The sequence below is a fragment of the Pedobacter zeae genome, from assembly GCF_014196715.1.
Taxonomy (GTDB): Bacteria; Bacteroidota; Bacteroidia; order Sphingobacteriales; family Sphingobacteriaceae; genus Pedobacter; species Pedobacter zeae.
The window spans coordinates 1,138,615-1,253,957 of record NZ_JACIEF010000003.1; the positions used below are offsets into that span (position 1 = coordinate 1,138,615).

A 115,343-nucleotide genomic window follows, 5' to 3' on the forward strand; every position below is an offset into this window, starting at 1 on the left:
TCCGATGTGTTTAACTAAAAATAAAAACATTGAAAAATTTACTTTTTGCAGCGCTCGTTGCAATATTGCCCTACGTTGTATCAGCACAGATTTCTGTTACTGGGAAAGTTACGGACCAAAACCAGCAGCCTCTTCCGGGTGCTACGGTTAAATTAAGGAATCAAAAAACAGCGGTTGTGAGTGATGCCAGTGGAAATTACACCGTTACAAATCTTTCGGCCCGAAAATATACCATCGTTGTAAGTTATGTTGGCTATAAATCGACGGAAAAAACGATAGACCTTACACAGAGTGCAACTTTAGACTTCAGCCTGTTGCCCCAGAATTTCCTGGCTGATGAGGTTATTGTGCGTGCAACCCGTGCAACAGACAAATCGGCAACTACTTATAAGAATATCAGCAAGGAAGAAATCCAGCAGAATAATTTCGGCCAGGATCTGCCATTTATTTTACAGAACACACCAGGTGTGGTAGTTAATTCTGATGCCGGTGCCGGTGTGGGATATACCGGAATACGCATCCGTGGGAGCGATAACAGCCGGATTAACGTAACGGTTAACGGTATTCCGATCAATGACAGCGAAAGCCAGGGAACGTTTTATGTAAACATGCCCGATTTTGCTTCTTCTGTAGACAATGTACAGATCCAGCGGGGCGTAGGTACCTCAACTAATGGTGCAGGTGCATTTGGTGCAAGTTTGAATATCCAAACCACCGCCAGCGAAACTGAACCCTATGCCGAATTAAATAATACTTATGGCAGTTTCAATACCTGGAAAAACACCGTGAAAGTAGGAACAGGCCTGATCAACAACCGTTTCAGCTTTGATGGCCGTTTATCGAGAATCAGTTCAGATGGTTATGTAGACAGAGGATCTTCGTTGTTAAAATCGTATTTTCTATCAGGCGCCTACCATGGAGATAAAGATTTATTGCGCGTAAACGTGTTCTCCGGAAATGAGAAAACCTACCAGTCGTGGAATGGTATTCCTCAATCGCGCCTGGAAAATGATGTAGCCGGGATGAATGCCTATATCGAACGGAATGGCCTGAGCGCTGAAGATGCGGCTAACCTTTTAAATTCCGGCCGGAGGTACAATAGTTTCCTTTACAACAACCAAACGGATAATTATGTTCAGAACCACTATCAGCTAATTTATGCCCGACAGTTTTCTGATCAGTTTTCTTTTAATGGCGCGTTGCATTATACCAAAGGTGAAGGCTATTATGAAGAGTACAGGGTACAGGATAAACTGACAGCTTATGGCTTAAATCCCGTTGTTATTCCTGGTGGAAGCCCGGTTACCAAAACTGATTTAATCCGCCGCCGCTGGCTGGATAATGATTTTTACGGGCTTACCTATGCTTTTAATTATGCGCCTGAAAAGAAGTTAAACTTTACTTTGGGAGGTGCCTACAATGAATATAAAGGTGCGCACTTTGGGCAGGTAATCTGGGCGCAATATGCTTCAAATGGAAATATCGACAGGCATTACTATGATAACGACGGTTTTAAAACCGATTTTAATGTTTATGGCAAAGTAAATTATAGTCCTGTTGAAGATTTAAGTTTATTTGCCGATCTGCAGTACCGCCGCGTATATTATGATATAGCCGGAACAGAAAACAAGTTAAATACCTTGGCAATTAACCAAACCTTAAATTTCTTTAATCCTAAATTTGGTGCTACTTATTTTATCAACCCACAGAGCAATGTTTATGCTTCGTTCAGCGTAGCCAACAAGGAACCTAACCGCGATGATTATACCGATGCAGCAGCAGGTGCGACCCCTAAACCAGAAAGGTTGAACGATGTAGAGTTGGGTTACCGTTTTAAGAACGACCAATTTAATATAGGTGCCAATGCTTACGGCATGTTCTATAAAAATCAATTGGTGGTTACCGGCAAAATAAACGACGTGGGTGGGAATTTCCGTCAAAATGTAGACCGCAGTTACCGTTTAGGGATAGAGCTTGATGGTTCTTATACCCTTAGCAAACAGTTTATTGTAAATGCAAATGCTGCTGTAAGCCGTAACAAAATCAAAAACTTTACAGAATACTACGACGATTACGACAATGGAGGCCAGGTGGTGAACAATTATCAGCTTACTGATATCTCCTACTCACCACGCGCGGTACTTTTTGGCGAATTGGTTTACAAGCCTGTTAGTGGTTTTGCCATTGCTTTACAAAGCAAATACGTAAGCAAACAGTATTTAGATAATACCCAAAATAACGACCGCACCATTAATGGTTACTGGGTAAGCAATGCCCGTTTAGGCTACGATTTTAAATTTGCAGGGGTTAAAAACATCAACCTGGGCTTATTGGTTAATAATATCTTCGATAAGCGTTACGAAAACAATGGCTATACTTATGGCTACCAGTCAGGTGGTAGCAGAATTACCGAAAATTTCTTTTACCCACAGGCAGGAACCAACTTTTTACTAAGCCTGAACGTAAAGTTTTAAGTAAGCAGAAGACTGAAGCATAAAGTTTAAATCGTCATTGGGTACAAACGCTCAATGACGATTTTGTTTATATTGGGATCGTATAATCCTTAAAAAATATAAATCCTGAGTACAATCACCATGAAATACATCGAAAAGTTCCAGTACATTACCCACGATATCCCAAATTTAACCCACATTGAACAGGCCCAACTGGCCTGTGAAGCGGGGGCAAAATGGATTCAATACCGTTGTTTGAGCAAAAGTGATGAAGAACTCTTAAAGGATATTAAGGCAATAGCCGAAATCTGTGATGACTGGGGCACAACACTCATCGTTACTGATCATATTCATTTAAATGGGAAAGCCGATATTCAGGGTTTCCATATGGAAGATATGGATGCTGATTTTATTGCGCTGCGAAAACTGGTTGGCCATGACGTTACTCTCGGAGGATCTGCAAATACCGTAACAAATCTAATAAGGCTTGCCCGCGAAGGGGCTGATTATGCGGGGTATGGCCCGTTTGCAGAGACTGAAACCAAACCCAATAATCTACCCCTTGTAGGAGTTGAAACCTATTATAAAGCAGTACAGGAACTTAAAGCGGCAAATAGTCAGTTACGCATTTTGGCTGTAGGTGGCATTAAAATTTACGACGTGGAAACCTTAATGCAAACCGGTATTTATGGCATTGCCGTTTCAGGAGCGGTTAACTCAGCTGATGATTTTATTGAGGCTTATCAGAATTTTCACGATGCCGTAAAAAGTTAAATTATATCCAATAGCCTTTTAATCGGTAACACACTACTTGCATCTATTTATTATATTCGCAACATGTCATCACACCATATTGTAAAAGAAAAACAAGAACCGGCTTTATATATCGACGGGTTGGGTAATTTTAGCGAAGAGTTTTTGGGGCAGCTTTTAGAGTGGAGCCCAACGCTTTTGGTTAGTGGAGAGAATTACGATAAGATAATTTCGCTTGGATTGAAAGTAGATGTGCTGGTAAATGGAACCGATCAGGAAGTTCAGGAAGATACCAAAGTGATTCAGGGACCTGTTGATCCTTTCATGGTAGCGGTTAATTATCTGTATGAAGAGAAATACCCGGCGGTAAATGTAATTGCCAAAAAATTCGATCTGGAGAAATTTGCAGGATTTGAAGACAAAATTAACCTGGTGGTATTTACCGAAAGGGCAAAACATTATCCTATAAGATCAGGATTCTCGGTTTGGAAGCCTGCCGGAAGCGAATTTCTGATCCATGGTAACCGGTATATAGAAGTAACCAACCTGGCACAGAACGAAGATGAAATTTTTATCGTAGTTAAAGATGGCTTTGTAGAATTTACCTTTTCCGGACAACCAATTTTTATTAGTGAACCTATATGATTACCCTAAGAAAAGTAAAAGAACAAGATATCGAGATTATCAGGGATATTGCTGCGGCAACCTGGCCATCAACCTACCTCGATATTATAGGGCAGGCACAGATTGATTATATGTTGGATAAAATGTATAACAAGGGGGAATTGCTGAGTCAGTTGATGGATGGATATATTTACCTGATTGCAGAGGAAGGAGAAAGTCAACTCGGTTTTACAGGGTATTCTATTATCGACCACGAAGCACGCATTTACAAATTGCATAAATTATATGTGCTACCCTCAGCACAGGGAAAAGGTGTTGGGAAAATCTTAATTAACGAAGTTTTCAACAAAGTAAAAGATGCAGGGGCAAGCGCTTTGCAATTGAACGTAAACAAAGGGAATAAAGCCAAAGATTTTTACCTGAAAGGAGGTTTTACCATTAAAGAATCGGTAAAGCTTGATATAGGTGAGGGTTATTTTATGGATGATTATATCATGGAATATAAGTTTTAAATATTCTCAATTATCGTCATTTCGAGCGGAATGCAATCTAGTCGAAAACCACGGAGTGCTCAGCGAAGCTAAATCTATCTAAATAGATTTCTCCATTTCGCTGCGCTCCGGTCGAAAAGACGATCGATTTTTGGAATGATGAACATTACGTTAATTAACTTACTAATTCTTCATTCTTCCCTGTTCTGCTTCGGTACCTGTTGAGCGGCGACGGGCAGGTTTAATCTCATTTTTGCCGAAACGATAGGTAAAACTGATCCGGCCAATGCGTGTCTCGTTTTTTTGATGTACCGTATAGGTTAAACCCGGATAGGCACTTGATAAATTGTTTTCGGATATATTAAATACATCTGATAGGGCCAGTTTTAAACTTGCTTTTTTATTGAGCAGCGATTTGCTTAAACCTGCATCAACATAATAACGGGCTTTTAAACTTAAAGTACCGTAATCAAGCGGGGACTCGTAGCTGCCATTTATTTCTGCTGTAAAACCATCCATAATGGTGAAGGTTTGCTGAGATTTAAACTGGAACGACGTTTTTCCGGTGTTCAATGCCCTGCCTGCTAAATCAGGAGCCTCAAATTTCAGGTGAAAAACATTTAAATTATTATTGGTCTGCCACCATTTCGTAATCTGTACAGGCACATTCAAATTGGCATTATAGCTGATGTTTGTGGCAATATTGGCATTGGTTTGATATAATGATTGATTCGCAGCATCAGGCAAAATTACTTCAGCAATTACATCGTTAACCCTGCTATAGCCTATAGAGAGCATATATTTTTGCAATAGGGTGTAACTAAGCTCAAAATTGTGTGTATACTGTGGGTTTAAAAATGGATTCCCTTTACTATAGGTAAACTCGTCTAGGTAATAAATAAAGGGATTTAAAGCATCATAACTTGGCCGATCTATCCTTCTGCTGTAAGAAAAACCTAACTGGTTGTTTTTTGAAAGCGTTTGCTGAACAAAAAATGTTGGAAAGAAATCCCAGTAATTTCGTTCTACAACGTTGTTTTTGGTAATCAAATTTCCTTTCGAATTGGTTTGCTCAACCCTTAAGCCAATCTGTACGCTGGTATTTTTAAACTGTTTGTTTATATTGGTATAAGCAGCATTTACATTTTCATCGTATATAAATTGGTTGCTTCTTTTTACGTCATTTTGCCAGGCATTATTTACGAACTCTTCGGCCTGCAAATCGTTATCAGTTTTAACCCAACTACTTTTAACTCCCGCTTCGAGTTTAACCGTTTTATTGAGTGAAACATTATAATCTATTTTAAAAGCCTTAATGTCAATTATCGAAGGAGTGTTGTTGCGGGTATACCTGATTGGGCGGATCCTGTCTCCATTTTGAAACCGATAATCATTTTCATAATCGGAACCATCGTTTCCTTTGTATTTAGAATAATCTACATCTGCCGAGATTTCAGAACCCGCCGTATCCAGAATAGACTTATAATTTAAGTTATAAGAAACATTATTGTATTTGTTGGTCTGCAATGAGTTGGTTATCAGGCTTGAATCGACCTGGTTAAAAGAGGGACCGATTAAAGTATTGTTCGCATTAGTTTCATTTCCATGGTTAAAGTAGCCATTTACCAATACCCCTATCGTATTCTTTTTATCAATAAAGTAATCAATGCCTGCTTTGAAGTTGTTATTCTGCTGCTTTCTATGGCTGTTACCTACCTGCATAAAATAAGTATCGGGTGTTCCGTTCGATATGCGATCGATGGCAATGAGGTTATCGCGCTCATTTCTTCCATAATTATAATTGCCGAAAAGATTCAGTTTTTGTGTTCGATGGTTAAGGTTTAAACCGGCATTTCCCCTAAAGTTTTTGCCATAACCGGCAGTTCCGCTTAAACTGCCATTGGTTCCGCCGTTTTTATTTTTTTTCGTTTTGATATTGATAATACCCGAGTTGCCGGAGGCATCGTATTTTGAAGAGGGATTGGTAATCAGTTCAATGCTTTCTATTTCAGAGCTCTGCATGTTGCGTAGCAGGTTCGCTACATCAGCACTGCTCATATAAGTTTGTTTTCCATCCAATTGAATTAATACACCCTGTTTACCCATCATCGAAATCTTATCATTCTGATCTACCGTTACGCCTGGTGCTTTCTGTAAAACCTCGAGCGCGGTAGAACCTGTCATAATCGCACTGTTGGAAACATTCATCACAATCTTATCCATTTTCCTTTCGATTAATGGTTTGGTGACGGCAATATTTACTTCTTTTAGGTTTTGTGTATTGGCAATAAGCCGGGCCGTTCCGAAATCTGCTTTTTGATTATCTGCTGTTAGAACAATGGTTTTACTTTTAAGCGTTTGATAGCCCATGCTACTGGCTTTATAATAATAGCTTCCCTTCTCGCGGACATTAAAATTAAATGTTCCGCTTGGATCGGTAAAAGCCGTTTTAACCACACTCGAATCGGCCGCTTTAAAGAGCACCACGGTAACGTAATCTGCAGGTTTTTGGGCTTCGTCTAAAATTACTCCACTAATATTAGGTTTAGGGTTGGTTTGTGCAAAGCCCGCTGTAGCGGTAAAAATAAGTGCAAATAGTATGCTGTAAAATAGTTTCATTTTTAGGCTTTTATTCTTAAAAAAATGGGCAAAAAAATCTCTATACCGCAGGTGCCTGCGATGTCAATTTAATTGCTTGCTTATTTTAAAGTTTAGTCGGAAATGAAAGATCTCCGTTGCTTAGTTATAGATAAGACGACCGTTTTTTGAAAAGGTTACAGCGATTTTGAAAAAGTCCGAAGTTGGGAGTCTGAAGTATATAACGCGTAACCTTAACGTGGTTTTCCCAATAAACTAATGACCAATGTGCTATCAAAAAAAAGCCACAGATCAACAGGTTTACTCCTGCCTTTCCATGGCCTTTAATTCCTTGCGGGGATATTATTTCATCCCCAACACATCTACACCCTGTTCAAAAACAACATCAACAGGAATATTCTTTTTGGTTAACCGTTCTAGATCTGTCTGCAATTCCGGATGGATAATTGCTTTTTCTTTCTGCGCTTTTTCAACCGCGGCTTTATCACCATTACCTTGAAGGGTAAGAATAAACGCACTTAAATCGTTCATGGCAGTTGCAAATTTTTCGAAGTTTACTTTGTAAGTGCCCTTAGTTGTACGCTCAAAAGCACCTTTTTCCTGAAAATAATTAAAGCACTGCATGTTTGCTTTTCCGTGTGCTTCAGAAACGCCAAAGCGTACTGAACGTAAAATGCCGGCCATAAACGTGGTATAATAATCTCTTATATCGCCCTTTAACTCACCTTTTTTGAGTAAACCGGTTACCATGTACAAACCTAATATATCGGCCTTACCTTCTTCCAGCCAGCTGTATTGTTCTTTTAATGCAGCACGCACATAACCTTTACCGGTAATGGTCTTTTTAATTCCTAAACCATGGGCAACTTCGTGAAACATGACGTTTGCAAAAAAAGCATCAAACTTAATATACTGCTGCTGGTCGGCTTCAATTAATTCTTTTGATATCGGTACCAGGATCTTATCAAATTTGGCCTGCATTGCATTTTTCAGTTGCGAACGGCGTGTACCTTTTTCCTGTTGAATTTTTTCATCGTTCGGGAGATTAACAGCGATGGTTTTCGAACCCGCATTACAGTCTCCGGCGTAGTAAACCACATCATAAGCATTTAACTCAGAGTCGGTTCCGGGTGTTTCTGTTTTGTATTTTGCCGCCACAGGCAGGTTTTTCTGTAATTCAGGAAGCATTTTTACATACTTCGCCAAACGTTTGCTCCACTCCTTATCTTTGATTAAAACATAAGCTTCGTAACTGGTACGGGCATTAAAGAGTTTATCTTCGTAATTTTCAATCGGGCCGATAATGATATCTAAACCGTTGGTTTTCATGTCTAACCAGGCATAATCACTTGCGGTAAAATTATCGGTCACCAAAGCATCGGCCCTTAAGTTTAAATATTTCTTTAAACCGGCATCCTCAGCAATGAGCGCGGCCTGTTTTAACAATGAGCTTGCTTTTTGTAACTCTGAAGCAAATAATACATGATAAGGTACTGTTGATAATTTGCCAGTACTGTCTTTCTGAACAACAGAGTATGCGCCGAATTTATCGTTAAGGTCCGATTTTTCTATGGCTTCTTTTGTAATTCCGTAGGGATAAAAATATGACCCTTCCGGCTTGGTACCAACCCCTTCAACAAACGGTTTATCGTTATTTAACCTATCCCATGGACCATAGTTGATGTTGACAAATTCGCGCGTCTTTTCATCTTTAATAGTTGCCAGCAAACTATCTCTTTGCGGGTACGCTTGTTTCCAGTAAAGTTGATCCATAATTTCCGCTGCCTGAATTAACAAAGGCAAGATTTTACGGTCGTTAACACTTAACTGATTAATATTGGTGGTTAATTTTACCTTTTCGTAGATGGGCAAGCGTTGGGCAACATAATTGATAAGGCTGTCTTTTTGTACTGTAACAGTTTTTTCATCTTTAGATTTATTGTTATTGCCGGTACAAGACGGTAAGGTGCCAATTGAAATAGCTATTGCCGATAAAAACAGGGTTGATCTGTATAAATTCTTCATATTAAAGTATATCGCTGCTAAATTAGTAAAATTTGAAAGCTTTGTATAAAGTTTGATGCATTGGACGAAGTTTAACATAAGTTTGTACCTTCGAATAGCTAACCGTTCATGTTATGTTATTTTCCAGGTCATCAAAATCTTTATCTATCTCCGCTTTTGTTCTTGTGCTTATGTGCTCAGCCTGTGGAAGCAGCAAATATGCTGTAACAGAAAAAATCTATAAGGAAAAGGCAAAAGATTTTGCGAAAATCATAAACGCCGCGCCACCTGTTGGCCAACTTTACGATTCATTGGGTGCAGCAAACCAGGAATGGGTCGGTTCAGTAAATTTTGGGATCCGTAAACCCAATTTTGTGGTGATCCATCATACCGCACAGGATAGCTTGGCGCAAACGATCAAGACATTCTTCTCAACCAAGGCCGGTACCAGTGCACATTACGTCATCAGTCGCGATGGTAAGGTGGTACATATGGTAAACGATTACCTGCGTGCAAACCATGCCGGAATAAGTAAATGGGGTAAAGATACCGACCTTAATTCTTCGTCGATCGGTATTGAGCTGGATAATAATGGCTTAACAGACCCATGGCCAGATGCGCAGATTAATAGCCTGCTTAAACTTTTAGCTACCCTGAAAAAAACTTACAGCATTCCAACGGCTAATTTTATTGGTCATGCAGATATTGCGCCTAAACGTAAAAACGATCCAAAAAATTTCCCGTGGAAAAAACTGGCCGATAAAGGTTTTGGTTATTGGTATGATGATGTACTGAAAAATCCACCGGTAGATTTTAATACCGAAATGGCTTTAAGATATATTGGTTATGATACGAGCAACCTGCCTGCTGCAATTACTGCATTTAAAATTCATTTTATCCAGAGCGATATCACACCAACTTTAACACCTGTTGATATTTTAGTGTTGTATAATGTTTATACGAAGTATTAAGGGGTAGAGTGGAGCGTTTGGCGGTTAGCGGAAATTACCTGGAAAGCCGGAAGACCGGGCTCAGAAGTTTAGTTGCGGTTAATAATGGAAGATGTTGAATGGATAATGAAATTATTCCGCACCATACCCACTAATGACAAATGAACCCTTGAGCCAACAAAAAAAGCACAGACAAATCACCAATTAGTGTTCATCTGTGCCTATCTGTGGCCAAAATAGCTAAAGCTAGTTTGGTTTCTTAAACGTATCTTTTAAGGTAACTGTACGGTTAAATACCAGTTTGTCTGCCGTAGAATCTTTATCTAAACAGAAATACCCTTTACGGATAAACTGATAACGGCCATCTAAACCGGCATCTGCTAAAGCAGGCTCGATATAAGCATTAGGCAATACAATTAAACTCTCAGGGTTTAAATAATCTTTAAAATCACCTTCTTCTGCATCTGGCGTTTCTGAAGTAAACAAACGGTCGTACAGCCTGATTTCGGCAGTTTTAGCGTGTGGCGCACTTACCCAATGAATGGTTCCTTTAACGTTAATTCCACTGGTATCGCTTCCGCTTTTAGATTCAGGAATATAAGAACAACGGATTTCGGTAACGTTTCCGTTTTCATCTTTCACAAAATCTTCGCATTTTACAATGTAAGCAAATTTTAAGCGTACCATTGCTCCTGGTGCCAAACGGAACCATTTCTTTGCCGGTACTTCCATAAAATCTTCGCGTTCGATCCAAAGTTCTTTGCTAAAAGGAATTACACGTGTGCCTCCGCCATCTTCAGCTTCCGGATTGTTTTCGCCGATTAGATCTTCTTCCCCTTTTTCGTAATTGGTAATCACCAGCTTAATGGGATCTAAAACCGCCATGACACGGTTAGCCGTTTTATTGAGGTCTTCGCGGATACAGAATTCCAGCAAGCTCAGTTCTATTAAGTTTTCGCGCTTGGCAATACCGATGCGCTCACAAAACTCACGGATACTTTTTGGCGTAAACCCTCTTCTGCGAAGGCCCGAAATGGTAGGCATGCGCGGATCGTCCCAACCGCTTACCAGCTTTTCGTTAACCAGCTGCAGCAGCTTCCGCTTACTCATTACCGTACTGGTTAGGTTCAAACGCGCAAATTCGTATTGCTTTGAAGGGAAAATCTCCAGTTTTTCGATAAACCAATCGTACAGTTCGCGGTGCGAAACGTACTCCAGTGTACAGATGGAATGTGTGATGTTTTCGATACTGTCACTTTGGCCATGTGCAAAATCGTACATGGGATAAATGCACCATTTGTTACCTGTACGGTGATGTTCGGCATGTTTAATACGGTACATAATCGGGTCGCGCATTAACATGTTCGGACTGGCCATATCGATTTTTGCCCTCAAAATATAGGCGCCATCCGGAAATTCGCCATTTTTCATTTTCGTAAAAATAGCTAAGTTTTCTTCGATGCTCCGGTTGCGGTATGGACTGTCCTTTCCCGGTTCAGTCGGCGTACCTTTCAGCGCGGCAATTTCATCTGCAGAACTCTCATCAACATAAGCCAAACCTTTTTCGATCAGCTTAACTGCAAAACCATATAACTCATCAAAATAATCTGAAGCATATAATTCATTTTTCCAGTTAAAACCCAACCACCTGATATCCTCTTGCTGGCTGTTCACATATTCTGTTTTTTCAGTAACCGGATTGGTATCATCAAAACGCAGATTGGTATAGCCGCCGTATTTTTGTGTTAGTCCGAAATTTAAGCATATTGCTTTCGCATGGCCGATGTGTAAATAACCATTAGGTTCGGGCGGGAAACGCGTAACCAAAGTTTCATACTTGCCACTATTTAAGTCGTTCTCAACAATTTCTTCAATAAAGTTCAATGACTTCTCTTCACTCATAAAAACCTGTAAATTAGGAATGCAAATGTAAAAAGATTGAGCGGATTTATGCAATGATTATAGGTTTATTAGCCTATAGTTGATAGTTGATAGCCCAGAACTTCATTATAGTGCTATGAAAGAACAAATATGTTAGTATTATAGGCAAATTCGTCATCGAAACTCGCAACTATGAACAATGAGCCATCAACCCATTATGCTTTTTCCTATTTCTCAATTACCTAATAAAATCGATACATTTACATCAACTTAATATGAATGATGAGCAAAGTATTAAATCGGCCAATCCGCGTTTTAGTTGCTAAGGTTGGATTGGATGGTCACGACAGGGGGGCCAAAGTAATCGCAACTTCTTTACGCGATGCAGGAATGGAGGTCATTTATACCGGTCTGCGTCAAACACCGGAAATGGTGGTCAACACTGCACTACAGGAAGATGTTGATGCCATTGGGATTTCCATCTTATCAGGTGCGCATATGACTGTTTTTCCAAAGATTATACAATTTATGAAAGAAAAACAACTGGATGACGTTTTATTAACCGGTGGAGGCATTATCCCTGAGGCAGATCGATTGAAGCTTGCAGATATGGGTGTTGGAGAACTCTTTCCTCCCGGTACAACAATGGCAAGTATTGTAGAATATATTCAGAATTGGGTTTCAGAAAACAGAAATTTTTAAGCTATGGCATACCAGAATTTAATTTCAGAAATAAAAGAAAACATTTTATACATTACTATCAACCGTGAAAAGGCACTAAATGCTTTAAATAAAGATACTTTAACCGAACTGGCAGATGTAATTGCATTCGCAAACAAAACCGAACAGGTAAGAGGCGTTATTTTAACCGGTGCAGGCGAAAAGGCTTTTGTTGCAGGGGCCGACATTAAAGAGTTTTCTGGTTATAATGGCGAACAGGGAGAAGATTTGGCAAAACGTGGCCAGGATCTGGTTTTTAATGCCATTGAAAATTCTTCAAAGCCATTTATTGCAGCGATTAACGGCTTTGCTTTAGGTGGAGGACTGGAGTTGGCAATGGCCTGCCACATGCGCATTGCATCAGACAATGCCAAATTGGGTTTACCTGAAGTTACTTTAGGGTTAATTCCGGGTTATGGGGGTACCCAGCGCCTTACACAGTTGGTTGGAAAGGGAAAAGCAATAGAAATGATTACAACGGCAACTATGGTTACGGCCTCGGATGCGGAAAAAATAGGTCTTGTAAATGATGTTGTTCCACAAGCTGATCTGATTAGCAAAGCTGAAGAAATACTGAATGTAATTAAGCAACGCGCACCATTGGCCATTTCGGCTGCAATAAAATCGGTAATTGCCGCTGTAAATAATGGCGATGGCTACCTTACCGAAATAAAAGAATTTGGAAAATGCTTCGAAACTGCCGATTTTAAAGAAGGTGTTACCGCATTTGTTGAAAAGAGAAAAGCTAATTTCACCGGAAAGTAGTAAGTGTGTAGTATTAATTTGATGATTTAGGTCGTGAAATTATTGCAAAAGTTTTCCAAAACAATTTTTTTTGAGTAATTTGTGTGTTATTCATTAACTGGCCTTTAACGTAGACACGGTTACATATAGGCCTTTATAATAACGCTACTCATGAAAAAGAAGGTACTCATTGTTGACGATGAAATCAGCATCGGTTTATTGCTATCCAAATTTCTAACTAAAAATGGATTTGAAGTTTCTAATGTAACAACCGGCAGAGGTGTTCTGCAAATTCTTGAAAAAGAGAAGTTCGATTTGGTGTTATGCGATTATCGCTTGGATGATACTGATGGGAAAGAGATTTTAATCCACATTAAAGAAAACTATCCGGCCACTGGTGTAATCATTATTACAGGTTATTCGGATATTAAGCTTGCTGTAGAATTAATAAAACTGGGCGCTTTCGATTATATTGTGAAACCGCTTTACCCGGATGAAATTTTAAATACCATAACCAAAGCCCTTGAAGCACAGGAAGATTTAAAATCACCTCAAAATTTCGAACATGCAGGTGGTAACCCTATTTCCGATTTTCAGGAGTGTCCTGAATATATAAATGGCGAAAGCGATGCTTCGGTGCTTTTGCTGAAACAAATTCAGCTCATCGCGCCAACAGGGTATACGGTTATTTTAACAGGGAAAAGCGGAACGGGAAAAGAATGCGTGGCTAAAACCATTCACCTCAACAGTTCGCGAGGTAAAGAACCCTTCATTGCAATGGATTGTGGTTCTTTAACAAAAGATTTAGCGGCAAGTGAATTTTTTGGGCATGAGAAAGGGGCGTTTACCGGGGCTGCATTCACTAAAATTGGCCACTTTGAGCAGGCTAACGGGGGTACCTTATTTCTTGATGAGATCGGCAACCTCTCGTATGAGATTCAGGCAACTTTACTCAGAGCCGTACAGGAGCGGAAAATTAAACGGATTGGAAGTACAAAGGAGATCGATCTGGATGTGCGGCTTATTGTAGCTACAAATGAAAACTTAGTTGAAAGCATTAAGAAGGGGGCATTCAGGGAAGATTTGTATCATCGCTTTAATGAATTTGCTATCCACGTTCCATCATTGAAACACAGGGGCAATGATATCCTAATATTTGCCGAACACTTTTTAGCCACAGTAAACAAAGAATTAAATAAAGCGATTAAAGGCTTTTCTGATGAAGTAAAGGAATGTTTGTTGGCCTATCATTGGCCAGGTAATGTGCGCGAGTTGAAGAATGTGATCAGGCGCATCGCCTTATTAACTGATGGAGATTGGATAGAAACCCGTGTTTTACCTTTGGAACTTAGAATGACCGATGATACTAGGGCGCAGCAGGGAAAAAAGGTGCTTCTTTTTTCGCATGAATTAAATAATGTTAAATCACTTAATTTGCGAAATGCAGCCAAAGAAGCTGAATATACCACTATTCTGGAAGTGTTAAAGGCCGTTAATTTCAATAAAACCAAGGCAGCAAAAATTTTAAAGATCGATAGAAAAACGCTTTACAATAAAATCAAACTTATAGCGGTTGATAATGGGATATAAATTTTAAATCAAGCAAAACAAAATCAGCCATTTTAGCATTTAAAGAATACGCCTGTTTTCTAAAAATGTCAGTATTCTCCTATAAACAACGCAATAACATTAACCTGGTGATTATTATTGCACTTGGATTGTTAATTGTGTACTCCTTGCAAAGTATTTTTGGTGCCATTCTGAGTACCTTGGTCCTGTATACCATCATGAGGCCAGCTTATATTCATTTGGCTGAGAACAAGGGGTGGAATAAAAGATTAACGGCTATTTTTCTTATTGGCATTTCCGTGATATTGATTGTAATGCCTTTTTATGCGTTAAGCAGCATGGTGATCAGTAAAATTTCGGAACTGAAGAACAGCGAAGTATTCCTAAAAAACCTGCTGATTAAATTACAGCACCTTATTCCGGTTAAAATTAATCAGGATATTATTCAGGAAGGGTTAAATCGATTGGTGAATTGGGCTACCCAGCTTTTCCCATCGTTGATATCGAGTGCAGTAAATATTATATTAAGTTTGCTGGTGATGTACTTTTTACTCTACTTTATGTTAATAGAGCGAAAAAAATTCGAATTTTCATTGATTAAATATGCACCTTTCAGAGAACAGAATGCACTGCGCTTTGGTGATGAAATGCGGAATAATACCTATGCTAATGTTTTGGGCCAGGGCTTAATCTGTTTGGTACAGGGCTCATTGGTGAGTCTTTCATTTTATGTTCTGGGGTATAAAGACCCTATGTTCTGGGGGGTAATTACCGCGTTTATTTCCTTTGTACCCGTTTTAGGGCCTCCGGTTGTTTTTGTTCCGGCTGCAATTTTGCAGATTGCGAACGGAAATAATTTTGCCGGCTGGGCCATGCTTATTTTTGGTTTTGTGGTCATCATTAATATCGATAATGTGCTCAGGTTTATTATTGCAAAAAAAGTTGGCAATATTCATCCTATAATTACAGTAATTGGCGTAATTATTGGTATCCCCTTATTCGGAATATTGGGCCTTGTTTTTGGCCCGTTACTGTTATCTTATTTTATATTGCTTGTTAAGATTTACGAAACCAGTACACTGGCATCAGAAAGATTGGAAAGAATTAAAACAAATAACGAGCATACGGAGTTATAAATATAGCTTAACAATAAATAAAGTAATAGTTTTTATATTGTACTTAAATTGTTAAACCCTTAAAATACATTAATTATGAATGATAACTCAAAAGTTGTGGTGGCACTTTTAGCAGGATTAGCTGCCGGTGCAGCATTAGGAATTTTGTTCGCACCAGATAAAGGTGATGAAACCCGCGATAAATTAAGCCAGTCTCTAAAAGATCTGGGCGACTCTATCAAAGATAAAGCAGCTGATGAAATTAACCATCTTGCCAGCTTAAAGGATAAAGTGGTAAGCTCGATCAAAACAAAATTAAGAAGCGTAGAAGAAGAATACAGCGACGACGTAGAGCACGCTTAATCAATCATATTGCATAGCCGGGCTAATGCCCGGTTAACTATTCATCCAAATATGCAGGAAAATAAAGATAAAAGTATTGAAGATCTTGTAGACGATGCCAAAGGCTTTTTAGACGCCAGGGTAGAGTATACAAGGCTTTATATTGTAGAAAAAGCATCCAAAATTTTTGCCGATTTAGTAACCAGTACGGCATTTATAGTTTGTTTTATATTGGCCTTTTTATTTGGCTCGGTAACTTTGGCACTGTATGTATCTGATCTTTTAGGTAGCTATGCCGGAGGTTTTGGCTGCGTTTCCTTATTTTATATCCTATTGGCAATAATCGTTTATTTAACAAAGGACAAGTATATAGAAAAGGCTATTATTAATGTGGCCATTAGAAAATACTTTGATAAACTTGCAGATAAGGAGGAAGATGAGAAGCTATAAAAATATCCGGACACTGGAAGACCTGCAGGCTAAAAAGTTAGAACTTAAGGTTGAATATACCCTTAAGCAAAATATGCTTAAATCTGATACCAGTGCTTATTTTAAACAATTTACATTAGGTGCACTGATAAAAAAATATGCTACACCAAGTAACCTGTTTAAAGTCGACGAAAAATTAAATATCAGCGGAACAGCCATGTCATTGCTGTTGCCTACGTTTATGAATAAAACCATATTCAGAGGAGCTGGTTTTTTAACTAAAGCGGCTGTAGGATTGGTTTCAGGAAAAATCGGTAAATCGCTCGATGCCGAACACTTGTCGGCAATTTTTAACTCGGTTAAGAGCTGGTTCGGTAAAAAGAAAGAGAAAAAAGAAAAGAAATTTGTAGACTACGGTATTCCACCGGATAGCGAAACTTATTAGTTCAATGGTTCATTTGTCATTTGTTCATTAGTTGGCAAATTGTAGATATCCCTTCAATAAAAAAGCCTCAGAATTTAAAATGCTGAGGCTTTTTTATTGGTTTCGTTACCCTGAATTTATTTCAGGGTCTATATAGCAAGAAAAAATATGAAGGATTTGTTTGTTAACGCTGACCGATCAACTAATGGCCAATGACCAATAAACCTATAAATCCGTTTTAATTTTCAATTCTTTCAATTGTTTCTCATCAATGGTGCTCGGACTATCAATCATCACATCCCTGCCAGAGTTATTTTTAGGGAATGCGATTACATCTCGTATAGTATCCAAACCAGCAAAAATCGAAGTCAGGCGGTCGAAACCGAAAGCAATACCGCCATGCGGAGGTGCGCCAAACTCGAAAGCATCCATCAAAAAGCCAAATTGTTTTTGTGCCTCTTCTGCACTGAAGCCTAAATGTTTAAACATTAAAGCCTGCAGTTCACGGTCGTGTATACGGATAGATCCGCCACCAACTTCGGTTCCGTTAATCACTAAATCATAAGCATTGGCACGTACTTCGCCTGGTTTGCTGTCCAGTAAAGCAATATCTTCTGGTTTCGGAGAGGTAAATGGATGGTGCATTGCATGGTAGCGTCCAGTTTCCTCATCCCATTCTAAAAGTGGGAAATCCAATACCCAAAGGGCAGAAAATGTATTCTTATCACGTAAGCCCAAACGGTTACCCATTTCTAAACGCAATTCATTTAACTGTTTACGTACTTTATCGGTAGTGCCGGCCAAAATCAACAATAAATCGCCTTTTTCTGTCGCAAAAGCTTCACTCCATTGTTTCAGGTCTTCTTCGTTAAAGAATTTATCTACAGATGATTTAATGGTTCCATCATCGTTATGGCGGGCATAGATTAGACCTGTAGCACCAATCTGCGGACGTTTGATAAAATCGGTTAATTCATCCAGCTGTTTGCGGGTATAGCTTGCTGCGCCTTTTGCATTGATACCCACAACCAGTTCGGCGTTATCAAATACAGGGAAGCCTTTTCCTTTTACCAGGTTGTTAAGCTCAACAAACTGCATGGCGAAACGGGTATCAGGCTTATCCGAACCGTACAGGCGCATGGCATCTGCATATTGCATGCGCGGCACTTCTGGTAAGTCGTAATTGCGTACCTCTTTAAATAAAGTACGGATCAGTCCTTCAAAAGTGTTTAATATATCCTCCTGCTCAATGAACGACATTTCGCAATCGATCTGCGTAAACTCCGGCTGACGGTCGGCCCTTAAATCTTCATCCCTGAAACATTTTACAATCTGAAAATAACGGTCGAAGCCCGAAACCATCAATAATTGCTTGAAAGTTTGAGGTGACTGTGGCAGGGCATAAAACTCCCCCTCATTCATGCGGCTAGGGACCACAAAATCTCTTGCACCTTCTGGTGTTGATTTAATTAAAACAGGTGTTTCTACCTCAATAAAATCTAATGCATCTAAATAACGGCGAACCGATTGCGCCATTTTATGGCGTAAAACCAGGTTATTACGTACCGGGTTACGGCGTAAATCCAGGTAACGGTATTTCATGCGCAGCTCGTCGCCACCATCCGTTTCATCATCGATCATAAACGGAGGTAATTTTGCAGCATTTAAAATTTCTAAAGCAGAAACTTTAATCTCCACATCGCCGGTTGCCATTTTTGGATTTTTGTTGCTTCTCTCTACAACGGTACCAATCGCTTTAATTACGAACTCACGGCCTAATGTACGTGCAGTTTCGCAAAGTTCACGATTATCGTCCATGTTAAAAACCAACTGGGTAATACCATAACGATCGCGGATGTCGATAAAAGTCATACCGCCCAAATCTCTTGATTTTTGTACCCAACCACATAGCGTAACACTTTCGCCTAAGTTATTTAGGTTTAATGCACCACAAGTTACTGTTCTTAACATATGTATAATCTAAATTGAGCGGCAAAAATACCGATTTTGTTTTAAAGTTTAGGATAGAAGATTTTATGTTTTTTACTATTAAATTGAAACATCTACAATTGTGATTTCTTTTTGGGTAAAGAATCTACAACAGTGATCTTTTTGAAAAGCATAAATGAAAACAGTTTATTATCATTACTGGGAACACGATAAACACCTTTCGCTTTTAAAATATATGCAGAAATTGCAGCCATATCCCAGCCATCGACTATATCAGCAGACCATTCTGCATTATAGAGCCTAGTAAAGCCTCTTTTAATACCAAAAGATCTGACCGTTGCAATTTGTAGTTTTACACTTTCTTCGATAGAAGAATTGTCCCAAGCCCACAGCCATGTATTTGATGTTAATGAAACGGATCCAACTTCCTCATAGTCAATAATACCTTTTTGAACTCCCTTATCACTAAATATGAGTTTGCCGGTCGATTGGTCGTAATCCCATCTTTCATACTTTCCAATTTTATATTTTTCCTGGCAGTAGGCTTGCTGTTTTTTGAGGTATTCGCATGAAATTTTTGAAAGTTTTTCGAATGAAACTGTATCTAATAGATTGACTTTTTTTGAAATAGACCTGTTGTTACAACTTGCAAAAAACATGATAACTATTACAATATGAAAAACTAATTGTCTGGTCATGTAAACGAAGATTTAATATTTCTCTTCCAGTACAATTTCAAGGGCAATAACCTTCCATTCTCCTTTACTAATTTTCCAATGGTAGATTTCTTCAGTCTGTATGGTTTGTTTTTTAGTGAAAACAAGCAGCTTAGGCTTTAAAATAACCGATTTACGGGCTATTTTTTCGGTGAAAATACCACCCTCAACAGAGGACTTAATCCTATAATGGCTGGTTTGGATTTCTTTGATGCCGCTGAAATATTTTTTTAAATCGATGGTAAAATCACGCTTGTTTATGGTTGGTTTTTCAAAGGGGGTAAAACTCAGATCATTGCCAAACATAGCTGTATAAGCCGTCACATCTTTATTTTCTAAAGCCTGATTTGCTTTTTGGTGCAGCTCGTTTATTGCTGAAAGAATTAAATCGGTTTCCATGGCATGAAGTTAATGGTTTGTATCAGGGTTTTCAAATTAATGATGAGTTGTCAGCTGATTTTCCACAAAGGGCAAAAAAATCGGGACCATGAATTTGTCATTAATGATAAAATGTTTTTCGTTTTTTGGAAATGAAAGGGCAGCATTTCATAGACTCTGCAGCCCCGCCATTCGCTTTATCCCGATGAAAATCGGGATGTTTGCTGCTGTCGGGTTTACTAACAAAGGTCTGTTTTAATACCTTTTTGCATTGGCTGATGAAAGATTTGAGTTCCTTGCACTGGCCGGAGTTAAATAAACCTGATCGGACGGACGCCAATTTCCTTCAAATTGGCTGGAGGGAGAGCGGGACTGAAAATGCCAAAAGCAGAGAACCGTTCATTTCCTATTCCTATTAATAAATCAGCCTATTTTTTTTGGAAATGAAGGGGCTGCATTTCATAGGCTCTGCAGCCCCGCCATTCGCTTTATCCCGATGAAAATCGGGATGTTCGCTGCTGTCGGGTTTACTAACAAAGGTCTGTTTTAATACCTTTTTGCATTGGCTGATGAAAGATTTGAGTTCCTTGCACTGGCCGGAGTTAAATAAACCTGATCGGACGGACGCCAATTTCCTTCAAATTGGCTGGAGGGAGAGCAGGACTGAAAATGCCAAAAGCAGAGAACCGTTCATTTCCTATTCCTATCAATAACTCAGCCTATTTTTTTTGGAAATGAAAGGGCAGCATTTCATAGACTCTGCAGCCCCGCCATTCGCTTTATCCCGATGAAAATCGGGATGTTCGCTGCTGTCGGGTTTACTAACAAAGGTCTGTTTTAATACCTTTTTTGCATTGGTTGATGAAAGATTTGAGTTCCTTGCACTGGCTGGAGTTAAATAAACCTGATCGGACGGACGCCAATTTCCTTCAAATTGGCTGGAGGGAGAGCGGGACTGAAAATGCCAAAAGCAGAGAACCGTTCATTTCCTATTCCTATCAATAAATCAGCCTATTTTTTTTTGGAAATGAAGGGGCAGCATTTCATAGGTTCTTTAGTCCCGCCATCCGCTTTACTTCGTTTCACTACGTGTTCGCTGCTGTCAGGTTTATTAATCAGGGCCTGTTTCGATACCCCGCTTACATAGGCGGATGAAAGATTTGGGTTCCTTGCACTTTCTTGCAGAATGAAGAGATTGTTTTATGCTTCGTTCTGTGTGTGAAAAAGCTATACTTCATCCTGATCTTAATATGAGGTTAACATATTTTTAATTTTTTTTCTACCTTGATGCAACGTTTTAAAATCCCTTATGTCTTATAATCAGAATATTCGAAATTTTGGAAGCCGTATACATCGATAAAAACCTGGAACTAGTAAAAAAATGCATGCAGGGCAGCCGCGCAGCACAGTTTGAATTATACAAGCTATATGCAAAGGCTATGTATAATGTGGCCCTGCGTATTTTAAATTACGAGGAAGAGGCGGAAGATGTTTTACAGGAGGCATTTTTAGATGCTTTTACCAGGATTGTTGATTTCAGGCAGGAAACTACCTTCGGGCTTTGGCTGAAGCAGATCGTGATCAACAAATCCATCAATTACCTGCGTAAGCGGAAGATGGAATTTGTAAGTACTGACGAAATATCGGAAGTGCCGGATGAAGATAGCTTTGATGATAGTGAGGTGCGGTTGCAGGCCGAAGAAATAAGACAGGCCATTACCCAATTGCCAGATGGTTACCGGGTAGTGCTGAGTTTATACCTTTTAGAAGGGTATGACCATGAAGAGATTGCACACATTTTAAAAATAAGTGAAAATACCAGCCGTACACAGTACATGAGGGCTAAAAAGAAGTTAAAAAGCATTTTAGAACAGAAAGGGATGAGAGATGAATAATAGATTAGAAACCTTTGTAAAGGATAACCGTAAAGCTTTCGATATCATGGAGCCACCGGCAGGACTTTGGGCAAAGATTGAACAGGAATTAGATGCAAAAAAGAAAAAAAAGCCTGTAAAGCTCTATTTATGGATGAGTGCTGCTGCAGCCATCGTAGTGGTTTTCGGTTTAGCCTGGCTGTACGCCGGAAGATCACAAAACAAAGATTTAGAGATCGCCGATGTTAGTGCTTCTTATGCAAAAAAAGAAGTCCACTTTGCGGGATTAATCACTGAAAAAAGAGACAGTCTGGCCATTTTTGCTTCGGCAAATCCGGAGCTTTACAAAAAGTTTACAGCTGACCTGAAAAAGCTCGATGAAGACTACGAAAGGTTAAAGGCAGAACTGCCAACCTCGCCCGATCAAACTTTTGTGGTTAAGGCGATGGTAAAAAACCGCGAAATACAATTGCAATTATTAAAACAACAATTATTGATTATTAACCAGGTTGACGATTATAAAAAAGTTAACCAGATTTAAATCAGGAGAAATTAACGCGGCTAAAGGCTTTCCTTTTTTTGAGGAGGGCTTGGAAAAGGACGCTCACTACATCGAAAGCTTATTGCCGGCCGGCAGGTGCTAAGCGCATAGGTGTTTAACAATTAACAACATGAAAACAATAAGAATATTTTTAGCCTTTATGGCTTTAATAGCCGTAAAAACCAGTGCACAAGAAGTTGCACTAAATAATCCGTCAGAGAAAGCAGTGTTAGAAAATCCGGAAAAATCATCAATGATAGCTATGGTTAACACTTCAAAGGATAAGCAAACAGGGGGCGATGCCGAACGTTCAAAATCTTTCAGCAAGAGTTTTAGTGTAAGTAATAGCGATAAGGTTATTTTAAATAACCAATACGGATCAATTACCATTAAAACATGGGACAGGAAAGAAGTAAAGGTTGACGTAGATATTAAAGCCTACAGCAATTCAGATAGCGATGTACAGCGGTTGCTGGATGGCGTGAATATCGATGCCTCCAAAAACGGGGATGTGGTTTCTGTTAAAACCAATATGGGCGATAGAAACGGACGTTATGGTCGCAGTGTTAAAAACGGGGTAACTACCTGGAGAAGAGAAATTAAGGTGATTTATACGGTTTATATGCCTGCAGTAAATCCTTTAACCGTTTCGCAGCAGTATGGTAATGTAGAACTGGGCAACTTTGCCGGTCCTACCTCATTAAAGGTTGAATATGGAAACCTGGTAGCAGGCAATTTAAGCAATTCAAACAACTATATTAATGTGCAGTATGGGAAGTGTGATATTCAGGACCTGAATGCAGCTGTAGTAAAACATGAATATAATGGCCCTGTAACCATTGGTGCTGTGGGTACCTTAGAGCTTAATGCAGAATATGTTGCTGTAAATATTAATACGATCAGAAGATCGGCTGATATTAAAGTGCAGTATGGCAGGGGATTAACCATTGGTACTATTGGTGGCAACTTACTTTTAAATTCCGAATATGCAAGGGTAAATATCAATACAGTTAAGGGAAATACGGTTGCTAAACAGGCTTATGGCGATTTGAATATTGCATCAGCAGGTAAAATTGGGGTAAGTGCCGAATATTCGAACGTTACTTTAGGCTCGCTGAATGGTGATGCTAATATCAAAATGGATTACAACCGGTTAAGTGTTAACGAAATTACATCAGCCTGTAAAAATTTCACCTTTGGTGGCGAATATGCCGCTATAGGATTAGGATTTGCAGACCGTTATAATGGCAATTTTAATGTTTCAACTTCTTATGCCGGCTTTAAATATGGTTCAAATGTAACATCAAGTTTGGTAAGTAAAGATGACGAAACTAAAAAATATACAGGCAAGATCGGTAGCGGTGGTGCTGCAAATGTAACTATTAAAACAGAATATGGTTCTGTTACCTTTAAATAAGATTTTCTAAACCAAACAAATCCTGAAGTCCTGCCCAATGGGTAGGACTTTTTATTTTATAATTGTCCGATATCGGACATGTGGCGTCCGATAATGAACACTGTTTCTTTCAGAAACGCTGTAATTTTTCAATATCAAAGCTATTCCCCTCCATGGTATAGATATTGAAGCCTAAAATCATAAAAATCAAACAAATGATATGAAGAAGATTCTTTTATTAATGCTTTTACCTCTGGCTGTTTTTGCTCAGTCTAATAAATTAACCAAAGCAGACAAAATTTATGGTTTGTCCAAATTTTGGCAGGAAGTAAATTATAACTTTGTTTATTTAAACAAAGTTGACCGTGCTCAATGGGACAGCACTTATAAAGCACTGATTACTTCTATTCCGGAAACCAAAACCGATTACGATTACTACCGTGAAATGCAGCGGTTCTGCGCAATGTTAAAAGATGGGCATACGAATATTTATATGCCAAGTGGTAAAGATTTTGAACCATTGAATACCATGTTTGGCGATTATCGCTTCTTTATCGAAAATGTAGAAAACAAAGCGATTATTACACGCGTTAATCTCAGCAAAAAGGATGAAATCCCTGTTGGAAGCGAGGTTATAGAGGTGAATGGAAAACCGACAGCCAAATACATAGCCGAAGATGTTGCCCCATACATATCTTCGTCAACCAATTATGTTTTACAAGACTGGAGTATAAGTAAATTATTGCAGGGACTTGAAGGAAGCCAGTTCGAAATTAAAATCAAGAAACCAAAGGGGCAGGTTTTGAATTTAAAACTCACTCACAAGCGTACAGAAGAAAAAGAAGTTTTTCCTGCATTCCCTGCAGAATCATCCCTGCTGGATTTTAAATGGTACCCTAATAAGCTGGCTTATGTTGCACTGAATTCGTTTGATGATCAAAAAATAGATTCTCTTTTTATCACTAAACTGCCAGAATTATATCAGGCAAAATCAATAATAATTGATTTGAGAAATAACGGAGGAGGAAGTACAGGCATTGGGAGTTACATCTTAAAATACCTAACCAATGATAGCTTACTTTATGGTTCCCGCTATTCTACCCGGCAATTAAACTCGGCTTTTAAGGCCTGGGGAAAATTTACCTCTGCAAAAGATACAGCAAATAACGAATGGAATAAAAAGGCACTTTTAACCTATCAGGATAACTATTTTTACAATTTAGATTATCGCCCATTGAAGAATCAACTGTCGGCAAAGCGCATCGTGGTTCCTACAGTTTTATTAATTGGCCATAATACTGCCTCAGCAGCTGAAGATTTTTTGATTTACGCAGATAACCAAAAGCATATGACCAAAATCGGTAGGAATTCTTTTGGAAGTACGGGACAACCCTACTTGTTTGATCTGCCTGGTGGGGGAAGTGCAAGGGTTTGTACCAAAAAGGATACTTATCCGGATGGACGTGAATTCGTAGGCTATGGCGTCAAGCCTGATATCGAAATAATTCCAACGGTGAAAGATTTTATGGCCAATAAGGATGTGACCCTCGATGCTGCGATTGATTACCTGAGTAAAAAGACTAAATAAGGCAAATTACCAATACCTTAAAGTCCTGCCGAATGGGTAGGACTTTTTTTATATTTATAGCCGATGAAAATTTACCTGGTTATTCTGCTTTCTGTTTTTTCCCTGGCCGTATTTGCGCAAGATGTCCCAGTTAAATGGGCCACACAGGAAACTTTCTTCGAAGATTTAAGGGGTAAAGACTTACCATCTTTTAATGGTTTAACCATCAATAAAAAGCCGTTCTCTAATGCCGATTTAAAAAATCAGGTAGTGGTAATTAACTTTTGGTTCGAAAAATGCCCGCCCTGTATAGCCGAGATGCCCGAATTAAACAATTTAGTGGATAAATATGGCAAAAAAGAGGTAAGGTTTATCGGCATTACCCATGATAGCCCAGCCAGTGCCAGGCGGTTTCAAAAAAGAAACGGTTACCGGTACGAAATTGTATCGCTGAGTAATGACGGGATCCGGAAGCTGAATATCAATCACGGCTTTCCATCGAATGTACTGGTAGGAAAAGACGGGAAGATTATCTATGCCACAGCCAATATTTCCTTTTCTGATCCACAGTTTAAAGCTAAATCGATACTTTTTGAAGAGCAGTTAAAGGCAGCGGCAGAAAATTAACGGCCAATGGCAGCCGGCCATTTCAGACTTGGTATGTTAAATACTTATCTTAGTTTAAAAATGGGGCTTTTAGCTGATCGCGATCTTTTTTCTATGGATTTAAATAAAAATTTCAGGCCTTTTGTGAGTTGTGCTGCTGTTGCTGTTTGGTTTTCCCTGGCACTTCAGTTTTATGTAAGTTTGCAGCTCTTGAATAATGATTATCCAACAACAATTAAAGCGTTTATATCTTACTTTACGGTACTAACCAATATCATCGTTGCTGTTTGCTTTACCCGTTTATCTTTTGTTAAACAGGTTGAATCAGGAAATTTATTCACCCAAGCATCAACATTAACGGCCATTACCGTTTATATTGTTGTAGTAGGGCTAATTTACAATATTATGCTGCGCGGTTTGGTGTTGCCTGCAGGTTTAGCAGCGAGATTAGCTGATGAACTTCTGCACGTAGTAAACCCTTTAATTTTTTTATTTTTCTGGGTTTCCTTTGTTAAAAAATCAACGCTGCAATACTAGCAAGCGATCAGTTGGCTGGCTTATCCATTTATTTATGTGGTATTTATTGTAGTTAGGGGCTATCTGATTAATAAATACCCCTATCCGTTTATCGATGTTGTACAATTAGGCTATCCAAGAGCCATTCTGAATGCCGGTTTAATTATGCTTATCCTCTGGCTTTTATCCCTCTTCTTTATATTTATAGGGAAGAAAACATGAAACTTAAAGAACATATTCGTCATTTATAGGTTTAACCGGTCCCGGTATTTCGTCTTCTTCGAGCATTTGTAAAAGGTTGATCTCTATCGTGCGGGTAATCTGGTTGAGTGGAACACCTGCAGAGTTGCTTTCGAAAGGGTTAATGAGGCTCATTCCATTAATTTGTGTAGATACAAATACGAAACCGATTAACCAGCCTAAAAAGATGGCTGCGGGCCCTGCATCCTTACTGATAACGAGGGTGAATGTAACCACAAACAACCAAATAAATACTTTGGTGAGATAGGTATAGGTGGTCGGGAATATGGTGTTTTTGATGCGCTCGCTCATACCCATCGAATCCGAAAATCTTGTCAGCATCTCATTGATTTCAATAAAACGGAAACCATCAACCGCATTTGCTTTGGATAACTTTTGTAAATCTCTCGATTGAATATTTAAAAGGGCATTATGCTTATTGTTATGTTTTTCTATTTCTTTTAAATCTTCTTCGGGTAAATATTTGGTGTAAATTTCATCTACAGCGTTTCTTAAACTTGCTTTTAATGCATACAGGAAAGCAATATGCCTGTAAATCATACGTTTTACACTTTCTTCATCCTCGTCAACGTAATTGATCAATGCCCTTGCAAAAGAGCGCGAATCGTTTACCAGAGCGCCCCATATTTTTCGGGCCTCCCACCATCTGTCGTACGCCTGGTTATTGTTAAAACCAATAAAAAAGGCAATGGCCGTACCCAATACTGTTGGAATAATGGATGGAATGGAGAAATGATGTGCTATTAAATATTCGCGTACAAAGTAAGCTACCGTACAGGAGGCAATCATGATCAGATCAACGTGCCAGGTATTTCTTAAAATTCTACTTAATCTGATGTTTTGTATTAAAAGCATATAAACTGATGGAAAATAAATTCGTTACGGTTGAAAATACAAAACTAAAGCCGAAATGTTTGGACATGTAACAAATTAAATGTCAAACAGTACGGGTTGCCGTTTATGATGCAAATGTTTATCTTGGGAAACCAAATATTCTAATTTCCTATGAGCGAAACTTTACCCAGGAACAATATCTTTAAAGTAATCGGCGCATCATCTTTAGGTACGCTGATCGAATGGTATGATTTTTACATTTTTGGCAGCCTGGCCGTTATCATTGGCCATCAGCTGTTTCCGGAAGATGCAGGTGCATCAGCCTTAATCAACACCTTGGCTATTTTTGCAGCGGGTTTTATTGTTCGTCCTTTCGGTGCACTGGTTTTTGGTCGGCTTGGCGATTTAATCGGCAGAAAATACACGTTCTTGCTTACTTTGGTGCTCATGGGTGGATCTACATTTTGCATCGGTTTAATCCCTTCTTATAAGAGTATCGGTTATGCTGCCCCAATTTTGGTTTTACTGTTAAGATTAATACAGGGTTTGGCTTTGGGTGGCGAATATGGTGGTGCCGCAACCTATGTGGCGGAGCATGCTCCACATAACAAACGGGGGTTTTTTACCAGCTGGATCCAAACCACCGCAACATTGGGTTTATTTCTTTCATTAGGGATTATTGTCATCACGAAAAATATTTTAGGGGCTGAAACATTTGGCAACTGGGGATGGAGAATACCCTTTCTGTTATCGATCGTACTGGTGGTGGTTTCGATTTATATCCGCATGAAAATGCACGAATCTCCCCTGTTTTCTAAATTGAAAGCTGAGGGAAACGTCTCTAAAAATCCACTGAAAGAGAGCTTCAACAATAAAGCGAATTTTAAAATGGTATTGCTGGCTTTATTTGGTGCTACCATGGGGCAAGGGGTAATCTGGTACACGGGGCAGTTTTATGCCCAATCTTTTTTAGAAAACACCTGCAAACTGGATTTTAACGATTCGAGGTATATTCTACTTTGGGGAATCGCCTTTGCAACACCATTTTTTGTGGTATTCGGTGCCTGGAGCGATAAAGTTGGCAGGAAGTGGATTATGCTTAGCGGAATGCTGTTGGGGATTCTTTTTTATCGCCCTATCTATCAAATATTTTTGGATGATACCGATTATACCAAAATTGAGCAGGCTGATATTTTATCTGCTGCCCCAGCTCCGATAACTTCTGTTTTAATCGCGAACTCTACTGATAGTTTACGGACAGCTTCCACTAAAGTAATGCTTAAAAATGGCGCTTCTTTTAACAGGGTACAAACCGATACGGTTTCTGCAACAAAAGGGATCCTCTTGGGCAAAGAAATAATAAAAGACAAAGTTTTGCCTGCATCGGTGTTCTGGAAATTTGTAGGCTTAATCTTCTTCCAGATTTTGCTGGTAACCATGGTTTATGGACCAATTGCAGCTTTCCTGGTGGAGTTATTCCCAACTAAAATCAGGTATACCTCCATGTCGTTGCCTTATCATATCGGTAACGGTGTTTTTGGGGGCCTTGTACCTTTTATTGCAACACTAATTGCAAGTTTTTCGGGCGCTACACCCTTGTCTGGTCTTTGGTATCCGATAGGCATAGCAGCATTGAGCTTGCTTATTGGTGCAATTTACTTATCGAATAAAAAAGATGAAAATATTAACGATTAGCTCATATGAATACCTTAAAGAAATTTTTAGGCTTGGTTTGGATGGTTTTGGGGCCATTAACCATGGCATTTTTGTTTATCCAGGCAATCGATAAGGTGGGTCTGACCCATACCGATATCGAACGTACCAATACCATCCTGCAATGGGCAATTATCCTGTTTATCTTCCTCCCAATTAGTTTGGGATTGATGATATTCGGTTTTTATGCATGGAAAGGTGAATACAACCACTTGCCGGATAGCTCTGAAGAACTATAGCAATCGATTTGGTGCCATCCATGGAACGCGGGTATTCTCTTTTAGCCTTTTTGCATCAGCTTCGTATTGGGCCGCTCCCAAATTGGTAAAGGAATTTCTGCTTACAAATTTGCTTTCTTTTGTTGTAAAAAAATTGCTGAAACGAAGTAAGATCGACAAAGGGGAGCTTAAGTTCTCTGGCCACATCTTTAGCAATGAGAAAACGGCTTAAACACCGAATATAACAGTTCGCGAAAAGCAGCTGATCCGAAAAAGAGGTTAAAATGGTCACACCAATGAACAGATGCTGAATAAAGACCTGCACTTTGGAAAACGTTTTCCGTAGCTGGTTTTTGAAGCAGAAATATTTTAATTAAGTAATTGATTATCAGATTTTAGTGTTCTGTTTTTAACTGCTGTTTTGCCTCATTTTCCGGTAACGATTGCATAGATTTCTCTTCTATTTTAGCTGCAAACAACGTACACTTGCTATTACAATAACCAAGTATACTTAACCGTGCACATCATGAAACATATTTCTGATCGTTTATGTCCCCTTAAAATTGCGCTCACCTGCTTGATTTTATCTGCTGCAGGTTTTGCCATGGCGCAACAAAAGCAAAGTTTGCCCATTGTAGCAGGTTAAATTAGAAAGGATACAACAAGCATTACCAATGATCTTAAACAAAGAAAATTTAAAAAACATTAACGGCAATAAGGTTACCAAGCCAGCAGTCGAAATTTTAGCCTTACCTGAAAAAGTAATTCAGTTTGGAACTGGTGTGTTACTTCGCGGTTTGCCGGATTATTTTATCGATAAGGCCAATCAGCGGGGGATTTTTAACGGGCGTATTTTGGTGGTTAAATCGACCTCAAAAGGTGGCGCTGACGAATTTTCCAAGCAGGATAATTTATATACCCTTTGTGTTAAAGGTATCGAAAACGGCCTTACCATTGAAGAAAATTCAATCAATGCTTCAATCAGCCGGGTTTTATCGGCTCCACACGATTGGGCCGAAATTTTAAAAGCGGCACACCAACCCGAAATGCAGGTGGTAATCTCCAATACTACTGAAGTTGGGATTGTTAAAAGTGAAGATAAAATCACCGATCATCCGCCACAATCTTACCCCGGTAAATTATTGGCTTTTCTACACGAAAGGTACCAAGCCTTTAAAGGATCAGTAGAAAGCGGTATGGTGATTGTGCCGACAGAATTAATCAGTGATAATGCGGATAAACTAAAAGAAATTTTGCTTGATCTTGCCATTCAGAACAAATTAGGGCGGGATTTTGAGAATTGGTTAACAACTGCCAATCACTTCTGTAAAACTTTGGTCGACCGGATCGTTCCGGGAAAACTTCCGGCTGAAGAACAAAAAGTCATCGAAAACGAATTGGGTTATGAAGACGAACTCATGATCATGGCCGAACCTTTCAGGCTTTGGGCGATTGAATCGTCGAGCGAAAGGGTTAAAGAAATCTTATCCTTTGAAAAGGCCGATAAAGGTATTTTTATTGTCCCGTCTATCGATAAATTTAAAGAGTTAAAACTCCGTTTGCTTAATGGCACACATACCATTAGCTGTGGCCTGGCCATTTTAGCAGGTTTTAATACTGTAAAAGAGGCTATGGCGAATAAAGATTTCTCTGCTCATGTATTACAGTTGATGAGGGATGAAATTACGCCAGCTGTGGTTAATGAAAGCATTAGCCATAACGAAGCGACTGCTTTTGCAGACAGCGTAATCGACCGTTTCAGTAATCCTTTTTTAGAGCACCAATGGCAGGCCATTACCTTAAATTATACTTCCAAGCTGCAGATGCGTAACATGCCGCTCATCGAAAGGTATTACGCTTTAAAAAATGAAGCTCCCCGGCTTACGGCTTTAGGTATAGCCGCATATATTCTTTTCATGAACGTGAATAAAGATGGCAATACCTATACGGCCAGTGTAAACGGAAAACTTTACCCTGTACAAGACGAATTTGCAGAAGTGTTATGCCAATACTGGAAAAACCCTGAAACTGTTGTAGATAATATCCTGGGCGATGCGCGCCTTTGGGATAAAAACCTAAACCATTATCCAGGCTTTAATGCCGCCGTAAAATCCTACGTCGAATTAATACAGCGCAAGGGTGCAAAAGAAACTTTAAGTAACTTGCATTCAGAAAGAACAATTTAAAATGGTTACCAGAATTTTAAAAATCCATCCTAACGACAATGTCCTTGTTGCGCTTCAAAACCTGGCAAAAGGCGAAACGGTTATTTACGATGGACAGGAATATACCCTGCAGGATGATATTCCTGCCAAGCATAAATTTTTTATGCAGGATATGAATACAGGCGATCACATCATCATGTATGGCGTACTGGTGGGTAAGGCCCAGCATTTTATTTTAAAAGGAGGTTTAATGGATACCGAAAATACCAAACATGCCTCCGATCCTTATGAATTTCGCCCATATCGTTACGAGTGGCATGCACCAGATGTTTCCAAATTTAAAGGCAGAACCTTTAAGGGGTATATCCGCAGCGATGGCCGTGTAGGAACTGCCAATTACTGGTTGTTTATTCCTACGGTTTTCTGCGAAAATCGCAACCTGGATGTAATCCGAGAGGCATTGCACAATGAATTGGGTTATGCCGTAACCGATAAGTACAAATCGTATGCACACCAGTTGGTAGAAGCGTATAGAAAGGGCGAAATCCTGGAAGAGGCAGATCCAAGTGCCATGGGGATAACCAATCCATCGACCAACCGTGTTTTTAAGAATGTAGATGGGATTAAATTTTTAAACCATCAGGGTGGTTGTGGCGGTACCCGTCAGGATGCTGCTGTGTTGAGCAAGCTTTTGGCTGCATATGCCGATCACCCCAATGTGGCTGGTGTAACGGTGTTGAGCCTGGGCTGCCAAAATTTACAGGTAAAAGATTTTATAGACGATTTAAAACAGCGAAGTCCGAATTTTGATAAACCCTTGTTTATTTTTGAGCAACAACAGTCGCAGAGCGAAGAACAGTTGGTTAAGGAGGCCATCCGTAAAACTTTTATCGGTTTAACTGAAATCAATAAAATAGAGCGTAAGCCGGCACCTTTGAGTAAACTTGTTTTAGGTGTAAAATGTGGGGGCAGTGATGGTTTTAGTGGTATAAGTGCTAATCCGGCTGTAGGTTATACTTCCGATTTACTGGTGGCTTTGGGCGGAACGGTGCTTTTGGCCGAATTCCCGGAACTCTGCGGTGCCGAACAACAGTTAATCGACCGTACCAAAGATGAAACTGCTGCACGTAAATTTATCCAGTTAATGACGGCTTACAACCAGGCTGCAGAAAACGTGGGCTCGGGTTTTTTTATGAACCCCTCACCGGGAAACATTAAAGATGGTTTAATTACCGATGCGATTAAAAGCACAGGTGCAGCTAAAAAAGGCGGAACCTCACCCGTAGAAGATGTTTTAGATTATACTGAGCCTGCAACAAAACCCGGCTTAAACCTGGTTTGTACACCTGGAAATGATGTAGAGGCTACTACCGGAAAAGCAGCATCGGGGGCAACTCTGATTTTGTTCACTACCGGTTTGGGAACGCCTACCGGGAACCCGGTTTGTCCGACCATCAAGGTATCAACCAATAATGCCTTAACCAAACGTATGGGCGATATTATCGATATTAATTGTGGCCCGGTAATCGAAGGGGAAAAAACCATCGAACAAATGGGAGAAGATATTTTGGAATATTGCATTAAAGCGGCCAGCGGCGAAGTAATTCCGAAAGCTGTATTGCTTAACCAGGATGATTTTATTCCATGGAAAAGGGGCGTTAGTCTTTAGCCTGGCGTGTTGAGCGCAGGGGAAAGAGCGGGATCCCGATAGATATAAATATAAATTGAGTCCCGGTTTGTGGATACACAGCCGGGGATAATATATTACATAAACCAAAAATTAATAGATAATCGTTTTGATCACCTCAAATCTATTGTCTGGATGTCTCAAATTACATCAATGAAACCTTTTTTAGACGAAAATTTTCTTTTGCAAAGTAAAACAGCAGAAAAGCTTTATCACAACTTTGCAAAACCATTACCGATTATCGATTACCATAATCACCTTATCCCGGAGCAGATTGCCAACAACACGCAGTTTGCCAATATAACGCAGGTTTGGCTGGCAGGCGACCACTATAAATGGAGGGCCATGCGTGCCAATGGTGTTGATGAAAAATACATTACCGGTGTAGGATCAGATTTTGAAAAATTTGAGAAATGGGCAGAAACCGTTCCGTATACTTTGCGTAATCCACTATACCATTGGACACATTTAGAACTCCAGCGTTATTTCGGTGTAACCGACCTGCTTTCGGGTAAAACTGCACAGAAAATTTACGATGAATGTTCTGCTAAACTGCAAACGCCAGCGTATTCGGTTCGGGGTTTATTAGCCAAAATGAATGTAGAATCGGTTTGTACAACCGATGATCCTCTAGATAGCTTAAACTTTCATCAGCAATTGGCAAGGGAAGGCGCTAACCTTAAAATGCTGCCTGCTTTCCGTCCGGATAAGGCCATGAACAGTGATGATATTGAAGGTTTGAACCAGTATATCGATAAACTGGAAAGTGTAGTGAATAAAACCATCAGCAGCTTTCAGGAGTATATCGATGCGTTGAAAAGCCGTCACGATTACTTTGCTGATCATGGTTGTTCGGTATCAGACCATGGCTTGGAGCAGATTTACGCCGAAGATTATACTGAAGCTGAAATTGCCTCCATTTTTGATAAGATCCGCAGTAAAAAGGGCATATCTTACGAAGAAAACCTAAAATTCAAATCAGCGATGCTGGTCTATTTTGCAGAGTGGGATCACGAAAAGGGCTGGGTACAGCAATATCACCTTGGTGCTTTGCGTAACAATAATGCCCGTATGTTAAGGCAATTAGGCCCGGATACCGGCTGGGATTCGATCGGCGATTTTAGCCAGGCCCGCATGCTTTCTAAATTCCTTAACCGTTTGGATAACCAGGATAAACTGGCCAAAACCATTATCTATAACCTTAACCCTGCCGACAACGAATTAATTGCTACCATGATCGGCAATTTTAACGATGGCTCGGTTGCCGGTAAAGTTCAGTTTGGTTCGGCATGGTGGTTTTTGGATCAAAAAGATGGCATGATCAAGCAGTTAAATGCATTATCCAACATGGGGCTTTTAAGCCGTTTGGTAGGTATGCTTACCGATTCGCGCAGCTTTCTTTCTTTTCCCCGCCACGAATACTTCAGGAGGATTGTTTGTAACCTGTTTGGAGAGGACATGGAGAATGGAGAATTGCCTAACGACCTGGAGTGGGTTGGTAAGATTGTTCAGGATATTTCGTACTTTAACGCAAAAAATTACTTTAAATTTTAACCAAAATCAGGTTTTTACAAAGAATTTCATTGGATTCAATGCATTTCAAACGTTTTATTTCCATTTTTATACGGTTACTGAAAGCAGCATGAAAAAAGCCGATTATTTACAAAAATGAGTACCCAGATATTCGATTCATCAAAAAAAGGGAAAAAAGTTTTAAGCTTTGGTGAAATACTTTTGCGCATCTGCCCTGATATGGATGGTGCATGGTTAAAAGAAAATAAACTTCCGTTTTATGTTGGCGGTGCAGAGCTGAATGTGGCCACTGCCTTGGCGTTATGGGCTGTGCCTTCAGCTTACCTCTCAGCTGTGCCCGATAATTCGGTCGCCCGCGAAATTGTAGATGATCTTGACGCCCGGAATATTGATACCACACCAATGGTTTATCATGGCGAGCGTTTAGGTTTATACTATCTTCCAAAAGGGAAAGACCTTAAAAATGCCGGTGTAATTTACGATCGTGCAAATTCGGCATATGCTGATTTAAAAGTTGGCCAGATTAACTGGGATGAAGTTTTTAAAGGGGTAACCTGGTTCCATTTCAGTGCCATTTGCCCGGCCATCAACCAATCGATTGCCGATATTTGCCTGGAGGCTTTAAAAGCAGCAAGTGAGCGGAATATTACGATTTCACTTGACCTGAACTACCGCGCCAAACTTTGGAAATACGGTAAAGAACCGATTGATGTTTTACAGGAGCTGGCGCAATATTGCACCCTGATTATGGGCAATGTATGGGCAGCCAATAAAATGCTGGGTACGGCACTCCACCCCGATCTGTTGCCGGCAGATGGGTATGCAAAAGAAACATTACTGCAACAGGCCGCCGATACTTCTAAAGAAATAATAAGCCTTTTCCCGGCATGCAAAGCCGTTGCCAATACTTTCAGGTTCGATCACGGTAAGGGCATCCGTTATTATACCACCATTTATACCGATAACCAGCTAACCGTTTCTGAGGAATATGTTTCAGAAGAAATTTTAGATAAAGTAGGCAGTGGCGATTGTTTTATGGCAGGCTTGATTTACGGTTTTTACAACCAGTTACCGGTTAAAGAAACCTTAAATTTTGCCACGGCGGCAGCTTACGATAAATTATACATTCCAAGTGATGCTACGACCAGTACCGTAGCGGATATAGAAAAAAGAATAATACGCAATGATTAGCAACAAGCACAAAATTTTAGATGCCATTTTAGAGCAGGGGATGTTACCGCTTTTTTACCAGGATAGCGAAGCGGGTAGCATTGAAATATTACGCACGCTGTATAAAGCTGGTGTACGTGTTTTCGAATATACCAACCGTGGTAAATCGGCTTTGCCAAACTTTAAAAAACTAAAGGAAGTACGCGATGCGGAAATGCCTGATCTTTATTTGGGTATCGGAACCATTAAAACCCCTGCCGATGCCAATGCCTTTATCGAAGTCGGTACTGACTTTATTGTGGCGCCGATCGTAAATCCGGCAGTTGCCGAAATTGCCAATAAAATCGGAATGCTTTGGATCCCGGGATGTATGACGCCGACCGAAATCAGCGTAGCCCAGGAGCACAAAGCCATGCTGATCAAAATTTTTCCGGCAAATATTTTAGGCCCTGAGTTTATTTCATCGATAAAAGATCTTTTCGCCGGCCAGTTATTTATGCCAACAGGTGGGGTAGAAATTAATGCCGAAAACTTAAAAACCTGGTTTAAGGCAGGCGTTTGTGCAGTTGGTATGGGCAGTAAATTAATTAGCAAAGACGTAATGAGCAAAGGCCTTTACGACGAACTGTGCGAAAATACCCAACTGGCGCTCGACCTCATTAAACAAAGTAAGTAACCCCAATCCTTAACCACACCTAACCAAAATGAGCCAAACCAAAATGAGCAAATTCAGATGGACAATATGTACGCTGTTATTTGTTGCAACCACCATTAATTATTTAGATCGACAGGTACTCTCCCTTACATGGAAAGACTATTTTGTTCCTGAATTTCATTGGACAGATAGCGACTATGGAACCATTACTGCACTGTTCTCTCTTTTTTATGCCGGATCGATGTTGGTTGCCGGACGTTTTGTTGACTGGATGGATACTAAGAAGGGTTTCCTTTGGGCCATCGGAGTATGGTCGGTTGGTGCCTGTATTCATGCTTTTTGCGGTATTGCCACTTCAGGCATTATTACGGGTACCTGGGCGTTCAGCTTTATGGCTTCCAAACAGGCGCTGTCTACGGTTGGTAACACGACATTAATTTTATCAACCAGCCTTTCGCTGTTTATTTTTGCCCGTTTTGTACTGGCTTTGGGTGAGGCTGGAAACTTTCCGGCAGCCATTAAAGCTACTGCAGAGTATTTCCCTAAAAAAGACCGCGCCTTTGCCACCAGTATTTTCAATGCAGGGGCAACCGTTGGTGCTTTGGCCGCTCCTGTTACCATCCCCTACATTGCCGATGCTTATGGCTGGGAAATGTCGTTTATCATTATTGGTGCCCTGGGTTTTATCTGGATGTTTTTTTGGATTTTACTTTATGGCAAACCAGAAACCCATTCAAGGGTGAGTAAAGCCGAACTGGCTTACATTCAGCAGGATTTAGTTGCACACGAACAAATTAGTGAAACGGTTACTGCAGCTTCGCCGGTAAAAAAACTATCATTTGCAGATTGCCTCAAATTTAAACAAACCTGGGCATTTGCTTTTGGTAAGTTTATGACAGATGGCGTTTGGTGGTTCTATTTATTCTGGTCGCCAGCCTACCTGAAAGATATTTATAAAATGAGCGGTACTGAAAGTGCTTTCCCGCTTTTTATATTGTATGTCATCACCTTGTTATCGATTATCGGCGGCTGGTTGCCTTCCTATTTTATCGGTAAGAAAAACATGAACCCTTACGATGGCAGGATGAAAGCCATGTTAATTTTTGCCTTTTTCCCGCTATTGGCTTTACTTGCCCAGCCTTTAGGGCAATATAGCTACTGGTTGCCCGTAATTATTATTGGTATTGCAGGTGCTGCACACCAGGCTTGGTCGGCAAATATCTTTACCACTGTAAGTGATATGTTCCCTCGCCAGGCCATTGCTACCGTAACCGGAATTGGTGGTATGGCCGGAGGCTTAGGTTCATTTTTTATCAACAAAGGTTCCGGAGTATTGTTTACTTATGCCGGCGATACGCAAATGACTTTTATGGGCTTCCACGGTAAAGAGGCAGGCTATTTTATCGTGTTCTCATTCTGCGCAGTTGCCTATTTAATTGGCTGGACAGTAATGAAAACCCTGGTGCCGAAATATAAAGTTATAGAAGTTAAATAATTCAACCCACAAGATTTAGGCGCCGCAGTACGTGCCTAAATCTTAAATACTTTTTTTAAATCCGTTAATCTATACTTAAACTATAGATTTAACATTAATTTAACCCTAACAACAATTAAAAATTGAGTACGACGCTAAACCTCGAAAGTATTTTCGTTGAAGAAAGCCAGATTCCAGATGAATTTAGGCTTGCGGAAGAAATCAATCAAAAAGAGTTCCTTTCCAATGGTGAAATGAAGCCCTGGAACGGACCTTTTAATGAAGTTTTTTCTCCGGTATGTATTAAAACTCCTGAAGGTTTAAAACGAAAACGGATCGGAAGTTTCCCGGTATGCACCGAAAAGGAATCGACCGAAGCATTAGATGCTGCCGTAGCGGCCTATGATAACGGCCGTGGGCAATGGCCAACCATGAGCGTTGCCGACCGCATTGCCTGTGTAGAAAACTTTACCCATAAAATGATTGAGCAAAAAGAAATTGTTGCCAAACTCATTATGTGGGAAATCGGTAAATCTTACGCCGATTCAGTTAAGGAGTTCGACCGTACGGTTGAATATATCTACGCAACCATCGATGCATTGAAAGATATCGACAGGCAGTCGTCACGCTTTGAAATAGAGCAGGGCATTGTGGCCCAGGTGCGCCGTTCGCCGCTTGGCGTGGTACTTTGTATGGGGCCGTTTAATTATCCTTTAAACGAAACTTTTACGACGCTGATCCCTGCTTTGATTATGGGCAATACGCTTTTATTTAAACCACCTAAACATGGTACTTTATTGCATTACCCTTTGTTAGAGGCTTTCAGGGCGAGTTTTCCTAAAGGTGTGGTAAATACAATTTATGGCCGTGGCAATACGATCGTTCCGGGCTTAATGAAATCTGGAAAAATTAATGTGCTTACCTTAATCGGCTCAAGTAAGGTGGCTAATGAACTGAAAAAACTGCATCCTAAAGTAAACCGTTTAAGGGCAATTTTAGGCCTGGATGCAAAAAATGCGGCGATCATCACTAAAGATGCAGATCTTGACCTGGCAGTTTCTGAAACTGTTTTAGGATCGCTTTCTTTTAACGGACAACGTTGTACAGCAATAAAGATCGTTTATGTACACCGCAGTTTGGCACAGGAGTTTTTAAAACGTTTATCTGCAGAGGTAGAAAAACTGAAATTCGGCATGCCTTGGGAAAAAGGGGTAAACCTTACACCGTTGCCAGAGCTGAATAAACCGGAATATTTAAAAGACTGTATCGATGATGCCGTTTCACACGGCGCAAAAGTGGTAAACAAGAATGGTGGACAAACTTTAGAAACTTTTGTTTATCCTGCCATTGTTTACCCGGTAAACAGTAATATGAAACTATACCGCGAAGAGCAGTTTGGACCGATTGTGCCTGTAGTGCCTTTTGATGACCTGGAAGAGCCTATCGAGTATTTAATTGGTTCTCCACATGGTCAGCAGGTGAGTATTTTCAGCAACAACGCTGCGGTAATTTCTTCGTTAATCGATCCTTTGGTTAACCAGGTAAGCCGGGTAAATATCAACTGCCAGTGCCAACGCGGACCAGATGTATTCCCTTTTACCGGTCGTAAAGACAGTGCCGAAGGAACACTTTCTGTAGTGGATGCATTGCGTTCATTCTCCATCCGTTCTTTGGTAGCCACCAAATTTACAGACAATAATAAAAAGTTATTGAACGAAATCGTTAAAGGTGATGATTCGAACTTTTTAAGCACGAAGTATATTTTTTAAAAAAATAAGTTAGAATAAACAAGCCACAAAACATAGGTTTTAATCTATGATTTTGCGGCTTTTTTGTTTTTTCCGTCATTCTGAACGCAGTGAAGAATCCCTAAGCGATGAACACGGGCATTCAAATGGTGGTCTAAATGTAGATTACTTTATGTAGTTACTTGCTATTAAAAGATCCTTCACTGGCGTTCAGGATGACAAATGAAGGGAAAATCTCCATCAGAATTTATAATGCAGGATAATGGTACTATTGGCGATGCAATCGCTATTTTAGTACAACCTCGTTGCAAACGGTGACAACGATTCAACTATACGTTCAACGCTTTGTGCTCGGTGGTAAAAAAAATCAAATCCCCCTAAAGAGATATTTTCGTAACTTGTACGCCTTACCAAAATGAGATTCGAAACATCTACCATAAAGGATATAGCTAAAGCACTCGGCCTGTCAACTTCGACAGTTTCAAGAGCTTTAAGAGACCGTTATGAAATAAGTGAGGAAACCAAAAAACTGGTTCTGGCTTATGCCGAAAAGGTGAATTATCGTGCCAATCCCATAGCCAGGAGCTTAAAAGAAAGGCGCAGTTATTCTATCGGTATTATTGTTAGCGAAATTGCCAATAACTTTTTTTCCCAGGTGATAAATGGCATTGAATCAATTGCTTACAACAAGGGTTATCACGTTATCATCTCTCAAAGTCACGAATCTCAACAGCAGGAAAAACTGAATGTTGAGCATCTTGCATCTCGCTCTATTGATGGATTACTGGTTGCGTTATCGTCTGAAACACAGGATGTTGATTATCTACGTAATTTATATGCAAAGGGTTTACCAATTGTTTTTTTTGATCGTGTGCCTGAAGATTTTGAAACCCATAAAGTAATCGCGAATAATTTTAAAGGTTCTTTTGACGCTACCGAACACCTGATTTTATCGGGAAAGCGCAACATTGCACATTTAACCAATTCAGAAAATCTTTCAATCACGAAAGAAAGGTTAGAAGGTTACAAGGCAGCCCTGGCCAAATACCATATCGGATTTAAGCCCGAACTGGTTAAATACTGCCAGCACGGCGGCATGCATAGCACAGAGCTGGAGCAGGCCGTAAAAGAGCTTTTACCCCTGAATCCGGATGGCATTTTTATTTCGAGCGATCGTTTAACCACGGGCTGTATCATGGCTCTAAAAAAAAACAATCCGGAGGTAGCATATCAAATCGCAATCGCAGGTTTTACGAATTCTAACCTGGTCGAATTGTTTAATCCTTCCTTAACTTCAGTTAAGCAGCCTGCTTTTGAAATGGGACAGGTAGCCACCGAATTATTAATAACTATGATCGAAGCCAAAAGGCCCATTACCGAGTTCGAAACCAGGGTTTTGGATACGGAACTGGTGAAAATGGAGAAGCGGTAGGCGTTTAGCGTCAAGCGTAAGGCGGTGAGCGAGATTAACGTATAATTAAACGCTTTTCGCTCTACTCCCAACGCCCAAACTCACATCTCTCAACTCCAAACTAATTCTTACCTTTGCACCATGGTAGAAATTACATTAAAAAAGGGTAAAGAAAAGGCGGCATTACAAAGACATCCATGGGTATTTTCTGGCGCCCTGGAAAAAGTTAAGGGAAAACCTGAAGATGGAGATGTAGTAAAAGTTTTTGCTTTCGATAATGAATTTCTGGCTTATGGCTATTTCAACAGCCATTCGCGTGTTGCCATTCGTTTATTAGAATGGGACGAAACACAAACCATTGATAACAGTTGGTATAAAAACCGGTTAAAACAGGCCATTGCTTCACGTCAGTTTATTTTAAGCGAACAGACCAACACCTGTCGGTTGGTTTTTAGTGAGGCGGATTTTCTGCCAGGTCTAATTATTGATCAATATGCTGATTTTCTTTCGCTTCAGATTTTAAGCTCCGGAATTGAAAAAGTGAAAGCAGAAATCGTAGAAATTTTAAAAAATGAATTAAATCCGAAAGGAATTTTTGATAAAAGTGATGCCACAGCCCGTACGCACGAAGGTTTACCTATAGAAAACGGGCTGCTTTGGGGCGAAAACCCACCGGAATTTTTGGAGGTAAAAGAAAATGGAATTATTTACCACATTAATATCGCTGAAGGACAAAAATCAGGCTTTTACTGCGATCAGCGCGATAACAGGCATATTTTAGCCAGCTACACAAAAGGTAAAAAGGTTTTAGATTGCTTTTGCTATAGCGGTGGTTTTAGTTTAAATAGCTTAGCTAAGGGAGCAGCCAGTGTTACCAGTGTAGATAGCTCTGGTCTGGCTGTAGAAACGCTCAAACAAAATGTTGCGCTGAATAAATTCGATGGAACTAAAGTAACGGCCATCCAATCGGATGTAAACAAACAATTGCGTGCTTTTAAAGATTCAGGAGAATTATTCGATGTAATTGTGCTCGATCCACCTAAATATGCACCATCGCGTTCTGCTTTAGACCGCGCTGCCAGGGCTTATAAAGATTTAAACCGTTTGGGAATGTTGTTACTGGAAAAAGGCGGTTTACTGGCTACTTTCTCTTGTTCAGGTGCGGTTGATATCGAAACATTTAAACAGATTATCGCCTGGGCAGCCCTTGATGCCGGTAAAGAAGTTCAGATCATCAAACAATTCTGCCAACCTGAAGACCACCCGGTCAGGATTTCTTTTCCAGAAGGAGAGTACCTGAAGGGATTGTTGCTGAGGGTATTATAGATTTACCACTTAACGATCTATTTCAAGTTACAAAGACACCCAAGCACAGCGTTATTTTGAACATTAACCAGGTGCATGGTGTCTTTGTGGCAGGTTGAAATGAGCATTGGTTATCCAACCATTACTTTGGCAGTAATAGCCAGTCTGTTCCAGGCATTAATAGTCACTATAGCCATAATAATCTGTGCCAGTTCCTGTTCATTAAAAAAGCTTGCCGCTTTTTGATAGGTTGCATCAGAAACATGGTGGCTGATTAAAGTAACTTCTTCCGTTAAGGCCAGCACGGCTTCTTCCTGTGCTGTAAATAAAGTGGTTTCTCTCCAGGCATTGAGTAAGTACAAACGTTGTTCGGTTTCCCCTATTTTGCGGGCATCTGTAGCATGCATATTTAAACAGAAAGCACAGCCGTTAATTTGCGATGCACGCATTTTAATCAGTTCCAGAAGAATTGGATCCAGTTTGCTGGTTGATAAATATTTTTCTAAGCCATACATGGCCTGGTAAGCTGCAGGCTCTACTTTTTGAATGTTAATTCTATTTTCCATTTTACTTGTTTTTTGATGATGATGTAAAGGTCTGCAACTTAAAAATCAAAAAACTTAATGTAGTTTAAGAAATGAATTTTCTAACCGCAAAGGGCACAAAGGCTTTTGCGATTGCGCTAAGTAGGGTTAAAAGTTAGGGTAGTTCGCCATTAAAAGCTACTCGATAAATTTAGGCGATTCGTCCTTTCGACCGTAGTGGAGAAATCTATGGGTAATTTATTTAATAATAGAACTTACAGATTTCTCCGCTTTGCTCCAGTCGAAATGACGAAATCAATTAACCCAACTCCGCGAACTTTGCGGTTAACAAACGATTACTTCTTCGCCCTGATTTTACTTAAAAATTCTGGTGTAAAGCCCAGATAAGAAGCCAGCATATACTGCGGCACACGCTGCACAAATTCAGGAAATAAACTGTTAAAGTGGCTGTACCTTTCTTCTGCAGTCTGGCTGTACAGGAATTTTATCCGCCGCTGCGAAGCCTGATGGTTTTTCTGCAGGATCAACCTGAAATACCGCTCCAGCTTGGGCAGTTTGAAAAACATTTCATCATAATGATGATGAGCGATGGAAATGACTTCTGTGGCTTCTGCTGCCTGTATATAAAATTCTGTTGGTTGTTGGAAAAGGAAACTGGTTAAATCGGTGATCCACCAGTTTTCGATGGCGAACTGTGTAGTCTGCTCACTACCTTTAATATCAATAAAATATAACCTCAGGCAGCCTTTTACAACAAAATAATTTGCCCTGCAGGTTTGGCCTTCTGTTAATAAAAATGCTTTCTTTTTTACGGAAAAAGATTGGAGTAACGGAGCAAGAATTTCCTGTTCATCGTTACTCAAATCTATATATTTATTCATGTGCTTATAAAGTGCGCTACCCATTGTTATACTATTGATAAGCTAAAATAGGTATAATTGTAACAACGCAATCAATAGCTTAAAGTGAAAATGCTTTGTATATGGGGTGTGCATATTCCCCCCAGTTTTTCATTGCCCCCAGTAATATTGCTTTTAAACCTTTGTTATCGATAGGTTTCCCTTTTGTTGGTGCACTTAAGTCTTTTTCAGGAACGCTTACTTCTGTTACCTTGGTTGCAAACCAGGTTACATTTTCATGCGGTAAAGCTAAACCTAAAATCATGCCCGGTAATCCGGTAAAAGATTCAGGGCCGCCCGAGACTGCGATCTGGTTGCTATAATAGGCTACTACGTAAACCGAATCCATAATAATAGCATTGGCCCTACGGCATTCGTAACCTGCAATGTCGCGTGTTTCGTCAGTAATTTTCCAGTTGATTTTCCGTAAACTGTCTTTAACAAGGTAAGTATCTTCGTACACGTTTTTTTGCGTAATACTGGTTTGCTGATCGAAATTAGTAGCTATGGTATTTTTTAAATCGGCCAATACATCAGAGGATAGCCAATTGTTTGCCGTTTCTTCTACAGCCGGCCATTTATATAAACTTTTATCCTTGGTAAAGCTCAGGGTGCTTTTGGCGATTTTAAACTGTGGATTGTTCTTTTTATACTGTTCAAAAGCCTCCTTCATGTAGGTTTCATTTTCCTTATCGATCTTCTTTTTGATCAAGGCATACATGTTGGATCTTTTCTCGAATTCGATCACGCCATTTTGAACAAAGTGTACATTTTGGGCAAAAAGATTATTGCTGATGGAAATGACAGCAAACAGGATGATATATGTTAATGTAGTTTTCATGACCGTTATTTTTGTGTTTTAATACCACCGCCCATTTTATTAAAGTCCCATGATACAGAGAACATTAAATACCTCCTGATGGTAGTATAGCTGCTTTGGCTGATCATGGTGTTAGATGCCGAACGGTTAAAGCCGATATTCTGGTTAAGAATATCATTTACTGTAGCAGAGAATTTTAAATTTTCTGATTTAAAGAATTTTTTGCTTAGGGCTGCGTTCCAGATAAGACGCTCAAAACTTTCAGTAAGCACTTGTGTTTTTCCATTGTACTGGTATTCTGCATCTGTTGATAGTTCAAATTTCGCCGGTAATTGCACGTAACCCGATGCGTAACCTGCCCATCCCCAACCATCACTGTTACGGCCAATACTGGCTCTTGCCATATTATACGAAGGGCCAAAGCGGCCATAAAAACTATAGCTTTTATCTTTGTATTTCGAGATGTTGATCCCTCCGCTATAGCTGTAGTTTTTAGTATTATTTAAGGTTCTGCCTAAATCGGTGGTAATAAAATTATAAGAAGAATTTCCATTTGCGCTTACATTCAAACCAGCATTTATTTCGCCAAGCGCGTTTATTTTCCTGTTTATCTGCGCATCTAAATAGAAATTTGTCGGCATTTTACCATTGAAATTGATGTAGCGATAGGTACTTTTACCAATACCATCAGTAGTTACATCGCTAATAATGGGATTGGAAATAAAGCCGTAGGAGCCGCTTAACCAAAGCGATTGATTGGTTAGCACTTTGTAAGAATTATAACTCGCGCTAACATTGCTTCTGAACGACGGTCTTAAATTCTGATTTCCTTCCACGATGTTAAAAGGATCATTATTTACCCTTACCGGCTGAAGTTGATCAAGTGAGGGCTGGGTGGTATTCCCGTTATAGTTAATTCTGAGCGATTTCTGTTGAGAAAAACGATATTGGTAAGATGCCTGTGGCATATAATTAATAAAGTTTCTTAAATAGGTTTTATTGCGGTAAATATCATCCTGCTTAAAATTTACGCCACTAAACTTCGATCCAAAATTGATTACGGTTTTGCCTTTTTTATAATTGAAAATGGCTCCCCCCTGGTTAATGGTCTGGTTCAGTTCAAAATTGTTACTAAAGAGTGTATCCAGAACGTCGAACATGCCGCCTCCTGATTGGTTAAACGATCTGCGGTCTGATTTTCCATTCATTAAAGTTAAACCATAGTTTACAATCACTGTTAAGGTTTTAGAGAGCGGTTCAGTATAGGCTGTATTTAGTTTGAACGAATTATTGGTGATATTATTTACCTTTAATTGATTGGTAAGACTGTCTATTGTCCCGGTTCCCGTTACGTTTGCCCGTTTGTTCTGCGAATTTAAGTACCCTTCGCTATTACTCTTGTTGATGGATTGATTTAAATTTAAGGATAATGTACGCCCTTTTTTCTTTAATTTTTTAGTGAATAAAACATTCATGTTAAAACTTTGATCATCCACTTCATTGCTTAATGTTCTGTTTGACGAATTTAGAAATTTATCATTTTCACCAAGCGTTTCGGTTTCAAAGGAATTTGAGGTATTCCCTTTTTTCAAAGACCCATCAACATTCACTTTCATGGTTAAAGTCGTATCGATTTTTAGCTCATACATCGCATCGAGCTTTTGCTTTAACATGTCATTATCAAATGATTCATTAGAGGTATTGTTCTGTACGCCCGATTCTAAATTGTTCTGGCTTATTGAGTTTCTATTTCCCTGAACCCTAATCGACCCAATTTTATAATTCGTATTTAACGATTCTTTATCCTTATTCCATTTGCTGTCATAGTGTAGCCCGCCCGTTCTGGCTACAGGCAGGCCCTGGCCGCTATACTGTCCGTCGTAACTATCAAAATCATCGCCGCCAAAGCTAAAATACATTCCGCCGTCATCACCCATTGTTAAGCTGCTCGATCCACTGTATTTATCGCGGTCATCCCAGCCTAAACCCACTGTTCCGTTATTGCCTAAAATACCATAGGCCGAGAATTTCTTCTTCCCCCAGAATTTGTTGAACATGGCCTGTCCCTGGTAAAAATCTTTGGTGCCATAACCACCCTGGGCTTTACCGAAATAACCGTTCTTTTTATCTTCCTTTAGTTTAATGTTAAGTGTTTTCGTTTTTTCACCATCATCAACACCGGTGAAACTGGCCTGATCGCTGGCTTTATCATAAAGCTGAACCGATTCTACCATGTCGGCCCGAAGGTTTTTAGTTACCAAGGTTGGGTCGTCGCCGAAAAACTCTTCCCCATCTACCAATACTTTCGGAACCGTTTTTCCCTGTGCTGTGATTTTTCCATCTTTATCTACCTGGAAGCCTGGGAACTGTTTAATCAGGTCTTCCACTTTCGAATTGGGCTCAATGTGATATGCTTTAGGATCGAACTCGGTTGTATCGCCCTTTATCTTGATGGCCGTACGGTTTCCTTTAATAATTACATCGGCAAGTATTTTAGCCATTCCGGTGAGATTAATCCTGCCATAATCTTTAACCTGGCTGGTCGAATCTAAAGTAAAATGATCAACAAAATCGGCATATTTTGGATAAGAAACCAACAGGATAAACTTTCCGTTTTTAATGCCACTGAGTTCGAAGGTGCCATTTTCTGCAGTCCTGGTAAATTTCACCAGTGTCGAATCTTTTGCATTTAAAATGGCAACGGAAGTTCCGGATAAAAGAGTGGTAGAAGCGGTATCAATCGTTCGGCCTTTAATAATATGGAGGTCCTGTGCCTTTGAGTAGGAGGAGATCAGGGCCAAAAAGCACAGCGAGAGTAAAAGACGTTTCATAGATAAAGTTTGATTTGGTTGGACGAATATAAACTAATGAGTTAGTTGCAGAAAATGCTTTAACCTTTTTTAACAAATTAAAAGCCTAAGCCTTGGCCATTACATTTAAAAGCACCTATCTTTAATAAAAAGATGACATGAAATTACCTTCTCTCCAACAGCTTTACAGTGGGTTTATAAATGTAATTAAACGTTTCCCATTACAGTTTATCTTCGCTGTGGCTGCAACTATCTGTTCCTGTTATTACATCCAAATTTCAGACTACCGGTATCATTCAGAACAAAATGAAATACTCGAAGGCCACCTGTTAAAAGCAATAGCCATTTTAAACCTGGCGCTTACGCTCGTATTGGCGCTCGATTTAATTTCAGAACGGAACCAGTATCAACCGGCAAAAAAATGGCTGTTACGACTTGGAGGCATCCTGATGTCTGCAATCCTGTATTTCAGCCTCGATCCGGTGAATTATTCAGCCGATCTTTACCGCATTTTCCTGTTCGCCTTTGCCTTCCATTTGCTTGTAGCATTTGCTCCATTTATCGGGCACGAAAAAATGAATGGTTTTTGGCAGTTTAACAAAACACTCTTTTTAAGGTTTCTAACATCTGCGCTTTACTCTGCCGTGTTATATGCCGGTTTGGCCATTGCCCTGGTGGCCATTAACGGGTTGTTTAATGCAGATATCAGGTGGCCAACTTACATGACCTTATTTGCGATCATCACCGCCGGATTTAGTACCACCTTCTTTCTGGCCGGAATCCCTACCGATTATAAATTGCTTGAGCAAGATCAAAGCTACCCGAAAGGCCTGAAAATATTTGCCCAGTTTGTGCTTATTCCGCTTGTAACCATTTACCTGGCCATCTTACTGATTTACGAACTTAAAATCGCAGTACAATGGCAATTGCCTAAAGGGCTGGTATCGAGCCTGATTTTAGGCTATTCAGTATTTGGTATTTTATCGTTGTTGTTGGTTTACCCGGTTAAAGATACCGAAGGAAACAACTGGATCAGACTATTCTCGAGGTTCTTTTACATCATGTTGATCCCTTTGGTGGTACTGTTGCTATTGGCTGTGTGGAAGAGGGTTGGCCATTACGGGATTACCGAAAGCAGGTATATTTTAACCGCACTTGCACTATGGTTGACAGGTATAACCATTTATTTTCTTTTCAGTAAAAAACAGAATATTAAGGTGATCCCGATAAGCTTGTGCATCATTTCGCTTTTGGCTACCTATGGCCCGCAGAGTGCCTTTTCAGTTTCGAAGTTCTCGCAGTTAAGCCGTTTAAAAACAATAATGAAAAGCCGGGAAAAAGAGGATGTGAAAGAAAGGCCTGCTGTAATCAGGTACCTGGTTTATACCCATGGATTAAAAACTTTACAGCCTTTCACAAAAAAAGACCTTGGCAAAATCGAGGAAAAAATAGATAATTCCAATAACTACCGGTACACTATGCGCATGAACAAGGTGGATACGGCCTTGGCCATTTTTAAGGTTAAAGGTGATAAAACTTACGACCCTGGTGTAAACATTACCCTCCAAAATGATGAAAACCAGGTTTTAAATGTTAAAGGGTATGATTACCTGATCGAACTTGATGGATATCCCGGAGAAAAAGTAACCCGTCTTTACGGTACAGATTTAACAACTAGTAACACCAACACCCAAATCTCCCTATTGGTTAATCATCAGTCGGCTTTGCTCATCGAATTAAAGGCCGTGTTCGATCAGGCAGTGAAGGCATATAAAAAAGGGACATTAAAATCAACCGGTAAAAAGCAGGAATTTCTTTATCCGGCAAAGCTGATGAGTGTTTCTAAAAACATCAACGGTTATCAGTACACCATTGTTATCACTTCTCTGGAAAGTACTTACTACGAAGGTAATGAAGATGATTATTTCTGGAACAATAGCAGGAGCTATCTGCTCATTAGAAAACTTTAAACTAAGCGGTCTCTGATAAAAAGCCAATCTTTAAACAGATTGGCTTTTTTGTTTGTCGATATTCCAAAAAACAGGCAGGTTTTCGTATAGGTTATTTAAGCGTTCGTCTATAAATACCAGCCTGTGGTATAATAGCCTCGAATCGGCTGAAACGTTTTCAATGTATCGTAGTCTTATTTACAAAACCACCTAATAATTAGGGATTTAAAATAAAGATTTACAAACATAAAAATATTAAGGTCATGAAAACTTCTATCAAAAATTTATTCGCAGCAGCATTAGTAATGGTTACTTTAAGCAGCGCAACAGTGGTAGCAAACGCAACAGAAAATAATGCCAACTACACTGCATTAACAAAAGTTAAAAACATCAGCAAAATTGTGGTATCAGGAAATGTGAAACTGATCCTTGTTCAGGATGCCAAAGAAAGTGTTGAGGTGTATGATCAGTATTACACCAAAAATGCCTTGGTGCAACAACAGGGAGCAGAATTGAGGATCAGTTCTTTTGATAAAAATGCTTTAACCGTAATTGCCCACGTAAATAATTTAACTGCTATTGAAGCTTCAAATACCGCAAGTGTAAGCACTGCCGGCAATTTTAACCTGTTAAACTTAAGCATTGTTTTAAATGATGAGGCATCGGCAGATATTAAAGCCAATACCGTTAGCTTATCAACAAATGTGAAAGATGGCGCATCTTTAAAATTAGAAGGTACCACTGATTTGCACCAGGCTGTAATGGGAGTAGCATCCAAAGTAAACTTAGATGGTTTTACTGCTCAGGAAAGTAATACCAGGTTAACAGGAAAAACACTTTTGGCAAACAACAAATCGCGTTACGATGATATACAGGTTTCTTTATTAGAAAAATTATTCTAACTCCATCATATATTTACCAAAAAGGCGCTGAATTTACATTCAGCGCCTTTTTTAGTCTCTAGCTTTTTCATGCACCCAGTTACAAACGGAGACGATGTTATAAATCAAATTTTATGCCCTGCGCCAAAGGCAAAGTATTCGAGTAATTAATGGTATTGGTTTGCCTGCGCATGTAGGCCTTCCAGGCATCCGAACCACTTTCCCTGCCACCACCGGTTTCTTTCTCACCGCCAAAAGCACCACCTATTTCGGCACCTGAAGTGCCGATATTGACGTTGGCTATACCACAGTCAGACCCATTGGCCGATAAGAACTGCTCTGCCTCTCTTAAATTCAATGTCATAATGGCCGACGATAATCCTTGCGGAACAGCATTTTGTAAGGCAATGGCCTCATCCAATGTTTTATATTTAATCAGGTATAAAATTGGTGCAAAGGTTTCATGTTGAACAATCTCAAAATCATTGTTAACCTCCGCAATACAGGGTTTTACATAACATCCGCTTGCATAGTCGTCACCAGATAAAATGCCGCCTTCTACCACGAATTTACCTCCTTCGGCCTTACATTTTGCGATCGAATCCTGGTAGGCTGCAACCGCATTGGTATCGATGAGCGGGCCCACATGGTTATTTTGATCCAAGGGATCGCCGATACGCAATTGGGCGTAGGCCTTTACCAGTTTAGCGGTAAAAGTATCATATACACTCTCGTGAATAATTAACCTCCTGGTAGAAGTGCAACGCTGGCCTGCTGTGCCAACTGCGCCAAATACCGCACCGATTAAACTCATATCTAGATCTGCATGTTCTGAAATAATAATGGCATTATTGCCACCAAGTTCAAGCAGGCTTTTGCCTAACCTTGCGCCAACTGCAGCGGCAACTGCCTTGCCCATTCGGGTCGATCCGGTAGCAGAAATTAAAGGGATGCGCCCGTCATGGGTCATGAGTTCGCCAACTTCCCTATCTCCTAAAACCAGGTTGCAAACGCCTTCTGCCACATTATTGGCTTTAAAAACGCTTGCAATAATATGCTGACAGGCAATAGCAGTTAAAGGTGTTTTTTCTGATGGCTTCCAAATACACACATTACCACAAACCAAAGCCAAAGCCGCATTCCAGCTCCAAACCGCTACCGGGAAATTAAATGCCGAAATAATACCCACAATACCCAGCGGATGCCATTGTTCGTACATGCGGTGGCTGGGGCGTTCGCTGTGCATGGTTAAACCATAAAGCTGCCTCGATAAACCCACAGCGAAATCGCAGATGTCGATCATTTCCTGTACTTCGCCAAAGCCCTCCTGCAAACTTTTCCCCATTTCGTAAGACACCAAGGTGCCCAGTGCCTCTTTATTCTCGCGCAGGGCATCGCCAAACTGACGTACAATTTCTCCTCTTTTGGGAGCCGGAACCGAACGCCAGGTGATAAATGCTTCCTGGGCTTTAATTACAACACTATCATAATCAGCGGCGTCTGCAACTTTGGCCGTAGCAATCAGCTTGCCATCTACAGGAGAATAACTGTCTAATGTTTGGGTGTTTGCCACTCCGCCCCAGTTACTTCCTGTGCTAAATGCTGCATTATTGGCTTTTATGCCTAATCTGTTTAAAATAGATTGAATAGCTGTAGTCATATCTCTATCGGTTTACACAAAAAAACAAAAAATTACGCTAAAGGTGGTTACATTTGGTGCTTTACTTTTACCACAATACTTAATATCTTGCTTTAAAGATAACTGACTTATAAAATCTTAAAAAATGAATAAAAAAATTATTGCCTGTGGGGTAATATTGGCTTCGGCTTTTATGGCTAATCCGATTTTCGCACAGGAACAAGCTGCTGAAAAATCAAATAACCTCAGCATTTACCGCGCAACCGCAACCAAAGTTAACGACCTGGTACATACTAAATTGGATGTATCTTTCGATTATGCAAAAAGATACTTGTATGGAAAAGAATGGGTAACCTTAAAACCGCACTTTTACCCTACAGATTCGTTAACCCTCGATGCACAGGGCATGGATATTAAAGCCGTATCCCTGGTGGGGGCAAAAGGAAATACGGCCCTTAAATATGTGTATAACGACAATAAACTGTACATCACTTTAAATAAAAAGTACACCAATGCCGAAAAATATACGGTGTACATTGCTTATACAGCCAAACCTGACGAATTGAAGGTAAAAGGAAGTGCTGCCATAACCGATGCCAAAGGCCTTTATTTTATCAATCCTGATGGTACCGATAAAAATAAACCAACACAAATCTGGACGCAGGGCGAAACGGAATCATCATCGGCCTGGTTTCCTACCATTGATAAGCCCGATCAGAAAACCACCGAAGAAATTTCGATGACCGTTAAATCGAAATACACCACACTATCGAACGGAAAACTGGTGAGCCAGAAAACCAATGCCGACGGTACCAGAACCGATACCTGGAAAATGGACCTTCCACACTCGCCGTATTTATTTATGATGGCCATCGGAGAGTTTAAGGTTACAAAAGATACGTATAAAGGGAAAGAGGTAAATTATTACCTTGAACCGAAATATGCCCCTTATGTTAAACAGATCTTCGGAAAAACACCCGATATGATCCGGTTTTACAGCAATATTTTGGGGGTAGATTACCCATGGAACAAATATGCACAGGTGGTAGTGAGGGATTATGTTTCGGGAGCAATGGAAAATACCACCGCAACATTACATGGCGAACAGATACAAAAGACCGACCGGGAACTGTTAGATGGCAACGAAGAAGGTACCATTGCCCACGAACTTTTCCACCAGTGGTTTGGCGATTATGTAACAGCCGAATCGTGGTCTAACCTAACCATGAACGAATCTTTTGCAACTTTTGGCGAGATCATCTGGCATGGGCATGATGCCGGACAGGATGCAGAAGATAAATCGCGTTACGAAAAACTGCAATCGTATTTAGGATCCACTAAAAAAGGCGAAAGTCCGGTTTTGGCCCGCTTCTATTATAACGACAAGGAAGATATGTTCGATAACGTGAGTTATGCCAAAGGATCCATCATCCTTTATGCGCTTAAAAACCAGATGGGTGATGCTGCTTTCTACAAATCGCTTAACCGTTATCTCACCACCAATGCATTTAAAAATGGTGAAACGCATCAACTGCGCTTAGCAATGGAGGATGTTACCGGTAAAGATTGGAACCCTTATTTTAACCAATGGTACTACAATGGAGGCCACCCGATTTTAAGCATCGATTATGGCTACGAAAACGGCAAAGCCACCATTAAAGTGAAGCAGACACAGGATTCGAGCGTACAGACCTTTACACTGCCTGTTAAAATTGATATTTATGCAGGGGGTAAAAAAATCAGGAAAGAAATCCTGATCAATAGCCGCGAGCAGAATTTCAGCTTTGAGGTGAGTGCTAAACCTGATTTAATCGATTTTGACGCAGATAAAATTTTAGTTGGCGAAACCAACGACAATAAAACCGCCGAAAACTATTATTTTCAGTACAAAAATGCACCAAGTTATGCCAACAGAATCGAAGCTTTACAGTTTATTATGCAAAGCAAGGCCAGCAGCGGACAACAAATATTGTTGGAAGGGCTGAAAGATAAATCGGGCGATTTACGCGCATTAAGCATCGACGGCCTTAATCTTGAAGATGCACAGATCAAAGTTGCAGCGCTGCCTGTGCTGTTACAACTTGCCAAAAGTGATAAAGACACCGAAGTTAGATCGGCTGCTATTCTAAAATTGGCTGAAACGGGTGACCAGGCTTACAAATCGTTAATGCTCGAAAGCCTGAAAAACCGTTCGTATAAAGTGCTTGCGGCAGGTATCGGCGGACTGGCTAAACTTGCTCCTCAGGAAAGCCTTGCTGCATTATCAGGCCTTGATGCCGACACCAAAGAACATATTGCACCATCTATCGCATCCTTATACATCAGCGATCCTAAAGACGAACACCAGGCATTTTACGAGAATATTATGCTAAATGGCGATCGCAACAAAATTTTCGGGGTAATTGGTCAGTATTTCCAATATTTACGGGCAAACACCAATCCTGCAGTAACCGAAAAAGGCATAAATAACATTAGCAGTGCCATCGAAAGACTGAAACTGCAGGCCTACTTAAACAAACAACTGGCTGGTGCTTATGCGGCAACGGCTCAGGGTAAGGCAAAGCAGGCTGCCGCTGCCACTGGCGATGCGAAAGCCAACCTGAACAAGCAGGCAGAATTATTTAAAAAAGGCGCAGCCGACTTAGAAAAAGAATAATTTTTATTCCTCTAACAGGGCCGTCATTTCGACCGGAGTGTAACGAAGTGGAGAACCACGAAGTGCTCAGCGAAACTAAATCTGTATGAGATAGATTTCTCCCCGCCTGTACGGGCGGGCATTTCGCTGCGTTTCGGTCGAGATGACGACTTTTTTACTGATATGCTGTATATCTATGGATTATACAAAAATCTATTTACACCCCTCTTTTCTCCTGGTATCGATAATATAAACGATCTGCCAGCCTTTATCTCCCTTCACTAACTGAAAGGAGTTTACTCCGCAATGGCTAAATTTTTCACCCAGGTAAAATTTGTAGTCGGTCCAAACGGAAGCTAATGCACCATCAATCAGTATTTTTGTAAAAACAATCTGTTCATCGTATTTTTCCTGATGTGGAGTGCCAATTAACTGGATAAAATTGTTAACCGATTCATTGCGCACACTCACTTTTCCCATTTTATTAACAATAGTTTGCATAATTGCGCCGTTTGCAAAAGCACTGCGGGCCAGGGTACTGTCGCCCTCTTTCATGCCGGTAAAAAGATTGGCGATGGTTTTTTTAATGGCATCTTCTTCATTTTGCTGTGCAAAGCCATTTGTACTCAAACACAGTAAAAATAAGGCAAAAATGACTAATCCTTTCATGACTTCCTGATTACTTATATCACGTAAATTTATAGTATTTTTGTAAAAGAAGGGACAAGGAACTGCGATGTTGCAAAAAAACCTGTTGATTATCCACACATCTTAATTACAGTTAACACACTTTATATTCAGTTGTTTACGCTGTTTTACCTTATTGATGTTAATAATTATTTTAAAAACGGATAATTATAATTGTTAAACTTATAATGTGTTTTACTGCTAATTGGCACGGTTCTTTAATAGTATAATATATGGAAGAAGAATTCTTTTTTGAATCCAACGAAGATGCACAACGCTCGGTAGAACGTTACGAAGAGATGCTCCGCAACCAGGATCAGTATTTTTTCGATGCAGGTGCTTTTGAATACATTGTAGATTTCTACATTGAGAAAAATGACCCGGTTAAAGCCTTGCAGGTAATTGACTTTGCTATTAGTCAGCATCCTTATGCAACTGTTTTTTTAATTAAACAGGCGCACCTTTACATTTTAACCAATAACCACGAAAAAGCTTTTATCGCCCTGCAAAAAGCTGAACTTTTAGAGCCTTCAGAACCTGATATCTACTTGCTGCGCGGTAATATTTTTCAGAATACAGAACGTTACGATGAGGCTTTGGAAAATTACGAAAAAGCTTTAGGCCTGGCCGAGAGTACTGATGAGATTTTATTGCAGATGGCCTATGTATATCAAAGCATGTCTGATTATGAAAATGCCATTACCTACATCAAGCTTAGTTTAGAGCAGAATATGGAAAATCAGGATGGTTTGTATGAGCTGGCTTTCTGCTACGATGTGTTAGACAAGCAGGAAGAAAGCATCAAGTTTTACCAGCAGTACATCGATACCGATCCATATTCTTATGCGGCCTGGTACAATCTGGGCAATAGTTTCCACAAGCTGAACCTTTTTGAAAAAGCTATTGATGCTTACGATTATGCGATACTGATTAAAGAGGATTTCAGCTCAGCCTATTTTAACAAGGGAAATGCACTCGTACAGCTGGATAAATATGATGAAGCAATAGATGTTTACAAACAGACTTTCGAATACGAACAGCCTAATGCCGATACTTATTGTGCCATTGGCGAATGTTATGAGAAACTGGAAAAAATGGACGAGGCCCGTTCTTATTACAAAAAATCAGTAAAAATGGATCCTAAAATGGCTGATGCCTGGTTTGGGATCGGGGTGACACTGAATTTTGAGGAGCGTTATTTCGAGTCGCTGCATTTTTATAAAAAAGCGATCGATCTGGAAGCCGAGAATTCTGATTTCTGGTTCGCCATGGCAGACGCCTATTATAAATTAGGCCAGATTGATGAATCGATCGATGCATATGAAAAAGTATTGGAATTTAATCCTTTGGATATTGAGGCCTGGTTAGATTTTAGTACCGTGCTTTACGAACAGGGAAAGCTGCTCGAAGCATCAGAAACAATGGCTGAGGCGATCAAGAACAATCCGGAAGCCGCAGAACTCTATTACCGGATGGTGGCCTATCTTTTTGCCTTGGGAAGCTATGGCGACGCCTTGGGATATTTAGAAACCGCATTAACTACCGACCCCGATAAACATTATATTTTATTTGAATATTTGCCGCAATTGCAGGATAACAGTGCCATTTTGAATGTTATAAACAGATATATAAGGTAACCACCTTGTGAGAAAAATTTAACAAATAAATCTCAAAATTTTTTTCACTTTTGTACGCATATGAATTATCCATTATTAAACGTTCCCGAACGTCCAGGTAAACCACGCCAAAAAGGCTTAACAATGGTTATGGATAAGGGATTAAGCCTACGCCAGGTTGAAGATTTTATTGAGGTGGCAGGCATACATACCGATATCGTGAAATTAGGTTGGGCAACATCGCACGTAACCCCAAACCTCAAAGAAAAATTAGCGTTATATAAAAGTGCAGGCATCCCAACCTATTTTGGTGGAACATTATTTGAAGCCTTTATCATCCGCAATCAATTTTCAGATTATCAACGTGTTTTAGATGAGTACGGAATGGAATATGCAGAAGTTTCTGACGGTTCTATTGATATTGAACACGATAAAAAATGTAGTTTTATCAATGAGCTTTCTAAACAGGTAACCGTAATATCGGAGGTAGGAAGTAAAGATGCAGCTAAAATATTCGCGCCATACAAATGGATTAAATTAATGCAGGCCGAAATCGAAGCCGGATCGTGGAAAGTAATTGCCGAAGCCCGCGAAGGTGGTAATGTAGGTATTTACCGTGGAAGTGGCGAAGTACGTGAAGGATTGGTGGATGAAATTTTAACACAGATTCCGGAAGAAACCATTATCTGGGAAGCCCCTCAAAAAGAACAGCAGGTTTGGTTTATTAAGTTAATCGGTAGCAATGTAAACCTTGGTAATATTGCCCCGGCCGAAGTAATCCCCTTAGAAACCATTCGCTTGGGACTACGTGGCGATACTTTTGACTATTTCCTGAATCAAGTAAAATAAAGACAACATTTGTCGTTGCGAAGCGCATAATAAACCTTGCAGGTTTCAAAAACTTGTAAGGTTTGCTTGTTATACTAATATGAAAACATACGGTTTAATCGGATATCCTTTATCTCACTCCTTTTCTAAAAAATATTTTACCGAAAAGTTTTTAAATGAGGGGATAACCGATCATCAATATGAGCTTTTTCCGATCGAAGATATTAAATCGCTGCCTGATCTCCTGAGCGAAAACCCATCGCTTTGCGGCTTAAATGTAACCATTCCGCATAAGGTAGATGTGCTTTGTTACTTAAATGAAGTAGATGAAGCCGCCGAGCAGATCGGTGCCGTAAACTGCATTTCCATTAAAAATTTTGAAAACGAAAATTACTTAAAAGGATATAATACCGATGCTTACGGTTTTGAAGCATCCCTGCTGCCCTTATTAGGTCCGCAGCACGTAAAAGCGCTGGTTTTTGGCGATGGAGGAGCGGCAAAGGCGGTAAAATACGTTTTGGACAAGCTACATATCGAATACCGGGTGGTGGTACGTAAACCTGTTGAAGGTGCTATCCTATACAACGAAGTTACTCCGGCAATTTTGGCTTCGCACAAACTGCTGATCAATACCACCCCATTAGGAATGTCGCCAAATATTGATACCTTTCCACCAATTGATTACAGCCTGCTCGGGCCAGAGCACCTGGCCTACGATTTAGTATATAATCCGCTGGAAACTTCATTTTTGGCAAAAGCTGCCGAACAGGGTGCGGCGATTAAAAACGGGTTGGAAATGCTATATAAACAGGCCGAAAAAGCGTGGGCAATCTGGAATAAATAATTTAAACTATCGTCATTGCGGTAGGAACGGCGAGGCAATCTTTGATAACATGTTATGAAACTAAAACAACTGATCTGTGTTCCTTTTGTACTGCTTTTTTTTCTAATGGCCTGCCAAAACCACGATTACAGCCCGAAGCCCAGGGCTTATTTCAGGATTGTATTCCCTGAAAAACATTATACTTCGTTTTCAAGGCCCGTTCCCTTTGCTTTTAAATATCCCACTTATGCAGCAATAGAGCAGGATAAAAGCCGCGATGCCCAAAAAAACTGGTACAATTTACATTTTAAGCAGTTTAATGGCTTTTTACATTTAACTTATTATGATGTATCGGGCAAAGGCGAATATGATGAAATGGTAGAAGATGCGCGGAAACTTGCTTTTAAACATACCATAAAAGCCAGTGCCATCGATCAGAGGATTATCCACTATCCTGAGCACAAGGTTTATGGTATTTATTATGCCATAGAGGGAAATACCGCATCATCTGTACAGTTTTTTTTAACCGATAGTACGAAACATTATTTTAGGGGAGCATTATATTTTAATGAGCGGCCACAATACGATTCGATAGCACCCGTTGTTAAATTTATTAAACAGGATATCGATACCCTGATTGCCACTTTTAAGTGGAAAAATTAAATCCTTCTGGTGGTTTATCAGATTTTTTCTAAAAACGTATGATTACAGTAAAAACCTTCACCTTTAATGCATATAGCGAAAACACTTACCTCCTGTATGATGAAACCAAAGCGTGTGTCATTATAGATCCGGGCATGTATGAGGGGTATGAGCAAAACGAACTGGCAGCCTTTATTAAACAGGAAAACCTTAAACCCGTTTTATTATTAAATACCCATTGCCACCTCGACCATGTGTTTGGAAATAAATTTATTTTTGATACTTATGGCTTAAAACCACAATTTCATGAAGGCGAATTATCGATTTTAAATGCAGTTCCGGGTTATGCGCCATCAATGGGTTTTACCCGGTATGAGATTTCTCCGCAACCGGATACTTTTTTACCAGAAAGCGGAACAATATCATTTGGTAATAGCACGTTAAGCCTGATCTTTGCCCCTGGCCACTCGCCCGCACATTTATGCTTTTACAATGCTGCCGATCATATTTTAATAGGTGGCGATGTGCTTTTTTATGGCAGCATAGGCCGTACCGATCTTCCCGGTGGTAACCATCAGCAATTAATTCAAAACATTTCTGATAAGCTTTTTGTATTACCAGATGAAACCAGGGTTTATCCTGGCCACGGACCGGCCACAAGCATTGGTTTTGAAAAACAACATAACCCGTTTTTTTGATGTAAAATGTAAGATGCAGAAAGGTTTTTTACCCATCTTCCATCTTACCGCATCCATTTTACATTTTAACTATCTTTACCGCTGTGAATACATCGTTTTATATTGCCAAAAGGTATCTTTTTGCTAAAAAATCTACCAATGCCATTAACCTGATATCGGGAATATCGATGATCGGTGTAATGGTTGGTAGCGCAGCATTGATTATTATCCTGTCGGTATTTAACGGTTTAGAAACAGTGGTACTCAACATGTTCGATACCATTACCCCGCAAATTGCCATTACACCAGCTAAAGGGAAAACTTTTGATCCAAACACGCCTTATTTTAATGCGCTCAGAAAAAACAAAGCGGTTGCCACTTTTACCGAGGTGCTGCAGGAAAACGCTTTGCTAAAATACAACAATAAGCAAGCTGTCGGAATGGTTAAGGGGGTAAGTTCAGATTATCTGAAAAACACCAGGTTGGATAGTACCATTAAAGAAGGCCACTTTCTGTTGCATAACAGGAGCGGCGATAATGCGGTAATTGGTTCTGCCTTACAAAGTTATTTAGCCGTTAATGTTGTTGATCCCTTTACCGAATTGGAAATCTATTCGCCAAAGAAAGATATTGCTGTGAATACCTTAAATCCTGCCGACGATTTCGTGATGAAGAACATCCGGGTAAGCGGTGTTTTTGAAGTGCAGCAGGATTTTGATAATGGCATCATTGTACCGATAGGATTTGCCCGTGAACTTTTGGGCGAAGAAAGAAATGTGTCTTCAATAGAGATCAATCTGCAGCCAAAAGTGGATGTTGATGAATTTCAAAAAGAGGTGATCGAAAAGGCCGGAAAGGATTATGAAGTCAGGAATCAGGCTGAGCAGAATAAATCGCTCTACCATATTTTAAATACCGAAAAATGGGCGGTTTATATTATTCTTACTTTTATCCTGATTATTGCTATATTTAATATCATAGGGTCGTTAACCATGTTAGTAATAGATAAGGTAAAGGATGTTGCCATTCTGAGCAGTTTGGGTGCAGGGAAAACATTAATCAAACGTATATTTTTATTTGAGGGCATGATGATTACCATGTCTGGTTGTGTGCTTGGTTTAATTATTGGTCTTATATTTTATTATTTTCAGCACACTTACGGTCTTATTAAGATGGGCGATGAAGTAAACAAAACCCTTGTAAGTTCTTATCCAATTGGATTAAAGTGGAAAGATTTCGTTTTAGTTTTTGTTACCGTAGGTATCTTCTCATTTTTGGCATCCGCTTTGTCATCCAGTTTAAGTGTTAAAAAGATAGATCAAATTAATCAAACTATATAAAATGAAGTTATTTAAACAGGCAATTGTATTTGTTGTGCTCCTTGGCGTAGCTGCTACAGCTTGTAATAGAAAAGATAAGGCCGAGGGAGAAAAAAGTAACCTGATAAAGGTTAAAGGTTTGTATAGTTTTGGTCCTGAAATGAAATCTTTTACCTTGTGCGAGGATAACCGGGAATATTGGGTTACAGACAGTGTGAAGAACCTGGAGCTTTCTTACAACAATCTGGGTTTTGAGAAGCCATACGAACCGGTATATGTAGAATTGGAAGGTTATTTTACCAAATCGGATACGGCTGTTTCTTCTGATTTCGATTCAACCTTAGTGGTGATGAAAGTGCTTAAGATCAGTAAAGAAATCCCTGATGGGCCTTGTGCACAGTAATTAAAAAAATTGAATAAGCTCCAAATGCCCTGGCTCATCTCTATATGAGCCATTCCTCTGTATTTTAATTGGTCTGCCTATTTGATGTTTCACCGGCCAAAGCAAGCATAATTAAGCATGAACAATAGCTTAAGTAAATTATTGTTGCCAACACACAGCTAATTTATTTATACGCTTAGTAGCGCAGTAACCATGTCTTATCGGTTACGGTAGCCTGCTTTTTACTCCAAATCCTCTCCCGATGAAAAATCGGGATTGCGGGCTTTATGCATCAATCAGGGCTATTTTTGAACGGTCTTTGCTCCTATTACAGGTTTGCCTTTGCAAGCGCCTTTATTCCTGTTTATGCTGACTTAAACGGCGCATTTCAACTATTATCCTTTTAAGCTCCGGTAGCTCGGCGATGGTTTGATACCTGCCGGTATACAAATACAAAAGGCTCACCACTTTCGTTGCGAGCCTTTTGCTTATTCTTGAATTTAATTTTTTTACCAGAAAATGGAGTAAAGTGCAACTAAGATTCCACATACTAAAAGCGATCCAACGGCAAACGAAGGATGAACTTTAAACATGCTTGCATCTACCTCTAAACCATTAGATTTATCGCCTTTGCTATTTTCGAACAGACTAATGGCAACCATTACGATAATACAGATTACAAATACAAAGCCCATTCGATCTAAGAAAGGTATTTCGTAAATTCCATCTGCATTGGCTACCGAGAATCCGAAATCGTGAAGGAAAGACAAATCCATCATGCCCGGTAAGAATTTCAACAATACTGATAAACCAAACCCTCCAATAGTAGCAAACAGGGCTGCATTCGAAGTGGTCTTTTTCCAGAAGAATCCCAATATGAACATGGCAAAAATACCCGGGCTTACAAAACCGGTATACTCCTGTATAAATTCGAAACCACCTTTTTTGTCGATACCGAGGAAAGGTGAAATGGCGATTGCGATAATCATGGCCACAATTACCACCCAGCGTCCGGTTCTTACCAATTTTTTCTCACTGGCTTCCAAATTGATGTGTTTCTTGAAAATATCTAAAGTAAAAATAGTAGAAATACTATTGATTTTGCCGGCTAATGAGGCCACAATTGCTGCGGTTAAAGCGGCAAAAGATAAACCTTTTAATCCCGTAGGCAAGATATTTAATAAAGTGGGGTATGCCCTATCCGGACGAAGTTCTCCGCCAGGCATCATTGAATTTACATCAATACCCGTGTTTTCCTTATACAACATATATACGGCGATACCCGGTAAAACCACAATTAGTGGCATCAGAAGCTTTAAGAAGGCCGCAAATAAAATACCCGCCCTGGCCGTTTTTAGATCAGCTCCTAAAGCACGCTGGGTAATGTACTGGTTACAGCCCCAATAGTTTAGGTTTACAATCCACATCCCCCCTAGCAGTACCGTCATACCCGGTAATGAAGCATAATTGGCACTGTCTTTCTTAAATATCATATGGAAATGATCCGGTGCTTTTTCCCTCAAGAACGATAAACCATCCAATACGCCGTGGCCACCAAAATGATCGCTTACCAAATTAAGTGCTAAATACGTAGTTGCTAAACCGCCAAAAATTAAAAACGCTACCTGGATTACATCCGTGTAACCGATTACTTTCATACCGCCTAATGCAATAATTACAGCAAAAATGGCAAGGCCCATCATACAGTACCAAAAGCCGATACCCGAAATACTGCTTACCGCTAAAGCACCCAGGTATAAGATGGAGGTTAAGTTTACCACAACGTACAGTAACAACCAGAATACCGCCATAATCATGGCTACGGTACCATTGTAACGTTGACTTAGAAATTGTGGCATGGTGTAAATCTTGTTTTTAAGATATACCGGAATAAAAAAGGTAGCAACAATTACCAATGTTGCAGCAGCCATCCATTCATAGGTGGAAATAGCTAATCCCATTTTAAATCCATCGCCACTCATGGCTACAAATTGCTCGGCACTAATGTTCGAGGCAATTAAGGAAGTACCGATCGCCCACCAGGTGAGTGAACCTTCTGCAAGAAAATAATCCTTGCTGCTCATCTGCTTTTGCTTCTTACGTTGGTAAATCCAAAAACCATAAATTGCTACAATCGCAAAGTAGGCGAGAAAAATAATGTAATCTGTGATTTTCATTTAAGATAAGTTATTTGGTTTAGAGGGCTAAATGTAGTAAAATCATTATTTAATCTTCAAATTTTTTTGTTATAAAATGTTAAATTGACATTTATTATTTTGCAACCTAATCTTTTAGCCTGCAATTAGATGTACCTGTTAATTAAATTTTCCAGATATTCTTGCTTTCCACTGCGTACCTCTGGTTCGCCATTTTCTGCAGCGTAATTCCTCAAGTCTTCTAAACTAAGTTTACCCTGTTCAAATTCAGCACCCTTTCCGTTATCAAATGAAGCATAACGGTCGGCCCTTATTTTTTTGTAATCAGATTTTTGGAGAATGGCATCCGCAGTGATCAATGCCCTGGCAAAAATATCCATACCACCGATATGTGCATAGAATAAGTCTTTCGGATCGGTTGAGTTACGGCGGATTTTTGCATCGAAGTTTACACCTCCACCCTGTAAACCACCACCTTCTAAAATAATCAGCATGGTTTCCGTTAATTCGTTAATGTCGTTCGGGAATTGATCGGTATCCCAGCCATTTTGATAATCGCCACGGTTTGCATCGATAGAACCCAATAAACCGTTATCTACGGCCACCTGTAATTCGTGCTGGAAAGTATGGCCGGCCAGGGTGGCATGGTTAACTTCTAAATTTAATTTAAAGTCGGCCAACAGATCGTATTGTTGTAAAAAGCCTTTTACTGTAGCTGCATCGTAATCGTATTGATGTTTAGAAGGCTCGCATGGTTTTGGCTCGATAAAAAATGTTCCTTTAAAGCCCTGCTTGCGTGCATAATCTTTAGCGGCATGTAAGAATTTTGCCAAATGCTCCTGCTCACGTTTCATGTTGGTGTTCAACAAGCTCATATAGCCTTCTCTTCCTCCCCAAAAAACATAATTTTCCCCACCGAGGGCAATTGTAGCATCTAAAGCGGCTTTAACCTGTGCAGCCCCATGTGCCAGTACATGAAAATCCGGATTGGTTGCTGCCCCGTTCATGTAGCGCTTGTGGCTGAATAAATTTGCGGTTCCCCAGAGTAATTTTACACCACTTTCTGCCTGTTTTTGCTTGGCATACTCAACCAATGCCTGTAACCTGCGTTCATTTTCGACAACATCGTCGCTATAATCTACTACATCCACATCATGGAAACAGTAATATGGAATCTGCATTTTAGTGATAAATTCAAATGCTGCATCCATTTTATCTTTTGCTCTTTCTACTGCATCTTTTTTTTCATCCCAAGGAAAAATATGCGTTGCACCTCCAAACGGATCGGCACCGTTGCCATTAAATGAATGCCAGTAAGCGCAGGCAAACTTAAAATGTTCCTTCATGGTTTTACCCGCTACTACCTTGTTGGCATCATACCATCTAAATGCTAATGGATTATGGCTTTCCAGACCTTCAAACTTGATCTGATCAATGCCTTTGAAAAATTCCGTTGCTCCTGTTACTACTTTTGTCATGTTTTTTGTTTTTTGGTTGGGGTTGATGGCTCATGGCCTATAGTTTATTAATCCATGGTCTTTGGCTGATAACTTATAACCAACTGATCTAGGAACTATTAAACCGTGAGCCATAAACCAAATTTATCTTGCTAATTGTTTTTCTAATATTGCTTTCCAATCCTGGTAGATGGCTTCATAACCAGCTGAATGTTGGGGTGTTAAAGTGTTAATTACATTGTGTTTGCTAAAAGCTTCTTCGGTAGTTTTAAAAATTCCGGCACCTATACCCGCACCTAAGGCTGCACCTACACTACCGTCGTTTTCATAAAGTTCAACCGGAATGCCTGTAACATCTACAAAAGTTTGAGCAAATAGATCACTTAAAAAAAGGTTGGCCCTTCCGGCCCGGATTACTTTAGGCTGCATGCCGTTTTCGCGCATAATATCCAATCCATAACGGAAAGAAAAAGCAATTCCTTCCTGTACAGCCCTGAAGATATCGGATTGATTGTGGAGGTTTAAATCAATACCCAAAAACTCCGCACCCGTATATTGGTTGTTTAACATCCGCTCTGCACCATTTCCGAAAGGAAGTACCTTTAAACCGTTACTGCCTATCGGTGCTTTTGATGCGAGGATATTCAGATCAGCATAGGTAGCCTGGGATGCAAAATTATGTTTGGCCCAACGGTACATGCTACCGGTACCATTAATACAAAGTAAAACTCCGGTATGCTTTGTTTCCTCCGAATAGGTTACATGCGCAAAGGTATTTACTCTCGATTGTTGGTCGTAGGTAAGCTCATCACTCACGCCGTAAATTACGCCCGATGTTCCGGCCGTTGCTGCAACTTCACCGGGTTTTAGTACATTTAAGGAAAGTGCATTGTTCGGCTGATCGCCCGCTTTATAAGCAACAGGAATGCCGGTTGCTAAACCCAGGGAGCCGGCAATATCGGCAGTTAAATAGCCATGTTCCGAAAACAGCGGTTTCACAGTTGGGATGAGGTCGTTCGAAATGCCATAATAATTCATCACATCTTCAGAAATTTCGTGATTTTGAAAATCCCAAAAAATGCCTTCCGATAACGCAGAAATGCTGGTTGTAATTTCTCCCGTTAATTTCATGGCAATGAAATCGCCCGGCAGCATGATTTTATCGATGCGGTTGTAAATCTCCGGTTCATTTGTTTTTACCCAGGCCAGTTTTGAGGCTGTGAAATTCCCGGGGGAATTTAGCAGGTGTTTTAACGATTTTTCATGACCGATTGCCTCGAAAGCACCATTGCCCAATTCAACTGCTCTGCTGTCGCACCAAATAATGCTGTCGCGGAGCACCTCTTTGTTTTTATCTACAACAACCAATCCGTGCATTTGATAAGCAATACCAATGGCTTTAATTTCTTTAGGATCAAACAGGCCGGTTGAATTTAATTTTAAAATGGCCTGTTGAACATTTTGCCACCAATCATTGGGTGATTGTTCTGCCCAGCCCGATTGTACAGATTTGATCGCCGTTTCCTCTTCAGGGTATTGAGCTGTGGCTACATTTTTTTGCGTAGCAATTTCAACAACTGCAACTTTTATAGATGAGGTTCCTAAATCAATTCCTAATAAGTACATGCTTTTAAGTTATTTTATATTTGGTTATGCAAACGGTTGCATAAAGATAGGTGTAAAAATATAAAACGCAAATTTTTTACAAAATCTCTTTGATTTTTATGCAACCGTTTGAATTGAATTGTATTTTATCTTATTTTAAACTACCAGCGAATAATTTATATTTTTGCCGGTAATACATTAATTGTTTATGGAACAGATTACCTGGAGTGATTTCGAAAAGGTTGAATTAAGAGTGGGTACTATTTTAGAGGCTTTCGAATTTCCTGAAGCCCGGAAACCAGCCTATAAGGTAAAGGTGGATTTTGGTGAATTTGGCATTAAAATGAGCAGTGCACAGATTACGAAACATTATACATTGGAAGAATTACCCGGAAAACAGATCATAGGGGTGATTAACTTTCCTAAAAAGCAGATCGGCAAATTTATGTCCGAATTTTTAGTAACCGGCTTTGCCGATGAAAACGGCGATATTGTGTTAGCAGCTGTACAAAGCAAGGTGCCGAACGGAAGTAAGTTGATTTAGTAAGCATATTTCTCATTTTCCCCCCCCCCAGATTTAAAGATAAGACACGCAGATCGACGCAGATTTAAGCAAATTAAAATGTTAAATTCTGCAGCTTTCATCAGCGCCGATCTGCGGGAAAATAGCCCTGATTGAAGTGGAAAGCACGCAAGCGAGGAACGAGTGCGGACTTGGAATGGAAAGCAGGACCGCAGTAACCGATGAGCACTCGTGTTGCACTCTAAAACCTAAACAAAATTTATCCTTTAACTTGTAAGGGCTTGCCTTTCTGCCGCCCTTTCAAACTTACGGGGTCTTTCCGCATTATACCTTATATTTGCCCAATGAGTTTTTACAATTTCGAAAATACCGATCCGGGGGAAGAAGACCTTCATTACATGAAATTAGCTTTGGAAGAAGCCAAGAAAGCTTTGGCCGAAGATGAAATTCCGATAGGCGCCATCGTGGTCAGTAAAAACAGGATTATTGGTCGCGGTTATAACTTAACCGAACGCTTTAATGATGTTACTGCGCATGCCGAAATGCAGGCTTTTACTTCTGCTGCGCAAACCATCGGAGCAAAATATTTACGGGATTGTACCCTTTACGTAACCATAGAGCCTTGTGTAATGTGCGCCGGTGCAAGTTACTGGACACAGATCGGCCGGATCGTTTACGGCGCCCGCGAAGAGAAAAGAGGTTTTATTTCTAAAAATGCAAATCTGCTCCATCCTAAAACGGTGTTAAAAGGTGGCGTAATGGCAGAGGAGTGTGGAGCACTGATGAAAGGTTTCTTTGCAAAGAAAAGATGAGTTAATGGTTATAGTTCACAGGCGAGCAGGCTATTTTACTATCGTCCATTAACTATTGACTAAATTGTAATCTTCATAAAAAACGGCTTGATTTACCGCCCTGAACCTTCCAACTTTTTAACCCTTTCAGCTTTCCAACATTAACCCGGAAAACGATTTGATGATAATAACATGAACAAATCTTAACGTTCTAATGTTATATTTGCTACAAGAAACATTTTTAAATCTTAAAACATAAATATTATGGCTTTTGAATTACCTGCGTTACACTACGCAACCGATGCATTAGAACCGCATATCGACAAAACTACGATGGAAATCCATCACGATAAACATCACCAGGCTTACGTTACCAACTTAAACAAGGCGTTAGAAGGTAAACCAGAAGCAAGTTCAAGCATCGAGGAAATTGTAAAAAACATTTCAAAATTCCCTGCTGCTGTTAGAAATAATGGTGGTGGTCACTATAACCACTCTTTATTCTGGAACATTTTAGGTCCAAACAAAGGAGGCGAGCCAACCGGCGATTTAGCCAAGGCAATTAACGAAACTTTTGGTTCGTTTGCCGATCTTAAAACCAAATTACAAGAAGCAGGTGCTACCCGTTTCGGTTCTGGTTGGGCTTGGCTATCGGTTGGTGCTGATAAAAAACTTCAGGTTTCTTCTACTCCAAATCAAGATAACCCCTTAATGGACATTGCAGAAGTAAAGGGAACACCAATTTTAGGTATCGATGTTTGGGAGCACGCCTATTATTTAAAATATCAAAATAAACGTCCGGATTACTTAGCCGCAATCTGGAACGTGATTAACTGGGATGCCGTTGCTGAGCTTTACAAAAAAGCATTGTAATTAAAACCCGATAAAATTTTAGGAAGTCCTGGTGTAAACCGGGACTTTCTTGTTTTAAGATATTTAAGTAACTTCGCATACATTAAATAGTTAACATGAAAAGGCTTGTAATTTTATTGGTATTCCTGGTTGGTATAAACGGTTTGGTGCGTGCGCAACAGAATAAAATGCCTACACCTTCAGAAATTGCACAGAAGAATGTGGAAGATCTGGATAAGCGATTAAAACTGAATGGCACGCAAAAAAGTGTGATATATAGTTTTACCTACAACCAGGCTAAAGAACAAGCCGAATTAATTAAAAGGCAACAGGCAGGTAATTCGAAAGAAGAAGATGTAGATAAATTCTATAAACTGCAGAACGAAACCACTAAAAATATCCGTAACGTTTTAAGGCCTGAGCAACAACTTGAGTACGATAAAGTTATCGAGGAACGTTTAAGCGGAAAAAGCCCTAAAAACAAGAAAAAGAAAAAAGGCGAAGAGGAAGAAGTACAGAGCGATATTAAAGGGTTACTGTCTGCGCCTCCGGTAGAAAAACAAAATCCATAATGGCTTAAGTCGTCCTTCAATAAAAGCAGATGCCTGAAATTATCCTCGGTGTGGTTGTACTAGGGCTATTATTGTCACCCCAGTTACTGGCTGGTTTTTTAGCCAAAAGAACCGGGCGTAAATTCTGGTTCTGGTTTTTGATTTCCTTTTTAATCCCCATTATTTCGCTGATCATCCTGATCTTTTTGGAAGATAAAAATCCTGCTGCAAAAAGCTATAAGCTGGCAGATCATGTGGATAGAGACAAAGGATTAGTTCCAAGGGTGAAATAAATCCATTGTAGAAAATCTTCCTGATAAAAGGGGGCGTTGCTTCTTGCAATGAAGACCACCATTAAAACTTATGGTTTATCCCATCGTTTAGTCTACTGAAATTTGCAACGCAACCTAAATCCCAACCACATCTTTTTTCTTTTTTTGCCTCATGGCTTTGGGGATAATCTCCAAAATCTCGTCTTTTAGCGCATTGAGCATTCTTTTCTTGATGAAGTTTTTATGGGTTACCAGGCTGATTTCGCGTACAGGTTCAGGAGATTTAAAATGCCTGATTTTAGTGGTCTGCTTAGCATTTAATTCAGCGATCGCTAACTCAGGGAGTAAGGTTGCGCCTCCGTTTAAATCGACCATTCGCACTAAAGTTTCTACACTGCCGGTATTGTATTCTAAACCCGGTAAGCGGTTGTTTTTTGTAGACCGGCAAATGTTTAATACCTGATTGCGCATGCAATGCCCTTCGTTTAAAAGCCAGATGTTTTCATTGTTGAGGTCTTCGGCATCAACTGCTTTCTTTTTATAAAGCTTGCTGTTTTTGCTAATGTAGCTTACAAAGTTCTCGTAGTATAATGGCGTTTCGGTAATATTCGGATCGGTTAAGGGTGTAGCCAGAATTCCGCAATCCAATACACCGGTTTTTAAATGATGGATGATGTCTTCAGTAGTATATTCCCAGATTAAAAGTTTCAGTTCAGGATATTTCTCCAGCATAGACGAAATTACCTCCGGTAATAAATAAGGTGCAACCGTTGGGATTACACCTATTCTGAGTTCTCCCAAAATATCCTGCTGCTGGCTGCTGATCAGTTCTTTTATTTTTCCGCTTTCCTGTAAAATAATTCTGGCCTGGGCAATAATCTGTGCGCCAATTTCGGTGGGGCTTACAGGTTGTTTACTCCTATCGAAAATTTTAACATTGATTAATTCTTCAAGCTTCTGTATCTGCATACTCAAGGTAGGTTGGGTTACAAAACACTTGTCGGCAGCGGTGACAAAACTTCTGTAGGTATCAACAGCAACGATATATTCTAGCTGAACTAGGGTCATATAGGTAAAACTTATTTATTAAAACAAATATATAAATTTTACCTATATAAAATTATTAAAGGAGAGGATGAAGCCGTAATTAAAATCTTCAATCACCCTCTCATTCATTGCTTTCTCAATACCGGCTTTCAAAATCCTGGTATGCCATTGCAATACCTTCGGGTAATTCAATTTTATGTTTCCAGCCTAATTGATGAAGTTTGCTAACATCCATTAATTTACGTGGCGTTCCATCGGGTTTGCTGGTATCAAATATCAATTCGCCTTTAAAACCCAGTACATCTTTAATTAATAAAGCGAGATCTTTAATCGTTAAATCGTGTCCGGTACCAATGTTGATCAGGTGCGGTTCGTTATAGTGCTGCATCAGGAAATAACAGGCATCGGCCAGGTCATCAGCAAATAAAAATTCGCGCATAGGTGAGCCGGATCCCCAAACCACGACTTCTTTTTCGTTGTTTGCTTTTGCTTCATGTACCTTACGGATCAAAGCTGGCAAAACATGTGAGTTTTGGGGATGGTAGTTATCATTAAAGCCGTATAAATTGGTTGGCATTACCGAGATAAAATTACAACCATACTGATCGCGGTAAGCGTCGCACATTTTAATACCTGCAATTTTTGCAATGGCATAAGGCTCGTTGGTATGCTCTAAAGTTCCCGTTAAAAGGTAATCTTCTTTTAAGGGCTGTGGTGCCATTTTAGGATAAATGCAGCTTGAGCCGAGAAACATCAGTTTTTTAACCTTATTTACATAAGCATTATGGATAACGTTATTCTGGATCGCTAAATTCTCGTAAAGAAAATCGGCTCTGTACGTATTGTTTGCTACAATGCCACCAACTTTTGCTGCTGCAAGAAAAACATAATCCGGTTTTTCTTGTGCAAAGAAATCGGTAACTGCCTGCTGGTTGCGGAGATCCAGTTCATCTGAAGTTTTGGTAATAATATTTTTGTAACCTTCTTTTTGCAGTTTACGGTAAATGGCCGAACCTACCATACCACGATGGCCTGCTACATATATCTTAGCTTCTTTTTCCACAGTAAATTTTTATAGGCAACAAAAATACGATTCTTAAACAAGATTGACATTAATCTTTCGGACAAAAGAAACATGGGTTATTGATTTAATTGTATTTTTGCAGAAAAAACTTTTGGGTAAAGATAAACTTAGGCGTTTTGCAGAAATCGAAACATTTGCAAACGTATATCAATTAGATGCTGGAAAAGCCTTAAAAGGCAATTGGGCTTCAGCACATTTTAAAAATGAAAATCCAATCGTGCTCGAACTGGCATGTGGAAAAGGTGAATATTCGGTAAATCTGGCCAGGTTGTTCCCTGACAAAAATTTTATAGGGGTCGATTATAAGGGCAACCGCATCTGGCGTGGTGCTAAAACCGCTATTGAAGAGCAAATAGACAATGTTGCGTTTTTAAGGATTCAGATCGAAAATATCCTTGATTATTTTAATGAAGGAGAAATTGACGAAATCTGGATTACCTTTCCTGATCCTCAACCACAGGATAGCCGTGAGAAAAAACGGTTAACTTTTCCTGCATTTTTGAACCGGTATAAAATGGTTTTAAAACCCGGAGGGAAGGTTAATTTAAAAACAGATAACGACCAGTTATACGCTTATACCTGCGAAAAAGTTGCAGAATTAAGTTTGCTGGTGCATAAGAACACCGATCATTTATACACTTCTGATCTGGTTGACGATGTGCTGTCAATTAAAACCTATTACGAGAAGAAATACCTATTACACGATAAAAATATTAACTATATTCAGTTTTCTTTTGAATAATGGATACCAACTTTTACGAACAGGTTTATGAGATTGCCCGCTTAATTCCGAAAGGCAGGGTAACCTCGTATGGGGCAATTGCCAAAAGTTTGGGGGCAGCCAAATCATCGCGAATGGTTGGTCATGCCATGCTTTATGCGGGTACTGCCCACCCCAAGGTACCTGCTCACCGTGTAGTAAACAGTAGCGGCCTCCTTACCGGAAAATTTCATTTTAAACCACCTGAACTAATGGAAGAGCTGTTAAGACAGGAAGGAGTTGAAGTTAAGAATGATAAAGTGGTCAATTTTAAAATGGTATTCTGGAACCCATTGGAAGAAATTACAATATAATGGGTAAACTTCGTTTATAATCAGTAAGGGTAAAAATAATCAAAATCAATAAGCCTGAGCAAGCGTAGAAAATTTCGTCGACTAAATTCCCTTTAAACAGCGTAAATGCTAAAATAACAAGTATAATGCTGACGAAAAATTCGATAAGGCCGTGCAGCTTAAGAGGAATGATTTTAAAAATTCCCCCGCTAAAATTAGTGCTTATCGTTAATATAAAATGAATGATACCCAGCGCGTAAGCCAGTGTTGCAGCGGTTTTAGAAAGGCCAAAAAGATCAGGCGAAGCCAATAAAAGCATGACGAGCAGGTAATCTAAAACGGCATGAAATTTTGGAGATATCATTTTCATAATCAAATGTTTATAATTCTAACAAATAACAGTTAAAAAAGATTTAAAATATGGGAAAGCTTGTAGAAGAATTTAATGGCTATCGCGAAAAAATGAACAATAGGATTATGGAAACGGCAAATACAAACATCAAACGTTTTTTTGCTTTAGATACCACCTCCTATGCTGATGGCGCCCTCGATGTTAAAACCAAAGAAATGCTGGGCCTGGTGGCCTCAATGGTTTTGCGTTGTGATGACTGTATCAAATATCATTTGGGCAAATGTTTCGACGCGGGGGTAAATAACGACGAAATGAACGAAATCTTTATGGTCGCCAATCTTGTGGGCGGTAGCATTGTAATTCCACACTATAGAAGAGCTGTTGAGTATTGGGATGAACTAAGTTCTGAGTTCGGAGTTTAGTGTTGTTATTAACGCATACGTCATGCTGAATTTATTTCAGCATCTTTTTGAAAATTAACTTGCAATAAAGACCCTGAAATAAATTCAGGGTGACGGTCGCCATTGGAGATTTTCATTGAGCTGTTTACAAATATTGAAGCAAACCTAACTTAAAATAACCACTGCAAAATTCGCATAATATGACTCAAGACTCTGGACTTAATACTAAGGACTCAAAAATACGCTGTTCCTGGGCCACTTCCGATCCGCTCTACATTAAATACCACGATGAGGAATGGGGGAAGCCCGTTTATGACGATAAAATACTGTTCGAGTTTTTGATACTGGAAGGTGCGCAGGCGGGTTTGAGCTGGATTACCATTCTCCGCAGGCGCGAAAATTACCGTAAGGCTTTTGCCGGTTTTGACGTGCAAAAAGTTGCTGCTTTTACCGATGAAGATGTAGAAAGGTTAATGAACGACGAAGGTATTATCCGCAACCGCTTAAAGATAAATGGCGCTATTATTAATGCCAGGTTGTTTATCGGGATCCAAAAGGAGTTTGGTAGTTTTTCCAAATATATGTGGAGTTTTGTTCCAGGCGGCAAGCCGATACAAAATCAGATCAAGAAAATGTCTGATGTCCCGCCAAGGACTGAACTGTCTGACCAAATCAGTAAAGACATGAAAAAGCGAGGGTTTAAATTTTTTGGCACCACCATCTGTTATGCACACATGCAGGCAACCGGAATGGTTAATGATCACCTGTTAACCTGCTGTGCAAGGTAACCAGGCGTTTAGATTGTTTTTTCCTAAATGATCCTTTAATCCCCTTTATTTCTTAGTTGCGTTATATTCTTTTACCCATTCCACCACATCACGGCTGTCAAACTCCGTTCCCATTTCTATTTTGGCTTTCAGATCTGCTTGATCGCCCATTTTCTGCAACAGGATATTTTTAACCGCCAGCTTTTTGGAATCTTCGGTAATGGCTTTCATAGGAAGTTCCTGTAACGGGCCAGCTCCTGGTTTTTCGATAAAGTAGCGCACAACAGGTGCTCCTGCCGGTTTTTCAGGTACAGAATTTTGTCCACCGCCAATACTGATACCGCCGCCCATACCCATGCCGCCAAAACCACCTGTTCCTGTTCCAATACCAATTGATGGCCTGAATTTTACCTTTTTCTCTTTCACTGGTGGAATCAGAGTTCCTCCGCCAAAAGAGTAAAGATTAACCGTTCCCATTTCGATTACCTTAACAAAACGGTATTCGAAATTGCGTCCGTTTGCAAAACCCTTGCTCACAAAGCTGTTCCCGTTCCAAAAGAAATTTTTCACTTCTTTAGCAGGTAAAATTAGGTCCGCTTCATCATTGGCGCTAATGAAAACCGAAAAATAATCGGTGCCTTTTATGGTTCCGCGTATCACATCATCATTGTTTTTAACAATAAAATCCTGCGCAAAAATGGCAGATGCCGATGCAAAAATCAGTAATAACAGGGCTATGACTTTTTTCATGTTTATCAGATTTTAAAAACAACGCAATTTAACAGGTTTTAAGATACAGTTCATAAAATTTAATGTTATAGTTCTATAGATTATTAACTTTGATTAATTTATCGGTGATTTCACCTGCAAAAGGTGTAATCATTTAATCAGTGAAATCATAATATGAAAAAACTCTTTCTTCTAGACGGTATGGCGCTCATGTACAGGGCGCATTTTGCATTAAGTAAAAATCCGCGTTTTACCTCAACAGGCATCAATACATCGGCAGTAATGGGCTTTACCAATACCCTGCTTGATGTGCTGAAGAAAGAGAAACCGACGCATATCGCAGTTGTTTTCGATACAGAAGCACCAACTGAAAGGCATACGACCTTTGAGGCTTATAAGGCTCAACGCCAGGCCATGCCCGAAGATCTGGCGGCTGCAATGCCTTATGTAATTAAACTGATTACCGGTTTCAACATCCCCGTGATTACTTCTGATGGGTATGAAGCCGATGATATTATTGGTACACTGGCCAAAAAAGCCGAGGCCAAAGGTTATCAGGTGTATTGTATGACTCCCGATAAGGATTTTGCGCAGTTGGTTTCAGAAAATATCTTCATTTACAAACCTGCCCGTATGGGTAACGATATGGAAATATTGGGCGTAAAAGAGGTATTGGCCAAATGGGAGATTGAAAATGTATTACAGGTAATCGATATTTTAGGCCTTTGGGGCGATGCTGTTGATAACATTCCGGGTATCCCGGGTATTGGCGAGAAAACAGCAAAAGCCCTGATTAAACAGTATGGTTCGATAGAGAATATTATTGCCAACTCACATGAATTAAAAGGCAAGCAGCGCGAAAACGTAGAAAACTTTGCAGAACAGGGATTGATCTCTAAAAAACTGGCAACTATTTTACTGGATGTTCCCGTTGAACTGGATGAAGCAAACCTGGAACTTTGCGACCCCAACCGCGACTTACTGGAGCCTTTATTCACAGAACTGGAGTTCAGAACTTTAGGGCGCAGGGTATTTGGCGATGAATTTTCAGTTACTACGGCACGTTTTCAGGAAGGGACCCAAACCGATCTGTTCGGCAACCAGCCTGGTGAGACCATTCAATATACCAATACGCTTGAAGAAGAACCGGCGGAGAAACTTCCATCCAAAAACATCGGAAATACCGAACACGATTATCAATTGGTTGATACCGCTGAAAAACGTGCAGATTTAATCAAGCTTTTGCTGGCCGAAAAACGGATCTCGTTTGATACCGAAACCACAGGTACTGATGCTAACATGGCCGATTTGGTAGGTTTATCTTTCTCGATAAAACCAGGCACAGGTTATTATATCCCGGTTCCTGCAGAAAGAGAGGAAGCACAGTTAATTGTTGATGAGTTTAGAGCGGTATTGGAAAATGAGGGCATAGAGAAAATTGGTCAGAACACCAAATACGATATCCTGGTTTTAAAGTGGTATGGAGTCGAAGTAAAAGGAAAACTTTTCGATACTATGCTGGCCCACTACCTGATTGATCCCGATACCCGCCATGGTATGGATGTATTGTCAGAAAATTACCTGGGTTATTCGCCCATCTCGATTACTAAGCTGATCGGTGCAAAAGGCAAAAACCAAGGTACCATGCGTGATGTTCCGGTTACCGAAGTGGTAGATTATGCCGCTGAAGATGCCGATGTAACCTTACAGCTGGCTCACATTTTTGAACCAAAATTAAAAGAGGTAAATGCCGCCAAACTGGCCGAAGAAATTGAAAATCCTTTGGTATATGTATTGGCAGATATAGAAAAGGAAGGTGTACGTATTGATATTGAAACCTTAAAGTCTTATTCCAAAGAGCTCGAAACCGAAATCGTCAAATTCGAACAGAATGTTTACGATAAGGCCGGGGTTAAATTTAACCTGGCCTCGCCAAAGCAGCTCGGCGAGGTGTTGTTTGATAGACTTCAGCTTGATCCCAAGGCCAAAAAAACCAAAACAGGCCAGTATCAGACCGGGGAAGATGTTTTAACGGCCTTAGCAAGCAAAAGTGACATTGTACAGGATATTTTAGATTTCCGCCAGTTACAGAAGCTTAAATCAACTTATGTTGATGCTTTACCACTAATGGTTAATCCTAAAACGGGCAGGGTACACACCTCTTATAACCAGGCCGTGGCGGCTACGGGCAGGTTGAGCTCTAATAACCCAAATTTACAGAATATCCCGATCCGGACCGAGCGGGGAAGGGAGGTACGTAAAGCCTTTATTGCAAGAGATGAAAACCATATCCTGTTATCGGCCGATTATTCGCAGATTGAATTACGCATCATCGCCGAAATCAGCAAAGAAGAAAATATGCTCGATGCTTTTAGCAAAGGGATCGATATCCATACGGCTACAGCAGCTAAAGTATATGGAGTAAGTATTGAAGAGGTTGATGCTACGCAGCGTAGAAATGCAAAAGCAGTTAATTTTGGCATTATTTACGGCCAATCGGCTTTTGGTTTGTCGCAGAATTTAGGTATTCCGCGTAAAGAAGCTGCCGAAATTATTGAACAATATTTCATCCAGTATCCTGGCATTAAACGTTACATGAGCGATACCATGAACTTTGCCCGCGAAAATGGTTTTGTAGAAACCATAATGGGCAGACGCCGCTATTTAAGGGACATTAATTCAGCCAACCAGACTGTAAGGGGATTTGCGGAACGAAATGCCATTAACGCGCCGATACAAGGCTCTGCAGCGGATATGATCAAAATCGCCATGATCAATATTCATAAAGAGATGAAAGCACAAAATTTGCAATCAACCATGACCATGCAGGTTCATGACGAGTTGGTGTTTGATGTAGTTCGTGCCGAAAAAGAGGTAATGAAAGCCATTATCCAGGATAAAATGGCCAATGCCATTAAATTAACCGTGCCTATTGTAGTAGAAATCGGAGAGGGAGATAACTGGCTGGCGGCGCATTAAGATGAAGGCATTAGTGTAATCCTGTTAACTTTACCATAACCAATATTTTAATAAAATAAAAAATATTGGTTATCTTCATTAAAACTTCATTCCGATTCATCAATTTTATATCAACAAATAAACGAGTAAAACAAAAATCGAAAAAACATGAAAAAGTTATTGAGTTTAATCGCAATCGCAGCATTTGGTTTAACAACAGCATTTGCTCAAACACCAGCAGCAACTACTCCGGCTAAGGCTAAAACCGTTGCTAAAAAAGAAGTAAAAACTACAACTGCCCCTGTAAAAGCAGGTGTAAAACAAGAGGCCAAAAAAGTAGAAACTAAAACCACTACTACAGCTGCTAAAGTAAAAGCAGATGGTACTCCGGATATGCGTTTTAAAGAAAACAAAGCAAAAGCAGTAACTAAAGTGGCTGGTCCAACCAAAAAAGACGGTACAGCTGATATGCGCTATAAAGTAAACAAAGAAGCTGCTAAAAAGAATTAGGTTCAGGTTTATAATTTGAAGGGTCTCTAATGAAAAATTAGAGGCCCTTTTTTGTTTTTAATGATACCTGTCTGAACGACACATTAGGCGGATCCGAAGAGATATCGTCATCTCGACTGAAGTGCAGCGGAACGGAGAGATCTATCTGGACAGATTTAGCTTCGCTGAGCACTTCGTGGTTCTCGACTACGTTGCGCTTCGCTCGAAATGACGGTTCGTCGAGACTATAAACTTATTGTCTCGCCGATTTCCGGCAATAACAAGGTTTTCTTTTCACGATCAAATTTATCCACAGCCGCCTTGGTATCAATCTCAATTACAGGGAAGGTATTATAATGTACGCCTATCACCTTATCGCAATCGAAATATTTTGTTGCAATTAAGGCATCATCTACATCCATGGTATAATTTCCACCGATAGGCAAAATGGCATAATCCAGGTTGTATATCTCAGCTAAAACCTTCATTTCGATGGTTAGGCCTGTATCACCTGCGAAGTAAATCTGCTTGCCATCAACTTCTAACACAAAACCTGCTGGATTACCACCATAACTTCCATCAGGTAAACCCGACGAATGTGTGGCGGGTACCATACGTACTGTTCCCCAATCGAAAGTAAATTTACCGAAATTCATTCCATGTACTTTTTCTACGCCTTGTTTTGATACCCAATCGGTAATCTCTGGCATGGCAATAACAGTTGCCTGGGTTTGTTTAGCCAATGCAACCAGATCGGCTACATGGTCGCCATGTCCGTGGCTTACCAAAATATAATCAGCTTCGATCGCCTTAATATCCACATTTTTAGCTAATGGATTGTGTGATATAAACGGGTCGAATAATAATTTTTTGCCGGCAGCTTCAATCAGGAAACAAGACTGGCCATAATAGGTGTATTTCATAATAATAGTATCAAAGATTTGAATAACAGGCAGCAAGATCTGAGTATTGCATATTAAGACTGATTGTTGAAAGTATAAACAGTTAAGTCTTCTAATGGTTTTTATTGGCCGAACATGCCACCTAAACCACCTAGCATATCCTGGGCAGAAGCCTGCATTTCGGCTGCACTAACTTGCTCGGCACTTGCCATCGCTTTGTTAATTGCGGTTAATAACAGCTCTTCCAGTTCTTCTTTATCAGCATTTTTTAAAAACTCGTCATCAATGGCAACTGCGGTAATGGCCTTATTTGCCGTTGCAGTAATTTTAATTGCTCCATTTTCTACTTCGCCATATACCGATATCGTATCGAGGCGTTTTTTAATTTCTTCGGCTTTTTGTTGAGCCGCAAATAATTTATCGAACATAATCTTTTTGTTTTATAATAAAACTAAATACGGCCTGATAGCATGTTGGCCTCATCTAGAAAGCGTTGAACTCTTTTAGTGCCTGTAAAGTTTTTAAGTATTAAAGTAGTTGTTTTGTTTTTGGCAGGCAATAAAATTTATGCCCCAACTTCGGTATCCCAATAAATCAGTTTTTTTACAGGCACCTGAAAACGGATCAGGTCATCAAATGGATATTTTTTACCAATCCATCTTGTTTTTCCATAAATCTAATCTTCGTCTGAACCCGGCAAACTGCCATTGCCATGGTATGCACCTTTACGTATAATTGGCATATTCAAATGTTTATAAAGGTCGTCCAGGTGCATTAAACTACCATTTGTTAAATTGCCCAAAAATATAACTACGATATTTTTACTTAAATCCCTTACATAAATGTGTCGAAAACCGTGCCACCAACCGGTGTGGTAAACTACTTTATCCATGTTTTCGCCGTCAAACATTCTCCAGCCATAGCCATAGTTAAAATGTCCGTTTACAGGTTTATTCCGGCCCACGTAGGCAGAATCGAGGCTCTTTTTGGTTAACAACCGTCCATTTTTAAGGTATTTGTCAAAAAGAACCAAATCGTGAACGGTGCTGTAAATACCTTTATCACCAACAGGCCCATCCAAGAAGTTCTGGGCCACGGAGTAACGCCAGGTGCGGTCGTGGCCTACCACATCAACCGGTATTTTTTCGTATTCGGTAGTGCTGTACACATGGGTATGCTTTAAGCCTGCAGGTTTAAAAACGTGTTCCATCATGTATTGAGAATAACGCTGTCCGGTAACTTTTTCAATAATGGCACCCAATACCATAAAATTAGAGTTGTTATAGTGGAAGCGGTTATCAGGCTTGGTGTATGGATTAGGTTTTCTTTCAGCAATTACATTCATCACTTCCTGGTTAGTTACGCCCTTTTTCATGTTGCGTTTCTCTTTGCGCCAGATGTCATCAATAAAATACACATAGTTCATCATGCCGCTGCGGTGCGAAAGCAAGAGCTTTACCGTAATGCCATCATAAGGGAAATTGGGATAGAATTTTTTAACATCATCGTTTAAGGAAAGTTTCCCTGCCTCTACCAATTGCATAATTGCAGTACCTGTAAACGTTTTGGTAATAGAAGCCAGCTCAAATTCCGAATTAATGGTTAGGCTGTCGCGGTGCAGGTAATCGGCCCAGCCAATGGCTTTTTCGTAAAGGATTTTACCATCTTTGGCCACCAGCATATTGCCATTGAAACCAAACTTTTTGTGCAGGTTGTCTACGAAATCAGCAATCCATTTATCTCCTTTTTGTGGGTTGTAAACCAGCAGGAGGCTATCCGCTTTATCGTCTTCTTTGGTACGTATTTTTTTTTCAGCTGCTTTTTTCTCTTCAGATTTTTTACCCGAGCAGGCTGTAAGTAATGTTGCTGAGAGGGCTAATGCTGAACAGATATATCTAAAATTCATTTATATCAGGGATAGTGTGTTTAAAACCCGAAAATTAAAGAATTTTAGACGGTTGTAACGAAAGAGTTTTACACATTTTCGCAATTTTGATTGTACCAGCATTCGAATAAATGCCCTTTGCTGCCATAAACCGGATCGCTATCGGGATTTTTTACTTTTGCAATGTCCTGATCTGCTTCAGGACGTTCTTTTGCCTCACCATATTTGATATTGTATTCGGCACCGTTCGGATATGCACCCACCACCGTGAAATCATCACTGGAATTTAATTTTTTATGAGCTACACCTGCCGGAATGATAATTACATCCCCCTTGTCGAGTTCAATGCAAACACCATGATCGCCACCAAACTGAACGTCGGCTTTGCCACAAAATACACCCATTACTTCGTGTGTATTGCTATGGTAATGGTGATAATCAAAAATACCATCTACCCAGGAGTTGGTATAACCGTTTTGCGCAAAAACCTTTTTAATTACCTCTTCGTTATCATCGGGATGAAGCCTGAGTGCGCCTTTGTAAACCATTAGTGGTAAGACCGGGTTATTTGGAAAGTTTCCGTTTTCTTCGATTTTATGTGCCACTAAATAAGCTTCCTGTATTAGTTTTTCTTTGTCCATAGCTGGGGAGTTTTATGTAATTAACAATACAAGCGCCAAAGGGTTTAAATTTTGTTTTATAGTCCCGTAAGAGGATTACTTTAACTGTATTTGTAATGCTGAGAGTCTTTTATTAGCGATACAATCGCTATTCTCGTTCATCCCCGTTACAAACGAGGACGATGCAAGTTGCTGGTCAATTTTAATTCTTCAAATATTTCACACTCCATCTGGAGGAAAGTAAATAGTCTGTGATATTAGGTAAAGTTGAGGGTAGAAAAATGATAAAATATTTATCTGCGACCTCTGTGTTATCTCTGGCCAAATAATGAGGTAACGTTCCCGCCAAAAACAAAATTCTTTATTGTCAGCGGGAGCGTTTAACTATTTCTGGCTTGCTGCCCAGGCATCCATTTTAGCTTCGAAAACTGATAACGGGAAAGAACCATCTTTTAAAACGGCGGTGTGAAAGGCCGATAATTTGAATTTTGGTCCCAGTTCCTTTTCGTATCTGCTTCTGAGCTCCCTTATTTTCATAGCCCCTGTTTTGTAACCCAATGCTTGGGCAGGTATCCCCATATAACGTTCAATCTCGGCTGTTGCACCTTCAGTGCTTATGGCTTCGTTATCGGTCATGTATTTGATGGCTTGCTCGCGGGTCATGTTTTTGGTGTGAATGGCCACGTCAACTACCAGGCGAATGGCCCGGTGCATTTCATCACCCAAAGCTCCCATATGCTGATATGGATCCTGATATAACCCCAGTTCCTTACCTAACGACTCACAATAAAGCGCCCAACCTTCTACATAGGCGTTATGACCACCGAAACGGCGGAAATTAGGTAACGATTTGTTTTCCTGGGTTAACGAAATCTGGTAATGGTGACCAGGAATAGCCTCGTGGAGGAAGAGAGATTCCATTCCGGAGGTGGTATTGAATTTTTTGGCATCCAGAATGGGTACATAAAAGATTCCCGGACGTTTGCCATCGGCCGAACCCTGGTTGTATTCTGCACTGGCAGATGCAGCCCTGAAAGCTTCTGTTTGACGAATTTCGAAAGGGGTTTTGGGCTCTACATCAAACATTTTTTTCAAATTGGGTTTCATCCGCTGATGGATATCTTCGAAAGCAGCTAGAACTTCTTTCGGAGTTTTATAAGGCGTGAATTTTTTATCGGTTTTCATGTATTCGAAAAAAGCTTTTAAATCTCCTTTAAAGCCAACCAGGTTTTTGATGCTATCCATCTGCCCTTTTATCCGGGCAACTTCTTTTAAGCCTGTCTGATAAATCTCTTCGGGTGTTCTATTGGTGGTAGTTTGCTGTTTTACCAGGTAAGTATACCACTCCAGGCCGCCCGGCATGGCAGACCAGCCAGACGTAGTTCTCGCTTTTGGCAGGTATTCGTTTTGAAGAAAATCGCCCAGTTTTTTATAAGTTGGTACAATAACAGTGGTGATGGTATTCCGGTATGCTTCTGTTAATCTTTGTTTATCTGCTGCAGAAAAACTAGCAGGTAATGAATTAATAGGGCCATAAAATAAACTTTTTTCAGGATCGGTTACGACCATACTCTGCATTTGCGGAATCATTTTAACTACCAAAGCTTTAGGCAAAACAATACCAGCGGCCTCACCTTTTTTAAAGTTGGCTATGGCTGTATCGGCCCAAACGGAAAAAGCGGTAACACGTTTTAACCAGTTTTCATAATTTTTAACCGTTTTAAATGGCTGTGCTCCTGTACCTGAGCCTAACTGGCCAATGGTTAAGGGGAGAGCAAACATCTGGTTAAATGGAAGGTATTCTGAATGATATTTTAATCCTTCTAAATTGATGCTCAGCTGGTCTTTAAGATAATCAAAAGAGAGTTTGTCGTTGTCATTCAGGCCTTCCCTATCGTATTTGCCTAAACTGTCGAGATAACGTTGGTTAAATGCTTTATATTCCTTTAGGTAAGCTTGTGAACCATCATTTGGCAAGAGGTCGTCATAACGTTCATCACCAATATAAGTGGCATTAATTGGGGTGAGTTTTAACCCATCCTGGTAGTATTGCTCGCACATATAGGCAAAAGCTTTGTTTTCTGAGTCTGAATCAGATTTGGTGCCCTGCTTACAGGCTGACAAGCAAGCAATGCAAGCAGTAAAAAGAAGTATTTTTTTCATTTGTTTGATTTAAGATCCTTAAATCAAAAATAACAAATTAAGCCACTATTTATTAAAAGCCTTAAATGCAAAAAAGCCATCCTAAAAAGGATGGCTTTAATATATAACCAGTATTGAACTGAAAACTTTGATTTGCTAACGGTGATTAAGCCAATAGCCTGATTGGTTCTTCTAATAAACCTTTTAAGGTTTGTAAGAATTGAGCTCCGGTTGCACCATCAACCACACGGTGATCGCAACCTAAAGTTAATTTCATCACATTACCAGGAACAACAGCACCGTTTTTAACAACAGGAATTTGTTGAATTGCACCTACTGATAAAATTGCCCCGTCAGGAGAGTTAATGATTGATGTAAATTCATCAATACCGAACATTCCCAGGTTAGATACAGTAAAGGTAGATCCTTCCCAATCTGATGGTTGTAATTTTTTAGCTTTTGCTTTAGCACCAAAATCTTTCACTTCAGCAGAGATATGCGATAAAGATTTGCCATCTGCAAAACGCACTACAGGCACCAATAAGCCATCTTCAACAGCTATGGCTACACCGATATTGGTATGTTCGTTGAAACGGATTTTATCGCCACCCCATGATGAGTTAACAGCCGGGTGTTTTTTCAAGGCAACGGCTACTGCTTTAATTACGATATCGTTGAAAGAAACCTTAACCGGAGCAACTGCATTGATTGCCGTACGGGCAGCCATTGCATTATCCATATCAATGCTAATGGTTAAATAAAAGTGAGGAGCTGTAAATAAACTTTCTGACAAACGTTTTGCAATCACTTTACGCATTTGCGAAACCGGTTGTTCAGTAAATTTAACTTCACCAACAAAGGTTGGAATTACAGGAGCTGCAGCTGGTGCGCTTCCTGTTTTAGGCGCTTCTGCCTGTGGTGCAGCAGCTGGTTTAAAGTTCTCGATATCTTTTTTAATGATACGGCCACCTTCAGCACTACCTGATACCTGCGATAAATCGATTCCTTTTTCTTTAGCAATTTTCTTTGCCAGAGGAGATGCTTTTACGCGGCTATCAGACGATGAGCTCTGTGCAACTGGAGCAGATGAGCCCGCATCAGCAGTTGTTTTTGGTGCTTCTTCGCTTTTTGGCGCTTCGCTTTCGGCTTTCGGCTTTGCGCTTTGTGTTCCTCCGGCTAAAATACCGCTAACATCGGTGCCTTCAGGACCAACAATGGCAATAATGCCGTTTACTTTAGCCGCCTGACCTTTTTCTACACCAATGTGTAATAAAGTACCGGTTGCATAACCCATTACTTCCATAGTAGCCTTATCGGTTTCTACGTCGGCTAAAACATCATCATCCTTTACTTTATCGCCCACTTTTTTATGCCATTCGGCAATTACGCCTTCAGTCATGGTATCGCTTAACAAAGGCATGCGGATTACCGTTACGCCTTTAGCTGCTAATTCTTCTTCGCTTAAGCCACCACCCTGAGCCGGTGCAGCTTCTTCTTTTTTCTCTTCAGCTTTTGGGGCTGCGCTTTCTGCTTTAGGGGCTTCTGCGCCTTGTTCAGCTGCTAAAGCTGCTTTATAATCTTCACCTTCTTTACCGATAACGGCCATGATGGCATCAACCGGAACGGCCTGGCCTTCTTCTACACCAACGTATAAAAGGGTACCATCCCAATAAGATTCCATATCCATGGTTGCCTTGTCAGTTTCTACTTCTGCCAAAACATCGCCGCTTTTCACTTTATCGCCCACTTTTTTATGCCACTTCGCCAAAACCCCTTCGGTCATGGTGTCGCTCATTTTGGGCATTTTAATTACATCAGCCATTCTATCTAATTAATTGAAATCTTATTAATATTAGTCTATTACGTAAGGGTAGTTCTCAGTTACATATACGTCTTTGTATAACTCAGATGCATCTGGCCAAGGAGATTCTTCGGCAAATTTTACTGCCTGATCTACTGTAGCTTTAACTTTGGCTTCTACTTCTTCAATCCAGGCCTGATCTGCATATTTTTCTCTCAAAATAGTTTCCCTTGCTAATTCAACCGGATCTTTCGCTTTGTAATCTTCTAATTCTTCTTTAGTACGGTATTTTGCCGGATCGGACATCGAGTGACCACGGTAACGGTAAGTTCTCATTTCTAAGAAAGTTGGTCCTTCGCCTTTACGCGCACGTTGGATCGCTTCATCCATGGCATTGTGAACGGCCACCGGATCCATTCCATCAACAGGTGCACAAGGCATATCGAAACCTAAACCAATTTTATAGATATCGGTCATGTTGGTAGTACGTTGTACTGAAGTACCCATCGCATAACCATTGTTTTCGCAAACAAAAACTACAGGTAATTTCCACAACATGGCCATGTTAAACGTTTCGTTTAATGCACCCTGGCGTACAGCGCCATCGCCCATATAACAAATGTTAACATTGTCTGTTCCTTTATATTTTTCTGCAAAAGCAACACCAGCACCTAATGGAATCTGGCCGCCAACAATGGCGTGGCCACCATAAAAGTTATGCTCTTTACTGAACATGTGCATTGAACCACCTTTACCTTTAGAACAGCCGGTAGCTTTACCATACATTTCGGCCATAATGCTATCTGCACTAACACCTAAAGCTAAAGCATGAGCATGATCACGGTAAGTCGTAATCATTGAATCGCCTTTTTTCATTGCAGATATAGCACCTGCAACTACAGCTTCTTGTCCAATGTATAAATGACAAAAGCCACGTATTTTTTGTTGTCCGTATAACTGGCCAGTTTTTTCTTCGAATTTACGCATCAGTAACATCGACTCAAACCACTTTAACCAGGTATCTTTATTTATTTCTACTGCACTCATTTTAGGGTATTTGTTTTTTTGCGACAGCAAATCTAATTTTTTTATTGTAATTTTTGGCACTTTCGGGTGGAAAAACATCATATTCCCGGGCATAAAATTACATTTAACACTTGTTTTACAATTGAATAGGATATGGAAACGGCCTTTCTGTTTTTAAGAAGATTTAAAGCCAATTTCTTATAATTAAAACAACACCCTTTATCATAATCCGGAATTAAATTATCCTGAAATTTAATTTTGCATATAACCCCATCTACCTAATTTAAAATACTTCCCCGCTTTACGCTTAAACAGGCTGGTAAAAACGAAAAAAATTTGTGACAAAACTGATTTTGTGGCTATTATCAGCTGAAAAAATGGGCTCATAAAGTCAAAATGTTAATAACTTTTGTTTTTTAACACCTAACATTTGGATAACATTTGTATAATTAATACTTTTGGCAACCAACAATAAGCCCAGGTGGTGTACGTTAATGTGTAAGTGAATACCCAAACATAACTGTATAACATGATTAAAAAAATTTTGTTTTCTACTCTAATCGCTATTTGCACGCTCTCAACCGCATTTGCGCAAACTAAAACAAAAGAATCTGGTAAAGAGTTAAACGACCCTGATAATCTTGCATCGCAATATTTCTCGCAGGTAATGGGGGTTGCGGTAGACGCGACTTCGAATTTAAAACTTTACAAATTTATATACGAGTGGATCGGAACACCATATAGTTATGGCGGAAACACAAAAAGAGGAATCGATTGCTCGGCTTTTACTAAAGCAATTTACGATAAAGTTTTCAACACTACCATCAGAAGAAATTCGCGCGATATTTTTAGCATGGTAGATCCCTTATCAAAAGAAGATTTAAAAGAAGGCGACCTGGTTTTCTTTAAAATCAAAAGCAGGAGTATTTCACACGTGGGTATTTACCTCGGCGATAATAGATTTGCACATGCATCCAGCTCACGCGGTGTTGTAATCAGCAACCTGAACGAGCCTTATTACAGCCGGTATTTTTATAAGGGTGGGCGTGTGCTCGAATCGTTTAAGAAAGAATTTACCGTAGAATAATTCAGTTGACGGTTTTCAGTTAACAGTCAAAAAAATATAGAATCCTCCTAAAGAAATTTCGGAGGATTTTTTTTATCCCGTAAGAATCTAAAATGAAATTTTTCAACACCTTAATATTAGCCGCTTTTACCATCATTATTTTAATCAGCTGCACCAGTAATAATGCACAGGTTAACACTCCGGTTGTAAAAAAAGATACAGTAGGCAGGAAAATAAAAGATACGATATCGATAACCGCGGTTGGTGATATCATGCTTGGCTCTGCTTTCCCTTCCAAAACCAATCTTCCACCGGATGATGCCGTAAACAGCTTTCAGGCTGTAGACAGTTTATTAAAGGGCGATATCGTATTTGGAAACCTGGAAGGTTGTTTTCTGAATTCAGGCAACTCCAATAAATGCAACGGTATTAATCCGAACAGCTGTTACGCTTTCAGAATGCCTGAGCGTTATGCCGGCATATATAAAAATGCCGGATTTAATGTGTTAAGCATTGCCAATAACCACGTGGGCGATTTTGACGCAAGGGGAAGAAAAAATACCGCACGGGTATTGGACTCGTTGCAGATTCATTATGCAGGGCAGGTAAATAAACCTTTCGAGGTTTTTGAAAAAGATAGTGTTAAATATGCTTTTTGCGCATTTGCACCTAACGAAAACACCGTTTCCATTAACAAAATCGACAGTGCTAAAGCTTTGGTTTCGCGTTTGAAAACAATGGCCGATATTGTGATCGTTTCCTTTCACGGAGGAGGTGAAGGGGCCAGATTTGAACATGTTCCCCGCAGAAATGAGATCTTTTACAAAGAAAACAGGGGTAATGTTTATGCCTTTGCTCACGCCGTGATTGATGCGGGCGCTGATGTAGTTTTAGGGCACGGACCACATGTAACCAGGGCCGTTGAAGTGTATAAAAATAAATTTATCGCTTACAGTTTGGGTAATTTCTGTACCTATGGCATGTTCAGCTTAAAAGGCAATAACGGCATTGCCCCTTTGCTCCGGTTAAAAATAGATGCCAAAGGCAATTTTCTATATGCTGATGTGGTATCCGTTCAGCAGGATAAAATTAACCGTTTAACCATTGATGATAACCACAGGGCTTTTAAGCGGATGAAAGAATTAACCGATACTGATTTTATTGGGCACCAGCTTAAATTTGAACACAATAAAATCAGTTTAAAAGATTAGTTTTCTGCGACATCAATTTCATTTAATTTCAGAATATTTGCCTTATGAAAACGGGATTAATCATTCATTATATAATCGGAATTGCAGCTGCGCTTTTAGTTTTGGCCGCTGCATATTACATCAATCAAAACCCAGATAACTTGTTGTCTGCGGGGATTATCATTTTAGCAGGCTGCCTGGTAGCTTTTAGTCAATACCAGATCATCAAACAGAAAAAGAAACAAAAATAACCGCCATTCTTCCAGAAGCGGCGGTTACACTTTTTCTTTTATGGAGAAGGTTTCCTAACTCTCATCCTTGGTATTCTTTACCAGCCCGATTCCGGATACAAAGAAAATTAATCCGATTATTCCATAAACCAGCAATCCCCTCGTGTTTTGACTATGGTTTACAAAACCGTACCCGGCATAAATTAAACCGATAATGCCCAATATGGTTAATATCGTTCCGAAAGTGCGTTTTACGTTCATGATCTGTTTTTTAACATAAGACAAAGAAAACAGGCTTTTGTTTGAAAACCGGAAAATAGAGTTTAATTGTTTGCATTTATTTTTTATAACTTCATAAAAAAATCTAATTATGCAATACACCGTTTACATTTTAGTAGTGATAGGAGTTATTATACTGCTAAGTTCGTTCGTTACCGTTAAACAGGGCACCATTGCGGTTGTTACCGTTTTTGGTAAGTACCAAAGGCTGTTAAGACCGGGTTTAAATTTTAAAATCCCTTTAATAGAGCAGATTTATTCGCGGATATCGATCCAAAACCGCTCTGTAGAACTATCGTTTCAGGCGGTAACACAAGATCAGGCAAATGTTTACTTCAAGGCTATGCTGCTTTATTCCGTAATTAACCAGGATGAAGAAACTATCAAAAATGTAGCTTTTAAGTTTGTAGATGCGACCAACTTAATGCAGGCATTAATCAGGACCATTGAAGGCTCTATCCGTGCTTATGTAGCTACCCAAAAACAAGCCAATGTACTGGCGCAACGTAATGAAATTGTACTTCATGTTAAAGAACAGATCGATCAGGTGTTAGATGGCTGGGGTTACCACCTTCAGGATTTGCAGTTGAACGATATTACGTTCGATGAAGAAATTATGCGCTCGATGAGTCGTGTGGTGGCATCAAACAATTTAAAGGCAGCGGCCGAAAACGAGGGTCAGGCATTATTGATTACTAAAACCAAAGCTGCGGAAGCTGATGGTAATGCCATTAAAATTGCTGCGACCGCCGAACGTGAGGCTGCCCAGTTACGCGGACAGGGAATCGCTTTGTTTAGGGAGGAAGTTGCAAAAGGTATGACCAATGCCGCACACGAAATGCAACAGGCTAACCTGGATACCTCTGTAATTTTATTTACCATGTGGACAGAAGCCATTAAGCAGTTTGCGGAATATAGCGAAGGCAATGTAATCTTTTTAGATGGTAGTACAGAGGGAATGAATAAAACCATGAAAGAGATGATGGCCATGCAATTAAGCAAACAGAATGATCCTGCCGGAAAGAATTAAGTAATTTAGATCCCAAAAGGTGATTTGTTGTGCTGTTAGATGTTACCATCTGACACTTAAAATAGATTAAAGATAGAATTAAATAGTGTTAGATAGAATATCTGATACCCCGAAACTATTTTAGACCTCATGGGTTTGATAGCCCCCTGCCTGTTAAACCTATGAGATTTTTAAAAGACAAAAAAGGCCGCTTTAGTTTAACTAAAGCGGCCTTTTATTTTGAATGATATTATTTCTGATTAATTATTCTTTGGCATCGCACCTAAGTTCATCACATAGTTGCCAGATTGCTGCATAAAATCGCCCATTACTTTTAACGATTCATCTTCAATGAAATCGAAAGCATCTTTCTTGGTTACTTTATCACCTTTTTTAATGGCAGGCAATCCTCTCAAAGCGCGTAATTCATTTTGCCTGGCCAGGGCTTTAGCTTCCTGGGCATCGCGTTCTGCTTTAAGCTTGGCTTCGTTCAAGGTTACCGAAACTTCTGTATCGCGTTTTTTAAGATCTGCCATGTCCTGTTTAAGGTACTTGAAATCCAAAGAGTTTGCAATGCGCTGCTCGCTATTTTTTGTTAACTGTGCTTTAACAGCAGTTAAATTGGCAACAGCTTTAAAGTTAGAGCTTGGAATTACATCCCATGGTAAAGCAGAGGGCTCTGTATCTTCACCAATTTTATCCATTGGATAGATAGAAGGGAAAACAACATCAGGTGTTACCCCTTTGTGCTGTGTACTGCTCCCTGCTACGCGATAAAACTTGGCCATGGTTAAATTGATCTGTCCTAAATTAACATCAGCCGGATTGGTACCGCTAGGTGATGTTCCTACAGTTTTATCTTTTGATATTAAGCCAGCTACCCGTTGTAGCATACTCGGGTTTACCAGTTTGTTTAAATCGATAGAAGATTGAACGGTACCTTTACCATAAGTTTGGCTGCCCATAATAATACCGCGACCGTAATCCTGGATTGCCCCGGCAAAAATTTCAGATGCAGATGCACTTAAACGATCTACCATTACACCCAATGGGCCATCCCATACTACACCACTGTTTTCGTCTTCATCTACCTCGATTTTGCCCCTTAAATCTTTTACCTGCACTACGGGACCTCTGTCGATAAACAGGCCGGTTAGTGATATTGCTTCAACTAAAGAACCACCACCGTTTCCGCGCAAATCCATTACAATGGCATTTACTTTATCGTAATTTTTTAACGAATCGATCAGTTTTCTTACATCGCGTGTAGTACTTTTATAATTTTTATCGCCAGCATTTGCAGCTTTAAAGTCAGCATAGAAAGCCGGTAAGGTGATAATACCTATTTTGATATCCTTACCGTTACTGCTGATGGTTTTTACTTTTTTCTTGGCAGAAGTTTCTTCAAGTACAATTTTATCGCGTACCAATTCTATAATTACCGGTTTCGACGACATTTCTTTTCCAACCGGGATTACTTTTAAACGTACTTTAGTTCCTTTCGGACCTTTAATTTTAGCTACGGTGTTATCGAGTCTCCATCCTACCACATCAACAAATTCTCCGTCACCTTGCGCTACAGCAATAATCCTGTCGCCGGCACTTAACTGCTTGCCCTTAAAAGCAGGTCCGCCTGCAATGATCTCCGAAATTTTAACCACTTCGTTCTCTAACTGTAAACGGGCACCAATACCTTCGAAAGAGCGCGACATATCTTCGTTAAAAGCTGCGGCGTTGGTTGGATTGAAATAGTTGGTGTGTGGATCGATAGATTCGGTGAATGCATCCATTAAAATCTGAAAAACATCCTGGTTGTTCATTTTTGAGGTTTGCGACTGTAAATTCTGGTAACGCTTGGTTAAAGTCTCTACATTTTTTGCCTCCGGGGTTCCGGCCAGATTAAGGTTGATCAGCTCGTATTTAACCCTTTTTTTCCAGGTATCGTTTAAAGCTGCAGAAGAAACTGCCCAAGGCAATTTTTCCCTGTCGTAAACATAGGTGTCGTTTTGGTTAAAATCGAATTTGGTTTTAATCTGCGCCAGAGAATAGCTGAAATAATCATTTAGCCTTTTGGCGTATACATTATAAATATAAAATGGGCCACTTAGATCGCCATTTTTAAAGTCATCGTCCAAAGTGTACCTGTATTTTTCAAATTCTTTGATATCCGATGCAAGGAAATAATTTTTGCCCTGATCCAGCGATTTGATGTACCTGTCCAAAATGATGGAGGATATGGAATCGTTGATCTGGATTTTCTTGTAATTATAGCTTTCGATCAGGTTCACAACTTCTTTGATCACAAGCTGTTGCTGCTGATCTGGCTTTATATTAGTAATCCCCTCAACAACCGGTTGAGGCTTAGGCGCGGCATGGCAGGCAAGTACAGCTCCGGTAAAAATTACAAAAAATATTCTCTTTAACATCTCTTTAAATGATTTAAAATCCATTTTCAATTCTATATAGCCAATATGATACCATTTTAGCAAAAAAACAAAAAAGAGACAGCATTATTACTGTCTCTTGTTAAAACTTTCTCAAATCTAACTAAAAGCTTTTTATTTAACAATTTCTTATGAAGAACGTTGCGGGTTATTTTTTGTTTTAGACGACATTTGAAATTTGACCAAATACAGACGTATTATGCCTTTTTGGAGTGTTTATCGACGTGATTTAAAGAAATTAAGCTTTTTAGCTCGGGTTTACTTTTTTGGTGGCGGTCTTGCTGGCGATCATTTCCCTTGCATCTTTAATCTGCGTTTTATATTGGGTGGTTTTGATCGAATTGGCCAGCCACTCTGCAGATTTTAAATCCCTTAGGGCAAGCGTAAAATCTTTCTTTTTGATCTTAACCTGAACAATGCCCAGGATGGATTCGATATAGGCATTATTACTTTTTAATTGTTTTGCCAATATGCCCTGCTGGGTAAAAAACCACATTGATTGGGTATACTTGGTATTGGCAAGGTAAACTTTACCTAGAAGGTTATAGGTATTCATTATACCGGTACGGTTACCGGTTTTGGAATAATTTTTTAAGGCTACGTTTAAGAGGATTTGTTCGGCATCATTGTAGCGTCCCAATTGGTAATGCATGTTGCTCATTTTTATGATGGCCTGCCCATACCTGTTGAAATTCTTTACCGAGTTATACTCGAAAGCCGCTTTCCCAAATAATGTTAAGGCTTCATTATAATCACCTTTCCGCTCTAAGTCTTCAGCTTCTTCAAAAAAAGAATTTCCATCTTCCAGGTCAAATTTAGATACCGCTATCGTAATAGCACTACCTCCATTGGGTTCCTGGATTTCTGATCGTTCTATATTTTGAGCCTGAAGTTGTAATGATGCAAAAAGGCCGGTTAAAGCCAATACAATTTTGGTCATGCAACAAAAATAATACTTTAATTTTAATTTTAGCTAAATATCTGTAAATTAACATCAAAAGCTGCCCAAACCATGTAAGGATGCGAGTCGCAATGGTATATTTTGCCATCAGCTGTGATGCCGATAACGCCCGCAAAACCATCAAAAGCCTTTAATTCGGCAAAAGACTTATCACAGGCATCTTTTAAAGAAAAGCCATCAGTAACGCGCGTAACGATTTTAGCCGCCAAAGCACCGCTCACAATATCTTCGCCCACCCCTGTACATGAAATGCCGGCATATTGATTGGCATAATTGCCTGCAACAGTTGCCGAATCACTCACACGGCAGGGAATTTCAAATCCCTTCCCCCCTGTAGAAGTGGCTACAGCTAGATTTCCGTTTGCATCAAGGGCCACACATCCCACGGTCCCTTTATTGTTTCTTTGGTTTAACTTTGCTTCATATTCCGCCTGGCGCTGCGGCGAGATGGGATTAAAATAGTCGAAACCATTATTCCGGGCAAACTGTTGTGCACCCTCACCGCTTAAAACACGGTCATCGTAAGTTAAAAGTTGCTGTGCAACCTGGATCGGGTTTTTAATATCTTCTACATTGATCACCCCACTGAATTTTTCAGTTTTGCCGTCCATTAAGGCAGCACTTAACCTTACCTTCCCATCGCTTTGGATCTGCGAGCCAATACCGGCATTGAACAACTCGTTATCTTCCAGTAAAGCAACGGTATAAACCACGGTTTCTAAGGCCGTGTGCGTTTTCAGGTATTCGTGACCAAGGCTAACAATCGATGCTAAAGCATCTTGTTTTGCTTTTTTTGTTTCCTGATTGGTAGACGATTCGCTAAAAAAGCCACCATGTATGATAAGTTTCATTTTTTTTGGGATTGAGTATGGAGATTTGGGAAGTGAGGTACTAGACCTTTTACACCCAAAACCTTTAAGCTATAGGAACAACCTTAGGGTGGTGGATCACCAAACTGTGGTCATTTAAATCATAAACATCGCCATCGCACATCACGTGTACCACCATGTTTTTGATGGAAACCGGCTGCCCCATTTCTACATCGGTTAGATTCGTATCGGCCATGTTGCGGCCATCAACCAAAATAACCATGCCCGAGCCAATGGCTTCCATGGTATGCCCATCAGATATGAAAAGACCGGTATCCTCGCCAAGGCCAATACCCAAAATACCAGGATTGCTGGCCGCGGCATATAATAAGCGCCCTATTCTGCCACGCTGAACAAAATGTGTATCTACAATAACATCGTCGATAAAACCTAATCCCCCGGTAATTTTAACTTCACCTTTAAGTAAGGCATCTTTACTGCTGCCCTGGTAAATCATATTTTTGGAACTTGCTGCCGCGCCGGCAGAAGTACCTGCAATAACTACGGGTTCGTTTTTATATTTTTCGAGTAAAATCTGGTGGGTTTTTGTACCGCCAAAAATAGAAGAAAGACGGAGTTGATCGCCACCGGTAAAAATGATTACCTCGGCTGCTTTGATACGTTCATAATTTTCATCCGAATTGGCCTCCTCTCGATTGGTAATATTTAACACCCCCAGGTTATGTACATCCAACTGTGCATAGGCCTTGATGTATTCTTCGCCAACTTTTTCGGGCATTAATGATGCTGTAGTAATGATTTCGAAACGCGATTGGGTATCCCTGACTGACTCCGTGGTAATCCGTTTTAAAATTCCACGCTCAAAAAAGTTCATGTTTTCTGGCAGCCCGAATTGCGTTTCTGCAAAGCTACCGGTGTTTATTGCGCCACCAATGATGATGAGTTTACCTTTCGGAACCATTCTTTGTGTATATAATTGTATCAAAAAACCCAAATATATAGGCTTAAGATAAAAAACACGACTTTTTTTGTCAATAATATTCGATTTATTAACAAACGTTAAAATAATCTAACTTAAAATTAACATAATAGTGCTTGAAAATAAAACAAATAGACCTTAAAATTGATTTACGTAAATAGGAAGCCTAATTTCAAAATAAATGTATATTTTACAGTCATCAATTTCATTCTGAAAACAGCATTAAAAAGGCTGTCCCAAATCCTTTTTACCATTAAAAATTGACAAAATAGTACATGAAGATATTAAACATACAAGTATTGAGAGGGCCTAATATTTGGTCGATCAACCGGAAGAAATTGATCCAGATGCGATTGGATTTAGAGGATTTAGAGCAAAAACCAACCAATGTGATAGAGGGCTTTAGCGAAAGGATAGAAAAACTGTTGCCGAGCATGTTTACACACCGTTGCTCAAAAGGTGTTGAGGGCGGTTTTTTTACCCGCGTAAAAGAAGGCACCTGGATGGGGCATGTGATTGAACATATAGCACTTGAAATACAGACGCTTGCAGGTATGGACACCGGTTTTGGAAGAACGCGGATGACTAAAACCGAGGGCATTTATAATGTAGTTTTCAGTTATCTTGAAGAGAAAGTTGGGGTTTATGCAGCAGAAGCCGCGGTAAGGATTGCCGAGGCCTTGATCAACGATGTGGAATACGATTTAGAGCACGATATCAGAAGAATGAAAGAAATCCGTGAGCTGGAAGCTTTGGGGCCAAGTACTGCCTCAATTGTAGAAGAGGCGGTAAAAAGAAGTATTCCGTGGATCAGATTGAACAAAAGTTCGTTGGTACAATTGGGTTATGGCAAAAACCAGGTCCGTTTTAGGGCCACGATGACCGAAAAAACCAGCAGCATTGCGGTTGATATTGCCAGTAACAAGGAAGAAACCAAACGTTTACTTACTGAAGCCGCTATCCCGGTAGCTTCGGGTGTAACCATTTCCAATCCTGATGATCTTGAAGCTTCGGTAAATAAAGTGGGCTTCCCTTTGGTATTTAAACCTTTAGACGGGAACCATGGCAAAGGCGCAACCATTAACGTAAAAACAATGGAAGATGCGGTTGCAGCTTTTGAATATGCCAAAACCTACTCGAGAAGGGTGATTATTGAAAAATTTATCAGCGGATACGATTTTCGCGTACTGGTGATCGATCATAAAGTGGTTGCTGCGGCACAGCGCGATCCGGCTCATGTAAGAGGAAATGGTATCCATACCATCCAGGAGTTAATTGATAAAGAAAATGAAGATCCGCGGCGTGGTTATGGCCACGAAAATGTGTTAACGGAAATTGCTGTTGATCGTGATACGCTGGATTTGCTGGCCAAAAAAGAATATACGCTGGAAACGATTCCTGAAAAAGGAGAGATCGTTTACCTAAAGTCTACTGCCAATTTAAGTACTGGGGGTACTTCTATAGATGTTACCGATATTGTACATCCACAGAATATTTTTATCTGCGAAAGGATTTCGAGGGTGATCGGACTGGATATCTGTGGTATCGATATCATGGCACAGAACCTTACCCAGCCTTTAACCGAAAATGGCGGTGTGGTTTTAGAAGTTAATGCTGCTCCGGGCTTCAGGATGCACCTGGCACCTAGTGAAGGTTTACCGCGCAACGTTGCGGCACCGGTGATCGATATGCTTTATCCACAGGGTAAATTATCGCAGATTCCGATCATTGCTGTAACCGGAACCAACGGAAAAACCACTACTACCCGTTTAATTGCGCACATAATCCGCAGTAACGGTAAACGTGTTGGTTTTACCACGAGCGATGGTGTTTATGTACATAACACCATGTTGATGAAAGGAGATACCACTGGTCCGGTGAGTGCAGAATTTATTTTAAAAGACCCAACAGTAGAATTTGCCGTTTTAGAAACTGCGCGTGGAGGGATTTTAAGGGCTGGATTAGGCTTTAATGCCTGCGATATCGGTGTGGTAACCAATATCCAGGAAGATCACCTGGGCCTATCGGACATCCACAATCTCGATGATTTAACCCGCGTTAAAGCGGTTGTGATTGGCGCAGTGCGCCGTAAAGGCTGGGCAGTATTAAATGCAGATAATGGATATTGCGTTCGCATCGCCAAAGATGCCCGTTGTAATGTTGCTTACTTTAGTATGGATGAAAACAATCCGGTTATTAAAGAACATTGCAGGAAAGGTGGAATTGCAGCAATCTATGAAAACGGATTTATTACCATCAAAACCGGCGATTGGAAACTAAGAGTTGATAAAGCCTCGCACGTTCCTTTAACTTTTGGCGGTTCGGTAAACTTCATGATCCAGAATGTACTCGCTGCTACCTTGGCAGCTTATTTATGGGGTTATAAGCCTGAAGATATCCGCTTATCGTTAGAAACTTTTATCCCTTCAACTGCCCACACCCCGGGACGGATGAATATCTTTAGGTTTAAGGATTTTAAAGTCCTGGTAGATTTTGCGCACAATCCTGATGGGTTTAACGGCGTAAAAGCTTTCTTACAGGGGGTAGAAGCTACTGAACATGTGGGAATTATTTCAGCAACCGGCGACAGAAGGGATGAAGACATTATTGAAACAGCCCGTATTTCTGCGCAGATGTTCGATAAAATTTATATATGCCAGGAAAAATATTTACGTGGCAGACAACAACAGGAGCTTATTGATTTGTTGATTAAAGGCATCAGGGAAGTTGATCCTGATAAAGAGATCATTGTAAACAATAAAAGCACCGAATGTTTAAGGGCGGCGATTGAATCAGCGCAGAAAGGTTCTTATTTAACCATTTTAAGCAATACGATCGATAATACCATCCAACGTGTTACCGAACATCTGGATAAGGAACTGGAAGCATAGCTTTTCGCCATTTCTAGCGAAATGAAATGAAGCCGAGAAATATGTTTAGATAGATCTCTCCATTCCGCTTTGCTACAGTCGAGATGACGGCTACAATAAAAAACCCTCCTCTGATTTATAAATCGAAGGAGGGTTTTCTGTTATTATTCTTGTTTAATTATGCCTGGCTATCACGCAATCTTTTAATTTCATCGTGTGATACTCTTAACGATGCTTTCTGATCAGAAATTAATTCCCTGATGTTCGAAGGGAGATCCTCTTCTTCTAAGGCCATTTTATAGGCACTTTGTGCGGCATCCTCTCCAAATTCACAGTTATTTAATACGGTTTTACGGTCGTGACCGGTGAAAATAGCTTTTACGTCCATCCAGGCCCTGTAAATTTTACCGGAGTTGGTGGTTCCTGTTTCTACTTCCTCTCCCAGGGCAGTTACCTCAGTAGCCAAAGCCATTTTATATTTGCGGCTTTCGTCAATCATATTTAAGAAAAGCGATTTCAGATCTGCATCACCGTCTTTTAATTCTTGGCGGGCTCTTTCATAACCTTCAATACGGTCGTTATTGATCTGGATCAGGTCATTCAATACTTCTGCTGTTGCTGTTGTTGTTTTCATGTTATTATTTTTTATAGTTTCGATGTATAAAAGCAACAAGGGCAATCAAAAAAAGGTTTGTCATTTTTTTAATAGCTCACAACAGGCAGGAATATCAGGTTATTTTTTTGAAAAATACTGAGCCAGTTTTTCTTTAACGAAACGGCGCACACGGGTTACCATATTGCCTTTACGTTTGGTTAAAAATAATTTGATGGCTTTATAAGCCGCAGTATCTTCTTTAATTGTGGTGGGGAATTCGACAATTGGCTTAGGGTTAATGATGACGTTATAGATATCGTTTATTCCCGAATGTACCCCCGTACCATCATGCCCGATATTGTTGACCAGCGATTGTGATGGATTAAGAGTTAGGCCTCCTTTTAAGAAAATAGAAGCATACCACCTGATGGCCCAGCTATTATTTTTTCCTTTTTTAAATTCCAGCATCTGCTTCCAGAAATTCATTTTATTATCAATGGAAAAAGCGGCTTTTTTCTTTTTATCAAACTGTTTTATCAGAACATCGATATCGGGCTCGAAGTTTTTCCAGGCCCTGCCCCAGGTTGCCCATCCCCAGCTGGTGGCCGCCCTGTAAAAAAACGACTGAGGTAGTTCTTCTGCCTTTAAAGGATACATATAGGCACCAATGTGCATTACTTTTTCTTCTTCCCTGTAGCGGTTTAGTGCTTCGTTGAAATAGTGCAAAGTATGCGGAGAAGTAACCAGGTCATCTTCGAAAACAATTACCTGGTCGTATTCGTCAATTAACCTGGTAACACCTGCAATTACCGAATTGGCCAAGCCTGCGTTATCTTTTCTCTCGATTACTTTAACGGATTTAAACCCTTTTGTTTTATTGATAATTTTTCTCACCTCAGCCACATTTTCTTCATCACGAATGGTTTTTGCTCCATCAGAAAAGATGTACAAATGGCTTTCGGCAGCCAGTTCGTTCTGTTGCAGGAATTTTAACGTACGCTCGGTATGCTGCGGGCGGTTATATACGAAAAGTGCTATGGGCGCAAGGTTTTGCATGTTTGTTTTTACCATTAAAGGAAGATCAGGTTTAAGCACCTTACCTTAATTTATTTGCCATATAAGGCAAATGAGTTCCATTTAAGTTATTAGTGGACAATATTAAGAAATTGATTCATATATTTCATTCACATATGTTTTTTGCCCTTCTGAAAAGATATGCAAACAATTAAAATTTATCATTAGTCCAAGAGGTAATTTTAGTAGCTTCATATAAGTTAAAAGCTGGGCAGTGTGGATTGGAGATACATTTTCTACAGACTTCAGTTCAACAACCAACGAATCTTCAACTAATAAATCGCACCTCAAATTTGCATCAATTTCCAATCCTTTATAATTTATGGGGATAATGAGTTCAGATTTGAAACTAATGTTTCTTAACTTAAGTTCATGCACCATGCACTTATGATAAGTACCTTCTAACAATACTGGTCCTAGCACTTTATGTACTTCAATAGCCGCTCCATTTACCCTGTAAACAAGGTCTTTTAAATAATTCTTTGTTAATAACATTCCTTCATAAATTAAATAGATAATTAATTAGGGGATGATTTTAACGCGTAATTATAAGGGGTTGGGCAATTTACTAAGCTTATATTACCTTATTATGTCTTATATGCTTAAATATATTGATTTAAACCTAAAATATCTGGAGGTTATGATCTGATTTTTTGGTTAATACCGTATAGGCATTAGCAAATTGTTCCTGTTTTTTTCTTCCGAACAGATTACCCAGGGTTTTCTTAATGCGGTATTCCAATTCAATTTTTAAGTTCTTGGTAAATGTTTTTGGTGCCTTCCTATTGATAAATTCATTAAACTTTACCGTTTCAGGCGCGGTGATCGAAATTTTATCTTCCAGAATTTCCAATCCTTCACTCTGCAGCAAAAACCTTAAAGATGTTGGTGTATACATGTTGATATGGCCATAATCCAAAAAGTGTTTCATCCTTTGATCCACACCATAACGGTAATCTTTAGGTACCTCAACCACAATGTATTTCGCAACCCTCTTTAGTTCGCGTATCAGGATCCTTTCGTGTTCTACATGTTCTAAAACATGAGCAAGGATAATCAGGTCGAAAGTATCATCGCCATAAGGAATTTTATAGCCATCAAAAGTCTGAACCTCTTTTAAGCCTGCTAGGTTACGGTCTTTAATAATGTCGACACCACTCTGTGCAATTTCCAAAGCATAAAACTCCGGTGCAAATTTCCATTCGTTTAAAAAATGCAAAATGCTGCCATCGCCAGCACCCACTTCAAGCACTTTTTTAGGTTTTAGCCCTTTGCATACCTCAACAATATTCTGGGCTTTATATTTGGCACCCAGCATGCGCCAGGCCACGTCGCTGTTGGTATAAAAATTATCGTATGCTGTTTTTACTTCTTCGCTTAACATGGTTCCAACTGTATTAAATGCCTAAACAATTATCCTGTTTATAAAAAACCGAAGTTGCTTTTTCGTAAAAAAGTCCGGGTGAAATTCCGCTAAAACTGATTTCTTTAAATCCCTGCTCTTTTAACAGCACACGCGCCGGATGATACACTTCGCGTTCACTGTCATCTAACACCAGCACGCCATTGGAGGAAAGTGCTTCAACACTGTATTTACAACAGTTTACACGGTCGCGGCCATCTACAATAATAATGTCGAATTTGCGGTTAAGCAAAGTTGCTTTTTTAGCATATTCTCCATTCTTTTCCAGCTGGCAAAATATCATTTCGGCATTGGCCGGACTGGTATTTTTCACCTTATCATACCAGCCTTTATCGTGCTCTACGGAGGTAACTGAAGCTGCCCGCTCTGCATAAAACAGTGTAGAGCTGCCCGATCCATATTCGAAAATATGCTGTGTTTTGTTGATACGTTCTTTAATAAAATCGATAAAGGAATAGGTTACCCAGGGCAATGCTTTCCCATTTCCATCTACAGCCTGTTTTTTATCAAAGGCGGTAAACCAGCCAATACTGCTTAAATATCCTTTATGTCCGTATGATAATAATGCTTTAAGCCTGTTTGGCTTGGCAATTAGTGTTGTTAATGCTTTAAGAGTACTCAACGTTTAAATATTTTTTGAAATGCCGTAACCAAAAGTAATGATTTTAACATCATTATACCCTGTTGACGGGTTTTAGGGATGAATAAAATAAAGAAAGTTGCTATAAAATAGGCAATCAGGGTAGCTAACGCGGCACCCATGATGCCAAATTTTGGTATCCATAGGATGTTTAACACAATGTTTGCCAAAGCGCCCATCCCAGTACGCAACATAGATAGTTTGGTATAACCTTCGGCAATAAGATATTGTCCGCTGGCACTGCCTAAGAAAACAAATATTCCTGCCCAAACATGAACGGTTAAAACATGGGCACCATCCCAAAATTCAGGGGTGTAAACAATATGATAAATGATTGGCGAGGCAAAAGTCATGAAAATAGCAACACTCAAACTGATCCACACCATCAGGTCATACATATTTTGCAATCGCTTGATATATCTTTCTGGATTATCCCTTTTGGCATTCATTATTGCCGGAAATACAGAAGTTACGATAGCAACAGGGATAAAATACCAACTTTCACTAAGCTGCACTACAGTCGAGTAAATTCCTAAAGCATCCGTTCCTAAATAATTTTCTACCATAAGCTGGTCTATTTTCATATATATTGAAACAAGAACTGCAGACAATGCAAGCGGCCACGAATGTTTGATAAGGTGTTTAGCTAGTGTGGAATCAAATATCCACTTGAAAATACTTCCAGCTTTTATGTTGTAAAAATAGATATAACCAGTTGCCAGAATTATGGTATCAAGCAACAGTGCAAAAACAAACCATCCAACACTTAATTTTAAAAAGATAAATATCAATTTTATTAAGGCCGAAATAATATTTCCAAATACCTGAACGCGCATTACGTATTTGGCTTGCACTTTAGACTGAAAATAGCTGTCTGTTATATAGAACGCTTGGGTAATTCCAGTGAGGCCTACAATGAGTACATAAGCAAGAGGTGTTTCTATAGGCTTGTTTGTGTTCCAAAGTATATAAGCAAAGTATATTAATGGAATGATTGCGATACCCCCGATAAGCTTAAGCCAAAATGCTGTTCCGAGTAAACGATCTCTATTTTCGGGTGTGCGAAGAAGTTCACGGGTTGTAAAGCCGTCCAAACCAAGAGCGGCCGCAGCTACAAAAAAGGTTGTAAATGCCGTTGGATAATTTAAAATACCATTTTGGGTTTTGCCTAAATAGTTTGTAATGATGAACCCCACTAGGATTTTAATTACTAAACTTCCAACTCTGGCCAACATCAACCATCCCGTATTTTTTAAATACTTGTTAAATGCTTCCTCATCAAAACCTTTTATGGCGGGTAATTTCATTAACGCAAAGATGTAAAAAAATGTGCGTTAAGTAGGGTACTCTAAATTCAAATATTTTTGTTGCCTATTTCTCCATTAGCCCTCACTTTTTGTTTCCAGCACTTTTGTTTCGGTAGTTTTAGCTTCAGGTATTGGAGTTGGCGCTGGGTTTGCAATTGGTGCAGGCTTGCTGTTCAGTGGTGCACCAACGGCAAGATCGCACCTGTGGTTAGGCTGGCCGTGAGGTGGATTTAAACCTTTACCTACTTTTACGCCTGATACCTGGGTAACCGGCGGTTGGGTAGTGGTAACCACTTGCGTTGGTTTACTATCCAAAGGTGCGCCAACGGCTATATCACATCTGTGGCCAGGCTCGCCATGTTTAGGGTTTAGCTTTTTTCCTGGAGTATTTACTACCGCCGATGCTGGAGCTGGTGTTGGCTGCGGATTTGCATTTGGTTGGGGCTGCACCCTGGCCGTGGGGTTTAATGGAGCGCCAACAGCCAATGCACAGGTATGCCCGGCCTCCCCATGGGGCGGATTGAAAATAAGATTACTTTTTGTAGTAACAGCCGGTGTTGCTGCCGCCGTTGTATTACCTTTTTGCAGTCCCTGCATTCCTGCCGGCGTTGGGATCATCACCTGGGCGGGTTGTTGTTTTTCGCCCTGGCAGGCGAAGCACAAAGCTATAGCCAGAAGGTAAAAAGCGTTTTTCATGAGAATTGAGTGTTAAGTATCACTCAAATATGGCGAAATTAATTTACGCTCGAAAACTCTTTTCTATTCTTTCTAATTGTTTGAGGTGGTGTTCTAAATGGATTTCAATAAACCTTAACCATTGTTTGGCATTCAGATAACCTAGCCGTGGATGTTTGATTTTAGAATGGGCAGTTGCAGAGGCCACCGAGGGATAGTTCTGGTCTAAAGCCTCTTCAAATGCTAAAATAAGGTCAAGGGCTTCTGTTTTACTGGTTTTTTTTACTCGGTCGGCCAGTTTTTTAGGGACTTTAAATTGCCCGGGTGGCAATATACCTAATAACAAAATGAGCCTCACGGCCAAAGCAGTTGGTTTATCTTCTCCTTTACTTTTTGCTGCGTGATCTAGAGCCCTGAGCGACAACAGGCTCGAATCGAAAATGTGCGAATACACCTCGCTGTAACTCCATCCGCCTATAGGTGGTTGCTGCTGAAAAACCTCATCAGCATAAGCAGATAGTTTCGATTTATAAGCATTTATAGTCTTGTGTATCGATGCCTTTATTTTTGCAGCCCTCATAACATAAAGATAAGTTGAATTACCAGTTCTCCAAGTATTTTAAAAATTCGATGTTTCAGCGGGGTTAAAGTAATTTTGCAATAGATCAATAAAAAAGAAGCCGGATTAAAAAAGTTTCAGTAATTCTTCTAAATGAACAATCTGCTGTTTTACATCCTGGGGTTTTTCTTTTTGCAAAGGATTAAAAAAAATGGCCTCCATACCAAAATTTAATGCGCCATAAATATCAGCTTCCAAGCTGTCGCCGATCATGATACTTTCTGCCTTTAAAGCCTTTGCTTTATCTAATGCATATTCAAAAATAATGGGGTTGGGTTTGTTTACGCCCACATCTTCCGAAATAATCACGTTTTTGAAATAGGGATTCAGGTTTGACAGGTGCATTTTGGTTAAGGTAGTTTCCTTAAAACCGTTAGAGATGATGTGAAGCGTATATTTTTGTTGCAGATAAGCGAGCACATTTTCTGCCCCTTCGAACAGGTTGGTTTTAGTGGGCGAAATATTTACATAATCATCCTCAAACTGATGAGGAACCGCATCAGGATGTACGCCCAACTGAATAAACGTTTTGCTAAAACGCTCCGATCTTAAAAAATCTTTGGTTATTTTACCCAAGTGGTAATCAGCCCATAACTGATGATTGTTCCGGGTATAGGTATGGATAAAATCAGTACAGGATTTAAGGCCAAGTTCGTCCAGTTTATAAATATGATAAAGCTCGTGTAATGTTTCTTCAGCATTGCGGTCAAAATCCCAGATGGTATGATCGAGATCGAAGAAGATATGTTTTTTCATTTGTGATGTTTTTCACAAAGGTAACTTAATGATTGTTGATTATAAATTCTTCGAAAGATTTGAATTTAAACTGTTCCATTATACAGTTCATTTATTTGCGGTACGAATCTGCTATAAATATTCTCCTGTCTTTGCGTTAATCTCCTCGATAAGCTCCTCATCCATATACTGATAATCGTCTTGAATATCGAGTATAATCATATCCTTTCCATTGCACTCTTCAGGGAAACGCTCCATAATTCTTTGTTTATGTTTTTTCTCCATCACAAAGATCAGATCAGCCCAGATAATCAGCTTGGCACTGATTTTAATCCTTGCCGATGGTTCTGTGCCTGCTGAGCGTACCTGGTGCTCAGCATGGTTTTTGTATATGGTTTCGGCAGTAGCACTACGCCATTTATTCCTGCTGCATATAAAGAGTATATTCAATTTTTATTTCATGAGGGATAAGAACCCTGGATTAAAGACTTCAGCCTGAAGACTAACTTAAACCTTCTCTCCATAAGCCAGGTCGCCTGCATCGCCAAGTCCCGGAACGATGTAAGATTTGCTGGTCATTTCTTCATCAATGGCGCCCAGCCAAAGTTTGGCTTTTGGCAGATTGGCTCGTACATGGGCAACCCCTTCTGTACTGGCTATTGCAGCAACAATATGAAGTTCTTCAATTTTGTAGCGGTTAATCAATTCTTTGCAGCACATCACCATGCTCTGGCCTGTTGCCAGCATAGGATCGGCCATAATCAGTACCTTGCCATCCAAATCGGGCGTAGAAATATAATCCATCTGGATTACGAAATCACCGCTCTTTTTTACTTTTCTGTAAGCAGAAATAAAACAACATTCAGCCCTGTCGAAAATATTGAGCAAACCCTGCTGTAAAGGCAATCCGGCCCTGAGTATAGTAGCAAGAACGGGTTGTTGTACCAGGACCTCGCAAGGTGATACCCCTAAAGGAGTCGTGATATCTTTGGTCGTATATTTTAACGATTTGCTGATTTCATAAGCAAAAAAACCGCCAAGCCTTTCCATATTTTTACGGAAACGCATCGAATCTTTCTGAATGTTTTCGTCCCGTAACTCTGTAATAAAAGTATTGGCAATAGATTTGGTTTTACTTACATCAAAAATCATCGTTCATTCTTTAGTTTCAGGTGTTATAAATGCAGCCCGGTGCAGGGTTACTGGTTAAAATTAGTGATTTTAAAGCAGATAACTTAAAAAAAAACGGTTCTGTTTTAGATAAATGACCAAATACAGGCCCGTAATTAATGGTAAAAATACCACAATGGGGCTGCTATTTGGTTATTTATAACTAATCAATTTCCTGAATAGCTGAGCATTTCGATAAAGAGCAACCGCAGTTTTTTATATTTAGGCAGGTTTGATAAATTTTTTAAATTCCAACAGCTATAAAATGTTCCGTTTACAACCTTAACCGCATCGATATATTGGTGCAGGATTTTCACTGCCGAATCTCTTGTTAAGTATTGAAGCGTATCGTCGGTTAAACAGTAAGAATTTACCACCAAGGGTGTTACTTTTTCGAGCTGGAGATCGTACCAGTTAAAAGGTGTACAGGTTCCGGCCCTAAAGCCCGGTACGTTGCTATACCCCATGGAATAATCGGCGGTAATGCCCGAATTGAGAATATTCAGGTAACAGATCGGAAATTTTAAGGTTTCTAATTGCTGACTGGTTAAGGGAATGGCAACCGGATGGATTTTTTTAAGTTTGATCAGCCCTTCTTTAATTTCATTCATTTTCTGCTTGTCGCTTACACAGGGCCTTAACAAACCAACAGATTGGTCTTTAAAATGCTTAGAAACACCATTCACTTCAGTAAAATGAATAGAAACATTTGGAAAATCGATAAAATAAAGGGGTTTATCTTTTTTAGTGGCGGCAATTTTATTTATTTCTTCCAGTACCTGCTCATTATTTAACCCAATTCCGGTGAGCTGATCGAATTTTGAACTCAGGTAATTATTCTCTTTCTTAAAAAGCGCACTAAAAACAAATTTAGTCCGGTTTAAAAATCCTTTTGGTATGCCTGGTAAAATATTAAAATGAATGGTAGGTTGATGATGGAATTTTTTTTCGTGAAACTTAAAACTGGGATATTTTTTCTTGATGATGCTTTTAATCATCAATGCCCACTCATCAATAACAGGTTTGTTCAAAACCTTCCATTTGTGTTGAAGGCTTTTTAAGGGCCTAAATTCTTCTTCCGTATTTTTTTGATGCAGGTATTCCTCATAACGGCTTAACATAAAAAAGGAAGCGGCAAAAACATCGAAAGGCAAAGCCGATTGCTCTACCGGAAAAGGAACCAGGTACTCGCCAAATGCAATGGTTTTTGGCTTAAGTTCTTCCAGTTTATTGGAAAAGAGCAAAGCGGTACTCTTAAAAAAAATCTCATCACCTAATTGTTTATTGCCATAGCTGATCTTAACCTGTTCACTCTGCAGAAAATATTGACTATTGCCTGTAAATTCTATTTCAGCTTTAAGAATATCCTTAAAAATAAAATTAAAGGTATATTTTATCCTTGGGGTTAATATATCGGAGAAGATGATTAGATGCATAACTTAATTTAACAACACGGAATTTAAAAAAAGATGACAAGAAATATTTCTCAGCTTATATTAACCTATAATATAGCCTTTTAAAATTAACTGTAATTTAATATTGAACGATTATCTAATACAAAAATTACAATTAAAAGTTTGCAGTGAACTTCTTTTCAGGGTATAGTATTTTGGTACTTTTGCGCATGCTGCCCTTTACAACATGTACAATGCTCATCTGATCGTCAAACATGTCGTATAAAATGGTGTCGTTAACTTCAACCGACCTGATAGCCGTTATTTTTTCGACTTCGAGGTAGATATTGGTTGCTTCATGATCAATTTCGAACCCAATGTAATTCAGGACGGCAGCTTTGCCATTGGCTTTTAACTGCAAATGGGAGAGCAGGTACTTTTTAACCAGCCCATCCATTTCTGTTTTCATATCCGCATTACCTAAATCAATTTTCTGCTTGTAGAGTTTAGCTAAAATGGCTTCAAAATCGTCTGAAAAAATCCGGCAGCTTACCTCTAAACTTTTATCCTTGGCATTAAAATTTATTTCGGTGGTGCTAACATGCAAAGGGTGTTTTATGCCGGCTTTAACAGTGTAGCAGGCACAGCATAATAGTAATAAGATATATTTTAATTTATACATTAATGTTAAAGTGTTAGGGTAAACAAAGTTATAATTTATAGCTTAAACCAAATAATTGCCTAAATAATATAAAAAATGGTAACAAATTTGGTATTTATTGTTTTGATTGAAAGATATTTGGGCTTTTTGCAATTAAAAACATAATTTTAAGCGTTTTAAACTATTTTAACTTTAATAGTTAGCTTATTAGTTCATGCCATTGCAGGATTTTGTCTTTTATTTTAAATTAGGTTGGGAGCACATTATAAGCCTCGATGCTTTGGATCATCAACTTTTTATTTTAGCATTGGTAGCTATTTACAGTTATGTGAATTTAAAACAGGTGCTCATATTGGTTACGGCTTTTACCATAGGCCATTCACTTACCTTGCTGCTCAGTGTACTGGATATTATTCGGTTTGATAGTAAATGGATAGAGTTCCTCATTCCCTGCACCATTGTAATTACCGCCATCAGCAATCTTTTTAGAAAGAATTTCTCCTTAAAATCAATTAAGATCAATTACTTTTTGGCATTGGGCTTTGGATTGATTCACGGTATGGGGTTCGCCAATTCAATCAGGATCATGCTGGCTAAAGACCAAAACATTGGCTGGGGATTATTCGGCTTTAATTTAGGGCTTGAGGCAGGACAGATTTTTATGGTCATCATTATTTTATTGATTACTTTTTTTATTTTTAACTATACCCGCATCAAACGCCTGAGCTGGGTTTTATTTATATCAGCAGCCGTATTTAGCCTGGCTTTAAAAATGGCTTTAGAACGAATCCCTTTTAACTAACATCATAATGAATAAACTGTTTACTTTAACCGGCTTACTGCTTTTTTCTGGTAGCTTAGCTTTTGCCCAAAATATTCAGAATAACCCTGGCAGCAACCATGGCAACAAATTCGAACAGTTGGGTACCATTTTACCAACACCTAACGAACAACGTACAGCCAGTGGTGCACCGGGTGTTAAATATTGGCAGCAGCGTGCCGATTATAATATTAAGTGCGAACTGGATGAAAAAAACCTGTTGCTTACCGGATCTGAAACCATCACCTATACCAATAATTCCCCTGATCCGTTAACCTATATCTGGTTGCAGCTTGATGAAAACGAGCATAGTACGGATAGAAACGCAAACTATCAGGATGCGACCAGAATGCCTGTCTCAGCCACGACCAAAACCCTCGATCAGTTAAGTACAACAGCCAACAATGGCAATGGAATCAACATTGTCAAGTTAACGGATGCAACAGGTAAGAACCTAAAGTATACGATTAATAAAACCATGATGAGGGTCGATTTGCCCGTTGCGCTAAGAACAGGCCAGAAATTGATCTTCAACATTGATTGGAACTATAAAATTACAGACCGGATGTCGGTTGGTGGCCGTGGAGGTTACGAATATTTCCCGGCAGATGGGAACTATTTGTTTACCATGACCCAATGGTACCCTCGTTTATGTGTATACAGCGATTTTCAGGGATGGCAGAACCACCAGTTTACCGGTAGAGGCGAGTTTGCCTTAACCTTTGGCGATTTTAAAGTGCAGATGACGGTTCCTGCCGATCACCTGGTGGGCTCAACAGGAGAATGTATAAACTACAGCGCAGTATTAAGCCCAACCCAGTTAAGCCGTTATAATGCGGCCAAAACGGCTTCGGCCCCTGTTGAAATCCAGACTTTAGCAGAAGCTAAAGCGGCAGAAACTAAAAAATCAACAGCTAAAAAGACCTGGGTTTTTAATGCTAACAATGTGCGCGATTTCGCCTGGACTTCTTCACGTAAGTTTATCTGGGATGCAATGCCTCAAAAAATACAGGCCAATAACAATACGGTAATGTGTATGAGCTTTTATGGAAAAGAGGCTTATAACCTTTACAGCAAATTTTCTACCCGCGCAGTAGCCCATACCATTAAAACCTATTCAGATTTTACCATCCCTTATCCATATCCGGTTGCCCAGAGTATTGAGGCGGCTAATGGAATGGAATATCCGATGATCTGCTTTAACTACGGCCGTACAGATACAGATGGTACATACAGCGAAAGTACCAAAAATGGAATGTTAGGGGTAATTATTCACGAGGTTGGGCACAACTTTTTCCCGATGATCGTAAACAGCGACGAGCGCCAGTGGACCTGGATGGATGAGGGGTTAAACTCTTTTGTTGAATATTTAACCGAAGAACTTTGGGACAATAAATTTCCAAGCAAAAAAGGACCGGCTTACACCATTGTAGATTACATGAAACTGCCAAAAGATGAGCTGGAACCAATTATGACCAACTCTGAAAACATTGCGCGTTTTGGCCCGAATGCCTATTCGAAACCGGCTACAGGCTTAAATATCCTCCGCGAAACCATTATGGGCAGGGAACTTTTCGATTATGCGTTTAAAGAGTATGCCAGAAGATGGGCCTTTAAACACCCTGAACCTGCCGATCTTTTCCGTACGATGGAAGATGCCAGTGGCGAGGATTTAGATTGGTTTTGGAGAGGCTGGTTTTATGGAACAGATCCCTGCGATATCTCATTGGATAGCGTGGAATTTGCTAAGGTAGATTTTCCTAAAGAAGTTCCTGCGGCAAGATCGCGCATGGTTAAAATTGATAAACCTGCTGTAAATGCATTTGAAGATATTTCAAAAATCAGAAACCGTGAGGATAAAAAAATCAACTTTTATGTAGATAAGAATACTGCTGCACAGGATTTTTATTATAAATACGACAGGGGAATGGTAAGCATTGATACTACTGTAGCCACCAAAGTAGAAGGTAGTTTGCCCATAGAAGTAGTCCCTTCTGATGAGCAGGATAAATATAAAAATAAATTCCTTTATGAGTTAAGTTTCAGCAATAAGGGCGGTTTGGTGATGCCAATCATTGTAGAGTTTACCTATAAAGATGGTACCAAAGAAATCGACCGCATCCCGGCGCAGATTTGGCGACACAATGAATTGAAAACGTCTAAGTTTTATGTAAAAGATAAAGAAGTAGCCTCTATTATGATCGATCCGTTACGCGAAACGGCCGACATCGATACCAGCAACAATAGCTGGGGCGGTAAAGCTAAAGAGAGTAAATTTAGAGCTTACAAAGCAAAAGCCGGTGGTGCAGTCAGGGGCCAGTCGGTTGGTAAAAACCCAATGCAGCAGGCTGCAGGTAAATAACAAAAAATCCCCGTTGAGTTTTCAGCGGGGATTTTTTTATTGAATTTCCGGAAGTATATTTAATAGAAAATGCCTAAGATTCGTGACTACAATATTGTTTGAAGTGTGGTATGTTTCACTCTTTGGGGTAATTATATATTTATACTTAGGTTCAAGATCCTGCGTGCAATTGATGAAACCTTTTGAAACAGTTGGTGCGTTTGATAGCTTAATCTCAATACAGGCAATTGGTGTAATGCCCTGAGCCAATAGCAAATCACATTCTGCACCAGTTTGAGTGCGATAAAAGAACAGTTCTGTTTGTTTTGTTTTAAGCTGATAAATCTGCTCAATTACATATCCTTCCCATGAGGCGCCTATCGCTGGATGACCAAATAAATCATTATAGCTTGGAATATTTAGCAAACGATGTAAGATCCCTGTATCGCGAATGTAAGTTTTAGGAGATTTAATTAATCTTTTTTTTGCATTCACAAACCAAGAAGGTAAACGCCTGATCAAATATCCACCTTCCAAAAAGTCCAGATATCTGTTCACAGTGGGAGCGCTAACCCCTAACGATCTCGCAAACGATTCGCCATTAAATAAATTTCCATTTAAATGTGCAAGCATACTCCAAAAATTCTTTAGTAAAATTGGGGCTAATTCTATGCCTAACATTTTAGCTAAGTCCCTTTCTATATAACTCACAATAAAGTCATCTGTCCATTCTTTGCTTAAGGTATCAGTTTCAGATAAAAGTGCTTCTGGAAAGCCTCCCCGAAACCAATGTTGGTCATCTGCTATCTCTTTTGGTAGCTCAGTTAGCCCAATAGGACATAGTTCGTTGTATAAAATTCTGCCAGCCAGTGTTTCAGAAACTCCCTTAACCAATTCTAGTGATGCTGAGCCAAGGAGTATAAATCTTCCTGGCGTTCTTTTTGCATCAATTAAAGGCCTTAGTAAAGAAAATAATTCTGGCAGTAATTGTACTTCATCAATAATTACAGTTTGATCCTGTAGATTTTCTAAAAAAGTATAAGCATCCTGTAATTTGGCCAGATCCCTGGGGTTTTCCATGTCCAGATAACTGTAATGACTTTCAAGTTGCCTGGCCAGCGTAGTTTTGCCAACTTGCCTGGGGCCCAAAATGGCTATTGCCGGCGATTTTTTTAGCCGACTTCGCAACTGTGAAGCTAGATTTCTGGTAATTAACATACACAGATATATAAATTAACCTAGTAAATCAAAAGTTTAACTTTTGATTTACTAGGTTAAGTGCTGTTTAAATGGGGTGGGTACGTGTTTAAGAAAGTGGATGAATTTTTTTAAAGCTTTATCTCAAACTGTTTTTTCAATCTATCCACACAAAATTACTTTTCGATGGTTGAATAAAGCATGCTAAAACGTTTAGCATTATAAAAATTTCAGTAAATTTGGGTACCGATGAAATTTAAAATCACTTCAGAATATAAGCCTACCGGAGATCAGCCAAGTGCCATTAAGCAATTGGTTGACGGCGTAAACGCCAACGAACATTATCAAACCTTATTGGGTGTTACCGGATCAGGAAAAACCTTTACCATCGCCAATGTAATTGAGCAGACCCAGCGGCCAACACTAATTTTAAGTCATAATAAAACCTTGGCTGCACAGCTTTATGGCGAGTTTAAGAATTTTTTCCCCGAAAATTCTGTCAATTACTTTGTTTCTTATTACGACTATTATCAGCCAGAAGCTTTTATAGCATCCAGCAATACCTATATTGAAAAAGACCTGAGTATTAATGAGGAAATCGAAAAATTACGTCTGCGCACCACATCGTCTTTAATGAGTGGCCGACGTGATATCATCGTGGTATCATCTATTTCCTGTATTTATGGTATGGGTAACCCCGAAGATTTCTCTAAAATGGTTTTCCGTTTTGGTGTCGGACTCAGGATTTCGCGCAATGCTTTTTTACACAGCCTGGTAGAAATTTTATATTCGCGCACCACAACAGATTTTAAACGCGGAACATTCAGGGTTAAAGGCGATACGGTGGATGTTTTTCCGGCTTACCTTGATCACGCCTATCGCATTTCGTTTTTTGGCGATGACATTGAAGAACTTTCAACCATCGATCCGGTATCGGGTAAAACCATTGAAAAATTGGAAGACATGGCCATTTATCCGGCCAACCTTTTTGTGACCCCTAAAGATCGTTTCAATGCCTCTATCTGGGGTATCCAGGAAGAATTGGAAGTCCGGAAAAACCAGTTGATTGCCGACAGGCATCTGCTGGAAGCCAAGCGTTTAGAAGAAAGGACCAATTTCGATATCGAAATGATGAAAGAGCTGGGCTATTGTTCTGGTATTGAGAATTACTCCCGTTTCTTCGATGGCCGGCAGCCGGGGATGCGTCCCTTCTGTTTGCTGGATTATTTCCCGGATGATTATTTAATGGTGATCGATGAAAGCCATGTTACTGTGCCACAGATCAGGGCCATGTATGGCGGCGACAGGTCGCGCAAGCTTTCGTTGGTTGAATATGGTTTCCGTTTACCGGCTGCGCTGGATAACAGGCCCCTAAACTTTAACGAATTTGAAGCCCTTGCGCCA

General features: G+C 39.8%; 103 protein-coding genes and 1 pseudogene (1 of these 104 running past the window's edge). 58 read left to right on the top strand and 46 right to left on the bottom strand.

Going from position 1 to position 115,343, the window contains the following annotated elements:
* Positions 1–29: 29 nt before the first annotated feature.
* The 4 genes from GGQ60_RS17915 to GGQ60_RS17930 all read left to right on the top strand — a co-directional run bounded on the left by GGQ60_RS17915 (position 30) and on the right by GGQ60_RS17930 (position 4,342).
* Positions 30–2,474, top strand: coding sequence for a TonB-dependent receptor (locus GGQ60_RS17915; RefSeq protein ID WP_183766901.1), 2,445 nt, complete (start codon positions 30–32; stop codon positions 2,472–2,474).
* 120 nt (positions 2,475–2,594) lie between these two features.
* Positions 2,595–3,227 carry a thiamine phosphate synthase gene (locus tag GGQ60_RS17920; protein ID WP_183766902.1) on the top strand — a complete coding sequence of 211 codons (633 nt, stop codon included), beginning with the start codon at positions 2,595–2,597 and terminating at the stop codon, positions 3,225–3,227.
* A gap of 63 nt (positions 3,228–3,290) precedes the next feature.
* Complete coding sequence (locus GGQ60_RS17925) at positions 3,291–3,851, top strand: thiamine pyrophosphokinase (protein ID WP_183766904.1); 561 nt, start codon at positions 3,291–3,293, stop codon at positions 3,849–3,851.
* Positions 3,848–4,342, top strand: coding sequence for a GNAT family N-acetyltransferase (locus GGQ60_RS17930; protein WP_183766906.1), 495 nt, complete (start codon positions 3,848–3,850; stop codon positions 4,340–4,342). The genes GGQ60_RS17925 and GGQ60_RS17930 overlap by 4 nt, the downstream gene beginning before the upstream one ends.
* Before the next feature lie 162 nt (positions 4,343–4,504).
* Here GGQ60_RS17930 and GGQ60_RS17935 read toward each other — a convergent pair whose 3' ends face one another.
* Both GGQ60_RS17935 and GGQ60_RS17940 read right to left on the bottom strand, forming a co-directional pair.
* Positions 4,505–6,940, bottom strand: coding sequence for an outer membrane beta-barrel protein (locus GGQ60_RS17935; protein ID WP_183766908.1), 2,436 nt, complete (start codon positions 6,938–6,940; stop codon positions 4,505–4,507).
* A gap of 321 nt (positions 6,941–7,261) precedes the next feature.
* The gene (locus GGQ60_RS17940) at positions 7,262–8,944 is read right to left on the bottom strand and encodes a DUF8614 domain-containing protein (RefSeq protein ID WP_183766910.1); all 1,683 of its coding nucleotides are present in this window, start codon (positions 8,942–8,944) and stop codon (positions 7,262–7,264) included.
* Positions 8,945–9,057: 113 nt separating this feature from the next.
* Between GGQ60_RS17940 and GGQ60_RS17945 the strand changes: the two genes are divergently transcribed.
* Complete coding sequence (locus GGQ60_RS17945) at positions 9,058–9,894, top strand: N-acetylmuramoyl-L-alanine amidase (protein WP_183766913.1); 837 nt, start codon at positions 9,058–9,060, stop codon at positions 9,892–9,894.
* A gap of 225 nt (positions 9,895–10,119) precedes the next feature.
* Here GGQ60_RS17945 and GGQ60_RS17950 read toward each other — a convergent pair whose 3' ends face one another.
* Positions 10,120–11,775, bottom strand: a complete 1,656-nt coding sequence (locus GGQ60_RS17950) for a glutamine--tRNA ligase/YqeY domain fusion protein (RefSeq protein ID WP_183766915.1) — start codon at positions 11,773–11,775, stop codon at positions 10,120–10,122.
* A gap of 258 nt (positions 11,776–12,033) precedes the next feature.
* Between GGQ60_RS17950 and GGQ60_RS17955 the strand changes: the two genes are divergently transcribed.
* From GGQ60_RS17955 to GGQ60_RS17985, 7 genes are all read left to right on the top strand, one after another.
* Positions 12,034–12,456 carry a cobalamin B12-binding domain-containing protein gene (locus tag GGQ60_RS17955; protein WP_229685146.1) on the top strand — a complete coding sequence of 141 codons (423 nt, stop codon included), beginning with the start codon at positions 12,034–12,036 and terminating at the stop codon, positions 12,454–12,456.
* Positions 12,457–12,459: 3 nt separating this feature from the next.
* Positions 12,460–13,239, top strand: coding sequence for an enoyl-CoA hydratase/isomerase family protein (locus GGQ60_RS17960; RefSeq protein ID WP_183766917.1), 780 nt, complete (start codon positions 12,460–12,462; stop codon positions 13,237–13,239).
* A 150-nt stretch (positions 13,240–13,389) separates the two neighbouring features.
* A complete protein-coding gene (locus tag GGQ60_RS17965; protein ID WP_183766919.1) occupies positions 13,390–14,808 on the top strand; it encodes a sigma-54-dependent transcriptional regulator in 1,419 nt (472 codons plus the stop codon).
* A 65-nt stretch (positions 14,809–14,873) separates the two neighbouring features.
* Entirely contained in the window at positions 14,874–15,923 is a 1,050-nt protein-coding gene (locus tag GGQ60_RS17970) for an AI-2E family transporter (protein ID WP_183766921.1), read from the top strand.
* A 75-nt stretch (positions 15,924–15,998) separates the two neighbouring features.
* Positions 15,999–16,265, top strand: coding sequence for a YtxH domain-containing protein (locus tag GGQ60_RS17975; protein WP_057930800.1), 267 nt, complete (start codon positions 15,999–16,001; stop codon positions 16,263–16,265).
* Between the two features lie 51 nt (positions 16,266–16,316).
* Positions 16,317–16,694 carry a phage holin family protein gene (locus GGQ60_RS17980; RefSeq protein ID WP_183766923.1) on the top strand — a complete coding sequence of 126 codons (378 nt, stop codon included), beginning with the start codon at positions 16,317–16,319 and terminating at the stop codon, positions 16,692–16,694.
* Entirely contained in the window at positions 16,681–17,118 is a 438-nt protein-coding gene (locus GGQ60_RS17985; protein WP_183766925.1) for a hypothetical protein, read from the top strand. Before GGQ60_RS17980 ends, GGQ60_RS17985 begins: the two co-directional genes overlap by 14 nt.
* A gap of 204 nt (positions 17,119–17,322) precedes the next feature.
* On the opposite strand, the gene aspS is transcribed toward GGQ60_RS17985, so the two are convergent.
* The 3 genes from aspS to GGQ60_RS18000 all read right to left on the bottom strand — a co-directional run bounded on the left by aspS (position 17,323) and on the right by GGQ60_RS18000 (position 20,162).
* Positions 17,323–19,068, bottom strand: coding sequence for an aspartate--tRNA ligase (aspS, locus tag GGQ60_RS17990; RefSeq protein ID WP_183766926.1), 1,746 nt, complete (start codon positions 19,066–19,068; stop codon positions 17,323–17,325).
* A gap of 92 nt (positions 19,069–19,160) precedes the next feature.
* Complete coding sequence (locus GGQ60_RS17995; RefSeq protein WP_221235990.1) at positions 19,161–19,745, bottom strand: DUF6882 domain-containing protein; 585 nt, start codon at positions 19,743–19,745, stop codon at positions 19,161–19,163.
* A gap of 12 nt (positions 19,746–19,757) precedes the next feature.
* On the bottom strand, positions 19,758–20,162 hold the full coding sequence (locus GGQ60_RS18000) for a hypothetical protein (protein WP_183766927.1): 405 nt from the start codon (positions 20,160–20,162) through the stop codon (positions 19,758–19,760).
* Positions 20,163–21,478: 1,316 nt separating this feature from the next.
* Here GGQ60_RS18000 and GGQ60_RS18005 point away from each other — a divergent pair.
* From GGQ60_RS18005 to GGQ60_RS23040, 6 genes and pseudogenes are all read left to right on the top strand, one after another.
* The gene (locus GGQ60_RS18005) at positions 21,479–22,036 is read left to right on the top strand and encodes an RNA polymerase sigma factor (RefSeq protein WP_183766928.1); all 558 of its coding nucleotides are present in this window, start codon (positions 21,479–21,481) and stop codon (positions 22,034–22,036) included.
* Complete coding sequence (locus GGQ60_RS18010; protein WP_229685149.1) at positions 22,029–22,556, top strand: anti-sigma factor; 528 nt, start codon at positions 22,029–22,031, stop codon at positions 22,554–22,556. Before GGQ60_RS18005 ends, GGQ60_RS18010 begins: the two co-directional genes overlap by 8 nt.
* 130 nt (positions 22,557–22,686) lie before the next feature.
* Complete coding sequence (locus tag GGQ60_RS18015; protein ID WP_229685150.1) at positions 22,687–23,973, top strand: hypothetical protein; 1,287 nt, start codon at positions 22,687–22,689, stop codon at positions 23,971–23,973.
* Positions 23,974–24,172: 199 nt separating this feature from the next.
* Entirely contained in the window at positions 24,173–25,540 is a 1,368-nt protein-coding gene (locus GGQ60_RS18020) for a S41 family peptidase (protein WP_183766929.1), read from the top strand.
* A 63-nt stretch (positions 25,541–25,603) separates the two neighbouring features.
* Positions 25,604–26,146 carry a TlpA family protein disulfide reductase gene (locus GGQ60_RS18025; protein ID WP_183766930.1) on the top strand — a complete coding sequence of 181 codons (543 nt, stop codon included), beginning with the start codon at positions 25,604–25,606 and terminating at the stop codon, positions 26,144–26,146.
* Between the two features lie 93 nt (positions 26,147–26,239).
* Positions 26,240–26,863: pseudogene (locus GGQ60_RS23040) on the top strand (Pr6Pr family membrane protein).
* 3 nt (positions 26,864–26,866) lie between these two features.
* Here the strand turns inward: GGQ60_RS23040 and GGQ60_RS18040 are convergent.
* Positions 26,867–27,757 carry a bestrophin family protein gene (locus GGQ60_RS18040; protein ID WP_183766935.1) on the bottom strand — a complete coding sequence of 297 codons (891 nt, stop codon included), beginning with the start codon at positions 27,755–27,757 and terminating at the stop codon, positions 26,867–26,869.
* Positions 27,758–27,907: 150 nt separating this feature from the next.
* Here GGQ60_RS18040 and GGQ60_RS18045 point away from each other — a divergent pair, with 150 nt between their 5' ends.
* The 11 genes from GGQ60_RS18045 to GGQ60_RS18095 all read left to right on the top strand — a co-directional run bounded on the left by GGQ60_RS18045 (position 27,908) and on the right by GGQ60_RS18095 (position 42,836).
* On the top strand, positions 27,908–29,431 hold the full coding sequence (locus GGQ60_RS18045; RefSeq protein ID WP_183766937.1) for an MFS transporter: 1,524 nt from the start codon (positions 27,908–27,910) through the stop codon (positions 29,429–29,431).
* Positions 29,432–29,436: 5 nt separating this feature from the next.
* Positions 29,437–29,688 carry a DUF6814 family protein gene (locus GGQ60_RS18050; protein WP_183766946.1) on the top strand — a complete coding sequence of 84 codons (252 nt, stop codon included), beginning with the start codon at positions 29,437–29,439 and terminating at the stop codon, positions 29,686–29,688.
* 653 nt (positions 29,689–30,341) lie between these two features.
* On the top strand, positions 30,342–31,853 hold the full coding sequence (locus tag GGQ60_RS18055) for a tagaturonate reductase (protein WP_183766948.1): 1,512 nt from the start codon (positions 30,342–30,344) through the stop codon (positions 31,851–31,853).
* A gap of 1 nt (position 31,854) precedes the next feature.
* A complete protein-coding gene (locus GGQ60_RS18060; protein ID WP_183766950.1) occupies positions 31,855–33,501 on the top strand; it encodes a UxaA family hydrolase in 1,647 nt (548 codons plus the stop codon).
* Between the two features lie 171 nt (positions 33,502–33,672).
* The gene (uxaC, locus tag GGQ60_RS18065) at positions 33,673–35,073 is read left to right on the top strand and encodes a glucuronate isomerase (protein ID WP_183766952.1); all 1,401 of its coding nucleotides are present in this window, start codon (positions 33,673–33,675) and stop codon (positions 35,071–35,073) included.
* 114 nt (positions 35,074–35,187) lie between these two features.
* Positions 35,188–36,243, top strand: coding sequence for a sugar kinase (locus GGQ60_RS18070; RefSeq protein WP_183766954.1), 1,056 nt, complete (start codon positions 35,188–35,190; stop codon positions 36,241–36,243).
* Positions 36,236–36,898 carry a beta/alpha barrel domain-containing protein gene (locus GGQ60_RS18075; RefSeq protein ID WP_183766956.1) on the top strand — a complete coding sequence of 221 codons (663 nt, stop codon included), beginning with the start codon at positions 36,236–36,238 and terminating at the stop codon, positions 36,896–36,898. The genes GGQ60_RS18070 and GGQ60_RS18075 overlap by 8 nt, the downstream gene beginning before the upstream one ends.
* Positions 36,899–36,926: 28 nt before the next feature.
* Positions 36,927–38,372 carry an MFS transporter gene (locus GGQ60_RS18080; protein WP_183766958.1) on the top strand — a complete coding sequence of 482 codons (1,446 nt, stop codon included), beginning with the start codon at positions 36,927–36,929 and terminating at the stop codon, positions 38,370–38,372.
* A 122-nt stretch (positions 38,373–38,494) separates the two neighbouring features.
* A complete protein-coding gene (locus GGQ60_RS18085; protein WP_183766960.1) occupies positions 38,495–40,120 on the top strand; it encodes an NADP-dependent glyceraldehyde-3-phosphate dehydrogenase in 1,626 nt (541 codons plus the stop codon).
* Between the two features lie 394 nt (positions 40,121–40,514).
* The gene (locus GGQ60_RS18090; RefSeq protein ID WP_183766962.1) at positions 40,515–41,531 is read left to right on the top strand and encodes a LacI family DNA-binding transcriptional regulator; all 1,017 of its coding nucleotides are present in this window, start codon (positions 40,515–40,517) and stop codon (positions 41,529–41,531) included.
* Between the two features lie 120 nt (positions 41,532–41,651).
* Positions 41,652–42,836 carry a class I SAM-dependent rRNA methyltransferase gene (locus GGQ60_RS18095; RefSeq protein ID WP_183766965.1) on the top strand — a complete coding sequence of 395 codons (1,185 nt, stop codon included), beginning with the start codon at positions 41,652–41,654 and terminating at the stop codon, positions 42,834–42,836.
* Positions 42,837–42,946: 110 nt separating this feature from the next.
* On the opposite strand, the gene GGQ60_RS18100 is transcribed toward GGQ60_RS18095, so the two are convergent.
* The 4 genes from GGQ60_RS18100 to GGQ60_RS18115 form a co-directional block, all read right to left on the bottom strand.
* Positions 42,947–43,381 carry a carboxymuconolactone decarboxylase family protein gene (locus tag GGQ60_RS18100; protein ID WP_183766967.1) on the bottom strand — a complete coding sequence of 145 codons (435 nt, stop codon included), beginning with the start codon at positions 43,379–43,381 and terminating at the stop codon, positions 42,947–42,949.
* Between the two features lie 314 nt (positions 43,382–43,695).
* Positions 43,696–44,241, bottom strand: a complete 546-nt coding sequence (locus GGQ60_RS18105; protein WP_229685151.1) for a Crp/Fnr family transcriptional regulator — start codon at positions 44,239–44,241, stop codon at positions 43,696–43,698.
* Between the two features lie 79 nt (positions 44,242–44,320).
* On the bottom strand, positions 44,321–45,100 hold the full coding sequence (locus GGQ60_RS18110) for a GLPGLI family protein (protein WP_183766971.1): 780 nt from the start codon (positions 45,098–45,100) through the stop codon (positions 44,321–44,323).
* A gap of 5 nt (positions 45,101–45,105) precedes the next feature.
* Positions 45,106–47,910, bottom strand: coding sequence for an outer membrane beta-barrel family protein (locus GGQ60_RS18115; RefSeq protein ID WP_183766973.1), 2,805 nt, complete (start codon positions 47,908–47,910; stop codon positions 45,106–45,108).
* 137 nt (positions 47,911–48,047) lie between these two features.
* Here GGQ60_RS18115 and GGQ60_RS18120 point away from each other — a divergent pair, with 137 nt between their 5' ends.
* Both GGQ60_RS18120 and GGQ60_RS18125 read left to right on the top strand, forming a co-directional pair.
* Positions 48,048–49,859, top strand: coding sequence for a DUF4153 domain-containing protein (locus GGQ60_RS18120; RefSeq protein WP_183766975.1), 1,812 nt, complete (start codon positions 48,048–48,050; stop codon positions 49,857–49,859).
* A gap of 242 nt (positions 49,860–50,101) precedes the next feature.
* Positions 50,102–50,740 (top strand): GIN domain-containing protein, encoded by a 639-nt coding sequence (locus GGQ60_RS18125; RefSeq protein WP_183766977.1) that lies wholly within the window; start codon positions 50,102–50,104, stop codon positions 50,738–50,740.
* 97 nt (positions 50,741–50,837) lie between these two features.
* Here GGQ60_RS18125 and amaB read toward each other — a convergent pair whose 3' ends face one another.
* The gene (gene amaB, locus GGQ60_RS18130) at positions 50,838–52,379 is read right to left on the bottom strand and encodes an L-piperidine-6-carboxylate dehydrogenase (protein ID WP_183766979.1); all 1,542 of its coding nucleotides are present in this window, start codon (positions 52,377–52,379) and stop codon (positions 50,838–50,840) included.
* 124 nt (positions 52,380–52,503) lie between these two features.
* On the opposite strand from amaB, the gene GGQ60_RS18135 reads away from it, so the two are divergent.
* On the top strand, positions 52,504–55,014 hold the full coding sequence (locus GGQ60_RS18135) for a M1 family metallopeptidase (protein WP_183766981.1): 2,511 nt from the start codon (positions 52,504–52,506) through the stop codon (positions 55,012–55,014).
* A 192-nt stretch (positions 55,015–55,206) separates the two neighbouring features.
* Here the strand turns inward: GGQ60_RS18135 and GGQ60_RS18140 are convergent, their stop codons facing one another.
* Complete coding sequence (locus tag GGQ60_RS18140) at positions 55,207–55,662, bottom strand: nuclear transport factor 2 family protein (RefSeq protein WP_183766983.1); 456 nt, start codon at positions 55,660–55,662, stop codon at positions 55,207–55,209.
* A gap of 251 nt (positions 55,663–55,913) precedes the next feature.
* On the opposite strand from GGQ60_RS18140, the gene GGQ60_RS18145 reads away from it, so the two are divergent.
* From GGQ60_RS18145 to GGQ60_RS18175, 7 genes are all read left to right on the top strand, one after another.
* Positions 55,914–57,317 carry a tetratricopeptide repeat protein gene (locus GGQ60_RS18145; protein ID WP_183766985.1) on the top strand — a complete coding sequence of 468 codons (1,404 nt, stop codon included), beginning with the start codon at positions 55,914–55,916 and terminating at the stop codon, positions 57,315–57,317.
* Between the two features lie 60 nt (positions 57,318–57,377).
* Positions 57,378–58,145: a phosphosulfolactate synthase gene (locus GGQ60_RS18150; RefSeq protein ID WP_183766987.1), complete on the top strand. Its 768-nt coding sequence runs from the start codon at positions 57,378–57,380 to the stop codon at positions 58,143–58,145.
* Between the two features lie 79 nt (positions 58,146–58,224).
* Positions 58,225–58,968: a shikimate dehydrogenase family protein gene (locus tag GGQ60_RS18155; protein ID WP_183766989.1), complete on the top strand. Its 744-nt coding sequence runs from the start codon at positions 58,225–58,227 to the stop codon at positions 58,966–58,968.
* A 54-nt stretch (positions 58,969–59,022) separates the two neighbouring features.
* On the top strand, positions 59,023–59,610 hold the full coding sequence (gene gldD, locus GGQ60_RS18160) for a gliding motility lipoprotein GldD (RefSeq protein ID WP_183766991.1): 588 nt from the start codon (positions 59,023–59,025) through the stop codon (positions 59,608–59,610).
* 38 nt (positions 59,611–59,648) lie between these two features.
* Positions 59,649–60,287, top strand: coding sequence for an MBL fold metallo-hydrolase (locus tag GGQ60_RS18165; RefSeq protein ID WP_183766992.1), 639 nt, complete (start codon positions 59,649–59,651; stop codon positions 60,285–60,287).
* An 83-nt stretch (positions 60,288–60,370) separates the two neighbouring features.
* Positions 60,371–61,606, top strand: coding sequence for an ABC transporter permease (locus GGQ60_RS18170; protein ID WP_183766993.1), 1,236 nt, complete (start codon positions 60,371–60,373; stop codon positions 61,604–61,606).
* Between the two features lies 1 nt (position 61,607).
* Complete coding sequence (locus tag GGQ60_RS18175) at positions 61,608–61,988, top strand: hypothetical protein (RefSeq protein WP_183766994.1); 381 nt, start codon at positions 61,608–61,610, stop codon at positions 61,986–61,988.
* Positions 61,989–62,476: 488 nt separating this feature from the next.
* Here GGQ60_RS18175 and GGQ60_RS18180 read toward each other — a convergent pair whose 3' ends face one another.
* From GGQ60_RS18180 to GGQ60_RS18190, 3 genes are all read right to left on the bottom strand, one after another.
* Positions 62,477–64,144, bottom strand: a complete 1,668-nt coding sequence (locus tag GGQ60_RS18180; protein WP_183766995.1) for a sodium/sugar symporter — start codon at positions 64,142–64,144, stop codon at positions 62,477–62,479.
* A 125-nt stretch (positions 64,145–64,269) separates the two neighbouring features.
* Positions 64,270–65,601, bottom strand: coding sequence for a xylose isomerase (gene xylA, locus GGQ60_RS18185; protein ID WP_183766996.1), 1,332 nt, complete (start codon positions 65,599–65,601; stop codon positions 64,270–64,272).
* 123 nt (positions 65,602–65,724) lie between these two features.
* The gene (locus GGQ60_RS18190; RefSeq protein ID WP_183766998.1) at positions 65,725–67,206 is read right to left on the bottom strand and encodes a xylulokinase; all 1,482 of its coding nucleotides are present in this window, start codon (positions 67,204–67,206) and stop codon (positions 65,725–65,727) included.
* A gap of 187 nt (positions 67,207–67,393) precedes the next feature.
* Between GGQ60_RS18190 and GGQ60_RS18195 the strand changes: the two genes are divergently transcribed.
* The 5 genes from GGQ60_RS18195 (at position 67,394) to GGQ60_RS18215 (ending at position 70,195) form a co-directional block, all read left to right on the top strand.
* On the top strand, positions 67,394–67,729 hold the full coding sequence (locus GGQ60_RS18195) for a tRNA-binding protein (protein WP_183767000.1): 336 nt from the start codon (positions 67,394–67,396) through the stop codon (positions 67,727–67,729).
* 323 nt (positions 67,730–68,052) lie between these two features.
* Positions 68,053–68,520, top strand: coding sequence for a nucleoside deaminase (locus GGQ60_RS18200; RefSeq protein WP_183767002.1), 468 nt, complete (start codon positions 68,053–68,055; stop codon positions 68,518–68,520).
* 243 nt (positions 68,521–68,763) lie between these two features.
* The gene (locus GGQ60_RS18205) at positions 68,764–69,372 is read left to right on the top strand and encodes a superoxide dismutase (protein ID WP_221235991.1); all 609 of its coding nucleotides are present in this window, start codon (positions 68,764–68,766) and stop codon (positions 69,370–69,372) included.
* Positions 69,373–69,467: 95 nt separating this feature from the next.
* Positions 69,468–69,923 (top strand): hypothetical protein, encoded by a 456-nt coding sequence (locus GGQ60_RS18210; RefSeq protein ID WP_183767004.1) that lies wholly within the window; start codon positions 69,468–69,470, stop codon positions 69,921–69,923.
* 29 nt (positions 69,924–69,952) lie between these two features.
* The gene (locus GGQ60_RS18215; protein WP_183767006.1) at positions 69,953–70,195 is read left to right on the top strand and encodes a hypothetical protein; all 243 of its coding nucleotides are present in this window, start codon (positions 69,953–69,955) and stop codon (positions 70,193–70,195) included.
* A 114-nt stretch (positions 70,196–70,309) separates the two neighbouring features.
* Here GGQ60_RS18215 and GGQ60_RS18220 read toward each other — a convergent pair whose 3' ends face one another.
* Complete coding sequence (locus GGQ60_RS18220) at positions 70,310–71,242, bottom strand: hydrogen peroxide-inducible genes activator (protein WP_183767008.1); 933 nt, start codon at positions 71,240–71,242, stop codon at positions 70,310–70,312.
* A gap of 115 nt (positions 71,243–71,357) precedes the next feature.
* Positions 71,358–72,284, bottom strand: a complete 927-nt coding sequence (gene fcl, locus GGQ60_RS18225; RefSeq protein ID WP_183767010.1) for a GDP-L-fucose synthase — start codon at positions 72,282–72,284, stop codon at positions 71,358–71,360.
* Between the two features lie 112 nt (positions 72,285–72,396).
* Between fcl and trmB the strand changes: the two genes are divergently transcribed.
* Positions 72,397–73,047 (top strand): tRNA (guanosine(46)-N7)-methyltransferase TrmB, encoded by a 651-nt coding sequence (trmB, locus tag GGQ60_RS18230; protein ID WP_183767248.1) that lies wholly within the window; start codon positions 72,397–72,399, stop codon positions 73,045–73,047.
* The gene (locus tag GGQ60_RS18235) at positions 73,047–73,379 is read left to right on the top strand and encodes an MGMT family protein (protein ID WP_183767012.1); all 333 of its coding nucleotides are present in this window, start codon (positions 73,047–73,049) and stop codon (positions 73,377–73,379) included. Before trmB ends, GGQ60_RS18235 begins: the two co-directional genes overlap by 1 nt.
* Here the strand turns inward: GGQ60_RS18235 and GGQ60_RS18240 are convergent.
* The gene (locus GGQ60_RS18240; protein ID WP_183767013.1) at positions 73,369–73,728 is read right to left on the bottom strand and encodes a hypothetical protein; all 360 of its coding nucleotides are present in this window, start codon (positions 73,726–73,728) and stop codon (positions 73,369–73,371) included. The two genes, GGQ60_RS18235 and GGQ60_RS18240, sit on opposite strands and share 11 nt — an antisense overlap.
* A gap of 50 nt (positions 73,729–73,778) precedes the next feature.
* Here GGQ60_RS18240 and GGQ60_RS18245 point away from each other — a divergent pair, with 50 nt between their 5' ends.
* Together GGQ60_RS18245 and GGQ60_RS18250 are read left to right on the top strand one after the other, a co-directional pair.
* Complete coding sequence (locus GGQ60_RS18245) at positions 73,779–74,132, top strand: carboxymuconolactone decarboxylase family protein (protein WP_183767014.1); 354 nt, start codon at positions 73,779–73,781, stop codon at positions 74,130–74,132.
* Between the two features lie 179 nt (positions 74,133–74,311).
* Positions 74,312–74,899: a DNA-3-methyladenine glycosylase I gene (locus tag GGQ60_RS18250; RefSeq protein WP_183767015.1), complete on the top strand. Its 588-nt coding sequence runs from the start codon at positions 74,312–74,314 to the stop codon at positions 74,897–74,899.
* 45 nt (positions 74,900–74,944) lie between these two features.
* Here the strand turns inward: GGQ60_RS18250 and GGQ60_RS18255 are convergent, their stop codons facing one another.
* Positions 74,945–75,628 (bottom strand): hypothetical protein, encoded by a 684-nt coding sequence (locus tag GGQ60_RS18255; protein ID WP_183767016.1) that lies wholly within the window; start codon positions 75,626–75,628, stop codon positions 74,945–74,947.
* A 153-nt stretch (positions 75,629–75,781) separates the two neighbouring features.
* Here GGQ60_RS18255 and polA point away from each other — a divergent pair, with 153 nt between their 5' ends.
* Both polA and GGQ60_RS18265 read left to right on the top strand, forming a co-directional pair.
* On the top strand, positions 75,782–78,586 hold the full coding sequence (gene polA, locus GGQ60_RS18260; RefSeq protein WP_183767017.1) for a DNA polymerase I: 2,805 nt from the start codon (positions 75,782–75,784) through the stop codon (positions 78,584–78,586).
* A 147-nt stretch (positions 78,587–78,733) separates the two neighbouring features.
* Positions 78,734–79,075: a hypothetical protein gene (locus GGQ60_RS18265; protein ID WP_183767018.1), complete on the top strand. Its 342-nt coding sequence runs from the start codon at positions 78,734–78,736 to the stop codon at positions 79,073–79,075.
* A 224-nt stretch (positions 79,076–79,299) separates the two neighbouring features.
* Here the strand turns inward: GGQ60_RS18265 and GGQ60_RS18270 are convergent, their stop codons facing one another.
* The 7 genes from GGQ60_RS18270 to pdhA all read right to left on the bottom strand — a co-directional run bounded on the left by GGQ60_RS18270 (position 79,300) and on the right by pdhA (position 87,451).
* Complete coding sequence (locus GGQ60_RS18270) at positions 79,300–79,977, bottom strand: metal-dependent hydrolase (protein ID WP_183767020.1); 678 nt, start codon at positions 79,975–79,977, stop codon at positions 79,300–79,302.
* 101 nt (positions 79,978–80,078) lie between these two features.
* Positions 80,079–80,384, bottom strand: coding sequence for a YbaB/EbfC family nucleoid-associated protein (locus GGQ60_RS18275; protein ID WP_183767022.1), 306 nt, complete (start codon positions 80,382–80,384; stop codon positions 80,079–80,081).
* Between the two features lie 248 nt (positions 80,385–80,632).
* Positions 80,633–81,862 carry a serine hydrolase domain-containing protein gene (locus GGQ60_RS18280; RefSeq protein WP_183767024.1) on the bottom strand — a complete coding sequence of 410 codons (1,230 nt, stop codon included), beginning with the start codon at positions 81,860–81,862 and terminating at the stop codon, positions 80,633–80,635.
* Between the two features lie 68 nt (positions 81,863–81,930).
* The gene (locus GGQ60_RS18285) at positions 81,931–82,482 is read right to left on the bottom strand and encodes a cupin domain-containing protein (protein WP_183767026.1); all 552 of its coding nucleotides are present in this window, start codon (positions 82,480–82,482) and stop codon (positions 81,931–81,933) included.
* A 363-nt stretch (positions 82,483–82,845) separates the two neighbouring features.
* Entirely contained in the window at positions 82,846–84,624 is a 1,779-nt protein-coding gene (locus GGQ60_RS18290) for a DUF885 domain-containing protein (RefSeq protein ID WP_183767028.1), read from the bottom strand.
* A 145-nt stretch (positions 84,625–84,769) separates the two neighbouring features.
* A complete protein-coding gene (locus GGQ60_RS18295) occupies positions 84,770–86,425 on the bottom strand; it encodes a dihydrolipoyl dehydrogenase family protein (RefSeq protein WP_183767029.1) in 1,656 nt (551 codons plus the stop codon).
* Between the two features lie 30 nt (positions 86,426–86,455).
* On the bottom strand, positions 86,456–87,451 hold the full coding sequence (pdhA, locus tag GGQ60_RS18300; protein WP_183767031.1) for a pyruvate dehydrogenase (acetyl-transferring) E1 component subunit alpha: 996 nt from the start codon (positions 87,449–87,451) through the stop codon (positions 86,456–86,458).
* 508 nt (positions 87,452–87,959) lie between these two features.
* On the opposite strand from pdhA, the gene GGQ60_RS18305 reads away from it, so the two are divergent.
* From GGQ60_RS18305 to GGQ60_RS18315, 3 genes are all read left to right on the top strand, one after another.
* On the top strand, positions 87,960–88,517 hold the full coding sequence (locus GGQ60_RS18305; RefSeq protein ID WP_183767033.1) for a C40 family peptidase: 558 nt from the start codon (positions 87,960–87,962) through the stop codon (positions 88,515–88,517).
* Positions 88,518–88,609: 92 nt separating this feature from the next.
* Entirely contained in the window at positions 88,610–89,707 is a 1,098-nt protein-coding gene (locus GGQ60_RS18310; RefSeq protein ID WP_183767035.1) for a CapA family protein, read from the top strand.
* Positions 89,708–89,751: 44 nt separating this feature from the next.
* Entirely contained in the window at positions 89,752–89,937 is a 186-nt protein-coding gene (locus tag GGQ60_RS18315) for a hypothetical protein (RefSeq protein ID WP_183767037.1), read from the top strand.
* Positions 89,938–89,991: 54 nt separating this feature from the next.
* On the opposite strand, the gene GGQ60_RS18320 is transcribed toward GGQ60_RS18315, so the two are convergent.
* Positions 89,992–90,177 carry a hypothetical protein gene (locus GGQ60_RS18320; protein ID WP_183767038.1) on the bottom strand — a complete coding sequence of 62 codons (186 nt, stop codon included), beginning with the start codon at positions 90,175–90,177 and terminating at the stop codon, positions 89,992–89,994.
* A 109-nt stretch (positions 90,178–90,286) separates the two neighbouring features.
* Between GGQ60_RS18320 and GGQ60_RS18325 the strand changes: the two genes are divergently transcribed.
* Positions 90,287–91,225: an SPFH domain-containing protein gene (locus tag GGQ60_RS18325; protein WP_183767040.1), complete on the top strand. Its 939-nt coding sequence runs from the start codon at positions 90,287–90,289 to the stop codon at positions 91,223–91,225.
* Between the two features lie 239 nt (positions 91,226–91,464).
* Here GGQ60_RS18325 and GGQ60_RS18330 read toward each other — a convergent pair whose 3' ends face one another.
* The 4 genes from GGQ60_RS18330 to GGQ60_RS18345 form a co-directional block, all read right to left on the bottom strand.
* Entirely contained in the window at positions 91,465–93,630 is a 2,166-nt protein-coding gene (locus GGQ60_RS18330) for a carboxy terminal-processing peptidase (RefSeq protein ID WP_229685152.1), read from the bottom strand.
* A 265-nt stretch (positions 93,631–93,895) separates the two neighbouring features.
* Positions 93,896–94,588 (bottom strand): tetratricopeptide repeat protein, encoded by a 693-nt coding sequence (locus GGQ60_RS18335; RefSeq protein ID WP_183767044.1) that lies wholly within the window; start codon positions 94,586–94,588, stop codon positions 93,896–93,898.
* Positions 94,589–94,617: 29 nt separating this feature from the next.
* Positions 94,618–95,460: an isoaspartyl peptidase/L-asparaginase gene (locus tag GGQ60_RS18340; protein ID WP_183767046.1), complete on the bottom strand. Its 843-nt coding sequence runs from the start codon at positions 95,458–95,460 to the stop codon at positions 94,618–94,620.
* A gap of 64 nt (positions 95,461–95,524) precedes the next feature.
* A complete protein-coding gene (locus GGQ60_RS18345; RefSeq protein ID WP_229685153.1) occupies positions 95,525–96,424 on the bottom strand; it encodes a cyanophycinase in 900 nt (299 codons plus the stop codon).
* Positions 96,425–96,693: 269 nt separating this feature from the next.
* Here GGQ60_RS18345 and cphA point away from each other — a divergent pair, with 269 nt between their 5' ends.
* A complete protein-coding gene (cphA, locus tag GGQ60_RS18350; RefSeq protein ID WP_183767048.1) occupies positions 96,694–99,309 on the top strand; it encodes a cyanophycin synthetase in 2,616 nt (871 codons plus the stop codon).
* A gap of 157 nt (positions 99,310–99,466) precedes the next feature.
* Here the strand turns inward: cphA and GGQ60_RS18355 are convergent, their stop codons facing one another.
* From GGQ60_RS18355 to GGQ60_RS18415, 13 genes are all read right to left on the bottom strand, one after another.
* Entirely contained in the window at positions 99,467–99,922 is a 456-nt protein-coding gene (locus GGQ60_RS18355) for a ferritin-like domain-containing protein (protein ID WP_183767050.1), read from the bottom strand.
* Between the two features lie 99 nt (positions 99,923–100,021).
* Entirely contained in the window at positions 100,022–100,939 is a 918-nt protein-coding gene (locus tag GGQ60_RS18360; RefSeq protein ID WP_183767252.1) for a glycosyltransferase family protein, read from the bottom strand.
* Positions 100,940–101,041: 102 nt separating this feature from the next.
* A complete protein-coding gene (locus tag GGQ60_RS18365) occupies positions 101,042–101,452 on the bottom strand; it encodes a GxxExxY protein (RefSeq protein ID WP_183767052.1) in 411 nt (136 codons plus the stop codon).
* A gap of 127 nt (positions 101,453–101,579) precedes the next feature.
* The gene (locus tag GGQ60_RS18370) at positions 101,580–102,341 is read right to left on the bottom strand and encodes a class I SAM-dependent methyltransferase (protein WP_183767054.1); all 762 of its coding nucleotides are present in this window, start codon (positions 102,339–102,341) and stop codon (positions 101,580–101,582) included.
* A 13-nt stretch (positions 102,342–102,354) separates the two neighbouring features.
* Positions 102,355–103,002: an O-methyltransferase gene (locus tag GGQ60_RS18375; protein ID WP_183767056.1), complete on the bottom strand. Its 648-nt coding sequence runs from the start codon at positions 103,000–103,002 to the stop codon at positions 102,355–102,357.
* Positions 102,999–104,327 carry a flippase gene (locus GGQ60_RS18380; protein WP_183767057.1) on the bottom strand — a complete coding sequence of 443 codons (1,329 nt, stop codon included), beginning with the start codon at positions 104,325–104,327 and terminating at the stop codon, positions 102,999–103,001. Before GGQ60_RS18380 ends, GGQ60_RS18375 begins: the two co-directional genes overlap by 4 nt.
* A 75-nt stretch (positions 104,328–104,402) precedes the next feature.
* Positions 104,403–105,023: a hypothetical protein gene (locus tag GGQ60_RS18385; protein WP_183767059.1), complete on the bottom strand. Its 621-nt coding sequence runs from the start codon at positions 105,021–105,023 to the stop codon at positions 104,403–104,405.
* A gap of 43 nt (positions 105,024–105,066) precedes the next feature.
* Positions 105,067–105,582: a DinB family protein gene (locus GGQ60_RS18390; protein WP_183767061.1), complete on the bottom strand. Its 516-nt coding sequence runs from the start codon at positions 105,580–105,582 to the stop codon at positions 105,067–105,069.
* 105 nt (positions 105,583–105,687) lie between these two features.
* Entirely contained in the window at positions 105,688–106,377 is a 690-nt protein-coding gene (locus tag GGQ60_RS18395) for a YjjG family noncanonical pyrimidine nucleotidase (RefSeq protein ID WP_183767063.1), read from the bottom strand.
* 111 nt (positions 106,378–106,488) lie between these two features.
* On the bottom strand, positions 106,489–106,806 hold the full coding sequence (locus GGQ60_RS18400; RefSeq protein WP_183767064.1) for a low molecular weight protein tyrosine phosphatase family protein: 318 nt from the start codon (positions 106,804–106,806) through the stop codon (positions 106,489–106,491).
* A 57-nt stretch (positions 106,807–106,863) separates the two neighbouring features.
* Positions 106,864–107,508: a uracil phosphoribosyltransferase gene (upp, locus tag GGQ60_RS18405; protein ID WP_183767066.1), complete on the bottom strand. Its 645-nt coding sequence runs from the start codon at positions 107,506–107,508 to the stop codon at positions 106,864–106,866.
* A 185-nt stretch (positions 107,509–107,693) separates the two neighbouring features.
* Positions 107,694–108,962, bottom strand: a complete 1,269-nt coding sequence (locus GGQ60_RS18410; protein WP_183767068.1) for a DUF7033 domain-containing protein — start codon at positions 108,960–108,962, stop codon at positions 107,694–107,696.
* Positions 108,963–109,095: 133 nt separating this feature from the next.
* Positions 109,096–109,602 (bottom strand): DUF6702 family protein, encoded by a 507-nt coding sequence (locus GGQ60_RS18415; protein WP_183767070.1) that lies wholly within the window; start codon positions 109,600–109,602, stop codon positions 109,096–109,098.
* Between the two features lie 193 nt (positions 109,603–109,795).
* Between GGQ60_RS18415 and GGQ60_RS18420 the strand changes: the two genes are divergently transcribed.
* Together GGQ60_RS18420 and GGQ60_RS18425 are read left to right on the top strand one after the other, a co-directional pair.
* The gene (locus tag GGQ60_RS18420; protein ID WP_221235992.1) at positions 109,796–110,383 is read left to right on the top strand and encodes a HupE/UreJ family protein; all 588 of its coding nucleotides are present in this window, start codon (positions 109,796–109,798) and stop codon (positions 110,381–110,383) included.
* Between the two features lie 7 nt (positions 110,384–110,390).
* Positions 110,391–112,763, top strand: a complete 2,373-nt coding sequence (locus GGQ60_RS18425; protein ID WP_183767072.1) for a M1 family metallopeptidase — start codon at positions 110,391–110,393, stop codon at positions 112,761–112,763.
* A 36-nt stretch (positions 112,764–112,799) separates the two neighbouring features.
* Here the strand turns inward: GGQ60_RS18425 and GGQ60_RS18430 are convergent, their stop codons facing one another.
* The gene (locus tag GGQ60_RS18430) at positions 112,800–113,960 is read right to left on the bottom strand and encodes an ATP-binding protein (RefSeq protein ID WP_183767074.1); all 1,161 of its coding nucleotides are present in this window, start codon (positions 113,958–113,960) and stop codon (positions 112,800–112,802) included.
* A gap of 228 nt (positions 113,961–114,188) precedes the next feature.
* Here GGQ60_RS18430 and uvrB point away from each other — a divergent pair, with 228 nt between their 5' ends.
* On the top strand, positions 114,189–115,343 hold the 5' portion of the coding sequence (gene uvrB / locus GGQ60_RS18435) for an excinuclease ABC subunit UvrB (RefSeq protein WP_183767076.1). 888 nt of this gene lie beyond the right edge of the window; only the first 1,155 of its 2,043 coding nucleotides appear in the window; its start codon is at positions 114,189–114,191; its stop codon lies beyond the right edge, outside the window.

Coding starts and splice junctions, on each gene's coding strand:
- GGQ60_RS17920 (WP_183766902.1), top strand. CDS start 2,595: ATGAAATACATCGAAAAGTTCCAGTACATTACCCACGATATCCCAAAT.
- GGQ60_RS17925 (WP_183766904.1), top strand. CDS start 3,291: ATGTCATCACACCATATTGTAAAAGAAAAACAAGAACCGGCTTTATAT.
- GGQ60_RS17930 (WP_183766906.1), top strand. CDS start 3,848: ATGATTACCCTAAGAAAAGTAAAAGAACAAGATATCGAGATTATCAGG.
- GGQ60_RS17935 (WP_183766908.1), bottom strand. CDS start 6,940: ATGAAACTATTTTACAGCATACTATTTGCACTTATTTTTACCGCTACA.
- GGQ60_RS17940 (WP_183766910.1), bottom strand. CDS start 8,944: ATGAAGAATTTATACAGATCAACCCTGTTTTTATCGGCAATAGCTATT.
- GGQ60_RS17945 (WP_183766913.1), top strand. CDS start 9,058: ATGTTATTTTCCAGGTCATCAAAATCTTTATCTATCTCCGCTTTTGTT.
- GGQ60_RS17950 (WP_183766915.1), bottom strand. CDS start 11,775: ATGAGTGAAGAGAAGTCATTGAACTTTATTGAAGAAATTGTTGAGAAC.
- GGQ60_RS17955 (WP_229685146.1), top strand. CDS start 12,034: ATGATGAGCAAAGTATTAAATCGGCCAATCCGCGTTTTAGTTGCTAAG.
- GGQ60_RS17960 (WP_183766917.1), top strand. CDS start 12,460: ATGGCATACCAGAATTTAATTTCAGAAATAAAAGAAAACATTTTATAC.
- GGQ60_RS17965 (WP_183766919.1), top strand. CDS start 13,390: ATGAAAAAGAAGGTACTCATTGTTGACGATGAAATCAGCATCGGTTTA.
- GGQ60_RS17970 (WP_183766921.1), top strand. CDS start 14,874: ATGTCAGTATTCTCCTATAAACAACGCAATAACATTAACCTGGTGATT.
- GGQ60_RS17975 (WP_057930800.1), top strand. CDS start 15,999: ATGAATGATAACTCAAAAGTTGTGGTGGCACTTTTAGCAGGATTAGCT.
- GGQ60_RS17980 (WP_183766923.1), top strand. CDS start 16,317: ATGCAGGAAAATAAAGATAAAAGTATTGAAGATCTTGTAGACGATGCC.
- GGQ60_RS17985 (WP_183766925.1), top strand. CDS start 16,681: ATGAGAAGCTATAAAAATATCCGGACACTGGAAGACCTGCAGGCTAAA.
- aspS (WP_183766926.1), bottom strand. CDS start 19,068: ATGTTAAGAACAGTAACTTGTGGTGCATTAAACCTAAATAACTTAGGC.
- GGQ60_RS17995 (WP_221235990.1), bottom strand. CDS start 19,745: ATGACCAGACAATTAGTTTTTCATATTGTAATAGTTATCATGTTTTTT.
- GGQ60_RS18000 (WP_183766927.1), bottom strand. CDS start 20,162: ATGGAAACCGATTTAATTCTTTCAGCAATAAACGAGCTGCACCAAAAA.
- GGQ60_RS18010 (WP_229685149.1), top strand. CDS start 22,029: ATGAATAATAGATTAGAAACCTTTGTAAAGGATAACCGTAAAGCTTTC.
- GGQ60_RS18015 (WP_229685150.1), top strand. CDS start 22,687: ATGAAAACAATAAGAATATTTTTAGCCTTTATGGCTTTAATAGCCGTA.
- GGQ60_RS18020 (WP_183766929.1), top strand. CDS start 24,173: ATGAAGAAGATTCTTTTATTAATGCTTTTACCTCTGGCTGTTTTTGCT.
- GGQ60_RS18025 (WP_183766930.1), top strand. CDS start 25,604: ATGAAAATTTACCTGGTTATTCTGCTTTCTGTTTTTTCCCTGGCCGTA.
- GGQ60_RS18040 (WP_183766935.1), bottom strand. CDS start 27,757: ATGCTTTTAATACAAAACATCAGATTAAGTAGAATTTTAAGAAATACC.
- GGQ60_RS18045 (WP_183766937.1), top strand. CDS start 27,908: ATGAGCGAAACTTTACCCAGGAACAATATCTTTAAAGTAATCGGCGCA.
- GGQ60_RS18050 (WP_183766946.1), top strand. CDS start 29,437: ATGAATACCTTAAAGAAATTTTTAGGCTTGGTTTGGATGGTTTTGGGG.
- GGQ60_RS18055 (WP_183766948.1), top strand. CDS start 30,342: ATGATCTTAAACAAAGAAAATTTAAAAAACATTAACGGCAATAAGGTT.
- GGQ60_RS18060 (WP_183766950.1), top strand. CDS start 31,855: ATGGTTACCAGAATTTTAAAAATCCATCCTAACGACAATGTCCTTGTT.
- uxaC (WP_183766952.1), top strand. CDS start 33,673: ATGAAACCTTTTTTAGACGAAAATTTTCTTTTGCAAAGTAAAACAGCA.
- GGQ60_RS18070 (WP_183766954.1), top strand. CDS start 35,188: ATGAGTACCCAGATATTCGATTCATCAAAAAAAGGGAAAAAAGTTTTA.
- GGQ60_RS18075 (WP_183766956.1), top strand. CDS start 36,236: ATGATTAGCAACAAGCACAAAATTTTAGATGCCATTTTAGAGCAGGGG.
- GGQ60_RS18080 (WP_183766958.1), top strand. CDS start 36,927: ATGAGCCAAACCAAAATGAGCAAATTCAGATGGACAATATGTACGCTG.
- GGQ60_RS18090 (WP_183766962.1), top strand. CDS start 40,515: ATGAGATTCGAAACATCTACCATAAAGGATATAGCTAAAGCACTCGGC.
- GGQ60_RS18095 (WP_183766965.1), top strand. CDS start 41,652: ATGGTAGAAATTACATTAAAAAAGGGTAAAGAAAAGGCGGCATTACAA.
- GGQ60_RS18100 (WP_183766967.1), bottom strand. CDS start 43,381: ATGGAAAATAGAATTAACATTCAAAAAGTAGAGCCTGCAGCTTACCAG.
- GGQ60_RS18105 (WP_229685151.1), bottom strand. CDS start 44,241: ATGAATAAATATATAGATTTGAGTAACGATGAACAGGAAATTCTTGCT.
- GGQ60_RS18110 (WP_183766971.1), bottom strand. CDS start 45,100: ATGAAAACTACATTAACATATATCATCCTGTTTGCTGTCATTTCCATC.
- GGQ60_RS18115 (WP_183766973.1), bottom strand. CDS start 47,910: ATGAAACGTCTTTTACTCTCGCTGTGCTTTTTGGCCCTGATCTCCTCC.
- GGQ60_RS18120 (WP_183766975.1), top strand. CDS start 48,048: ATGAAATTACCTTCTCTCCAACAGCTTTACAGTGGGTTTATAAATGTA.
- GGQ60_RS18125 (WP_183766977.1), top strand. CDS start 50,102: ATGAAAACTTCTATCAAAAATTTATTCGCAGCAGCATTAGTAATGGTT.
- amaB (WP_183766979.1), bottom strand. CDS start 52,379: ATGACTACAGCTATTCAATCTATTTTAAACAGATTAGGCATAAAAGCC.
- GGQ60_RS18135 (WP_183766981.1), top strand. CDS start 52,504: ATGAATAAAAAAATTATTGCCTGTGGGGTAATATTGGCTTCGGCTTTT.
- GGQ60_RS18140 (WP_183766983.1), bottom strand. CDS start 55,662: ATGAAAGGATTAGTCATTTTTGCCTTATTTTTACTGTGTTTGAGTACA.
- GGQ60_RS18145 (WP_183766985.1), top strand. CDS start 55,914: ATGGAAGAAGAATTCTTTTTTGAATCCAACGAAGATGCACAACGCTCG.
- GGQ60_RS18150 (WP_183766987.1), top strand. CDS start 57,378: ATGAATTATCCATTATTAAACGTTCCCGAACGTCCAGGTAAACCACGC.
- GGQ60_RS18155 (WP_183766989.1), top strand. CDS start 58,225: ATGAAAACATACGGTTTAATCGGATATCCTTTATCTCACTCCTTTTCT.
- gldD (WP_183766991.1), top strand. CDS start 59,023: ATGAAACTAAAACAACTGATCTGTGTTCCTTTTGTACTGCTTTTTTTT.
- GGQ60_RS18165 (WP_183766992.1), top strand. CDS start 59,649: ATGATTACAGTAAAAACCTTCACCTTTAATGCATATAGCGAAAACACT.
- GGQ60_RS18175 (WP_183766994.1), top strand. CDS start 61,608: ATGAAGTTATTTAAACAGGCAATTGTATTTGTTGTGCTCCTTGGCGTA.
- GGQ60_RS18180 (WP_183766995.1), bottom strand. CDS start 64,144: ATGAAAATCACAGATTACATTATTTTTCTCGCCTACTTTGCGATTGTA.
- xylA (WP_183766996.1), bottom strand. CDS start 65,601: ATGACAAAAGTAGTAACAGGAGCAACGGAATTTTTCAAAGGCATTGAT.
- GGQ60_RS18190 (WP_183766998.1), bottom strand. CDS start 67,206: ATGTACTTATTAGGAATTGATTTAGGAACCTCATCTATAAAAGTTGCA.
- GGQ60_RS18195 (WP_183767000.1), top strand. CDS start 67,394: ATGGAACAGATTACCTGGAGTGATTTCGAAAAGGTTGAATTAAGAGTG.
- GGQ60_RS18200 (WP_183767002.1), top strand. CDS start 68,053: ATGAGTTTTTACAATTTCGAAAATACCGATCCGGGGGAAGAAGACCTT.
- GGQ60_RS18205 (WP_221235991.1), top strand. CDS start 68,764: ATGGCTTTTGAATTACCTGCGTTACACTACGCAACCGATGCATTAGAA.
- GGQ60_RS18210 (WP_183767004.1), top strand. CDS start 69,468: ATGAAAAGGCTTGTAATTTTATTGGTATTCCTGGTTGGTATAAACGGT.
- GGQ60_RS18215 (WP_183767006.1), top strand. CDS start 69,953: ATGCCTGAAATTATCCTCGGTGTGGTTGTACTAGGGCTATTATTGTCA.
- GGQ60_RS18220 (WP_183767008.1), bottom strand. CDS start 71,242: ATGACCCTAGTTCAGCTAGAATATATCGTTGCTGTTGATACCTACAGA.
- GGQ60_RS18235 (WP_183767012.1), top strand. CDS start 73,047: ATGGATACCAACTTTTACGAACAGGTTTATGAGATTGCCCGCTTAATT.
- GGQ60_RS18240 (WP_183767013.1), bottom strand. CDS start 73,728: ATGAAAATGATATCTCCAAAATTTCATGCCGTTTTAGATTACCTGCTC.
- GGQ60_RS18245 (WP_183767014.1), top strand. CDS start 73,779: ATGGGAAAGCTTGTAGAAGAATTTAATGGCTATCGCGAAAAAATGAAC.
- GGQ60_RS18250 (WP_183767015.1), top strand. CDS start 74,312: ATGACTCAAGACTCTGGACTTAATACTAAGGACTCAAAAATACGCTGT.
- GGQ60_RS18255 (WP_183767016.1), bottom strand. CDS start 75,628: ATGAAAAAAGTCATAGCCCTGTTATTACTGATTTTTGCATCGGCATCT.
- polA (WP_183767017.1), top strand. CDS start 75,782: ATGAAAAAACTCTTTCTTCTAGACGGTATGGCGCTCATGTACAGGGCG.
- GGQ60_RS18265 (WP_183767018.1), top strand. CDS start 78,734: ATGAAAAAGTTATTGAGTTTAATCGCAATCGCAGCATTTGGTTTAACA.
- GGQ60_RS18270 (WP_183767020.1), bottom strand. CDS start 79,977: ATGAAATACACCTATTATGGCCAGTCTTGTTTCCTGATTGAAGCTGCC.
- GGQ60_RS18275 (WP_183767022.1), bottom strand. CDS start 80,384: ATGTTCGATAAATTATTTGCGGCTCAACAAAAAGCCGAAGAAATTAAA.
- GGQ60_RS18280 (WP_183767024.1), bottom strand. CDS start 81,862: ATGAATTTTAGATATATCTGTTCAGCATTAGCCCTCTCAGCAACATTA.
- GGQ60_RS18285 (WP_183767026.1), bottom strand. CDS start 82,482: ATGGACAAAGAAAAACTAATACAGGAAGCTTATTTAGTGGCACATAAA.
- GGQ60_RS18290 (WP_183767028.1), bottom strand. CDS start 84,624: ATGAAAAAAATACTTCTTTTTACTGCTTGCATTGCTTGCTTGTCAGCC.
- GGQ60_RS18295 (WP_183767029.1), bottom strand. CDS start 86,425: ATGGCTGATGTAATTAAAATGCCCAAAATGAGCGACACCATGACCGAA.
- pdhA (WP_183767031.1), bottom strand. CDS start 87,451: ATGAGTGCAGTAGAAATAAATAAAGATACCTGGTTAAAGTGGTTTGAG.
- GGQ60_RS18305 (WP_183767033.1), top strand. CDS start 87,960: ATGATTAAAAAAATTTTGTTTTCTACTCTAATCGCTATTTGCACGCTC.
- GGQ60_RS18310 (WP_183767035.1), top strand. CDS start 88,610: ATGAAATTTTTCAACACCTTAATATTAGCCGCTTTTACCATCATTATT.
- GGQ60_RS18315 (WP_183767037.1), top strand. CDS start 89,752: ATGAAAACGGGATTAATCATTCATTATATAATCGGAATTGCAGCTGCG.
- GGQ60_RS18320 (WP_183767038.1), bottom strand. CDS start 90,177: ATGAACGTAAAACGCACTTTCGGAACGATATTAACCATATTGGGCATT.
- GGQ60_RS18325 (WP_183767040.1), top strand. CDS start 90,287: ATGCAATACACCGTTTACATTTTAGTAGTGATAGGAGTTATTATACTG.
- GGQ60_RS18330 (WP_229685152.1), bottom strand. CDS start 93,630: ATGTTAAAGAGAATATTTTTTGTAATTTTTACCGGAGCTGTACTTGCC.
- GGQ60_RS18335 (WP_183767044.1), bottom strand. CDS start 94,588: ATGACCAAAATTGTATTGGCTTTAACCGGCCTTTTTGCATCATTACAA.
- GGQ60_RS18340 (WP_183767046.1), bottom strand. CDS start 95,460: ATGAAACTTATCATACATGGTGGCTTTTTTAGCGAATCGTCTACCAAT.
- cphA (WP_183767048.1), top strand. CDS start 96,694: ATGAAGATATTAAACATACAAGTATTGAGAGGGCCTAATATTTGGTCG.
- GGQ60_RS18355 (WP_183767050.1), bottom strand. CDS start 99,922: ATGAAAACAACAACAGCAACAGCAGAAGTATTGAATGACCTGATCCAG.
- GGQ60_RS18360 (WP_183767252.1), bottom strand. CDS start 100,939: ATGCAAAACCTTGCGCCCATAGCACTTTTCGTATATAACCGCCCGCAG.
- GGQ60_RS18365 (WP_183767052.1), bottom strand. CDS start 101,452: ATGTTATTAACAAAGAATTATTTAAAAGACCTTGTTTACAGGGTAAAT.
- GGQ60_RS18370 (WP_183767054.1), bottom strand. CDS start 102,341: ATGTTAAGCGAAGAAGTAAAAACAGCATACGATAATTTTTATACCAAC.
- GGQ60_RS18380 (WP_183767057.1), bottom strand. CDS start 104,327: ATGAAATTACCCGCCATAAAAGGTTTTGATGAGGAAGCATTTAACAAG.
- GGQ60_RS18385 (WP_183767059.1), bottom strand. CDS start 105,023: ATGAAAAACGCTTTTTACCTTCTGGCTATAGCTTTGTGCTTCGCCTGC.
- GGQ60_RS18390 (WP_183767061.1), bottom strand. CDS start 105,582: ATGAGGGCTGCAAAAATAAAGGCATCGATACACAAGACTATAAATGCT.
- GGQ60_RS18395 (WP_183767063.1), bottom strand. CDS start 106,377: ATGAAAAAACATATCTTCTTCGATCTCGATCATACCATCTGGGATTTT.
- upp (WP_183767066.1), bottom strand. CDS start 107,508: ATGATTTTTGATGTAAGTAAAACCAAATCTATTGCCAATACTTTTATT.
- GGQ60_RS18410 (WP_183767068.1), bottom strand. CDS start 108,962: ATGCATCTAATCATCTTCTCCGATATATTAACCCCAAGGATAAAATAT.
- GGQ60_RS18415 (WP_183767070.1), bottom strand. CDS start 109,602: ATGTATAAATTAAAATATATCTTATTACTATTATGCTGTGCCTGCTAC.
- GGQ60_RS18420 (WP_221235992.1), top strand. CDS start 109,796: ATGCCATTGCAGGATTTTGTCTTTTATTTTAAATTAGGTTGGGAGCAC.
- GGQ60_RS18425 (WP_183767072.1), top strand. CDS start 110,391: ATGAATAAACTGTTTACTTTAACCGGCTTACTGCTTTTTTCTGGTAGC.
- GGQ60_RS18430 (WP_183767074.1), bottom strand. CDS start 113,960: ATGTTAATTACCAGAAATCTAGCTTCACAGTTGCGAAGTCGGCTAAAA.